The sequence below is a fragment of the Streptomyces vinaceus genome (assembly GCF_008704935.1).
Lineage (GTDB): Bacteria > Actinomycetota > Actinomycetes > Streptomycetales > Streptomycetaceae > Streptomyces > Streptomyces vinaceus.
In genome coordinates, this window is sequence record NZ_CP023692.1 from 5,583,841 (window position 1) to 5,695,530 (window position 111,690).

General features: G+C 72.4%; 107 protein-coding genes and 1 riboswitch (1 of these 108 only partly in view). Of the genes, 62 read left to right on the forward strand and 45 right to left on the reverse strand.

Annotated elements, in window-relative coordinates:
• Window positions 1-176: 176 nt before the first annotated feature.
• The 6 genes from gap (at window position 177) to pgi (ending at window position 6,102) form a co-directional block, all read left to right on the forward strand.
• Window positions 177-1,184: a type I glyceraldehyde-3-phosphate dehydrogenase gene (gap, locus tag CP980_RS25175; RefSeq protein WP_030160344.1), complete on the forward strand. Its 1,008-nt coding sequence runs from the start codon at window positions 177-179 to the stop codon at window positions 1,182-1,184.
• Window positions 1,185-1,328: 144 nt separating this feature from the next.
• Window positions 1,329-2,540, forward strand: coding sequence for a phosphoglycerate kinase (locus tag CP980_RS25180; protein ID WP_132760609.1), 1,212 nt, complete (start codon window positions 1,329-1,331; stop codon window positions 2,538-2,540).
• Between the two features lie 6 nt (window positions 2,541-2,546).
• A complete protein-coding gene (gene tpiA / locus CP980_RS25185) occupies window positions 2,547-3,323 on the forward strand; it encodes a triose-phosphate isomerase (protein WP_132760608.1) in 777 nt (258 codons plus the stop codon).
• Window positions 3,324-3,474: 151 nt separating this feature from the next.
• On the forward strand, window positions 3,475-3,696 hold the full coding sequence (gene secG / locus CP980_RS25190; RefSeq protein WP_030858951.1) for a preprotein translocase subunit SecG: 222 nt from the start codon (window positions 3,475-3,477) through the stop codon (window positions 3,694-3,696).
• Window positions 3,697-3,883: 187 nt separating this feature from the next.
• The gene (locus tag CP980_RS25195) at window positions 3,884-4,219 is read left to right on the forward strand and encodes an RNA polymerase-binding protein RbpA (RefSeq protein ID WP_010352468.1); all 336 of its coding nucleotides are present in this window, start codon (window positions 3,884-3,886) and stop codon (window positions 4,217-4,219) included.
• Window positions 4,220-4,464: 245 nt separating this feature from the next.
• On the forward strand, window positions 4,465-6,102 hold the full coding sequence (gene pgi, locus CP980_RS25200) for a glucose-6-phosphate isomerase (protein ID WP_229907346.1): 1,638 nt from the start codon (window positions 4,465-4,467) through the stop codon (window positions 6,100-6,102).
• A 72-nt stretch (window positions 6,103-6,174) separates the two neighbouring features.
• Here the strand turns inward: pgi and pgl are convergent, their stop codons facing one another.
• The 5 genes from pgl to tkt all read right to left on the reverse strand — a co-directional run bounded on the left by pgl (window position 6,175) and on the right by tkt (window position 12,867).
• Window positions 6,175-6,957, reverse strand: coding sequence for a 6-phosphogluconolactonase (gene pgl, locus CP980_RS25205; RefSeq protein ID WP_150530349.1), 783 nt, complete (start codon window positions 6,955-6,957; stop codon window positions 6,175-6,177).
• 88 nt (window positions 6,958-7,045) lie between these two features.
• Window positions 7,046-8,098 carry a glucose-6-phosphate dehydrogenase assembly protein OpcA gene (gene opcA / locus CP980_RS25210; protein WP_132760605.1) on the reverse strand — a complete coding sequence of 351 codons (1,053 nt, stop codon included), beginning with the start codon at window positions 8,096-8,098 and terminating at the stop codon, window positions 7,046-7,048.
• A complete protein-coding gene (gene zwf, locus CP980_RS25215; RefSeq protein WP_373312979.1) occupies window positions 8,095-9,621 on the reverse strand; it encodes a glucose-6-phosphate dehydrogenase in 1,527 nt (508 codons plus the stop codon). Before zwf ends, opcA begins: the two co-directional genes overlap by 4 nt.
• 5 nt (window positions 9,622-9,626) lie before the next feature.
• The gene (gene tal / locus CP980_RS25220; RefSeq protein ID WP_132760604.1) at window positions 9,627-10,745 is read right to left on the reverse strand and encodes a transaldolase; all 1,119 of its coding nucleotides are present in this window, start codon (window positions 10,743-10,745) and stop codon (window positions 9,627-9,629) included.
• Between the two features lie 34 nt (window positions 10,746-10,779).
• On the reverse strand, window positions 10,780-12,867 hold the full coding sequence (gene tkt, locus CP980_RS25225; protein WP_132760603.1) for a transketolase: 2,088 nt from the start codon (window positions 12,865-12,867) through the stop codon (window positions 10,780-10,782).
• A 255-nt stretch (window positions 12,868-13,122) separates the two neighbouring features.
• Between tkt and CP980_RS25230 the strand changes: the two genes are divergently transcribed.
• The 3 genes from CP980_RS25230 to CP980_RS25240 all read left to right on the forward strand — a co-directional run bounded on the left by CP980_RS25230 (window position 13,123) and on the right by CP980_RS25240 (window position 15,688).
• A complete protein-coding gene (locus tag CP980_RS25230; RefSeq protein WP_132760736.1) occupies window positions 13,123-14,070 on the forward strand; it encodes a heme o synthase in 948 nt (315 codons plus the stop codon).
• Window positions 14,071-14,109: 39 nt separating this feature from the next.
• Complete coding sequence (locus CP980_RS25235) at window positions 14,110-14,454, forward strand: hypothetical protein (RefSeq protein ID WP_373312978.1); 345 nt, start codon at window positions 14,110-14,112, stop codon at window positions 14,452-14,454.
• Between the two features lie 106 nt (window positions 14,455-14,560).
• The gene (locus tag CP980_RS25240; protein WP_150529143.1) at window positions 14,561-15,688 is read left to right on the forward strand and encodes an amidohydrolase family protein; all 1,128 of its coding nucleotides are present in this window, start codon (window positions 14,561-14,563) and stop codon (window positions 15,686-15,688) included.
• Between the two features lie 33 nt (window positions 15,689-15,721).
• On the opposite strand, the gene CP980_RS25245 is transcribed toward CP980_RS25240, so the two are convergent.
• The 4 genes from CP980_RS25245 to CP980_RS25260 all read right to left on the reverse strand — a co-directional run bounded on the left by CP980_RS25245 (window position 15,722) and on the right by CP980_RS25260 (window position 19,639).
• Window positions 15,722-16,711 (reverse strand): COX15/CtaA family protein, encoded by a 990-nt coding sequence (locus CP980_RS25245; RefSeq protein ID WP_132760600.1) that lies wholly within the window; start codon window positions 16,709-16,711, stop codon window positions 15,722-15,724.
• A gap of 4 nt (window positions 16,712-16,715) precedes the next feature.
• Entirely contained in the window at window positions 16,716-17,864 is a 1,149-nt protein-coding gene (locus tag CP980_RS25250) for a hypothetical protein (RefSeq protein WP_150529144.1), read from the reverse strand.
• A gap of 84 nt (window positions 17,865-17,948) precedes the next feature.
• Complete coding sequence (locus tag CP980_RS25255; RefSeq protein WP_132760598.1) at window positions 17,949-18,716, reverse strand: ABC transporter permease; 768 nt, start codon at window positions 18,714-18,716, stop codon at window positions 17,949-17,951.
• Window positions 18,713-19,639 (reverse strand): ABC transporter ATP-binding protein, encoded by a 927-nt coding sequence (locus CP980_RS25260; protein WP_099893426.1) that lies wholly within the window; start codon window positions 19,637-19,639, stop codon window positions 18,713-18,715. The genes CP980_RS25255 and CP980_RS25260 overlap by 4 nt, the downstream gene beginning before the upstream one ends.
• A gap of 417 nt (window positions 19,640-20,056) precedes the next feature.
• Here CP980_RS25260 and CP980_RS25265 point away from each other — a divergent pair, with 417 nt between their 5' ends.
• The 9 genes from CP980_RS25265 to CP980_RS25305 all read left to right on the forward strand — a co-directional run bounded on the left by CP980_RS25265 (window position 20,057) and on the right by CP980_RS25305 (window position 28,209).
• Window positions 20,057-20,800, forward strand: a complete 744-nt coding sequence (locus tag CP980_RS25265; RefSeq protein WP_099893428.1) for a helix-turn-helix transcriptional regulator — start codon at window positions 20,057-20,059, stop codon at window positions 20,798-20,800.
• Complete coding sequence (gene sufB, locus CP980_RS25270) at window positions 20,797-22,212, forward strand: Fe-S cluster assembly protein SufB (RefSeq protein WP_099893430.1); 1,416 nt, start codon at window positions 20,797-20,799, stop codon at window positions 22,210-22,212. The genes CP980_RS25265 and sufB overlap by 4 nt, the downstream gene beginning before the upstream one ends.
• Window positions 22,213-22,276: 64 nt before the next feature.
• Window positions 22,277-23,455: a Fe-S cluster assembly protein SufD gene (gene sufD, locus CP980_RS25275; protein ID WP_132760597.1), complete on the forward strand. Its 1,179-nt coding sequence runs from the start codon at window positions 22,277-22,279 to the stop codon at window positions 23,453-23,455.
• A complete protein-coding gene (locus tag CP980_RS25280) occupies window positions 23,455-23,772 on the forward strand; it encodes a bifunctional 3-phenylpropionate/cinnamic acid dioxygenase ferredoxin subunit (RefSeq protein WP_030160384.1) in 318 nt (105 codons plus the stop codon). The genes sufD and CP980_RS25280 overlap by 1 nt, the downstream gene beginning before the upstream one ends.
• 7 nt (window positions 23,773-23,779) lie before the next feature.
• A complete protein-coding gene (sufC, locus tag CP980_RS25285; RefSeq protein WP_048476703.1) occupies window positions 23,780-24,544 on the forward strand; it encodes a Fe-S cluster assembly ATPase SufC in 765 nt (254 codons plus the stop codon).
• Window positions 24,541-25,797 (forward strand): cysteine desulfurase, encoded by a 1,257-nt coding sequence (locus CP980_RS25290; RefSeq protein ID WP_048476704.1) that lies wholly within the window; start codon window positions 24,541-24,543, stop codon window positions 25,795-25,797. Before sufC ends, CP980_RS25290 begins: the two co-directional genes overlap by 4 nt.
• A gap of 22 nt (window positions 25,798-25,819) precedes the next feature.
• Complete coding sequence (sufU, locus tag CP980_RS25295) at window positions 25,820-26,284, forward strand: Fe-S cluster assembly sulfur transfer protein SufU (protein WP_030160391.1); 465 nt, start codon at window positions 25,820-25,822, stop codon at window positions 26,282-26,284.
• Entirely contained in the window at window positions 26,281-26,628 is a 348-nt protein-coding gene (locus tag CP980_RS25300; RefSeq protein WP_030160393.1) for a metal-sulfur cluster assembly factor, read from the forward strand. Before sufU ends, CP980_RS25300 begins: the two co-directional genes overlap by 4 nt.
• Window positions 26,629-26,838: 210 nt before the next feature.
• Window positions 26,839-28,209: a DUF3616 domain-containing protein gene (locus CP980_RS25305; RefSeq protein ID WP_132760596.1), complete on the forward strand. Its 1,371-nt coding sequence runs from the start codon at window positions 26,839-26,841 to the stop codon at window positions 28,207-28,209.
• Here the strand turns inward: CP980_RS25305 and CP980_RS25310 are convergent.
• Window positions 28,196-29,119 carry a winged helix-turn-helix transcriptional regulator gene (locus tag CP980_RS25310; protein WP_132760595.1) on the reverse strand — a complete coding sequence of 308 codons (924 nt, stop codon included), beginning with the start codon at window positions 29,117-29,119 and terminating at the stop codon, window positions 28,196-28,198. The two genes, CP980_RS25305 and CP980_RS25310, sit on opposite strands and share 14 nt — an antisense overlap.
• Before the next feature lie 85 nt (window positions 29,120-29,204).
• On the opposite strand from CP980_RS25310, the gene CP980_RS25315 reads away from it, so the two are divergent.
• Together CP980_RS25315 and dapD are read left to right on the forward strand one after the other, a co-directional pair.
• Window positions 29,205-30,476: an MFS transporter gene (locus CP980_RS25315; protein ID WP_150529145.1), complete on the forward strand. Its 1,272-nt coding sequence runs from the start codon at window positions 29,205-29,207 to the stop codon at window positions 30,474-30,476.
• 9 nt (window positions 30,477-30,485) lie between these two features.
• On the forward strand, window positions 30,486-31,466 hold the full coding sequence (gene dapD, locus CP980_RS25320) for a 2,3,4,5-tetrahydropyridine-2,6-dicarboxylate N-succinyltransferase (protein ID WP_132760593.1): 981 nt from the start codon (window positions 30,486-30,488) through the stop codon (window positions 31,464-31,466).
• Between the two features lie 141 nt (window positions 31,467-31,607).
• Here the strand turns inward: dapD and CP980_RS25325 are convergent, their stop codons facing one another.
• From CP980_RS25325 to CP980_RS25335, 3 genes are all read right to left on the reverse strand, one after another.
• On the reverse strand, window positions 31,608-31,862 hold the full coding sequence (locus tag CP980_RS25325; protein ID WP_132760592.1) for a hypothetical protein: 255 nt from the start codon (window positions 31,860-31,862) through the stop codon (window positions 31,608-31,610).
• A 162-nt stretch (window positions 31,863-32,024) separates the two neighbouring features.
• Window positions 32,025-32,294, reverse strand: a complete 270-nt coding sequence (locus tag CP980_RS25330) for a hypothetical protein (RefSeq protein WP_229907336.1) — start codon at window positions 32,292-32,294, stop codon at window positions 32,025-32,027.
• Window positions 32,295-32,365: 71 nt separating this feature from the next.
• Window positions 32,366-34,207 (reverse strand): endonuclease/exonuclease/phosphatase family protein, encoded by a 1,842-nt coding sequence (locus tag CP980_RS25335; RefSeq protein ID WP_150529146.1) that lies wholly within the window; start codon window positions 34,205-34,207, stop codon window positions 32,366-32,368.
• Window positions 34,208-34,568: 361 nt separating this feature from the next.
• On the opposite strand from CP980_RS25335, the gene CP980_RS25340 reads away from it, so the two are divergent.
• Both CP980_RS25340 and CP980_RS25345 read left to right on the forward strand, forming a co-directional pair.
• Window positions 34,569-36,068: a hypothetical protein gene (locus CP980_RS25340; RefSeq protein WP_150529147.1), complete on the forward strand. Its 1,500-nt coding sequence runs from the start codon at window positions 34,569-34,571 to the stop codon at window positions 36,066-36,068.
• A 181-nt stretch (window positions 36,069-36,249) separates the two neighbouring features.
• The gene (locus tag CP980_RS25345) at window positions 36,250-37,689 is read left to right on the forward strand and encodes an alkaline phosphatase PhoX (RefSeq protein ID WP_150529148.1); all 1,440 of its coding nucleotides are present in this window, start codon (window positions 36,250-36,252) and stop codon (window positions 37,687-37,689) included.
• 67 nt (window positions 37,690-37,756) lie between these two features.
• Here the strand turns inward: CP980_RS25345 and CP980_RS35265 are convergent, their stop codons facing one another.
• From CP980_RS35265 to CP980_RS25360, 4 genes are all read right to left on the reverse strand, one after another.
• On the reverse strand, window positions 37,757-37,933 hold the full coding sequence (locus CP980_RS35265) for a hypothetical protein (RefSeq protein ID WP_165937440.1): 177 nt from the start codon (window positions 37,931-37,933) through the stop codon (window positions 37,757-37,759).
• A 112-nt stretch (window positions 37,934-38,045) separates the two neighbouring features.
• Complete coding sequence (locus tag CP980_RS25350; protein ID WP_189999061.1) at window positions 38,046-39,269, reverse strand: TerD family protein; 1,224 nt, start codon at window positions 39,267-39,269, stop codon at window positions 38,046-38,048.
• Window positions 39,270-39,331: 62 nt separating this feature from the next.
• Entirely contained in the window at window positions 39,332-39,553 is a 222-nt protein-coding gene (locus CP980_RS25355) for a hypothetical protein (RefSeq protein WP_132760587.1), read from the reverse strand.
• A 42-nt stretch (window positions 39,554-39,595) separates the two neighbouring features.
• Window positions 39,596-41,146, reverse strand: a complete 1,551-nt coding sequence (locus CP980_RS25360) for an aldehyde dehydrogenase (NADP(+)) (RefSeq protein WP_150529150.1) — start codon at window positions 41,144-41,146, stop codon at window positions 39,596-39,598.
• Window positions 41,147-41,292: 146 nt separating this feature from the next.
• Between CP980_RS25360 and CP980_RS25365 the strand changes: the two genes are divergently transcribed.
• The 7 genes from CP980_RS25365 (at window position 41,293) to CP980_RS25395 (ending at window position 47,946) form a co-directional block, all read left to right on the forward strand.
• The gene (locus CP980_RS25365; protein WP_099893457.1) at window positions 41,293-42,075 is read left to right on the forward strand and encodes an IclR family transcriptional regulator; all 783 of its coding nucleotides are present in this window, start codon (window positions 41,293-41,295) and stop codon (window positions 42,073-42,075) included.
• A gap of 135 nt (window positions 42,076-42,210) precedes the next feature.
• Window positions 42,211-43,161: a hypothetical protein gene (locus CP980_RS25370; protein WP_132760585.1), complete on the forward strand. Its 951-nt coding sequence runs from the start codon at window positions 42,211-42,213 to the stop codon at window positions 43,159-43,161.
• Window positions 43,161-44,444, forward strand: a complete 1,284-nt coding sequence (locus tag CP980_RS25375; protein ID WP_150529151.1) for a sensor histidine kinase — start codon at window positions 43,161-43,163, stop codon at window positions 44,442-44,444. Before CP980_RS25370 ends, CP980_RS25375 begins: the two co-directional genes overlap by 1 nt.
• 50 nt (window positions 44,445-44,494) lie before the next feature.
• Window positions 44,495-45,112, forward strand: a complete 618-nt coding sequence (locus tag CP980_RS25380; protein WP_229907345.1) for a response regulator — start codon at window positions 44,495-44,497, stop codon at window positions 45,110-45,112.
• Window positions 45,113-45,174: 62 nt separating this feature from the next.
• Entirely contained in the window at window positions 45,175-46,623 is a 1,449-nt protein-coding gene (locus CP980_RS25385; RefSeq protein ID WP_150529152.1) for a peptidoglycan D,D-transpeptidase FtsI family protein, read from the forward strand.
• 62 nt (window positions 46,624-46,685) lie between these two features.
• A complete protein-coding gene (locus tag CP980_RS25390; RefSeq protein ID WP_132760582.1) occupies window positions 46,686-47,195 on the forward strand; it encodes a GNAT family N-acetyltransferase in 510 nt (169 codons plus the stop codon).
• A gap of 43 nt (window positions 47,196-47,238) precedes the next feature.
• Window positions 47,239-47,946, forward strand: a complete 708-nt coding sequence (locus tag CP980_RS25395; RefSeq protein ID WP_150529153.1) for a DsbA family oxidoreductase — start codon at window positions 47,239-47,241, stop codon at window positions 47,944-47,946.
• Between the two features lie 52 nt (window positions 47,947-47,998).
• Here the strand turns inward: CP980_RS25395 and CP980_RS25400 are convergent, their stop codons facing one another.
• Window positions 47,999-49,066 carry a pyridoxal-phosphate-dependent aminotransferase family protein gene (locus CP980_RS25400; protein ID WP_150529154.1) on the reverse strand — a complete coding sequence of 356 codons (1,068 nt, stop codon included), beginning with the start codon at window positions 49,064-49,066 and terminating at the stop codon, window positions 47,999-48,001.
• A 78-nt stretch (window positions 49,067-49,144) separates the two neighbouring features.
• Between CP980_RS25400 and CP980_RS25405 the strand changes: the two genes are divergently transcribed.
• Together CP980_RS25405 and CP980_RS25410 are read left to right on the forward strand one after the other, a co-directional pair.
• On the forward strand, window positions 49,145-50,233 hold the full coding sequence (locus CP980_RS25405; RefSeq protein ID WP_150529155.1) for an amidohydrolase family protein: 1,089 nt from the start codon (window positions 49,145-49,147) through the stop codon (window positions 50,231-50,233).
• A gap of 294 nt (window positions 50,234-50,527) precedes the next feature.
• Window positions 50,528-51,451, forward strand: a complete 924-nt coding sequence (locus CP980_RS25410; RefSeq protein WP_150529156.1) for an SCO1860 family LAETG-anchored protein — start codon at window positions 50,528-50,530, stop codon at window positions 51,449-51,451.
• A 27-nt stretch (window positions 51,452-51,478) separates the two neighbouring features.
• Here CP980_RS25410 and CP980_RS25415 read toward each other — a convergent pair whose 3' ends face one another.
• Both CP980_RS25415 and cobC read right to left on the reverse strand, forming a co-directional pair.
• Entirely contained in the window at window positions 51,479-52,723 is a 1,245-nt protein-coding gene (locus CP980_RS25415; protein ID WP_229907335.1) for a CapA family protein, read from the reverse strand.
• Window positions 52,724-52,918: 195 nt separating this feature from the next.
• Entirely contained in the window at window positions 52,919-54,349 is a 1,431-nt protein-coding gene (gene cobC, locus CP980_RS25420) for an Rv2231c family histidinol phosphate aminotransferase CobC (RefSeq protein WP_132760577.1), read from the reverse strand.
• Between the two features lie 86 nt (window positions 54,350-54,435).
• Between cobC and CP980_RS25425 the strand changes: the two genes are divergently transcribed.
• Window positions 54,436-55,161: a ZIP family metal transporter gene (locus CP980_RS25425; protein ID WP_030163119.1), complete on the forward strand. Its 726-nt coding sequence runs from the start codon at window positions 54,436-54,438 to the stop codon at window positions 55,159-55,161.
• Between the two features lie 2 nt (window positions 55,162-55,163).
• Here the strand turns inward: CP980_RS25425 and CP980_RS25430 are convergent, their stop codons facing one another.
• From CP980_RS25430 to CP980_RS25460, 7 genes are all read right to left on the reverse strand, one after another.
• Window positions 55,164-56,660: a cobyrinic acid a,c-diamide synthase CobB gene (locus CP980_RS25430; protein WP_150529157.1), complete on the reverse strand. Its 1,497-nt coding sequence runs from the start codon at window positions 56,658-56,660 to the stop codon at window positions 55,164-55,166.
• Window positions 56,654-57,253 carry a cob(I)yrinic acid a,c-diamide adenosyltransferase gene (gene cobO, locus CP980_RS25435; RefSeq protein WP_132760575.1) on the reverse strand — a complete coding sequence of 200 codons (600 nt, stop codon included), beginning with the start codon at window positions 57,251-57,253 and terminating at the stop codon, window positions 56,654-56,656. The genes CP980_RS25430 and cobO overlap by 7 nt, the downstream gene beginning before the upstream one ends.
• Entirely contained in the window at window positions 57,253-59,388 is a 2,136-nt protein-coding gene (locus tag CP980_RS25440) for a putative cobaltochelatase (RefSeq protein WP_150529158.1), read from the reverse strand. Before CP980_RS25440 ends, cobO begins: the two co-directional genes overlap by 1 nt.
• Window positions 59,389-59,491: 103 nt before the next feature.
• Window positions 59,492-61,015 carry a cobyric acid synthase gene (locus CP980_RS25445; protein WP_132760573.1) on the reverse strand — a complete coding sequence of 508 codons (1,524 nt, stop codon included), beginning with the start codon at window positions 61,013-61,015 and terminating at the stop codon, window positions 59,492-59,494.
• Window positions 61,012-61,971 carry a cobalamin biosynthesis protein gene (locus tag CP980_RS25450; RefSeq protein WP_150529159.1) on the reverse strand — a complete coding sequence of 320 codons (960 nt, stop codon included), beginning with the start codon at window positions 61,969-61,971 and terminating at the stop codon, window positions 61,012-61,014. Before CP980_RS25450 ends, CP980_RS25445 begins: the two co-directional genes overlap by 4 nt.
• Before the next feature lie 38 nt (window positions 61,972-62,009).
• A riboswitch (cobalamin riboswitch) is annotated at window positions 62,010-62,160 on the reverse strand.
• 124 nt (window positions 62,161-62,284) lie between these two features.
• Window positions 62,285-62,506 carry a hypothetical protein gene (locus CP980_RS25455; protein ID WP_099893479.1) on the reverse strand — a complete coding sequence of 74 codons (222 nt, stop codon included), beginning with the start codon at window positions 62,504-62,506 and terminating at the stop codon, window positions 62,285-62,287.
• Window positions 62,507-62,534: 28 nt separating this feature from the next.
• Window positions 62,535-63,815 (reverse strand): inorganic phosphate transporter, encoded by a 1,281-nt coding sequence (locus CP980_RS25460; RefSeq protein ID WP_132760571.1) that lies wholly within the window; start codon window positions 63,813-63,815, stop codon window positions 62,535-62,537.
• 355 nt (window positions 63,816-64,170) lie between these two features.
• On the opposite strand from CP980_RS25460, the gene CP980_RS25465 reads away from it, so the two are divergent.
• A complete protein-coding gene (locus tag CP980_RS25465) occupies window positions 64,171-65,301 on the forward strand; it encodes an alpha/beta hydrolase family protein (RefSeq protein WP_132760570.1) in 1,131 nt (376 codons plus the stop codon).
• 117 nt (window positions 65,302-65,418) lie between these two features.
• The gene (locus CP980_RS25470; RefSeq protein WP_373312975.1) at window positions 65,419-66,873 is read left to right on the forward strand and encodes a hypothetical protein; all 1,455 of its coding nucleotides are present in this window, start codon (window positions 65,419-65,421) and stop codon (window positions 66,871-66,873) included.
• A 58-nt stretch (window positions 66,874-66,931) separates the two neighbouring features.
• Here the strand turns inward: CP980_RS25470 and CP980_RS25475 are convergent, their stop codons facing one another.
• Both CP980_RS25475 and ypfJ read right to left on the reverse strand, forming a co-directional pair.
• Window positions 66,932-67,327, reverse strand: a complete 396-nt coding sequence (locus tag CP980_RS25475) for a VOC family protein (protein WP_132760569.1) — start codon at window positions 67,325-67,327, stop codon at window positions 66,932-66,934.
• A gap of 60 nt (window positions 67,328-67,387) precedes the next feature.
• On the reverse strand, window positions 67,388-68,278 hold the full coding sequence (ypfJ, locus tag CP980_RS25480) for a KPN_02809 family neutral zinc metallopeptidase (protein ID WP_132760568.1): 891 nt from the start codon (window positions 68,276-68,278) through the stop codon (window positions 67,388-67,390).
• Window positions 68,279-68,527: 249 nt separating this feature from the next.
• On the opposite strand from ypfJ, the gene CP980_RS25485 reads away from it, so the two are divergent.
• From CP980_RS25485 to amaP, 8 genes are all read left to right on the forward strand, one after another.
• Window positions 68,528-70,126, forward strand: a complete 1,599-nt coding sequence (locus tag CP980_RS25485; RefSeq protein WP_132760567.1) for an ABC-F family ATP-binding cassette domain-containing protein — start codon at window positions 68,528-68,530, stop codon at window positions 70,124-70,126.
• Between the two features lie 352 nt (window positions 70,127-70,478).
• Window positions 70,479-70,700 (forward strand): helix-turn-helix domain-containing protein, encoded by a 222-nt coding sequence (locus tag CP980_RS25490; protein ID WP_005319113.1) that lies wholly within the window; start codon window positions 70,479-70,481, stop codon window positions 70,698-70,700.
• 165 nt (window positions 70,701-70,865) lie between these two features.
• Window positions 70,866-71,645 carry an enoyl-CoA hydratase/isomerase family protein gene (locus tag CP980_RS25495; RefSeq protein WP_150529160.1) on the forward strand — a complete coding sequence of 260 codons (780 nt, stop codon included), beginning with the start codon at window positions 70,866-70,868 and terminating at the stop codon, window positions 71,643-71,645.
• A gap of 295 nt (window positions 71,646-71,940) precedes the next feature.
• A complete protein-coding gene (locus CP980_RS25500; RefSeq protein WP_132760565.1) occupies window positions 71,941-72,372 on the forward strand; it encodes an Asp23/Gls24 family envelope stress response protein in 432 nt (143 codons plus the stop codon).
• A gap of 13 nt (window positions 72,373-72,385) precedes the next feature.
• Window positions 72,386-72,568 carry a hypothetical protein gene (locus CP980_RS25505; RefSeq protein ID WP_099893487.1) on the forward strand — a complete coding sequence of 61 codons (183 nt, stop codon included), beginning with the start codon at window positions 72,386-72,388 and terminating at the stop codon, window positions 72,566-72,568.
• A 7-nt stretch (window positions 72,569-72,575) separates the two neighbouring features.
• Window positions 72,576-72,986 carry an Asp23/Gls24 family envelope stress response protein gene (locus CP980_RS25510; protein ID WP_150529161.1) on the forward strand — a complete coding sequence of 137 codons (411 nt, stop codon included), beginning with the start codon at window positions 72,576-72,578 and terminating at the stop codon, window positions 72,984-72,986.
• On the forward strand, window positions 72,983-73,591 hold the full coding sequence (locus tag CP980_RS25515) for a DUF6286 domain-containing protein (protein ID WP_150529162.1): 609 nt from the start codon (window positions 72,983-72,985) through the stop codon (window positions 73,589-73,591). The genes CP980_RS25510 and CP980_RS25515 overlap by 4 nt, the downstream gene beginning before the upstream one ends.
• 4 nt (window positions 73,592-73,595) lie before the next feature.
• Complete coding sequence (amaP, locus tag CP980_RS25520; RefSeq protein ID WP_132760562.1) at window positions 73,596-74,171, forward strand: alkaline shock response membrane anchor protein AmaP; 576 nt, start codon at window positions 73,596-73,598, stop codon at window positions 74,169-74,171.
• A gap of 12 nt (window positions 74,172-74,183) precedes the next feature.
• Here amaP and CP980_RS25525 read toward each other — a convergent pair whose 3' ends face one another.
• The 5 genes from CP980_RS25525 to CP980_RS25545 form a co-directional block, all read right to left on the reverse strand.
• Complete coding sequence (locus tag CP980_RS25525; protein ID WP_150529163.1) at window positions 74,184-74,939, reverse strand: SDR family oxidoreductase; 756 nt, start codon at window positions 74,937-74,939, stop codon at window positions 74,184-74,186.
• Window positions 74,940-74,949: 10 nt separating this feature from the next.
• Window positions 74,950-75,744 carry an SURF1 family cytochrome oxidase biogenesis protein gene (locus CP980_RS25530; protein WP_150529164.1) on the reverse strand — a complete coding sequence of 265 codons (795 nt, stop codon included), beginning with the start codon at window positions 75,742-75,744 and terminating at the stop codon, window positions 74,950-74,952.
• A 95-nt stretch (window positions 75,745-75,839) separates the two neighbouring features.
• The gene (locus tag CP980_RS25535) at window positions 75,840-76,073 is read right to left on the reverse strand and encodes a hypothetical protein (protein ID WP_078622409.1); all 234 of its coding nucleotides are present in this window, start codon (window positions 76,071-76,073) and stop codon (window positions 75,840-75,842) included.
• A 63-nt stretch (window positions 76,074-76,136) separates the two neighbouring features.
• Window positions 76,137-77,114, reverse strand: a complete 978-nt coding sequence (locus CP980_RS25540; RefSeq protein ID WP_132760732.1) for a DEDDh family exonuclease — start codon at window positions 77,112-77,114, stop codon at window positions 76,137-76,139.
• Window positions 77,115-77,189: 75 nt separating this feature from the next.
• Window positions 77,190-77,825, reverse strand: coding sequence for a TetR/AcrR family transcriptional regulator (locus CP980_RS25545; protein ID WP_150529165.1), 636 nt, complete (start codon window positions 77,823-77,825; stop codon window positions 77,190-77,192).
• 114 nt (window positions 77,826-77,939) lie between these two features.
• Between CP980_RS25545 and CP980_RS25550 the strand changes: the two genes are divergently transcribed.
• Genes CP980_RS25550 through CP980_RS25565 form a run of 4 tightly spaced genes read left to right on the forward strand, consistent with a single transcriptional unit; the run spans window position 77,940 to window position 82,177 of the window.
• Window positions 77,940-78,752, forward strand: a complete 813-nt coding sequence (locus CP980_RS25550; RefSeq protein WP_099893493.1) for an acetoacetate decarboxylase family protein — start codon at window positions 77,940-77,942, stop codon at window positions 78,750-78,752.
• Complete coding sequence (locus CP980_RS25555; RefSeq protein ID WP_150529166.1) at window positions 78,749-79,633, forward strand: SDR family NAD(P)-dependent oxidoreductase; 885 nt, start codon at window positions 78,749-78,751, stop codon at window positions 79,631-79,633. The genes CP980_RS25550 and CP980_RS25555 overlap by 4 nt, the downstream gene beginning before the upstream one ends.
• A gap of 10 nt (window positions 79,634-79,643) precedes the next feature.
• Complete coding sequence (locus tag CP980_RS25560; protein ID WP_132760558.1) at window positions 79,644-80,939, forward strand: amidohydrolase family protein; 1,296 nt, start codon at window positions 79,644-79,646, stop codon at window positions 80,937-80,939.
• Window positions 80,936-82,177 carry an amidohydrolase family protein gene (locus tag CP980_RS25565; RefSeq protein ID WP_150529167.1) on the forward strand — a complete coding sequence of 414 codons (1,242 nt, stop codon included), beginning with the start codon at window positions 80,936-80,938 and terminating at the stop codon, window positions 82,175-82,177. Before CP980_RS25560 ends, CP980_RS25565 begins: the two co-directional genes overlap by 4 nt.
• Window positions 82,178-82,199: 22 nt before the next feature.
• On the opposite strand, the gene CP980_RS25570 is transcribed toward CP980_RS25565, so the two are convergent.
• Window positions 82,200-85,253: an NACHT domain-containing protein gene (locus CP980_RS25570; protein WP_150529168.1), complete on the reverse strand. Its 3,054-nt coding sequence runs from the start codon at window positions 85,251-85,253 to the stop codon at window positions 82,200-82,202.
• Window positions 85,254-85,366: 113 nt separating this feature from the next.
• Here CP980_RS25570 and CP980_RS25575 point away from each other — a divergent pair, with 113 nt between their 5' ends.
• From CP980_RS25575 to CP980_RS25585, 3 genes are read left to right on the forward strand one after another with little or no spacing between them, the layout of a single operon-like run.
• On the forward strand, window positions 85,367-86,347 hold the full coding sequence (locus tag CP980_RS25575; protein WP_150529169.1) for a sterol desaturase family protein: 981 nt from the start codon (window positions 85,367-85,369) through the stop codon (window positions 86,345-86,347).
• Window positions 86,344-87,045, forward strand: coding sequence for a lysoplasmalogenase (locus CP980_RS25580; RefSeq protein WP_132760554.1), 702 nt, complete (start codon window positions 86,344-86,346; stop codon window positions 87,043-87,045). The genes CP980_RS25575 and CP980_RS25580 overlap by 4 nt, the downstream gene beginning before the upstream one ends.
• A 28-nt stretch (window positions 87,046-87,073) precedes the next feature.
• Entirely contained in the window at window positions 87,074-88,117 is a 1,044-nt protein-coding gene (locus tag CP980_RS25585) for a zinc-dependent alcohol dehydrogenase family protein (protein ID WP_132760553.1), read from the forward strand.
• 76 nt (window positions 88,118-88,193) lie between these two features.
• Here CP980_RS25585 and CP980_RS25590 read toward each other — a convergent pair whose 3' ends face one another.
• On the reverse strand, window positions 88,194-89,735 hold the full coding sequence (locus CP980_RS25590) for a S8 family peptidase (RefSeq protein ID WP_132760552.1): 1,542 nt from the start codon (window positions 89,733-89,735) through the stop codon (window positions 88,194-88,196).
• A 274-nt stretch (window positions 89,736-90,009) separates the two neighbouring features.
• Here CP980_RS25590 and CP980_RS25595 point away from each other — a divergent pair, with 274 nt between their 5' ends.
• The 3 genes from CP980_RS25595 (at window position 90,010) to moaA (ending at window position 93,196) form a co-directional block, all read left to right on the forward strand.
• Complete coding sequence (locus CP980_RS25595) at window positions 90,010-90,375, forward strand: DUF485 domain-containing protein (protein ID WP_099893501.1); 366 nt, start codon at window positions 90,010-90,012, stop codon at window positions 90,373-90,375.
• Window positions 90,372-92,012 (forward strand): solute symporter family protein, encoded by a 1,641-nt coding sequence (locus CP980_RS25600; RefSeq protein WP_150529170.1) that lies wholly within the window; start codon window positions 90,372-90,374, stop codon window positions 92,010-92,012. The genes CP980_RS25595 and CP980_RS25600 overlap by 4 nt, the downstream gene beginning before the upstream one ends.
• Before the next feature lie 194 nt (window positions 92,013-92,206).
• Window positions 92,207-93,196 carry a GTP 3',8-cyclase MoaA gene (gene moaA, locus CP980_RS25605; RefSeq protein WP_229907334.1) on the forward strand — a complete coding sequence of 330 codons (990 nt, stop codon included), beginning with the start codon at window positions 92,207-92,209 and terminating at the stop codon, window positions 93,194-93,196.
• 58 nt (window positions 93,197-93,254) lie between these two features.
• On the opposite strand, the gene CP980_RS25610 is transcribed toward moaA, so the two are convergent.
• Window positions 93,255-93,527, reverse strand: a complete 273-nt coding sequence (locus CP980_RS25610; RefSeq protein WP_132760549.1) for a hypothetical protein — start codon at window positions 93,525-93,527, stop codon at window positions 93,255-93,257.
• A 146-nt stretch (window positions 93,528-93,673) separates the two neighbouring features.
• Window positions 93,674-94,006, reverse strand: coding sequence for a DUF3099 domain-containing protein (locus tag CP980_RS25615; protein WP_123515122.1), 333 nt, complete (start codon window positions 94,004-94,006; stop codon window positions 93,674-93,676).
• A gap of 179 nt (window positions 94,007-94,185) precedes the next feature.
• On the opposite strand from CP980_RS25615, the gene CP980_RS25620 reads away from it, so the two are divergent.
• Window positions 94,186-94,464 carry a GlsB/YeaQ/YmgE family stress response membrane protein gene (locus CP980_RS25620; RefSeq protein ID WP_099893506.1) on the forward strand — a complete coding sequence of 93 codons (279 nt, stop codon included), beginning with the start codon at window positions 94,186-94,188 and terminating at the stop codon, window positions 94,462-94,464.
• Between the two features lie 81 nt (window positions 94,465-94,545).
• On the opposite strand, the gene tyrS is transcribed toward CP980_RS25620, so the two are convergent.
• The 3 genes from tyrS to CP980_RS25635 form a co-directional block, all read right to left on the reverse strand.
• Window positions 94,546-95,811: a tyrosine--tRNA ligase gene (tyrS, locus tag CP980_RS25625; protein ID WP_099893507.1), complete on the reverse strand. Its 1,266-nt coding sequence runs from the start codon at window positions 95,809-95,811 to the stop codon at window positions 94,546-94,548.
• 58 nt (window positions 95,812-95,869) lie between these two features.
• On the reverse strand, window positions 95,870-97,258 hold the full coding sequence (locus CP980_RS25630; RefSeq protein WP_132760548.1) for a metallopeptidase TldD-related protein: 1,389 nt from the start codon (window positions 97,256-97,258) through the stop codon (window positions 95,870-95,872).
• Between the two features lie 88 nt (window positions 97,259-97,346).
• Window positions 97,347-98,870, reverse strand: a complete 1,524-nt coding sequence (locus tag CP980_RS25635) for a TldD/PmbA family protein (RefSeq protein ID WP_132760547.1) — start codon at window positions 98,868-98,870, stop codon at window positions 97,347-97,349.
• Between the two features lie 185 nt (window positions 98,871-99,055).
• On the opposite strand from CP980_RS25635, the gene fabG reads away from it, so the two are divergent.
• The 3 genes from fabG to CP980_RS25650 all read left to right on the forward strand — a co-directional run bounded on the left by fabG (window position 99,056) and on the right by CP980_RS25650 (window position 101,206).
• Window positions 99,056-99,775, forward strand: coding sequence for a 3-oxoacyl-[acyl-carrier-protein] reductase (fabG, locus tag CP980_RS25640; RefSeq protein WP_048476758.1), 720 nt, complete (start codon window positions 99,056-99,058; stop codon window positions 99,773-99,775).
• A gap of 5 nt (window positions 99,776-99,780) precedes the next feature.
• Window positions 99,781-100,551, forward strand: coding sequence for an enoyl-ACP reductase FabI (gene fabI / locus CP980_RS25645; RefSeq protein WP_054221794.1), 771 nt, complete (start codon window positions 99,781-99,783; stop codon window positions 100,549-100,551).
• A gap of 214 nt (window positions 100,552-100,765) precedes the next feature.
• A complete protein-coding gene (locus CP980_RS25650) occupies window positions 100,766-101,206 on the forward strand; it encodes a hypothetical protein (RefSeq protein ID WP_229907332.1) in 441 nt (146 codons plus the stop codon).
• Between the two features lie 30 nt (window positions 101,207-101,236).
• Here CP980_RS25650 and CP980_RS25655 read toward each other — a convergent pair whose 3' ends face one another.
• Window positions 101,237-101,908 carry a FadR/GntR family transcriptional regulator gene (locus CP980_RS25655; protein ID WP_132760731.1) on the reverse strand — a complete coding sequence of 224 codons (672 nt, stop codon included), beginning with the start codon at window positions 101,906-101,908 and terminating at the stop codon, window positions 101,237-101,239.
• A 60-nt stretch (window positions 101,909-101,968) separates the two neighbouring features.
• Between CP980_RS25655 and CP980_RS25660 the strand changes: the two genes are divergently transcribed.
• The 4 genes from CP980_RS25660 to CP980_RS25670 all read left to right on the forward strand — a co-directional run bounded on the left by CP980_RS25660 (window position 101,969) and on the right by CP980_RS25670 (window position 104,393).
• Complete coding sequence (locus CP980_RS25660) at window positions 101,969-103,294, forward strand: CynX/NimT family MFS transporter (protein WP_150529171.1); 1,326 nt, start codon at window positions 101,969-101,971, stop codon at window positions 103,292-103,294.
• Between the two features lie 5 nt (window positions 103,295-103,299).
• A complete protein-coding gene (locus CP980_RS36410) occupies window positions 103,300-103,419 on the forward strand; it encodes an SGM_5486 family transporter-associated protein (RefSeq protein WP_099893511.1) in 120 nt (39 codons plus the stop codon).
• A 148-nt stretch (window positions 103,420-103,567) separates the two neighbouring features.
• Entirely contained in the window at window positions 103,568-103,768 is a 201-nt protein-coding gene (locus CP980_RS25665) for a hypothetical protein (protein ID WP_123515127.1), read from the forward strand.
• A 103-nt stretch (window positions 103,769-103,871) separates the two neighbouring features.
• Window positions 103,872-104,393, forward strand: a complete 522-nt coding sequence (locus tag CP980_RS25670) for a SixA phosphatase family protein (RefSeq protein ID WP_150529172.1) — start codon at window positions 103,872-103,874, stop codon at window positions 104,391-104,393.
• Window positions 104,394-104,483: 90 nt separating this feature from the next.
• Here CP980_RS25670 and serB read toward each other — a convergent pair whose 3' ends face one another.
• Both serB and CP980_RS25680 read right to left on the reverse strand, forming a co-directional pair.
• Window positions 104,484-105,683 (reverse strand): phosphoserine phosphatase SerB, encoded by a 1,200-nt coding sequence (gene serB, locus CP980_RS25675; protein ID WP_132760544.1) that lies wholly within the window; start codon window positions 105,681-105,683, stop codon window positions 104,484-104,486.
• A gap of 229 nt (window positions 105,684-105,912) precedes the next feature.
• Window positions 105,913-107,472, reverse strand: coding sequence for a streptophobe family protein (locus CP980_RS25680; protein ID WP_150529173.1), 1,560 nt, complete (start codon window positions 107,470-107,472; stop codon window positions 105,913-105,915).
• A 253-nt stretch (window positions 107,473-107,725) separates the two neighbouring features.
• Between CP980_RS25680 and CP980_RS25685 the strand changes: the two genes are divergently transcribed.
• On the forward strand, window positions 107,726-110,269 hold the full coding sequence (locus tag CP980_RS25685) for an ABC transporter ATP-binding protein/permease (RefSeq protein ID WP_132760542.1): 2,544 nt from the start codon (window positions 107,726-107,728) through the stop codon (window positions 110,267-110,269).
• A 99-nt stretch (window positions 110,270-110,368) separates the two neighbouring features.
• Here CP980_RS25685 and CP980_RS25690 read toward each other — a convergent pair whose 3' ends face one another.
• Window positions 110,369-111,082, reverse strand: a complete 714-nt coding sequence (locus CP980_RS25690; RefSeq protein WP_132760541.1) for a transglycosylase SLT domain-containing protein — start codon at window positions 111,080-111,082, stop codon at window positions 110,369-110,371.
• Between the two features lie 487 nt (window positions 111,083-111,569).
• On the opposite strand from CP980_RS25690, the gene CP980_RS25695 reads away from it, so the two are divergent.
• Window positions 111,570-111,690: the 5' end (the start) of a GAF domain-containing sensor histidine kinase gene (locus CP980_RS25695; RefSeq protein ID WP_150530353.1), read on the forward strand. Its footprint extends 1,010 nt past the window's final position; only the first 121 of its 1,131 coding nucleotides appear in the window; the start codon lies at window positions 111,570-111,572; the stop codon falls past the right edge of the window.

The window sequence follows — 111,690 nt, forward strand, 5'->3', positions numbered from 1 at the left end:
CCGTGCCGAACGCCGGGCACGGGCTCCGGGGGCGGTCTCCCGTGGGGCAGGGCGAGTGTCAGGTCCCGGCCGATGTCACTCAAAAGCTCACGGAGAGGTAGGGTCGTAAGCGGTCGGGGACATCCCATACAGCTCGCCGGCGGGACAGGCCGGCGCACCAACGAGGAGATCGGTTCGTGACGATCCGCGTAGGCATCAATGGTTTTGGCCGAATTGGCCGCAACTACTTCCGGGCGCTCCTTGAGCAGGGAGCGGACATCGAGATCGTCGGTGTCAACGACCTGACTGACAACGCGACCCTGGTGCACCTGCTCAAGTACGACACCATCCTGGGCCGCCTCAAGGCCGAGGTCTCCCACACCGACGACACCATCACCGTCGGCGGCAACACCTTCAAGACGTTCGCCGAGCGCGACCCCGCGAACCTGCCCTGGGGCGAGCTCGGCGCGGACATCGTCATCGAGTCGACCGGCATCTTCACGAAGAAGGCCGACGCCGCCAAGCACATCGCCGCGGGCGCGAAGAAGGTCCTCATCTCGGCTCCCGCCAAGGACGAGGACATCACGATCGTGATGGGCGTCAACCAGGACAAGTACGACGCGGCCAACCACCACGTCATCTCCAACGCCTCCTGCACCACCAACTGCGTGGCGCCGATGGCCAAGGTTCTCGACGAGAACTTCGGCATCGTCAAGGGCATGATGACCACGGTCCACGCGTACACGAACGACCAGCGCATCCTGGACTTCCCGCACTCGGACCTGCGCCGCGCCCGCGCCGCCGCCGAGAACATCATCCCGACCTCGACGGGCGCCGCGAAGGCCACCGCTCTGGTCCTCCCGCAGCTCAAGGGCAAGCTGGACGGCATCGCCATGCGCGTCCCGGTCCCGACCGGCTCGGTCACCGACCTCGTCCTGGAGCTCTCCCGCGAGACCACCAAGGAAGAGATCAACGCAGCCTTCCAGAAGGCCGCCGAGGGCCAGCTCAAGGGCATCCTCGACTACACCGAGGACGCGATCGTCTCCTCCGACATCGTGAACTGGCCTGCTTCCTGCACCTTCGACTCCTCCCTGACCATGGTTCAGGACGGTACGCAGGTGAAGGTCGTCGGCTGGTACGACAACGAGTGGGGCTACTCCAACCGCCTCGTCGACCTGACCGTCTTCGTCGGCGGTCAGCTCTAAGTCTCAGGTAGCAGGGCCAGGCACCAAGATGTGAGGACAGGGTCCGGTCAGCGCGATGGAGCGCTGCACGGGCCCTGTCGTCTGCCTCCACCGAACGGCCCCGCACCGGCAGAACCCGTGTATGGGGATAAGGAGTAGAAACACATGAAGACGATCGACGAACTGCTCGCCGAGGGCGTGGCCGGCAAGCGGGTCTTCGTCCGCGCCGACCTCAACGTGCCGCTCGCGGGCGACACGATCACCGACGACGGCCGCATCCGCGCGGTGCAGCCGACCATCGCGAAGCTGGCCGAGGCCGGCGCCCGCGTGATCGTCGCCTCGCACCTGGGCCGCCCCAAGGGCGCCCCGGACCCGGCCTTCTCACTCGCTCCGGCCGCCAAGCGACTCGGTGAACTGCTCGGTGCGGACGTCGCGTTCGCCACCGACACCGTCGGCTCCTCCGCCAAGGAGACGGTCGCCGCCCTCGCCGACGGCCAGGTCGCCGTCATCGAGAACCTGCGCTTCAACGCCGGTGAGACCGCCAAGGACGACGCCGAGCGCGGCGCCTTCGCGGACCAGCTCGCCGAGCTCGCCGACGTCTACGTCGGCGACGGCTTCGGCGCCGTCCACCGCAAGCACGCCTCGGTCTTCGACCTGCCCGCGCGCCTCCCGCACGCGGCCGGCTACCTGATCGCCACCGAGGTCGGCGTCCTGAAGAAGCTGACCGCCGAGGTCAAGCGCCCGTACGTGGTCGTCCTCGGCGGCGCCAAGGTCTCCGACAAGCTGGCCGTCATCGACCAGCTCCTCGGCAAGGCCGACCGCATCCTCATCGGCGGCGGCATGGCGTACACCTTCCTCTACGCCAAGGGCTGCGAGGTCGGCATCTCCCTGCTCCAGAAGGACCAGGTGGACGTCGTCAAGGAGTACATGGAGCGCGCCGAGAAGAGCGGCGTCGAGCTGGTCCTGCCGGTGGACGTCCTGGTCTCCGCGGACTTCCCGGACCTGAAGACCAAGGCCCCGGCCGACTTCGAGACCGTCGACGCGGACAAGATCCCCGCCGACAAGGAGGGTCTGGACATCGGTCCCAAGACCCGTGAGCTGTACGCGTCGAAGATCGCTGACGCGGAGACCGTCTTCTGGAACGGTCCCGTGGGCGTCTTCGAGCACCCCGACTACGCCGGAGGCACCCGCGCCATCGCGCAGGCCCTCGTCGACAGCAATGCGTTCACCGTGGTCGGCGGCGGCGACTCCGCCGCGGCCGTGCGCACGCTCGGCTTCGACGAGAACGCATTCGGTCACATCTCGACCGGTGGCGGCGCCTCCCTCGAATACCTTGAGGGCAAGACGCTCCCCGGCCTCGCCGCACTGGAGGTCTGAACCCGTATGACCACGCGTACCCCGCTGATGGCGGGCAACTGGAAGATGAACCTCAACCACCTTGAGGCCATCGCCCACGTCCAGAAGCTCGCCTTCGCGCTCGCCGACAAGGACTACGACGCCGTCGAGGTCGCGGTCCTGCCGCCCTTCGTCGACCTGCGCTCCGTCCAGACCCTGGTCGACGGCGACAAGCTGAAGATCAAGTACGGCGCCCAGGACATCTCGGCGCACGAGTCCGGTGCCTACACCGGCGAGATCTCCGGCTCCATGCTCGCCAAGCTGAAGTGCACGTACGTGGCCGTCGGCCACAGCGAGCGCCGCCAGTACCACGGCGAGACCGACGAGCTCTGCAACGCCAAGGTCAAGGCCGCCTACGCGAACGGGATCACCCCGATCCTGTGCGTCGGCGAGGGCCTCGACGTCCGCAAGGCCGGCCGGCAGGTCCCGCACACCCTCGCCCAGCTCGACGGCGGCCTCGATGGCATCCCGGCCGACCAGGCCGAGTCCATCGTCATCGCGTACGAGCCCGTCTGGGCCATCGGCACCGGCGAGGTCGCCACCCCCGAGGACGCCCAGGAGGTCTGCGGGGCGATCCGCACCCGCCTCGCGGAGCTGTACTCGCAGGAGCTGGCCGACAAGGTCCGCATCCAGTACGGCGGCTCGGTCAAGTCCGGCAACGTCGCGGCGATCATGGCCCAGCCCGACGTCGACGGCGCCCTGGTCGGCGGCGCGGCGCTGGACGCCGAGGAATTCGTGAAGATCGTCCGCTTCCGCGACCAGTGAGCTGCGTGATCGTCGCAGCGAGTATGCGGTAGGACGGATCCGTCGTACCCTTGCGGGGGCCAGGAGGCTGAACCACCAGCCACTGGCCCCCGCGCACGTCAAGCGGGGCCGGACAGCCGGAAAACCCAGAAAGTAGGAATCAGCCGTGGTTATGGGGTTCTCGATCGCCCTGATCGTGTTCAGCGCTCTGCTGATGCTGCTCGTGCTGATGCACAAGGGCAAGGGCGGCGGCCTTTCCGACATGTTCGGCGGCGGCATGCAGTCCTCCGTCGGCGGCTCCTCGGTCGCGGAGCGCAACCTGGACCGGATCACCGTCGTGATCGGTCTGCTCTGGTTCGCCTGCATCATGGCGCTCGGGATTCTGCTGAAGTAGCGGAGTCGACGGTTCTGGCCATTCCGCCGGACCGGTCGGCTCCACCCCGCCTATCATGAGGACGGCGTCCACGGCCTGGAGTGAGTAACTCCATGTGATGGACGTGCGTTGGGCCTTACGTAGACTGGGGCGCCCGCGGCGGAATCCACTCACGCTTCGCGGCACCATCACGCAGGGAGTTACGACCGTGGCAAGTGGCAACGCGATCCGTGGCAGTCGGGTCGGAGCGGGGCCGATGGGTGAGGCCGAGCGCGGCGAGTCCGCGCCCCGCCTGCGCATCTCCTTCTGGTGCTCGAACGGGCACGAGACGCAGCCGAGCTTCGCCAGCGACGCGCAGGTGCCGGACACCTGGGACTGCCCGCGCTGCGGGTTCCCGGCCGGCCAGGACCGGGACAACCCGCCCGCGCCGCCGCGCACCGAGCCCTACAAGACGCACCTGGCGTACGTGCGGGAGCGGCGGTCGGACGCCGACGGCGAGGCGATCCTCGCCGAGGCCCTCGCCAAGCTGCGCGGCGAGATCTGACGGACGCAAGAGTGACGGTGTGACATCGGGCCCGGCCCGCAGGAGTCTTCTCCAGCGGGCCGGGCCCCTTTGCGTACCCCCGCGCCGAAGGCGCTGTCCGGCACACCCCCCTTTGATCCCTTAAGTTGGTGATCGGCGGGGCACGACAGGACGGAAGAAACGGGTTGATGTCCGAGATGAACGCAAACCAGGCCGCCGCGCGGAGCGCGTCGAACGAGGGCGGTGGCGGGCGACGGGCGGGACGGATGAAGCTCAACCGGACGCCCGAGTGGCTGGCACTCGGCAAGCACCGCGAAGAGCTGGGGCAGACGCACCTGCGCGAGCTGTTCGCGGCGGATGCGAACCGGGGAACGGGTTACACACTGCGGGTCGGGGACCTGTACATCGACTACTCGAAGCACCTGGTGACCGACCGGACGCTGGAACTGCTGCGCGAGCTGGCGGCGGCGACGGGCGTGGCCGAGCTGCGCGAGGCGATGTTCCGCGGCGAGAAGATCAACACGACGGAGGACCGGGCGGTCCTGCACACCGCGCTGCGCGCGCCGCGGGACGCGGTGGTCGAGGTGGACGGCGTGAACGTCGTCCCCGCGGTGCACGAGGTCCTCGACAAGATGGCGGCCTTCTCCGCGCAGGTCCGCTCGGGGGAGTGGACCGGCTTCACCGGCAAGCGCATCAAGAACGTGGTCAACATCGGCATCGGCGGCTCCGACCTGGGCCCGGCGATGGCGTACGAGGCGCTGCGCGCCTTCACCGACCGCACGCTGACCGTGCGGTTCGTGTCCAACGTGGACGGCGCCGACCTGCACGAGGCCGTACGGGACCTGGACCCGGCCGAGACGCTGTTCATCATCGCCTCCAAGACCTTCACCACCATCGAGACCATCACCAACGCCGAGTCGGCGCGGGAGTGGCTGCTGGCGGGTCTGGGGGGTGACACGGCGGCCGTGGCACGGCACTTCGTGGCGCTGTCGACCAACGAGGAGAAGGTCACCGGGTTCGGCATCGATCCGGCCAACATGTTCGGGTTCTGGGACTGGGTCGGCGGGCGCTACTCCTTCGACTCCGCGATCGGGCTCTCGCTCATGATCGCGATCGGTCCGGACGCCTTCCGGGAGATGCTGGGCGGCTTCCGGACGGTGGACGAGCACTTCCGCACGGCCCCGCCGGAGCAGAACGTACCGCTCCTGATGGGCCTGTTGGGGGTCTGGTACGGGGCGTTCTTCGACGCCCAGTCGCACGCGGTCCTCCCGTACAGCCACTACCTCTCCCGCTTCACCGCGTACCTCCAGCAGCTGGACATGGAGTCCAACGGCAAGTCCGTGGACCGCGACGGCGATCCGGTGGAGTGGCAGACCGGTCCCGTGGTGTGGGGCACGCCCGGCACCAACGGGCAGCACGCGTACTACCAGTTGATCCACCAGGGCACGAAGGTGATCCCGGCGGACTTCATCGGCTTCGCCCGGCCGATCGGCGAACTGGAGCCGAAGCTGGCGGACCAGCACGACCTGCTGATGGCGAACTTCTTCGCGCAGACGCAGGCGCTGGCCTTCGGCAAGACGGCCGAGGAGGTCCGCGCGGAGGGCGTGCCGGAGCCGCTGGTCCCGCACAAGACCTTCAAGGGGAACCACCCGACCACGACCATCCTGGCGCAGGACCTCACCCCGGCGGTGCTGGGCCAGCTGATCGCCCTGTACGAGCACAAGGTGTTCGTCCAGGGCGCGGTGTGGAACATCGACTCCTTCGACCAGTGGGGCGTGGAGCTCGGCAAGGTCCTGGCGAAGCGGGTCGAGCCGGCGCTGACGGAGGGCGCGGACGTGCCGGGGCTGGACGCCTCGTCGAAGGCCCTCGTGACGGAGTACCGGAAGCTGCGCGGGCGCGCCTGACGGCACGGGCGAGCGATACGGACGAAGGGCCCGCTCCCGGAAACGGGGGCGGGCCCTTCGGCCGTACGCGGGTCAGGAGGCGGGCGGCGGGTACATCCCGGCCGGGAGCTTCGCCGCGGCCGCGCGGTCCAGCAGCCACAGGGTGCGGGAGCGGCCGTACGCCTGCGCGGCGGGGGCCTGCACTCCGCCGGCGCCGCCGAGGGCGATGGCCACCGCCCCGGCCTTGTCCTCGCCCGCCGCGAGCAGCCAGACCTCGCGGGCCGCCCGGATGGCCGGGAGGGTCAGGGAGATCCGGGTGGGCGGCGGCTTGGGCGCGCCGTGCACGCCGACGACCGTGCGGTCGGCCTCGCGGGAGGCCGGGTGCTCGGGGAAGAGCGAGGCGATGTGGGTGTCGGGGCCGACGCCCAGCATGAGGACGTCGAAAGTGGGGACCGGACCGTGGTCCTCGGGCCCCGCGGCCTTCGCCAGCTCGGCCGCGTAGGCGGCGGCCGCGGCGTCCACGTCCGCCCCGTACGGTCCGTCGGAGGCGGGCATCGCGTGGACGCGGGCCGGGTCGACCGGGACGGAGTCCAGGAGGGCCTCACGGGCCTGGGTGTGGTTGCGCTCGGGGTCGTCGGCGGGGACGTAACGCTCGTCGCCCCACCAGAGGTCGATGCGCGACCAGTCGACGGCGTCCCGGGCCGGGGCCGCGGCCAGCGCGGCGAGGAGGCCGTTGCCGTTGCGGCCGCCGGTGAGGACGACGGAGGCGCTGCCGCGGGCGGCCTGCGCGTCGACGATCTTGGTGATGAGCCGGGCCGCTGCGGCCTGGGCCATCAGCTCCTTGTCTCGGTGGACGACGACCTGGGGAGTCGTCATGCCCATGGCTGCCGCCTTCTCGGTTGGGGGTTGGCCGGGGCTCCGCTCCGGATCCCGCGAAGGGATCCGGAGCGGAGCCCCGGGTGTGCTACTTGGCCGAAGCCTTCTTCGAGGGCTTCGCCGCCGGCTTCGCGGGCGCGGCGTCGGCCTTGGGGCCGGTCACCGTCTCCGGGGAGTCCGTGGGCGCGACCTCGGCCTCGGCCGCAGCGGGGGCCGGGGCCGTCAGCTTGGACACGCCGAACTTCAGCGCGGCCTCGAAGGTGTTGTCCGGGTCGAGCCGGCGCAGCTCCTCCGCCAGGAGCTCGGCCGTGTCCCGGCGCTTGAGCGCCACGGCACGGTCGGGCTGGCCCGGCATGCACAGCGTCGCCAGCGAGCCGTCGGCCCGGTCCAGGACGATGTCCCCGTCCTTGGTCTCCAGCCGGACCGAGGTCAGGCCGGGACCGTCCGAAGCCGTACGGCGGACGGGCACCTGGAGGCGGTCCGCCAGCCACATGGCCAGCAGCTCGCAGCTCGGGTTCTCGTCCTCGCCCTCGACGACGACCGAGGCCACCTTGAGGGACTGCTGGTCCAGTGCGGCGGCCAGCATCGAGCGCCACGGCGTGATCCGGGTCCAGGACAGGTCCGTGTCACCCGGGGCGTAGGCCGCGGCCCGCTCCCCGAGCGCCTGCTGCGGGTTCTCGCTGGCGTACGTGTCCGAGATCCGGCGCTGTCCGAGCGCACCCAGCGGATCGCCCGCCAGGTTCGGCGGGGCGCCGTCGGGCCACCAGACCACGACGGGCGCGTCCGGCAGGAGGAGCGGGAGAACCACCGACTGGGCGTGGTTGACCAGTTCACCGTGGAGGCGCAGCACCACCGTCTCGCCGGTGCCGGCGTCCGCCCCGACGCGGACTTCCGCGTCGAGACGGGCGTCGCGGCGGCTGCGCGGCGAGCGGCTGGCCCGCTTGATGACGACGATGATCCGCGAAGGGTGTTCGTGGGACGCGTCGTTCGCCGACTTGAGCGCGTCGTACGCGTTCTCTTCGTCGGTCACGATCACCAGCGTGAGGACCATGCCGATGGCCGGCGTGCCGATGTCCCGGCGCGCCTGCACCAACGCGGCGTTGATCTTGCTGGAGGTGGTCTCCGTGAGGTCGATCTTCATGGCCGGCGCCAGCTCCGTCCGTCTCGTGCGAGCATCTCGTCCGCCTCGACCGGCCCCCAGGTCCCCGCCGGGTACTGAGCGGGCTTGCCGTGCTTGTCCCAGTACTCCTCGATCGGGTCGAGGATGTTCCAGGACAGCTCGACCTCCTGGTGGCGCGGGAAGAGGTTCGCGTCACCCAGCAGGACGTCGAGGATCAGCCGCTCGTACGCCTCGGGGCTCGACTCCGTGAAGGACTCGCCGTACGCGAAGTCCATCGTCACGTCCCGGACCTCCATGGAGGTGCCCGGAACCTTGGAGCCGAAACGCACCGTGATGCCCTCGTCCGGCTGGACCCGGATGACCAGGGCGTTCTGCCCCAGCTCCTCGGTCGCGCCCGACTCGAACGGCAGGTACGGGGCCCGCTTGAAGACCACCGCGATCTCGGTCACCCGGCGGCCCAGGCGCTTGCCCGTGCGCAAGTAGAACGGGACGCCCGCCCAGCGGCGGTTGTTGATCTCCAGGCGGATGGCCGCGTAGGTGTCGGTCTTCGACTTGGGGTCGATGCCGTCCTCTTCGAGGTACCCGACGACCTTCTCCCCGCCCTGCCACGCCGCCGAGTACTGGCCGCGCACGGTGTGCTTGCCCAGGTCCTCGGGGAGCTCGACGGCCGTGAGGACCTTGAGCTTCTCCGCCACGAGCGCCTTGGGGTGGAAGGAGCCGGGCTCCTCCATCGCGGTCAGCGCGAGCAGCTGGAGCAGGTGGTTCTGGATGACGTCACGGGCCGCGCCGATGCCGTCGTAGTACCCGGCCCGGCCGCCGATGCCGATGTCCTCGGCCATGGTGATCTGCACGTGGTCGACGTACGACCGGTTCCAGATCGGCTCGAACATCGTGTTGGCGAAGCGGAGCGCCAGGATGTTCTGGACGGTCTCCTTGCCGAGGTAGTGGTCGATCCGGAAGACCTCGTCCCGCGGGAAGACCTCGTGGACGACCTTGTTGAGCTCCTCGGCGCTCTTCAGGTCGTGCCCGAAGGGCTTCTCGATGACGGCACGCCGCCAGGAGCCCTCCTTCTGCGCCAGCCCGTGGTTCTTGAGCTGCTGGACCACCTTGGGGAAGAACTTCGGCGGCACCGACAGGTAGAAGGCGAAGTTGCCGCCCGTACCCTGCGCCTTGTCGAGGTCGTCGATCGTGGACTTGAGGGTCTCGAAGGCCGCGTCGTCGTCGAAATCGCCCTGCACGAAGCGGCAGCCCTGCACCAGCTGCTGCCAGACCTCCTCCCGGAAGGGGGTGCGCGAGTGCTGCTTGACGGCCTCGTACACCTCCTGGGCGAAGTCCTCGTGCTCCCATTCACGGCGGGCGAAGCCGATCAGCGAGAAGCCCGGCGGCAGCAGCCCCCGGTTCGCCAGATCGTAGATGGCGGGCATCAGCTTCTTGCGCGACAGGTCACCCGTAACGCCGAAAATGACCAGGCCGGACGGCCCCGCGATGCGCGGGAGCCGCCGGTCCTGTGCGTCACGAAGCGGGTTCGCTCCGTTCACAGACAAAGTGTTCAGGCCTCCGTGGGGGCGAGGCGCTGGAGCTCCGCCTCGGTGGACTTCAGCAGGTCGTTCCAGGACGCCTCGAACTTCTCGACGCCCTCGTCCTCCAGCAGCTGCACCACATCGTCGTACGAGATGCCCAGCTTCGCGACCGCGTCGAGCTCGGCGCGGGACTGGTCGTACGTGGCGCGCACGGTGTCACCCGTGATCTCACCGTGGTCGGCGGTGGCCTCCAGGGTGGCCTCCGGCATGGTGTTCACCGTGTTCGGGGCGACCAGGTCGACCACGTACAGGGTGTCCTTGTACGCCGGGTCCTTGACGCCCGTCGAGGCCCACAGCGGACGCTGCTTGTTGGCGCCGACGCGCTCCAGGGCGTTCCACCGGTCGGAGGAGAAGACCTCCTCGTAGGCCTCGTAGGCCAGACGGGCGTTGGCGAGGGCCGCCTTGCCCTTCAGGGCCTTGGCCTCGTCGGTGCCGACGGAGTCCAGGCGCTTGTCGATCTCCGAGTCCACGCGGGACACGAAGAAGGAGGCGACCGAGTGGATCAGGGAGAGGTCCAGGCCCGAGGCCTTGGCCTTCTCCAGACCCGCCAGGTATGCGTCCATGACCTCGCGGTAGCGCTCCAGCGAGAAGATCAGCGTGACGTTGACGCTGATGCCCTTGCCGATGACCTCGGTGATCGCCGGCAGGCCGGCCTTGGTCGCCGGGATCTTGATGAGGGTGTTCGGGCGGTCCACCAGCCAGGCGAGCTGCTTGGCCTCGGCGACCGTCGCCGCGGTGTTGTGCGCCAGGCGCGGGTCGACCTCGATGGAGACCCGGCCGTCCTGGCCGTCGGTGCGGTCGTAGACCGGGCGCAGGATGTCGGCGGCGTCGCGGACGTCCGCCGTCGTGATCATGCGGATGGCCTCGTCGACGGTGACCTTGCGGGCGGCCAGGTCGGCGAGCTGCTGCTCGTAACCGTCACCGCTGCTGATCGCCTTCTGGAAGATCGACGGGTTGGTGGTGACACCGACCACGTGCGACTGGTCGATGAGCTCGGCGAGGTTGCCGGACGTGATGCGCTTGCGGGACAGGTCGTCCAGCCAGATCGCCACGCCCTCGTCGGAGAGGCGCTTGAGTGCGTCTGTCATGGGAATTGCATCTCCTACTGGTTTGGTACGGGCCTCAGCGCGCGGCGGCGGCGATGGAGTCCTTGGCGGCGGCGGTCACGGCCTCGGGGGTGAAGCCGAACTCGCGGAAGAGGACCTTCGCGTCGGCCGAGGCACCGAAGTGCTCCAGCGAGACGATCCGGCCGGCGTCGCCGACGTAGCGGTGCCAGGTCAGGCCGATACCGGCCTCGACCGCGACGCGCGCCTGCACGGACGGCGGCAGGACACTGTCCTTGTACGCCTGGTCCTGCTCCTCGAACCACTCGACGGACGGCATCGAGACCACGCGGGCCGGGATGCCCTCGGCCTGGAGCGCCTCGCGCGCGGCGACGGCGAGCTGGACCTCGGAGCCGGTGCCGATCAGGACGACCTGCGGCTGCCCGCCCTCGGCCTCGAAGAGCACGTACCCGCCCTTGGCGGCGTCCTCGTTGCGCTCGTACGTCGGCACGCCCTGGCGGGTCAGCGCCAGACCGTGCGGAGCGCCCTTGCCGTACACCTTCGTGTGACGGCGCAGGATCTCGCGCCAGGCGATGACGGTCTCGTTCGCGTCGGCCGGACGGACCACGTTCAGGCCCGGGATGGCGCGCAGCGAGGCGAGGTGCTCGACCGGCTGGTGCGTCGGACCGTCCTCGCCCAGGCCGATGGAGTCGTGCGTCCACACGTACGTCACCGGCAGGTGCATCAGCGCGGACAGGCGGACGGCGTTGCGCATGTAGTCGGAGAACACCAGGAAGGTGCCGCCGTAGATGCGGGTGTGGCCGTGCAGGGCGATGCCGTTCATGGTCGCGGCCATGGCGTGCTCGCGGATGCCGAAGTGGACGGTGCGGCCGTACGGGTCGGCCTCCGGCAGCGGGTTGCCCTTCGGGAGGAAGGACGAGTGCTTGTCGATCGTCGTGTTGTTGGAGCCGGCCAGGTCGGCGGAGCCGCCCCACAGCTCGGGGATGACCGAGCCGAGCGCTTCCAGGACCTTGCCCGAGGCCGCGCGGGTGGCGACGCCCTTGCCGGTCTCGAAGGCGGGGAGCTTGTCCTCCCAGCCGGCGGGCAGCTCGTTGGCGTTGACGCGGTCGAACTCGGCGGCGCGCTCCGGGTTGGCGGTGCGCCAGGCGGAGAAGTCCTTCTCCCAGGCGGCCTTGGCCTCGCGGCCGCGGTCCAGGGCCTTGCGGGTGTGGGCGAGGACCTCGGCGGAGACGTCGAAGCTCTTCTCCGGGTCGAAGCCGAGGACGCGCTTGGTGGCGGCGACCTCGTCGTCGCCGAGGGCCGAGCCGTGCGCGGCCTCGGTGCCCTGGGCGTGCGGGGCCGGCCAGGCGATGATCGAGCGCATGGCGATGAAGGACGGGCGCCCGGTCTCGGCCTTGGCCGCGGCCAGGGCCGCGAACAGCGCCTTCGGGTCGAGGTCGCCGTTCGGCTGCTGCTCGACGCGCTGGACGTGCCAGCCGTACGCCTCGTAGCGCTTGAGGGTGTCCTCGGAGACGGCCGTCTCGGTGTCGCCCTCGATGGAGATGTGGTTGTCGTCCCACAGCAGCACCAGGTTGCCGAGCTTCTGGTGGCCGGCGAGGGCGGAGGCCTCGTGGGAGATGCCCTCCTGGAGGCAGCCGTCGCCCGCGATCGCGTAGACCATGTGGTCGAACGGGGAGGAGCCCTGGGGGGCCTCCGGGTCGAACAGGCCGCGCTCGTAGCGGGCGGCCATGGCCATGCCCACCGCGTTGGCGATGCCCTGGCCCAGCGGGCCGGTGGTGGTCTCGACGCCGGCCGTGTGGCCGTACTCCGGGTGGCCGGGGGTCTTGGAGCCCCAGGTGCGGAAGGCTTCGAGGTCGGCGAGCTCCAGGCCGAAGCCGCCGAGGTAGAGCTGGGTGTAAAGAGTGAGGGACGAGTGCCCCGCGGAAAGCACGAAACGGTCGCGGCCGACCCACTCGGGATCCGCCGGGTCGTGCCGCATCACCTTCTGGAAGAGGGTGTACGCGGCGGGGGCCAGACTCATCGCCGTGCCGGGGTGGCCGTTGCCCACCTTCTGGACCGCGTCGGCGGCCAGGATGCGGGCGGTGTCGACGGCCCGCTGGTCGAGGTCGGTCCAGTCGAGCTCTGTAGTCGTCGGCTTGGTGCTCACCGTGGGTCAGGGCTCCTCTCCACATGTCTGTTACCCGGTGACGAACGGTGCACCGGCGCGATTCCGAGCCTACCCCCGTGACGGCGTGCAGCTATTCGAGTGCCCGCAGTCCGTCACAACGTCGGCGGCTCCGATCGGACCAACACGAGGCGACCCCCGCGCGGGGCGACGTAAGTGCAACGTCTAGAGTGGCGTGGTACGTGCGAGCCTTCAGCGGACCTTTATGTCCGGAGCTTGCTGGTTTCTCTGTCAGGGGTGTGCGTGACGGCCGTCGAATCCCGTCCAGCGGGGGTGCTCGGGACGAGCCCCGTCCACCGGCCGTTCGGGGCCCGGGTCATGGCTTTCGTGGCTTTGACCAAGCCGCGGATCATCGAACTTCTGCTGATCACCACAGTGCCGGTGATGTTCCTCGCCGAACAGGGCGTGCCGTCGCTGTGGCTGGTCCTCGCCACCTGCTTCGGCGGGTACTTGTCGGCGGGCGGCGCCAACGCGCTGAACATGTACATCGACCGCGACATCGACGCGCTGATGGACCGCACCTCGCAGCGGCCGCTGGTGACCGGCATGGTCAGCCCGCGCGAGTGCCTGGCCTTCGGCATCACGCTCGCGGTGGTCTCCACCCTGTTCTTCGGGCTGCTCGTCAACTGGCTGTCGGCCGCGCTCGCCCTCGGCGCGCTCCTTTTCTACGTCGTCGTCTACACGATGCTGCTGAAGCGGCGCACCGCGCAGAACATCGTCTGGGGCGGCATCGCGGGCTGCATGCCGGTGCTCATCGGCTGGTCGGCCGTCAAGAACGAGGTCTCCTGGGCCGCGGTCATCCTCTTCCTCGTCATCTTCTTCTGGACGCCGCCGCACTACTGGCCGCTGTCCATGAAGGTGAAGGAGGACTACGCGCGCGTCGGCGTGCCGATGCTGCCGGTGGTGGCGGGCAACCGGGCCGTGGCGCGCCAGATCGTCCTCTACAGCTGGGTGATGGTGGCGGTCTCGCTGCTGCTGACCCCGCTGGGGTACACCGGCTGGTTCTACACCGCGGTCGCGCTGGCCGCGGGCGGCTGGTGGCTGTGGGAGGCGCACGCGCTGCACGCGCGCGCCAAGGCGGGCGTGACGGGTGCGAAGCTCAAGGAGATGCGCCTGTTCCACTGGTCGATCACGTACGTGTCGCTGCTGTTCGTGGCGGTGGCCGTGGACCCCTTCCTGCGCTGACGCTTCCTCGGTTGATTACCCGCCGGTAGCATGCTGTCCATGGCAGACACCGCGGCGGACACCGCAGACAAGAAGCAGGACCGGAAGGCCGCGAAGCTGGCCCGGCAGATCGGCGCGTTCGCCAAGCAGCACGGCGGCGCCGAGGGCCAGATCGCGCACATCGGCCAGGCCGGCACCCGGATCGTCCTCGTCGGCACGGACGGCGGCTGGGGCGACCTGGTGGCCCCGACCTACACGGTGGCCCAGCTGGCCGCCGAGAAGGCCGGCCTGACCCTCCACGAGGAGTTCGACGGCGAGTTCGCCGCGCGCGTCAAAACCGGTCCGTACGAGTGGTCCCGGATGGCCGGCATCCAGATCGGCGGGGCGGCGAACCCGGCCGCCTGACCGTGACGGTGGCCGCTCGGTCAACAGCGCGAGCAACACCTCACACCCCGCTCACCCGTTAGGACGTGTGGAAGCCCCTTCCTCACGTCCGCAACGGGATGCCCGGATGATCGAAACGCCGCCCCTGGTGGACCAGTACTGCCACGGAGTGCTCCGCACGGAGCTGGGCCTCGGCACCTTCGAGGCCCAGCTGATCCGCTCGGCCGGCCCGCCCGCCGCCGGGACCACCTTCTTCGACACCCAGACCGGTTTCGCGGTGCGCCGCTGGTGCCCGCCGCTGCTCGGCCTGGAGCCGCACTGCGCCCCCGCCCGGTACCTGGCCCGGCGGCGCGAGCTGGGCGTGGTCGAGTCCGGGCGCCGGCTGCTGCGGGGCTCCGGCGTCGCCGCCTATCTGGTCGACACGGGGGTGCCCGGCGACCTCACCGTCCCCAAGGAGCTGGCGCTCACGGGGGACGCCGACGCCTTCGAGGTCGTACGGCTGGAGCTGCTCGCCGAGCAGGTCGCCGACACCTCCGGCACCGTCCCCGCCTTCCTCGCCAACCTCGCCGAGGCCGTCCACCACGCCGCCGCCGCGGCCGTGGCCTTCACCTGCGGGGCGGAGGCCGGATACCCCGCCGTGCTCGGGCGGGCCCCCGAGCCGCCCGGTCCGGGCGAGGTGCGCGGTGCGGCCGGGCGGTGGCTGGCCGCGCGCGCCAAGGGCGGGGCCGTACGGGACCCCGTACTCCTGCGCCACCTGCTGTGGAGCGCGGTGGCCACGGGGCTGCCGCTCCAGCTGCACACGGGGGCGGGCGCGGGGGAGCCGGGGCAGCGGCCCGAGGAGGCCGATCCGGCGCTGCTGACGGAGTTCGTACGGGCCACCGCGGGGCTCGGGACCCGGCTGGTGCTGCTCGGCGGGTACCCGTACCACCGGAACGCCGCCCAGCTGGCGGCGGCCTTCCCGCACGTCCACGCCGATCTGGGCGCGGCGCTCGGGCAGAGCGGCGCACGGGCGGCGGGGGTGCTGGCCGAGGTGCTGGAGGTCGCCCCCTTCGGCAAGCTGCTGTTCTCCAGCGGGGGGCGCCGGCTGCCCGAACTGCACGCGGTGGGCGCCCTGGTGTTCCGGGAGGCGCTGGGCCGGGTGCTGGGCGGCTGGGTCGGCGAGGGGGCCTGGTCCTGGCGGGACGCCGAACGGGTGGCGGCCATGGTCGCGGCGGGCAATGCCCGCCGCGTCTACCGGCTGGACGAGCGCGGGTGAGCCGGCGCCCCTCGGCCGCGGGACCGGACGGTCTCAGACGGCGGAGAGCAGCGGGTCGCCCTGCGCCGGGATCTGGGTCTGCGCCGCGGGCCGCTCGCGCAGGCTGAGCGCCACCCGGAGCACGGCGATCCACACCAGGCAGGAGCCGAGCATGTGCGCGGCGACCAGGGCCTCGGGCACGTGGGTGAAGTACTGGACGTAGCCGATGCCGCCCTGGGCGAGCAGCACGATCAGCAGGTCGCGGGCGCGGGCCCGGGTGTCGGTCGGCGCGTCCACCACGCGCAGCACCAGCCACATGGCGACGGCGAGCGCGCACACCACCCAGGCGGAGATCGCGTGGACGTGCGCGGTGGCCGCCCAGTCGAACGGCATGCGCTTGATCTCGCTGCGGTCGCCCGCGTGCGGGCCGGAACCGGTGACCACCGTGCCGGCCGCGATCAGCACCAGCGTCGCCGCGATCAGGGCCCAGGAGAGCTTGCGCACGGGACCGGGGACGCGCGGCTTCGCAGCGGTGTCGCCCTCGCGGGTGCGCTGCCAGGTGATCGTCGTGACCGTGATCAGCGAGGTGGCGAGGAGGAAGTGCCCGGCCACGCTGTACGGGTTGAGCCCCGTCAGGACGGTGATGCCGCCGAGGACCGCGTTGCCCATGACGATGAAGAACTGGAGCCAGCCGAGCCTCGTCAGCGAGCGGCGCCGGGGCTTGGCCGAGCGGGCGGCGATGATGCACCAGCCGACGGCCGCGCTGAGCACGTACGTCAGCATGCGGTTGCCGAACTCGATGGCACCGTGGAACCCCTGCGCCTGGGTCACGATCAGGCTGTCGTCGGTGCACTTGGGCCACGTGTCGCAGCCGAGACCGGATCCGGTCAGCCGTACCGCGCCGCCGGTGACGACGATGAGCACGCTCATGACGAGTGCGGCGAGTGCGGCCTGCCGGACGATCCGGGGTGACGGGGTCCAGCGGTTGGCGATGAAGGCGAGAGGGGTCAACACGGCCCTTATCGTACGCGGAGCCTTGTGCAAACTTTCACGAGGGGGTGCCCCCACCCGCGCCCGGTGCGGTGTCGGGGCCGGCGGCCGCGCGGAACCGGGCTCCCGCCGGGTCGCCTTCCTCGTGCCACCAGAGGTGGACGCGCCAAGGGACGCCGTCGCCGGGGTAGTCGGCGGACGCCGTGAATCCGCGTATCAATTCGGCGCCTATGTCCTCTGCTGTCCTGTTTCTTACTTCTGTTGCGCTGTGCCAGGGATGTTCGTGTACGTTCCACAGTCCGTCAGGACCGCGGACCTCGAAGCGCCACACCGCCAGCCAGGGCGTGACCTCCAGCATCGTGCGCACCTGTTCGGCGCCGAGCTCCAGCCGGCCGGCGATCTCGGGCTCGGGCACGCCCTGGATCCGGGCGGCCACCACGGCTTGGGGCAGCAGGGGTTCGGGCAGCAGGCCCCGCGCGCGCAGGCTCACCAGGGAGTCGAAGGACAGGAAGCGCAGCCGCAGTTCGAGCTGGCGGCCGATGTGGTCGAGGGCCTCCTCCGCCTCCTGGGCCTCCTCCGCCCCCGGGGCCGCGCGGAGCAGTTGGCGGAAACCGCCCTCCGCGTCCACCGCCCAGGCCACCGCCTCCTCGGTGGAGCCGAGCTCCGCGAGCCGGTCCCCGAGGAACACCTTGGCCTGCGCCAGGCCGCGCCGGTTGACCGGATCCCGCTGGTCCAGCCCCGCCCACACCTCGACCGCGGCCCGCGTCAGGTCCAGGGCGCGCTCGCCCGCCGCCCGCTCCATCGGGCTCGGGCCGGACTCGGCCCGCGGGCCGAGCGGATAGCGGGGCAGCCGTACCTCGTCGCTCAGCGGCCAGGACAGCCAGACCCCCTGGTTGATCAGGCCCCGGGCATACCAGCGGGCGTACTCCGGAGCGTGCCCCGCCGCCTGCTGGGCGTGGTGCAGCCCCTCCTCGACGGCCGCGAGGGCGCCGGCCCGGTCGCCGCCGGCGAAGCGGCGGGCCGCCAGGTCACCCAGGCGCAGCCCGAGGCGCGCCGCGCACTCCGGATCGGTGCGCGCCGGCTCGCGCAGCGCGCCGATCAGCTCCGTCAGCAGCGCCTCGGCCTCGGCCGGCGCCGCCCGTGCGGCCCCCGACCGGATCTGCGCCCATCGCGCGTCCAGCCGTAGAACGTCTTCCCGCTGCCCCATGCCCGCCCCCCGGCGTTCCGGTGTGCCCCACCCCTGCGGGGCGGCGCCCATCCTCCTGCCGGGCCAACGTCCGGGGGAGGGGATTCACTCCCAGCGGAACAGCTTGGCGGCGGCGCCGAGTCCGAGGACGGCCCATGCGGCGAGGACGGCCACGTCCCCCCACGGGAGCCCGGCGCCGTGCTGGAGCACCTCGCGCAGTCCGTCGGACAGCGCCGAGATCGGCAGCAGTTCCAGGACGGACCGCACCCCTTCGGGGAACTTCTCCATCGGCACGATCACCCCGCCGCCGACCAGCAGCAGCAGGAACACCAGGTTGGCGGCGGCCAGCGTGGCCTCGGCCCTGAGGGTGCCCGCCATCAGCAGCCCGAGCCCGGAGAAGGCCGCGGTGCCCAGCAGGACCAGTGCGGCGACCGCGAGCGGGTTGCCCTGCGGGGACCAGCCCAGCGCGAGGGCGATCACCGTCAGCAGCGCGATCTGGAGCACCTCGGTGACCAGCACGGACAGCGTCTTGGCGGCCATCAGCGCCCAGCGCGGCAGCGGCGAGGCGCCGAGCCGCTTGAGCACCCCGTAGCGGCGGTCGAAGCCGGTGGCGATGGCCTGTCCGGTGAAGGCGGTGGACATCACGGCCAGCGCCAGGATGCCGGGCGCGAGGAAGTCCACGGCGTTCTCGGCGTTCGTGTCCACGATGTCCACGGCGGAGAACAGGACCAGCAGCAGCGCCGGGATGATCACGGTCAGCAGCAGCTGCTCCCCGTTGCGCAGCAGCATCCGGGTCTCCAGCGCCGTCTGCGCCAGGATCATCCTGGACACGGGCGCGGCCCCCGGGGCGGGGGTGAACGTACCGGCGCTCATGCGCGCAGCTCCTTGCCCGTGAGTTCCAGAAAGACGTCTTCGAGGGTGTGCCGTTCCACCGAGAGGCTGTCCGGCATCACCCCGTGCTGGGCGCACCAGGAGGCGACGGTGGCCAGCAGCTGCGGGTCCACGTCGCCGGTGACCCGGTAGACGCCCGCCGTGAGCTCGGCGGCCTCGGTGCCGTCGGGCAGCGCCTTGAGCAGCGAGCCGAGGTCGAGGGCGGGCCGGCCGGTGAAGCGCAGGGTGTTCTCGGCGCCGCCGCGGCACAGCTGCTCGGGGCTGCCGTGGGCGATGACCCGGCCGGCGTCGACGATGGCGACCTCGTCCGCGAGCTGCTCGGCCTCGTCCATGTGGTGGGTGGTGAGGACGACGCTCACCCCGTCGGCGCGCAGTTCCCGTACGAGGTCCCAGGTCGCGCGGCGGGCCTGCGGGTCCAGGCCCGCGGTCGGCTCGTCCAGGAAGACCAGCTCGGGGCGGCCGACCACGGCCATGGCCAGGGCCAGGCGCTGCTGCTGGCCGCCGGACAGGCGCCGGTAGGCGGTGCGGCCGCAGCCGCCCAGCCCGAGCCGCTCGACCAGGACGTCCACGTCGAGCGGGCGGGCGTACAGCTTGGCCATGTGGCGCAGCATCTCGACGGCGCGGGCGCCGGAGTAGACCCCGCCGGACTGGAGCATGACGCCGATGCGCGGGCGCAGCGCCTCGGCCTCGGAGACCGGGTCGAGGCCGAGGACGCGGACGGTGCCGGCGTCGGGGCGGCGGTAGCCCTCGCAGGTCTCCACGGTGGTGGTCTTGCCCGCGCCGTTGGGGCCGAGGACGGCGGTGACCGAGGCCTTGCGGACGGTGAGGTCGAGGCCGTCCACGGCCGTCTTGGGGCCGTACCGCTTCACCAGTCCGCGGATCTCCACGGCGGGGTCGTTGCTCATGCGGGTGAGTCTACGGAGCCGGGGAGGGGGCCCCCGGTCCGGGTGGACGGGGCCGAGATCCTGGTGCTCCGGCTCCCCGGCGGCCGTTTTCGGTGCCGCCGGATGCGAACACCGTGGAGCGAACGTGGCTCTTTTCATTCGTGCGGTCCTGGACGGGTCAGCCGGTTTCCGTGACCTTTTCCGCAGCGTGGTGATGAGCGTTCCCGGAACCGCCATCGGCGGGGGATCGCTGGTGGGAGCCGTGTGCCGGTTCTCCGGAGAGGTCCGGCGGCGTCGCGGATCAACCCCCTCCGCTTAACTCTGCGTAGACAAATTAGGTAACCCTTAGTGATAGAGGCCACCAGGAGTGGCCTCGGTCACGGCTTGTCGGGGCCGGACTAATTACGCAACAATGGCGTTGTGAAATACGGCGAACGGATGATCGAGACCCCCCAGGGGGAACTCGCTACCGGGGAGCGGTCAACCCGCAACCGGGTCGCGCGCTCCATCCTGGACCACGGTCCGTCCACCGTCGCCGACCTCGCGGCGCGTCTCGGCCTCACCCAGGCCGCCGTCCGCCGCCACCTCGACGCGCTCGTCGCCGACGACGTGGTCGAGCCCCGTGAGCAGCGCGTCTACGGTGCGCGCACCCGGGGCCGGCCCGCCAAGGTCTTCGCGCTCACCGACTGCGGCCGCGACGCGTTCGACCAGTCCTACGACTCGCTCGCCGCGGACGCGCTGCGCTGGATCGCGCAGGCCGCCGGCGGGGGCGAGGAGGGGGAGGCGGCCGTCGCCGCCTTCGCCAGGGCGCGGATGGACGCGCAGGCCGAGACCTACCGGGAAAGCCTGGACGCCGCCGCCCCCGCGGAACGCACCGAGGCCCTTGCCAAGGCGTTGACCGCGGACGGGTACGCTGCTACGGCCAAGAGCGCTCCCGGTCCGCACAGCGGTGAACAGCTCTGCCAGCACCACTGCCCGGTCGCCCATGTCGCCGAGCAGTTCCCGCAGCTCTGCGAGGCGGAGACCGAGGTCTTCTCCCGCCTGCTCGGGACGCATGTGCAGCGCCTCGCCACGATCGCCCACGGCGACGGGGTGTGCACCACCTTCATCCCGCGAGGCGCGGGCACCACACAGAACGACACATCAGCATCTGCCAGCACGGCCGGGAGGAACCCCGCATGACCACGGAGACTGCTCACCCTGAGCTTGAGGGTCTGGGCAACTACGAGTACGGCTGGGCCGACTCCGACGCGGCCGGCTCGGCTGCCAAGCGAGGCCTGTCGGAGGACGTCGTCCGCGACATCTCGTCGAAGAAGAACGAGCCCGAGTGGATGCTGAAGCTCCGCCTCAAGGGCCTGAAGCTCTTCGACAAGAAGCCCATGCCGACCTGGGGCTCCGACCTCTCCGGCATCGACTTCGACAACATCAAGTACTTCGTGCGTTCCACCGAGAAGCAGGCCGCTTCGTGGGAGGACCTGCCCGAGGACATCAAGAACACGTACGACAAGCTCGGCATCCCGGAGGCGGAGAAGCAGCGCCTCGTCGCCGGTGTCGCGGCCCAGTACGAGTCCGAGGTCGTCTACCACCAGATCCGCGAGGACCTGGAGGAGCAGGGCGTCATCTTCCTCGACACGGACACCGCGCTCAAGGAGCACCCGGAGCTCTTCCAGGAGTACTTCGGCACGGTCATCCCGGTCGGCGACAACAAGTTCGCGTCGCTGAACACCGCGGTGTGGTCGGGCGGCTCGTTCATCTACGTGCCCAAGGGCGTCAAGGTCGACATCCCGCTCCAGGCCTACTTCCGTATCAACACGGAGAACATGGGCCAGTTCGAGCGGACGCTGATCATCGTCGACGAGGACGCGTACGTCCACTACGTCGAGGGCTGCACCGCCCCGATCTACTCCTCGGACTCGCTGCACAGCGCCGTGGTCGAGATCATCGTGAAGAAGGGCGGCCGCTGCCGCTACACGACGATCCAGAACTGGTCGAACAACGTCTACAACCTGGTCACCAAGCGCGCCGTGGCGTACGAGGGCGCGACCATGGAGTGGATCGACGGCAACATCGGTTCCAAGGTCACCATGAAGTACCCGGCCGTCTACCTGATGGGCGAGCACGCCAAGGGCGAGACCCTGTCCATCGCCTTCGCGGGCGAGGGCCAGCACCAGGACGCCGGCTCCAAGATGGTCCACATGGCGCCGAACACCTCCTCGAACATCGTCTCCAAGTCGGTGGCTCGGGGCGGCGGCCGCACCTCCTACCGCGGCCTGGTCGAGATCGGCGAGGGCGCCCACGGCTCCAAGTCGAACGTGCTCTGCGACGCGCTCTTGGTCGACACGATCTCCCGCTCGGACACGTACCCGTACGTGGACGTCCGCGAGGACGACGTCTCCATGGGCCACGAGGCGACCGTCTCCAAGGTCTCGGACGACCAGCTCTTCTACCTGATGAGCCGCGGCATGACCGAGTTCGAGGCCATGGCCATGATCGTGCGCGGGTTCGTCGAGCCCATCGCGCGCGAGCTGCCCATGGAGTACGCACTGGAGCTCAACCGGCTGATCGAGCTGCAGATGGAGGGCTCGGTCGGCTGACCCGACCGTCCCGGATCCGCAGCAATTCTTTGACGTAGACACGAGAGCGAGCAAGACGACAGCCATGGCTGAGGCTCAGAACATTCCGGCGGGTTCGACCACCGCCGGCGCGATCGCGGTGGCCGCCGAGTCCACCGTCGCCACCCGGATGAGCGCACCCCCGTCCTTCGACGTGGCGGACTTCCCCGTCCCCCACGGCCGCGAGGAGGAGTGGCGGTTCACCCCGCTGGCGCGCCTGCGCGGTCTCCACGACGGCACCGCGGTCGCCAACGGCACCATGAAGGCCCAGATCGACGCGCCCGAGGGCGTCACCGTCGAGTCGGTGGAGCGCGACGACGCGCGCATCGGCAAGGCCGGCACCCCGGTGGACCGGATCGCCGCCCAGGCGTTCTCGTCCTTCACCAAGGCCACGGTCGTCACCGTGCCCAAGGAGACCGTCCTGACCGAGCCGGTGCGCGTCTCGCTGCACGGCGAGGGCGGCACGACCTTCGGGCACACCGTCTTCGACGTCCAGGCCTTCGCCGAGGCCGTCATCGTCATCGACCACACCGGTGACGGCGTGCGCGCGGCCAACGTCGACTTCCTCGTCGGCGACGGCGCCAAGCTCACCGTCGTCTCCGTGCAGGACTGGGACGACACCGCCGTCCACTGCTCCCAGCACAACACGCTGATCGGCCGCGACGCGAGCTTCAAGTCGATCGTCGTCACCTTCGGCGGCGACGTCGTACGCCTGCACCCCCGGATCAGCTACGCGGGCCCCGGCGGCGAGGCGGAGCTCCTCGGCCTCTACTTCACGGACGCCGACCAGCACCAGGAGCACCGCCTCCTGGTCACGCACGACGCCCCGCACTGCAAGTCCCACGTGGTCTACAAGGGCGCGCTGCAGGGCGAGGGCGCGCACGCCGTCTGGATCGGCGACGTCCTCATCGAGAAGAGCGCCGAGGGCACCGACACCTACGAGATGAACCGCAACCTCGTCCTGACGGACGGCGCGCGGGTCGACTCGGTGCCGAACCTGGAGATCGAGACCGGCGAGATCGTCGGCGCCGGCCACGCCTCCGCGACCGGCCGCTTCGACGACGAGCAGCTCTTCTACCTCCAGGCCCGCGGCATCCCGGCCGACGAGGCCCGGCGCCTGGTCGTGCGCGGCTTCTTCGCCGAGCTCGTCCAGCAGATCGGTGTCGACGACATCGAGGAGCGCCTGCTCGCGAAGATCGAGACCGAGCTCGAGGCGTCCGTCTGATGACCTACGTCAAGGCCTGCGCGCTGAGCGAGCTGGAGGAGAACACCCCGAAGCGGGTGGAACTCGACGGCACGCCGGTGTCCATCGTCTCCACCGAGGGGGAGGTGTTCGCGATCAACGACATCTGCTCGCACGCGAACGTCTCGCTCTCGGAGGGCGAGGTCGAGGACTGCATGATCGAGTGCTGGCTGCACGGGTCCTCGTTCGACCTGCGCACCGGCAAGCCGTCCGGTCTGCCCGCGACCCGCCCGGTCCCCGTATACCCCGTAAAGATCGACGGGGGCGACGTGCTCGTCTCCCTCACCCAGGAGTCCTGAGGTATCCATGGCAACGCTTGAAATCCACGACCTGCACGTCTCCGTCGAGGCCGAGAACGGCGCCCGCGAGATCCTCAAGGGTGTCGACCTCACCGTCAAGGCCGGCGAGACGCACGCCATCATGGGTCCGAACGGCTCCGGCAAGTCCACGCTGGCGTACTCGCTGGCCGGTCACCCGAAGTACACCATCACCGGTGGCACCGTGACCCTCGACGGCGAAGACGTCCTGGAGATGTCCGTCGACGAGCGCGCCCGCGCCGGCGTCTTCCTCGCCATGCAGTACCCGGTCGAGGTCCCCGGCGTCTCGGTCTCCAACTTCCTGCGCACCTCCGCCACCGCCATCCGCGGCGAGGCCCCCAAGCTGCGCACCTGGGTGAAGGAGGTCAAGTCCGCGATGGAGCAGCTCCAGATGGACCCGGCCTTCGCCGAGCGCAACGTCAACGAGGGCTTCTCCGGCGGTGAGAAGAAGCGCCACGAGATCCTCCAGCTGGAGCTCCTCAAGCCGAAGATCGCGATCCTCGACGAGACCGACTCCGGTCTCGACGTCGACGCCCTGCGCATCGTCTCCGAGGGCGTCAACCGCGTCCGCGAGACCGGTGAGGTCGGCACCCTGCTGATCACCCACTACACGCGCATCCTGCGCTACATCAAGCCCGACTTCGTGCACGTGTTCGCGAACGGCCGCATCGCCGAGTCCGGTGGCGCCGAGCTGGCGGACCAGCTGGAGGCCGAGGGCTACGACAAGTACGTGAAGGGTGGCGCGACCGCGTGACACAGCTGCCTGGCCTCCTCGACATCGAGGCGATCCGCAAGGACTTCCCCCTTCTGGATCGTGTGGTCCACGACGGGAAGAAGATCGTTTACCTGGACAACGCGGCCACTTCGCAGAAGCCGCGCCAGGTGCTCGACGCGCTGAACGAGTACTACGAGCAGCACAACGCCAACGTCCACCGCGGCGTGCACGTGCTCGCCGAGGAGGCCACGGCGCTGTACGAGGGCGCCCGCGACAAGGTCGCCGCCTTCATCAACGCGCCGAGCCGCGACGAGGTGATCTTCACCAAGAACGCCTCGGAGTCGCTCAACCTGGTCGCGAACATGCTCGGCTGGGCGGACGAGCCCTACCGGGTCGACCGCGAGACCGAGATCGCCATCACGGAGATGGAGCACCACTCCAACATCGTGCCGTGGCAGCTGCTCTCGCAGCGCACCGGCGCGAAGCTGAAGTGGTTCGGCCTCACCGACGACGGCCGGCTCGACCTGTCCAACATCGAAGAGGTCATCACGGAGAAGACGAAGATCGTCTCCTTCACGCTGGTCTCCAACATCATGGGCACGATCAACCCGGTCGAGGCGATCGTCCGGCGCGCGCAGGAGGTCGGCGCGCTGGTGCTGATCGACGCCTCGCAGGCCGCTCCGCACATGCCGCTGGACGTGCAGGCGCTCGGCGCCGACTTCGTGGCCTTCACCGGCCACAAGATGTGCGGCCCGACCGGCATCGGCGTGCTCTGGGGCCGCCAGGAGCTCCTGGAGGACCTGCCCCCGTTCCTCGGCGGCGGCGAGATGATCGAGACCGTGTCGATGCACGCCTCGACGTACGCCCCGGCGCCCCACAAGTTCGAGGCGGGCACGCCCCCGATCGCCCAGGCCGTCGGCCTCGGCGCGGCCGTGGACTACCTGAGCGCGATCGGCATGGACAAGATCGCCGCGCACGAGCACGCAATCACCGAATACGCGGTCAAGCGCCTCCTGGAGGTCCCCGACCTGCGGATCATCGGCCCGATGACGGCCGAGGACCGCGGCGCCGCGATCTCCTTCACGCTCGGTGACATCCACCCCCACGACGTGGGCCAGGTCCTGGACGAGCAGGGCATCGCGGTCCGCGTGGGACACCACTGCGCGCGCCCGGTCTGCCTGCGCTACGGAATTCCCGCGACCACGCGAGCGTCTTTCTACCTGTACTCCTCTCCGGCCGATGTCGACGCGCTGATCGACGGGCTGGAGCACGTACGGAACTTCTTCGGCTGACGAGGGCGACGAGGACGACGCAGTGAAGCTGGATTCGATGTACCAGGAACTGATCCTGGACCACTACAAGCACCCGCACGGGCGTGGCCTGCGCGACGGCGACGCCGAGGTGCACCACGTCAACCCGACGTGCGGCGACGAGATCACGCTGCGCGTGAAGTACGACGGCGAGACGCTCACCGACGTCTCGTACGAGGGCCAGGGCTGCTCCATCAGCCAGGCCAGCGCGTCCGTGCTGAACGAGCTGCTCGTCGGCAAGGAGCTGGCCGAGGCGCAGAAGATCCAGGGCGTTTTCCTGGAGATGATGCAGTCGAAGGGCAAGATCGAGCCCGACGAGGCCATGGAGGAGGTGCTGGAGGACGCGGTCGCGTTCGTCGGCGTCTCCAAGTACCCGGCTCGCGTGAAGTGTGCTCTGCTGAGCTGGATGGCCTGGAAGGACGCGACCGCCCAGGCACTGGGCGACGCCGCGGAGAGGAAGACGGCATGACCGAGAACGCGACGCCCGCCGAGGCGTCGATCAAGCCGGCCACCGAGGAAGAGGTCCGCGAGGCCCTCTACGACGTGGTCGACCCCGAGCTGGGGATCGACGTCGTCAACCTGGGCCTGATCTACGGCATCCACATCGACGACGCGAACATCGCCACCCTCGACATGACGCTGACCTCGGCGGCCTGCCCGCTGACCGACGTCATCGAGGACCAGGCGAAGTCGGCGACGGACGGCATCGTGAGCGAGCTGCGGATCAACTGGGTCTGGATGCCGCCGTGGGGCCCGGACAAGATCACGGACGACGGGCGCGAGCAGCTGCGCGCGCTCGGCTTCAACGTCTGAGCCACCCGCTCCACGCAGGGCCCCCGGCATCGCGCCGGGGGCCCTTCGCGTGCTCCGGGGGGCTTGCGGGAGCTCCCGGGAGGCCCTCCGTGTTCGTCCGGCGGACGATTGACGTGCACCGGATGTTGGCCACGGTGGCCGAACCTGCTCGACGGCCGTCACGGCGTGGCGCGGTCCACGCTCGGCTCGACTCTTGGGGACGGGACACCGATGAAGAAGCAGCTTGGTATCGCAGGGATCGCGGCGCTGGTCGTCGCCGGGACGGTCACGGTCGTGCCCGCCCAGGCGGTGACGTACGGAACGCCGACCATCAGCCTGTCCGCCGCGTACCTGTCCGGCGCCGTCGGGGCCGTCGGGGACCCGGTGGTCGACGTGACCGTGGGGCAGAGCGGCGCCGACGCGTCCGCGCTGACGGTCAGCGCCTCCGCCTCCAGCAAGGCCTCGGTCGCCGGAACCGGCGACGTGAGCGTCACCGGGACCGGGGCGGTGCGCCGGCTGGCCGTCGCCGCTCGCGGCCGCGGCTACACCAACCTCACCGTCAAGGTGACCGGGCTGGGCGGCAAGAGCGCCACCAAGACCCTGTCGTACGCCGCCTCCGCCGCCGTGCAGAACCCGGCCGACGCCCGGTACTTCACCGGGGCCTCCGACTCCTCGGCCGCCGTGGACGTCGGCGGCGGCTACACCGTCGTCGCCGACGACGAGAACAACGTGCTGCGCCTGTACGACCGTTCCCGCTCGGCCGCCCCGGTCCGCACCTGGGACTTCAGCTCGCAGCTCGGCGTCTCCAAGGAGGTGGACATCGAGGGGGCGACCCTGATCGGGAACACCATCTACTGGACGGGCTCGCTCGGCAACAACAAGGACGGCGAGTACAAGGCGCCCCGGAACACGGTGTTCACCACCACGGTGAGCGGCTCCGGCTCCGCCACGCAGCTCGCGTACGGGCGCTCGTACAAGAAGCTCCGCGACGACCTGGTGGCCTGGGACACCGCGAACGGGAACCGCTACGGCTTCGCGGCCGGCACGGCCGCCGGCGAGGCGCCCAAGCAGATCGACGGGTTCAACGTGGAGGGGCTGGAGTTCGCGCCGGGCTCGACCACCACCGCCTACCTCGGCTTCCGGGCCCCGCTGGCCCCGGCGGTGCCGGGCGGCAAGGCGCTGGTCGTCCCGGTGACCAACTTCGACCAGGTGCTCTCCAGCGGCGCCAAGGCCACCTTCGGGGCGGGCATCGAGCTCGACCTCGGCGGGCTCGCGATCCGCGACATCCGCAAGAACGCGGCCGACCAGTACCTGATCCTGGCCGGCTCCTGGGCGGCGGACGACAACTCCGACCCGTACGCGCTCTACCAGTGGGACGGTGTCGCCGGCCACGCCCCGGTCAAGCGTGCCGACCTGCCGACGACCGACCCGGGCGGCTGGGAGGCCATCGTGGACGTGCCCGACCTGTCGGTACCGGGCGCGCGGGTCCAGCTGATCACCGACAGCGGCTCGGCCGACCTGTACGGGGACGGCACCGAGGCCAAGGACCTGACGCACCCGGAGTGGAAGAAGGCCCGCGCGGCCTGGTTCACCCTGAACTGACGCCCCCGCCCGCACCGTCGCCCGCACCCTCTCCCTCGCCGGCGTCACGGACGGCGCTCAGCGCCGCCGCGACGCCGGCCTCGATGTCCCGGACCGGGTAGAACACCTCGCGCACCACGCGCTCCCGGTCCACCACCAGCGTCAACCGCTTCAGCCGGCTCACCCCCGCCGCCCGGAACGTCGGCAGCCGCAGCGCCGCCGTCAGCGAGAGCTCCGCGTCCGAGAGCAGCGGGAACCGCAGCCCCTCCGCCTCCGCGAACTCCCGCTGCTCGTCGGGCCGCTGGGTGGACACCCCGTGCACCGTCGCACCGGCCGCCGTGAACTCGGCCAGCTGGTCCCGGTACGTGCACGACTCGAACGTGCAGCCCCTGGCCCCCGGGATCCCGGCCCACCCCGGCGGGTAGGACTCCGCCCGCGCGTACGCGCCGGGGAAGCAGTACAGGACCGTGAACGGCGTGTCCGCGACCGGATCCCGCACCTGCCCGAACCGGTCCGGCAGCACCAGCTCCGGCAGCCGCGTGCCGCGCAGCGCGTGCACCCGTTCCGCCTCCCGCGAGGACTCCTGCGTCGTCGCCGTCATTTCGCCTTCCCCCAGGACCCAGGTGTCTCCCCAGTCCTGGAGGGCCACCAGGACCGGCAGCAGCCCCCGCCCGCGCGGGGTCAGCCGGTATTCGTGCCGCACCGGGCGCTCCTGGTACGGCTCACGCGTCAGCACCCCGGCCTCGACCAGCAGTTTCAGCCGCTCGGCGAGCACCTTCCGGGAGACCCCGAGCTCGCGCTGGAACGCGTCGAAGCGGTGCACGCCGCGCGCGGCGTCGCGCACGATCAGCAGCGTCCACCAGTCGCCCACCACGTCGAGGGCCTGGGCGATGGCGCAGTCCGCGTCGTCGAGGTGCGTGCGCTGGGCCATGGGCACTCCTTTGTCCGTTGACCCAAGGCTGTCATGCTGACATAGTCCGTTCCCAAAAGGAACTTACTGCGGTTCGGGGGCGGACATGGGAATGGCGCAGGGTTTCAAGGACGTGCCCCGCGTGGTGTGGCTGCTGGCGGCGGGCGTCTTCGTCAACGCCGTCGTCAGCTTCACCTTCGTCTTCGTCTTCCTGTACCTGACCGGCCCGCGCGGCCTCGGCGCCGCCCAGGCGGGCCTGGTCACGGGCGTCGGCGGCATCGGCCTCGTCGCCGGGAACTTCACCGGCGGCTGGTACGGGGACCGCTTCGGCCACCGCCGCGTGCTGCTCGCCGCCTCCGTCGCGGGCGGCCTCGCGCTGATGTCCTTCCCGCTGCTGCCCACCGCCGCCCTCTACGCGGCCCTGCCGCTGGCCCAGTACGCCTCCGGGGTGGTCCGGGCGGCGAACTCCGCGCTGGTCGCCGTCACCGTCCCCGAGGGGGCCCGCCGCCAGGCCTTCGCCGTCGTCCGCTGCGTCTCCAACGGCGGCTTCACCCTCGGGCCGCCGCTGGGGGCCCTGCTCGCGACCGGACTCTCGTACGACTGGCTCTTCGTCGCCGACGGCCTCGGGACCCTGTTCTTCGCCCTCTGGACCGCGCGGGTCGTCCCGGCCCGGGGGGCCTCCCGCAGCGCCTCCCGCCCCGCCCCGGCCCCGGACGGGGGTCTGGGCCGGGGCGTGTGGGAGGAGCTGCGGGCCAGGCCTGCCGTACTCGTCCTGCTCGGCGCGATCCTGGTGACCGACCTCGTCTACCGCCAGCAGTACTCGATCCTCCCCGTGTACCTCGCCGACCACGGGCTCGACGTCCGCGCCTTCGGCCTCGTGATCGCCCTCAACGGGGGCGTCATCCTGCTGCTGGAGCTCCCGGCCGCCGTCGCCCTGCGCACCCGGCCCCCGCTGCCCGTCATCGGCACCGGGATCGTGCTGGTCGCAGCCGGGTACGCGGCGCTGCCGGCCGGAGCGGGGGCCGCGAGCGCGGTGGTGATGATGGTGCTGCTCAGCCTCGGCGAGATCCTGTACAAGACCACCGCGACCGCCTACGTCGCCGACCAGGCGCCCGAGCACGCCGTGGGCAGGTTCCAGAGCCTGTACGCGGGGGTCTCGGTCAGCGGGGTCGTCCTCGGGCCGCCGCTGGGCGGAGCCCTGTACGCGGCCGCGCCCGGGCTGCTGTGGCCGCTGTGCGCGGCGCTGGCGGGGTCGGCGGGCGCGGCGGTGCTGTACGTGTCACGGCGGGAGGCGCGAAGCGCCGGGGCGGGCGGGGAGCGACACGCGGCGCGACCGGCACATGAGACCGGTTCGCGACCTCGGCCCGCGGCCGGTTAGGTTTCGGGCATGACTGCTACGCGTACCACCGGCGCCGTCGCCGCCGGACTTGCCACCATCGCCTCCGACGGCACCGTCCTCGACACCTGGTTCCCCGCACCCGAGCTGGTCGCCGAGCCCGGCCCGGCCGGCACCGAGCGCCTCACCGCCGACCAGGCCGTGCAGCTCCTGGGCGCCGCCGCGGCCAAGGCGCTCCGCCTGGACGCGGTCCGCGACGTCGAGGTCGTAGCCGTCCGCACCGTGATCTCCTCCCTGGAGGACAAGCCGCTGGACGCGCACGACGCGTACCTGCGCCTGCACCTGCTCAGCCACCGCCTGGTCAAGCCGCACGGCCAGAACCTGGACGGCCTCTTCGGCCTGCTGGCCAACGTCGCCTGGACCTCGCTGGGCCCGGTCGCCGTGGACCAGGTGGAGGCCGTACGGCTGAACGCGCGCGCCGAGGGCCTGTACCTCCAGGTCTCCTCGATCGACAAGTTCCCGCGGATGACGGACTACGTCGCTCCCAAGGGCGTGCGCATCGCCGACGCCGACCGGGTCCGCCTGGGCGCGCACCTCGCCGAGGGCACCACCGTCATGCACGAGGGCTTCGTCAACTTCAACGCCGGCACCCTCGGCACCTCGATGATCGAGGGCCGCATCTCGGCCGGCGTCGTGGTCGGCAACGGCTCCGACATCGGCGGCGGCGCGTCCACGATGGGCACCCTCTCGGGCGGCGGCAAGCAGATCATCTCGATCGGCGAGCGCTGCCTGATCGGCGCCGAGGCGGGCGTGGGCATCGCCCTGGGCGACGAGTGCATCGTCGAGGCCGGCCTGTACGTGACCGCGGGCACCCGCGTCACCCTCCCGGACGGCCAGATCGTCAAGGCCCTGGAGCTCTCGGGGGCCGGCAACATCCTCTTCCGCCGCAACTCGGTCACGGGCACGGTCGAGGCCCGCCCGAACAACGCGGTCTGGGGCGGCCTGAACGAGGTCCTCCACTCCCACAACTGATCGCCGGGGCCCCGCGGGGCCCCCAGCGGTCCGGGAACGGCCGCGACGCCCTCACCTTCCCCGACAGGGGTGTGGTGAGGGCGTCGCGTTTCCATCGCCCCGGTACGCCCCTCCGCCCCGAGCGCGGAAGGACGCGGGGGGTCAGCGCAGGGGGATGGTGCGGATCAGGCCGGCGAAGGCCTCTTCCTCCGCCTCGGTCAGCTCGACCGACTCCATCGGGTGCGCGGCGGCGCCGCGCTGGGCCGGGATGACCCCGACGCCCTCGTAGGCGCCCGGCTCGGGGTGGTGGAAACGGGAGTCCCACAGCATGTGCCCGAGGCCGAGCACCCACACGAGGGCGGCCACGAGCAGGACGGCCAGGCCGATTTCCTGGGCCAGGGAGATGGAGGGGAACACGCGGTCCTCCGGGGATACGGGGGGACAGGTTCGAGTGTGGGGCCACTCAACACCACAACCCGGGTGGAATGGGTGGTGATGTGGCGAGCGTCACGCCAGGGGCGAAAGTCCCGACTTCTCCCCAGGTGTCCTCCGGCGCTCGCGCTCAGTGCGCCTCCAGGCTCAGCTTGAACCCCTCGTGGCTGCGCGCGAAGCCCAGCCGTTCGTAGAACCGGTGGGCGTCCGCCCGCCGCTTGTTGCGCGGAGGCAGCCGACCACCGCGCCGGCCGCCCCGGGCTCGCAGAGGACCAGCAGCTCGTTGCGGGCGTCCGCCTCGATCGCGGCGAAGGCCCGCTCGTGCGCCTCGCCGACCTCGGCCCGCTCCTCGCCGGCGTCCGCCGGCAGGGCCAGTACGACCGGCAGGTCCTCGCGGGTGGCAGTACGGAAGATCACGGCCGGAATTGCCGCAGGGCCCCCGGACGGGACGGCGTCCGGGGGCCCCGCTGCTCAGGACCGCACCGCGGTTACGGGCGGAAGCGCAGCACCTGCGGGTCGTGGTCGCTGTTCTGCGCCGCGAACTCCGCGTTGATGTGCACGCTGTCGTACGTGAAGTTCTTGACCGCCGGGCTGGTCAGGATCTGGTCCAGCACCTGCGCGTTGCCCTGGTACACGTACGAGTAGCGCTCCGCCTTCGGCAGCGACTTGATCGCCGAGTACAGCGCCCCGCCGTCCTCCAGCGCCTTCGCGGTGCCCGAGAACTCGAAGTCGTTGATGTCGCCGACGGCGAGCACGCTCGCGTTCTTGTCCGCGGCCAGGAGCTGCTTGACGAAGCCGTTCACGGCCTGCGCCTGGAGCAGCCGCTTGGCCTCCGAGGAGCGGACCGGGGGCTGGTGGATCGAGGTCAGGCCCTCGTCGCCGCCCTTCGAACCGAAGTGGTTGGCGATGACGAAGACCGTACGGCCGCGGAAGACGAACTCGCCGGCCAGCGGCTTGCGGCTGTCGGCCCACGCCGGGTTCGCCGGGTCGATCCGGCCGGGGGAGTGGGTCAGGGCGGCCTTGCCGTTCTCCTTGGTCACGCCGGTCGCGGTCAGCGAGTCGCCCGCGGCGCGGTCGGTGAAGGAGACGCGGGCGGGGTTGAAGAGGAACACCTGGCGGATGTTGCCGCCGGGCTCGCCGCCGTCCTTGTTGTTCTCGGGGTTGATGGTCCGCCACTCGTAGGCCGGGCCGCCCGCGGCCACGATGGCCGTGGTGAACTTCTTGATGGTCTCCTCGGCCGAGACGGTGCCGTCGTTCTTGGCGCCGTTGTTGTCCTGGATCTCCTCCAGGGCGACGATGTCGGGCGAGGCGAGGTTCTCGACGACCGCCTTGGCCAGGTTGTCGAACTTCTCCTGCGGGTCGCTCGGGTCGAGGTTCTCCACGTTGTACGTGGCCACCGCGAGCTCGCCGGGCGCTTGGGCCTTGGTCTTCTCCGGGGCGAGCGTGCCCGCCTGGACGGTGCCGAGCGTGCGGGCCACCAGGGTGTAGCCGCCGAACTGGTTGAAGTCCAGCGGGCCCTCGGTGGTGCCGGTCAGCTTGTCGCCGACGTTGGCCACCGGGAAGGGCTGCTGCGCGACCGGCGCCAGCTGCTGGATCTGCAGGCGGCCGGTGTTCTGGGACTCGTACGAGCCGTAGAGGGTGCCGCCGCGCTTGGCGGTGTTCTCCCAGCCCTTGACCGTGACCCACAGCTCCGAGTACGGGTCGGTGGCGCCGACCACGCGGGAGTTGCCGATCTTGACGTTCATGCCTTCGAGCGACTCGTAGAAGTCCAGGGCGTAGCGCGAGGGCTCCAGGGTCAGGCCGTTGATGCTGCCGGCCGCGGCCGGGTCGCCCGCCGGGGCGTACTGCGCGGGCACGTTGTACTCGTTGATCGCGGTGGCCTCGGGCAGCGCGTTGCCCGAGGAGACCACGGTCACGACCGGCTTGGAGATCTGCGAGACCGACTGGTTGCCGGAGGAGACGCCGCCGGGGACGTACTCGCCGACCAGGCCGGAGACCTTGACCGCGTCGCCGACGGCGACGGTCGGGACGGAGCTGGTGAAGACGAAGACGCCCTCGCTCGTCGCGTCGTTGTCGTCGGCGTCCGGGTCCTGCATCCAGAAGCCGCGCGAGCCGTACGTGCGCACGCCCGTCACGACGCCGGCGACATCGGCGACCTGCTTGCCGTTGAGCGGCGATATGCGGGTGGTGCCCTGGATGTCGTGGATGCGTATCGGATCGGCGGACGCGGCGCCTTCGGCCGCGTCGGCGGTGCCCGCCAGCAGGCCGGTGGCCAGGGCGGTGGCGACGAGTGCCGAGACGGCGGCGGAACGGGGATGCGAGGAGCGCATGGTCAAGAACTCCGGTGTGTGGGAGAGGAAAGCGAAGGATGTTGCGTGTGTTTGGCCGGATTCATGCGGTGCGCCACGGCCGGGCCGCGGGCGATCCACAGGAATCCCGGGGGTTCCCCATATATCTACGCGCGTCAATTTCCTGTGTGACCAGGGAAGTTGTCAAGGTCTCCAGGGGATACGGAAGCTGACTGTGGGATGAACCAAAGGAGATGGCACCCCGGGCGCGCCCGATATGCGTCTACGCTGGTGCGCCGGACGGCCGTCCCGCGGCGGCCGGACCAGCGCCCCGGGGCCCGCGCACCACCGTCCCGCGGGGCCGCGCCCCACCGCCCCACCGTGTTCGCGAGGAGACCGTCCCATGTCCGCAGAGCCGCACCCCACGCTGCCGCCGGTACGGCTGCCCTCCGATGCGGAACTGGCCCGCGACGCCCTCGGCGCCCCGCTGTTCGCCCGCGCCGTACGGCTCGCCCGCTGGGCCGGACCGCACACGCGCGTCCACACCGGCGGCGAACTCGCCGCCGATCAGCTCCCCGAGGCCGCCGCCGCGCTGGGCCTGGACCCCGCCGACGAGGAGGGCCCGGTGCTCGCGAGCCAGGCCTGGCGGGTGGCCGTGGACACCGGCCTCGTCGACGTGACCGAGCCCGATGAGGGCGGTGACGCGGACGGCGAGGGCCAGCCGGGGACCGCCGCGCCCGGCGAGGACCTGGCCTTGGTGACCGGCGGCGCTCCCGGCGAGGTGCTCGGCCTGTGGCTGGCGGCCCTGGAGACCGTGCTCGCGGACGCGGCCGTGCCCGATCTGGACGACCTCGTCGACGCGTTGGACGCGGGCGGCGAGATCGACTTCGACCGGCTGGACTGGAACCCGAGCCGCGAGGCGGACTTCCTCGACGGGGTCCTCGCCAACCTCTACCTGCTCACCGCCTCCGGGCGCGGGGCCGCGGAGAGCCCGATCCCGCTGCCGGTGCTCGCCGCCTCGATGGTCATCCCCGAGGACATGGGCGAACCGACCGACGCCGTGCTGGAGCAGGTCTCGGACGCGATGATGCGCCTGGACGACCAGTTCCGGCAGCTGGAGCCGATCGGGCTCGTCGAGTTCCGGCCGGTGGACGAGGCCCTGATGGCGGAGGCCGACGACGAGGAGTTCGCCGAGGCGGGCTCCGCTTCCGGCCCGGCCGCCGGCGGGGTCGACGACGAGGACGTCTCCCGGTACGGGCTGGTCCGGCTGACCCCGCTCGGCCTGTACGGGATCCGGGCCCGCATGCTGGAGGCCGGGGTCACCGCCCCCGCCGTCGGCGAACTGGCCGACAAGGGCGCCGACGCGCTCCTCGACGCGGTCTCCGGGTACCCCGAGGGCGCCGCCCAGGCCGAGATCGAGCAGTGGCTCGCCGGCCGCGAACCGCAGGACGCGGTCGCCGAACTGCTGTCCGCGGCCCGGGGCGCCGACGAGGGCGGCCCGCTGCGCCGGCTGCGCTGCCAGCAGGCCCTCGCCCCGGCCGGTCCGGAGGCCGAACAGGCGGTCCGCGCCGTGCTGGACGACCCGGAGCTCGGCGGGCTCGCCCGGGTCTGGCTCTCCGAGCACGGGGTGGCCGACGTACCGGCGCCGGACGAGGCCATGGTCTTCTGGCTGACCGTGGACACGATCGCGGCGCAGCTCGCGGCGGACGGGGAGACGGCGGAACTGCCCCTGCTGATGCGGTCGCTGACCGAGCACCACACGGGCTTCTTCGACCAGGTCTGGCGGGTGGACCACCCGGCGACGGCGTACGTGCTGGAGGCTATGGGCCGCATGCACCCGGACAAGAAGGCCGCCAAGGAGTCCCGCAAGGCCGCGTTCAAGGCCCGTTCGCGCCAGGGCTGACCGGTCCGGGGGCCGGGGCGGACCGGTCGGGGGCCAGGCCGGCCCACGGAGGGCGAGGGGCGGGTACGAAGGGATCCGGCCCTCCTTCGCGGGCAGTTCAGCCGGCGTTCACGTACGGGCGGGAGCGTGTGCGCCGACGACCGCACGACAGGCGCACCACCTCCCCACCCCTGGAGACCCGATGCCGCTCAGCCGTAGAGACTTCACCGCCCGCACCGTGATCGCCGGCGCGGGCGTCGCGCTCACCGGGACGGTCGGCGCGCTCGCCACCGCCCCGGGAGCGCTGGCGGCCGACGACAGCACCCGCCACGACGAGCACGGACGTCCCTGCGAGCCCGGCTACGGCCCGCTCATCGCGGACCCGGCCGGACTGCTCGCCCTCCCCGCCGGGTTCAGCTACCGCGTCATCACCCACAGCGGGGTCACCACCCTCGACTCGGGCGAGTCCACCCCGTCCAACCACGACGGCACCGCCGCCTTCGAGGGCCACCGCGGGGTCACCCTCCTGGTCAACAACCACGAGCTCAAGGGCAAGCGGGCGGACTGGGCGCACCCCGTCCCGCTCACCGAGGGCCTCGTCTACGACCCGGCCGCGGCGGGAGGCTGCACGGTCGTCGAGGTCCGGCGCGGCGGCGAGGTCGCCGAATGGGTGGGCATCGCCGGTACGTCCACCAACTGCGCGGGCGGCGCCACCCCCTGGGAGACCTGGCTGACCTGCGAGGAGACCGAGGACCTCGCCGGCAAGAACGGCATGACCAAGGACCACGGGTACGTCTTCGAGGTCGACCCCCACGACCGGCGCGCCAACCGCGACCCGAAGCCGGTCAAGGCCTTCGGCCGCTACGCCCACGAGGCCGTGGTCATCGACCCGCGCCAGGGCCACGCCTACCTGACCGAGGACGCCTCCGGCCCCAACGGGCTGCTCTACCGCTGGACCCCGCCGAGCGGTTTCCGCCACGGGCGCGGCAAGCTCCGTACGCTCGCGGCCGACGCCGGGGTGCTCGCCGCCGCCAAGTGCTTCGACAGCGCGGGCCGGTTCGTCGACGACCTTTCGCGCGCGACGAGGATCGGAACCGTCTACGGGGTCGACTGGGTGCCCGTGCCGGACCGCGACGCGCGGACGGTGTCGGTGCGCAAGCAGTTCGGCGAGGGCACGGTGACCCGCGCCCGCAAGCTGGAGGGGATGTGGTGGGCCGACGGGGGCACGTACTTCGTCTCCTCCTACGCCCGTGAGGAGAGCCCGGGCACGGCGCACGACGGCCAGGTGTGGTTCTACGACCCGAAGCGGCGCACGGTGCGGCTGACGGTGGTGCTCGGCGTGAACTCCGACCCGGCCGAGGACGGTTCCTTCGACGGCCCCGACAACATCACGGTCTCCCCGTACGGCGGTCTGGTCATCGCGGAGGACGGCAGCGGCCTGCAGCACCTGTTCGGCGCGACCGAGTCGGGGCGTACGTACCCGCTGGCGCGCAACGAGATGAACATGGGGACGGCACAGGAGCCGGAGTACTCCGAGTTCACCGGTGTGTGCTTCTCACCGGACGGGCGCACGCTGTACGCCAACATCCAGGACCCGGGCATCATGCTGGCCATCACCGGTCCGTGGCGCCGCGCCCACTGACGCGGGCGCTCACGAGCGAAGGCCGTGCCGCCGCCCGTTCACGGGGCGGTGGCACGGCCTTCCTTGCTTACTGAGCGGCGGCGGTCTCGGCGCGGCTGGCGGCGGCCCATTCCTCCAGCAGGAACTCATACGCTTCGGAGGGCCACTCGTCGTCCACCCGGGTCGCGACCAGGTGCCGTATCGCCTCGTTCGCCTCTGCGGCGGACGGGCGGGCGGGACCCGCGGGCCGGAGTGTGCTGTACATGCTTTCAAGGCTACGGGCGGGCACTGACGGTCACCCCCCTATTAGGGGTGGAATCCATCACCTCGGGGCCCATGGCGCGCCTCCTGGTCGCTCCATGTGCCCGCCCACCTGCTCAGAGTGCCTGGGAGCCCGGCTTGACCATCCCGCGCACTGTGCGGGACTTCACAAACTCTCCGATGGCCGTCATCTCCCATTCGCCCGAGAACTGCCGAATCAGCTTCGCCATCATGACCCCGGTCTGCGGCTCCGCGCCGGTGAGGTCGAAGCGGACCAGCTCCTCCCCGCTCGCCGCGTCGATCAGGCGGCAGTAGGCCTTGGCGACTTCCGTGAACTTCTGGCCGGAGAAGGAGTTGACCGTGAAGACCAGGCCCGTGGCCTCGGCGGGCAGCCGCCCGAGGTCCACGACGATCACCTCGTCGTCCCCGGCGCCCTCGCCGGTGAGGTTGTCGCCGGAGTGCTTGATGGCGCCGTTCAGGATGGACAGCTTGCCGAAGTAGCAGCTGTCGATGTGGTTGCGCTGGGGGCCGTACGCGATGACGGAGGCGTCGAGGTCGATGTCCCGGCCGCGGAACGCCGGCTCCCAGCCCAGGCCCATCTTCACCTGGGAGAGCAGCGGGCGGCCGTTCTTGACCAGGGACACGGTCTGGTTCTTCTGGAGGCTGACCCGGCCCTTGTCGAGGTTGATCTTCCCGGTGCCGGGCGCGGCCGCCGGGGCCGCCGCGGGAGCGGTCGCGGGCGGGGCGGGCGGCGCGGGGGGCGTCGCGGACGCCGGGGCGCTCGGCCAGGAGGAGGGGGCGGGCGCCGCGGGGGCCTGCGGGGCGGCCGCAGGCGGCGCGGCGGGCTCCTCGTCCACCGAGACCCCGAAGTCGGTCGCGATCCCGGCCAGGCCGTTCGCGTACCCCTGGCCGACCGCGCGCACCTTCCACACGCCTCCGCGCTGGTAGACCTCGACGACCACGAGCGCGGTCTCGGTGCCCAGCTGCGGCGGGGTGAAGCTGGCGATCACCGCGCCGGTCTCCGCGTGCCGCACGGTGGCGGTGGGCTCGATGCCCTGGAAGGTCTGGCCCGCGGCGTCCGGGCTGGCCGTGACCACGATCCGCTCGATGCCCGGCGGCAGGGCGCCCGTGTCCACGGTGATCGAGTCCGGCGCCGCGCCGCCGCCCGACCGGTAGCTGACACCGGGGCCGGACGGCTGGTTGTAGAAGATGAAGTCGGCGTCGGAGCGCACCTTGCCGTTCGCCGCGAGGAGCAGTCCCGACACGTCGAGCCGCACCGGGGCAGCCACGTCCACCGTCACGCGGACGGTGTTGAGCGGCAGGTTGGAACCTGGGGTCATAGCGGTCATGCCCGGAGAACGACCGGAGGTGCTTTGCCGTTCCCTTACCCTCGCGGCGGATTTCAGCGCCGGTTGCGGGGGTGGTTCTTCGCCGTGCGCTCGTTGCCGAACTTGTAGGCGCCCGTCCAGCGGGCCATCACGAGCTGCGCGTCCCCCGACTCCACCTCGGCGAGGAACTTCTCGGCCCGGCCGCCGCGCAGGGTGCTCGCGGCCCGCCCCTGGTGCGTGATGACCACGCTCCCGTCGGCGCGCTGTTCGTACGTGAATCCGTGGGGTCTCGGCATGAGCGGCAGCCTGCCCCCGCGCGGCGGGGGCGGGCAACGCAATTACGCGGGGCGGGTCTCCGCTCCGGGCGCGGCGGGGGTGACGCGGCGCGGCAGGCCCAGCGGGTTCGCCTCGCGCAGCTCCTGCGGAAGCAGCGGGTCCGGCACCGACTGGTAGACCACCGGCCGCAGCCACCGCTCGATGGCGGTGCCGCCGACCGAGGTGGAGTGCGAGGTGGCCGCCGGGTACGGGCCGCCGTGGTGCTGGGCCGGGGCCACCGCGACCCCGGTCGGCCAGCCGTTGACCAGGATCCGCCCGGCCAGCGCCGTGACGTGCGCGATCAGCTCCGCCGCCGGGCCGGGGCCGCCGCCGGCCTCGGCCGCGGAGAGCTGGAGCGTGGCGCTCAGGTTCCCGGGGAGCAGGCCGAGCACCGACTCCGCCTCGCCCTGGTCCCCGTACCGTACGACCACGGTCACCGGTCCGAAGCACTCCTCCAGCAGCACCTCGTACGCCCCGCCCTCCAGCAGGCTCCCGGCCGGCACGGTCAGGTATCCCGCGCCGACGGTGTGCTCACCGCCGGAGCCCGGGGTGACGGGCGCCTCGACCCCGGGCAGCGCGGCGCGCTCGCGGACGCCGGAGACGAAGTTCTCCCGCATCCGGTGGTCGAGCAGGACGCCCGGCTCGGTCTCGCCGAGCGCCTTGGTCAGCGCTGCGGTGAGCCGGTCGCCGTCCGCGCCCTCGGGAACCAGGACCAGGCCCGGCTTGACGCAGAACTGGCCGAGCCCGAGGGTGACCGAGCCCGCGAGCCCGGCGGCGATCTCCTCGGCGCGCTCGGCGGCGGCCGCGGGGGTGACCACGACGGGGTTGAGGGAGCCGAGCTCGCCGTGGAACGGGATGGGTACGGGCCGGGCGGCGGCCGCGTCGAACAGGGCCCGTCCGCCCCGGATGGAACCGGTGAACCCGGCGGCGGTGACGAGGGGGTGGCGGATCAGCTCCAGCCCGGCGTCGAACCCGTGGACGACGGAGACCACTTCGGGGGGCAGTCCGGCCGAGGCGGCCGCCCGGCGCAGCAGCGAGGCGCACAGCTCGGAGGTGGCCGGGTGGTCGGGGTGCGCCTTGACGACCACCGGGCAGCCGGCGGCCAGCGCGCTCGCGGTGTCCCCGCCGGGGACGGAGAAGGCGAGCGGGAAGTTGGAGGCGGCGTAGACCGCGACCACGCCCAGCGGCACCTTGTAGCGGCGCAGTTCGGGGCGCGGGGGGACGGCGCCCGCGTCGGGGCGGTCGATGCGGATGTCGAGGTAGGAGCCCTCGTCCACGGCGTCGGCGAAGGCGCGCAGCTGGCCGGTGGTGCGGGCGAGTTCGCCGGTGAGCCGGCCGGGCCCGAGGGCGGTCTCGGCGTCGGCGGCCTCGATGACGTGGGCCGCTGCCTCGTCCAGCAGTGCGGCGGCCGCGCGCAGGAACCGCGCGCGGGCGGTGCGGTCGGCGAGGGCGCCGCGGGCCGCGTGGGCGGCGCGTACGGCCTCGTCCACCTCGCCGGACGTGGCCTCGACGGCGACTTGTTCGCGCTGCTTCCCGGTGCGGGGGTCCACACTCCAGACTGGTGTTGCTGCCATGGCGCACTGCCTCCTGGATCTCGCTGACCCGCGCGGTGGCGTTCAGTATTCTGAACGCCGTTCCGATGGATGGATGATCACATCCGTTCCGGACTCTATTTCCGGGTCTTCCGCGTTGACAAGGGACAAGAGGGGCAAGAAGGCGAATGACCACTGGTGAAGCGGGCGGATCCGGAGCGCCGGCGGCCGTCAAGTCGGCCGTTCGCACCGTCCTGTTGCTGGAGCACTTCGCGGCGCGGCCCGGACTGCACAGCCTGGCCGACATCCAGCACGACCTCGGGCTGCCCAAGTCCAGCCTCTACATGCTGCTGCGCACGCTGGTGAACCTGGGGTGGGTGGAGACGGACGCGACGGGCACGCGGTACGGCATCGGCGTACGGGCCCTGCTCGTCGGCAGCTCGTACATCGACGGGGACGAGGTCGTCGCCGCGGCCCGGCCCACCCTGGACCGCCTCTCCGACGACACCACCGAGACCATCCACCTGGCCCGCAGGGACGGCACGAGCGTGGTCTACCTGGCCACCCGCCCGTCCCAGCACTACCTGCGGCCCTTCACCCGGGTCGGGCGGCGGCTGCCGGTGCACTCGACCGCGCTCGGCAAGGCGCTGCTGGCGACCCACTCCGACGACGAGGTGCGGGCGCTGCTGCCGCGGCGGCTGGAGGCGGTCACCGAGCACACGATCACCGACCGGGAGCAGCTGGTCGAGGAGCTGGCGCTGGTGCGGGAGCAGGGCTATGCGGTGGACCGGGAGGAGAACACGCTCGGGCTGCGCTGCTTCGGGGTGGCGGTCCCGTACCGGACCCCGGCCCGGGACGCGGTGAGCTGCTCGGTGCCGGTGGCCCGGCTGACGGCGGAGCACGAACAGCGGATCAAGGCGGCGCTGTTCGAGGCGCGGGACCGGCTGTCGGTGGCGACCCGGCGGATGTGAGCCGGCGGATGCGGGTCCGTGGATGTGGGCCCGCGGATGCGCGTCGGCGGACGGGGAGGTTCCTCCCCCGGGCGGGGGAGGGGGTTCCCCATTGCGGGGGAGGTGGCGGGGCGGCGGACACGGGACCGTTGCGTCATGACCGCACAAGCCGTTGACATGGGGGCCGGACCCAAGGCCCTGAGGGTGGTGGCCCTGGCCGCCACCGTGCCCTATCTCGTACTCAAGTCCGCCTGGCTGTCGGGGAGCAGGGTCGGGATCCCCGACGACAGCCCGCTGCTGGAGCAGGGCACGTTCCTCGCCGCGGCCAATGCGGTGACCCTCGCCATGGACGCGAGCGTGATCGTGCTCGTCCTGGTCCTCACCAGACCCTGGGGGATGCGGGTGCCTTCCTGGCTGCTCACGCTCCCCGCCTTCGTCGCCAGCGGACTCCTCACCCCGATCCTCCTCGCGTTCCCGGCCCAACTGCTCATACGGGCGGCGGGTCAGGGCGGACCGGCGGCCGCCGGGGACCCGGCGCGGCCCTTCCTCGATCCCTGGGTGTTCACCGTCGTCTACACCGGCTTCTGCGTCCAAGGACTCGCCCTGGCCGGGCTGTTCGTGCCCTATGCGCGCAGGCGCTGGGGTCGGCGCTGGCAGGGCGTGCTGGGCCGCGGGCTCCCGTCACCCACGGGGGTGGTGGCGGGAGCCGCGGCGGTGGGCGCCGTGGTGATCGCGGCCGTCCACCTGTACTGGGCCTTCGGCGGGGCGGCCGGAGTGGGGGAGGAGCGGGCCGCCGCCCATACGGCGGTGACGGGCGTGGTGTCCGGGGCGCACGCGGTGTGCGCGCTCGCCGCCGGCGCGGGGGCGGTGCTGCTGGTCCGCGGCGGGAGCCGGGCCGCGTGGTGGCCGTCGGCCCTCACCTGGACCGGTTCGGCGGCGGCCGTGTGCTGGGGGCTGTGGCCGTGGATCGCCTCGCTGGGCCCGCAGCTCGACGGCGGCGAACCGGCCTCCGGGGCGGTCCAGTGGATCTACGCTGGCCAGGTGATCACCGGAATATGTGCCGCGGCCGTGCTGACGCGGTTCCTCACCTCTCGCCGCGAGGGGTGATGCGGGCGGCGGCGTCCCGGCTGCTGGGGGCGCGGGCCCGGCTGCGCTGGGTGCACCTGGTCCTCGGCGGGGCCCTGCTGATGCCGTACTTCCTCCTCGCCCAGGTGGTGGTCGGCGTCTGGGCCGGCCGGGGCGGGTTCTTCAACTCGGTCCAGCTGACCTTCGCCTCGTACGGGCTGGCCCTGCCGCTGGCCGCGGTGACCGCCGTGTTCGGGCTCGTCCGGCCGTTGTCGGCCGGGGCCGTCCGGGCCCTGTGCGGGGTGCCGGGGGAGCGGCTGGCCGAGGGGCCGGCCCGCTCCTGGGCCGCGCGGGGGCGGACCTCGGCCTGGTGGACCCTGCACCTGGGGGTCGGAGCGGTGGTCAGCGGGATCAGCCTCGCGGTGCCGCCCATGGCGGTGGTGCTCATCGCGCTGCCGTTCGTGAGCGGGCTGCGGAGCGCCGAGTTGGGGCTGGGGTGGTTCAGCACCGGCGCCGCGCCGTACGTGGCACCGCTGCTCGGGGCCGGACTGCTGGGCGGGCTGGTCCTGTGCGCCGCCGGGGCCGGGGCGCTGCTGGCCCGGACGGCACCGGTGCTGCTCGGGCCGACGGGGGCGGACCGGCTGGCCGCGGCCGAGGAGAGGGCCGCCGACCTGGCCGTGCGCAACCGGCTGGCCCGGGAGCTGCACGACGCGGTCGGGCACGCCCTGAGCGCCGTCACGCTCCAGGCGGTGGCCGCCCGGCGGGTGCTCGACAGCGACCCCGGGTTCGCCCGGGAGGCGCTGGCCGCGATCGAGGACACCGCCCGGCGGACGGTGGGCGAGCTCGACGCCGTGCTCGGCCTGCTGCGGGACGGAGACCCGGCCCGGGCCGGCGCCGCCCCCGCGCCCACCCTCGCCACCGACCTCGACGCCCTGCTGGCCCGTACCCGGGCCGCCGGGACCGCCGTCACCGCCCGGCAGGATCCCGGACCGGCCGGGGACTGGGCGCAGCTCCCGGCGATCACCTCCCGCGAGGCCTACCGGATCGTCCAGGAGGGCCTGAGCAACGCCCTGCGGCACGGCGCGGGTCCGGTCGAGCTGCGGATCGCCGTACGGGTCGCGGAAGACGGCCCCCCTCACGCACTGGAGATCACCATGACCAATCCACCGGGCCCCGCCGCCGGGGCGCGGCCCCGCACGACCGGGGGGCGCGGGCTGCACGGCGCGGCCGAGCGGGCCGGCCTCCTCGGCGGCCGCGTCGAAGCCGGCCCGCACGAGGGGCTGTGGCGGCTGCGGGCGGTCCTTCCGCTCGGAGGCTCCCGGTGACCGCCGCGGTCCGGCCGCCGCTGCGCATCGTCCTCGCCGACGACGAGCGCATGGTCCGCACCGCCCTGCGGGTCATCCTCGAAGCCGAACCCGATCTGGAGGTCGTCGGGGAGGCGGCCACCGGCGCCGAGGCCGTCCCGCTGGTCCGCACCCTGGCCCCCGACGTGGTGCTCATGGACGTCCGGATGCCCGAGATCGACGGCATCCGGGCCACCGAGCAGATCGTCGCCACCCTGGCCGAGCCGCCCCGGATCGTGGTCGTCACCACCTTCGAGAACGACGCGTACGTCTACGAGGCGCTGCGTGCGGGCGCCGCCGGGTTCCTCCTGAAGCGGGCCGAGCCCGAGGAACTGATCGGCGCGGTCCGCCTCGTCGCCCGCGGCGACAGCCTGCTCTTCCCGGCGGCCGTCCGCGCCCTGGCCGCCTCCCACGCGCCCGGCGGCCGGGGCCCCGTCGCGCCCTGGGTGGCCCGGCTCACCGACCGGGAGGCCGGCGTGCTGCGCCTGATGGCCACGGGACTGTCCAACCAGGAGATGAGCGAACGCCTCGGCGTCGGCCCGCAGACGGTGAAGACCCACGTCGCGGCGGTCCTCGCCAAGACCGGCTCCCGCGACCGCACCCAGGCGGTCATCGCGGCCTACGAAGGCGGCTTCATGAAGAAAGACTGAGAACTCGGCCACAATCAGGGCAGAGCGGAACGCGCGGAGGCCTTGACGCGTCTTTCCGGGAGATGAACAAGACGATCAGGCGTGCGTCGGTCTTCTGTCTGCTCCTGGTGCTGGCCCTTCTGGTGCGGGTCACCTGGGTGCAGGCCTACCAAGGCAAGGCCCTCGCGGACAACGAGAACAACCGGCGGAACCTCATCGGGCAGTACGAGAACCCGCTGGGCAACATCATCGTGGGCGGGGAGGCGATCACCGGCTCGGCGAAGACGGACGGAAAGGACTTCGGCTACAAGCGGACCTACGTCAACGGGCCGCTCTACGCTCCGCTCACCGGCTACAGTTCCCAGGCCTTCGGCACGAGCATGCTGGAGGGCGTCTACAAGAAGATCCTCAACGGGTCCGACGACCGGCTCAAGACGGTGATGGACATGCTCACCAACAAGCGGGCCGCGCCGGGCAACGTGCTGACCACCGTCGACAAGGACGTGCAGCAGGCCGCCTACGACGCGCTCCAGGGCAAGCAGGGCGCCGCCGTCGCCATCGACCCGGCGACCGGCGAGATCCTCGCCATCGTGAACAACCCGTCCTTCGACCCGGGCAGCATCGCCGGGGCCAACGACAAGGCGGCCTGGGAGAAGCTGATCGAGGACAAGGGCAAGGCCATGGAGAACGTGGCCCTGCGCAAGCCGCAGGCGCCCGGCTCCACGTTCAAGCTGGTCACCCTCGCGGCGGCCATCGAGAACGGGCTGGTCACCAACCTCGACACGCCGACCGGCACACCGGACCCGTACACGATCCCCGGCACCCGGACCCAGCTGCCCAGCGAGGCGGGCTCCGCGGCCTGCAACAACGTCTCGGCGCGCACCGCGCTGCGGCTGTCCTGCAACAACGTCTTCGCGGAGCTGGCGCACAAACTGGGCCAGGACAAGATGCGGGCGATGGCGGAGAAGCTCGGTTTCAACAGCGAGATCTCGACGCCCGTGACCGCCCGCCCGGGGAGCAAGTACCCGACGCAGAAGATGTCCGTCGACCAGGTCGCGCAGACCGGTATCGGCCAGTTCGACGTGCAGGCCACCCCGCTCCAGATGGCGATGGTGACCGCCGCGATCGAGAACGGCGGCAAGCTCGTCGCCCCGCACTCGGTCTCCGAGGTCACCGACGCGAACGGCAACGTGCTGGAGAGCTTCAAGGACCCGAAGTCCCAGCAGGTCATGAACGCCAAGACCGCCTCGATGCTCCAGGACGCCATGCGGACGGTCGCCACCGAGGGCGGCGGCAAGCCCGCGCAGGTGGCGGGCGCCGAGGTGGGCGGCAAGACCGGTACCGCGCAGCGCGGCGTGAACAACAGCCTGCCGCCGCTGGCCTGGTTCACCTCGTACGGCAAGCTGGGCGGCAAGCAGATCGCCGTTGCCGTGGTGATCGAGAACTCGGACACCGACCGCTCCGAGATCGGCGGCGGCAAGCTGGCCGCCCCGATCGCCCAGAAGATGATGGCGGCGTGGCTGAAGAAGTAGCCACGCGGACCGCACCACGACGCGCCGGGAACCGACATGGCTCCCGGCGCGTTTCCTGTTCCATGATCAGAACCGCGCAACCCGCAGATCTCGACGCCATAGCGGCCCTCCACGCCCGGGCCCGGGCCACGTACTACCAGGGCCGCATCCCCGAAGAGGAATACGCGGGCGAGGCCGAACTCGCGCGCACGCGCCAGGGCTGGTCGGTGGCGGTCGCCCGCAGCGCCGACGAGGGCGGGGTGCTGTGCGCGGAGCAGGACGGGGAGCTGCGGGGCGTCGCCGCCTTCCGGACGACCGACGGCGAGACGACCCTCACCCAGCTCCACGTGGACCCGGTCCACTGGCGCCGGGGCACCGGAGCCGCCCTGCACGCGGCGTGCGTGGACGCGTGGCGGCGGGCCGGGATCGGCCGGGTCCGGCTGGAGGTCTACGAGCACAACCTCCGGGCCCAGGCCTTCTACGCCAGCCAGGGCTGGAACCCGGATCCGTCCGGTGCGGAACGGGCCGGCTCGCACCTCACGCTGTGGCTCAGCCTCGGCTCCGGGGAATGCGACGCTCCGGCAGGTGGTTGAAGCCGAAACCGTCCAGTCCCGGAACAAGGAGAGAAAAAGGATCATGCGCGTCGAGATCTGGAGCGACATCGCCTGCCCCTGGTGCTACATCGGCAAGGCCCGGTTCACCAAGGGGCTGGCCGAGTTCGCGCACCGTGACGAGGTGGAGGTCGTCTTCCGGTCCTTCGAGCTCGACCCGAACAGCCCCAAGGGGACCGTGGCGCCCGTCCTGGACATGCTCGCCAAGAAGTACGGCCGCACCCTGGAGGAGGCGCGCGGCATGGAGGAGCACGTCGCCGCGAGCGCCCGCGCCGAGGGGCTGACGTACCGCACCGACGGCCGCGACCACGGCAACACCTTCGACATCCACCGCCTGCTGCACCTGGCCGCCGCCCGCGGCCGCCAGGAGGAGCTGCTCGACCTCGCCTACCGCGCGAACTTCGCGGAGGAGAGGTCGGTGTTCGACCCCGAGGTGCTGGTCGCCCTCGCGGTCGAGGCCGGGCTGGAGGAGGCCGAGGCCCGTACGGTCCTCGCGGACGACACCGCGTACGCCGCCGAGGTGCGGGCGGACGAGCGCGAGGCGGCCGAACTCGGCGCGAACGCCGTGCCGTTCTTCGTCCTCGACCGCCGCTACGGCATCTCCGGCGGCCAGCCCGCCGAGGTCTTCACCCAGGCCCTGGAACAGGCCTGGGCCGGCCGTGAGGTCCCCGAGCCCGCCGCCGGGGCCGAGGCCTGCACCCCTGACGGCGCCTGCGCGGCCCCCCGGGCCTGACCGGGCTCCGGCCCCCGCGCGCCGCCCGGGGCCCCGGCCCCGGGCGGGGCGGTCAGTACAGGGTTTCCGACCAGGCCGCTTCCGCGGCGGCCACGGCATCGACCGGATCCGTGCCCAGGGCCGTGGCCACGGCCGTCAGGGACGTGAGGACCGCGTCCAGAGAGGCCGCCTGGCCGTAGTGGTTGACGCGGATCATCTCCCCTGCCGCCGAGACGGGGGCCGCGGGGGCGGCCGCCAGGGCCTTCGCCGCCACCAGCGGGGCTTCGGGCACGCGGAGCGTGGTGGCCACCGGCGCCGCCTCCTCGGGGCGCGTGACGTACGGGGCGACGCCCATGGCCTGCGCGCCCGCCCGGGTCGCCGCCGCGGCCGCGGAGTGGCGGGCCATCACCGTCACCGGCCCCTCGGTCGAGATCCGCTCCAGGCAGGCCTCCAGCGCCAGCATCTCCAGCTGCGCCGGGGCGTGCGGCAGCGCCGTGCGGCCCGCGTCGATCCAGCGCTCCTTCCAGTCCAGGAGCGAGAGGTACGAGCGGCGCGGCGCCGCGGGATTCTCCGCGAAACGGGCCCACGCGCGGTCCGAGACCGACACCGCCGAGACCCCCGCCGGGCCGCCCATCGCCTTCTGGGCGCCGATCACGCACAGGTCCACGCCCCACGCGTCCGGCAGCAGCGGTTCCGCGGCCACCGAAGCCACCGCGTCGAGCATGAACAGCGCCCCGTGGGCCCGTACGACCTCGCCGATCTCCGCCACCGGGTTGGTGTTCCCGGTCGCCGCCTCCGCGTGGACCAGCGAGACGAAGTCGATCCGCGGGTGCTCGGCCAGCGCCCGGGCCACCTGCTCCGCCGTCACCGCCGTGTCGAACGGCACCGCCAGGTCCACCACGTCCGCCCCGCAGTCGCGCAGCCAGTTGCCGAAGGTGTTCCCGTACGGGCCGGTCACCACGTTCAGCGCCGTCGAACCGGGCCGCGCCCCCGAGCGGATGCACCCCTCCAGCGGCAGCAGCGCCTCGCCCTGCGCGATCACCACCTCCTGACGCGTGGACAGGAGGTCCGCGACCCCCCGCTCGATCGACGCGAAGCGCTCCGCCGTGAGCGGCGGGAGGTCCAGCAGGGGGTGCGTCACGGTGGTGCTCTCTCTTCGTCCGCTGCGTCCGGGGTCTACCCGCACGAGCGTACCGAGACCGCACGTACAGTGCGGAACATGACCGATGACGTGCTGCATGTGAAGGGGCGTGTGCTCGTCGGACCCGACGACGCGCGCGACGAGCTCTGGGTGGTCGGCGGCCGGATCTCGTACGCACGCCCGCACGGGGCCCGCGAGATCACCACCGTGTCCGGCTGGGCCCTGCCCGGTCTGGTCGACGCGCACTGCCACGTGGGGCTCGACGCCCACGGCCCGGTCGACGCGGAGACCGCCGAACGCCAGGCCCTGACCGACCGCGACGCCGGCACCCTGCTCATCCGCGACGCCGGATCCCCCTCCGACACCCGCTGGATCGACGACCGCGAGGACCTGCCGAAGATCATCCGGGCCGGTCGCCACATCGCCCGCCCGCGCCGCTACATCCGCAACTTCGCCCACGAGATCGAGCCGGCCGACCTCGTCGCGTACGTGGGGCGCGAGGCGCGGCGCGGCGACGGCTGGGTCAAGCTGGTGGGGGACTGGATCGACCGCGAGGCCGGGGACCTGGCCCCCTGCTGGCCGCGCGCCGAGGTGGAGGCGGCCATCGCCGAGGCGCACCGGCTGGGTGCCCGCGTCACCGCGCACTGCTTCGCCGAGGACTCGCTGCGCGACCTGGTCGAGGCGGGCATCGACTGCGTCGAGCACGCCACCGGGCTCACCGAGGACACCATCCCGCTGTTCGCGGAGCGCGGGGTGGCGATCGTCCCGACGCTCGTCAACATCGCGACGTTCCCGAAGATGGCGGCGGGCGGCGAGGCCAAGTTCCCGCGCTGGTCGGCGCACATGAGGCGGCTGCACGAGCGCCGGTACGACACCGTACGGGCCGCCTACGACGCGGGCATCGGCGTGTACGTCGGCACCGACGCGGGGGGTTCCCTGCCGCACGGCCTGGTCGCGGCCGAGGTCGCGGAGCTGGTCCGGGCCGGGATCCCGGCCCTGGAGGCCCTTTCGGCGACGACGTGGGCGGCGCGCGAGTGGCTCGGCAGGCCGGGACTGACGGAGGGGGCGCCGGCGGACCTGGTGGTCTACGACGCCGACCCGCGGGCCGACGTACGGGCGCTGGCGCAGCCGCGACGGGTCGTCGTGAACGGCAAGGTCCGGGCCTGAGCGCCGGGTTGACGCGCGGCGTGACGCCGGCGCCCTGGCGGTCGTTGTGAACGGCCGCCGGGGAGGCCGGCGTCGGCGTGTTCCCCACGGCTGTGTGGCGGAAAAGAACTCCTGTTCCTCGTGATGGCAGGGAATCGAATACGTGCATGAAAACCACCCCTTGGAGTGAACTCACCTCAGGTCGTCACCCGTTCACTCTCCGTGCGTAAAGATTCCCAGGGTTAGAGGCCGTCGGCGCGCGATGTCCCCCATTGGCGGCGCGACGGCTCCCATCTCCCCGGGGGTTCCACCACCTTGAACAGCAACACCTTCCGCATGCCCGCAGCCGTCCTGATCGCCACGGGAGCGGTCGCCCTGCTCACCGCCCCGCCCGCGTTCGCCACCGGAGGCGGCGGCTCCACCGGCGGCGGGGAGGGCAAGGCCGGAGCGGTCGTCCTGCGCGCCGGACTCGACGTGGGCCTGCTCAACAAGACCGTCCACGTGCCGCTGACCACCACCCTCAACGAGGTCAGCGCCCCCGCGACGGCGCAGAAGACCGCCCTGGCCGTGACCCTGGACGGGGTCGAGGGAGGGCAGCCGGTCAGCGTGCTGCGCGCCGACGTGGCCACCTCCAAGGCCACCGCCGACAAGAGCCGCGCCGAGGCGGAGGCCAACCTGGCCAACGCCAAGGTGCACGTGCCCGGGCTGCCGGCGCTCTCCCTGATCCAGGTGGAGAAGGTCACCTCCAAGGCCGTGTGCGAGGCGGGCAAGAAGCCCGTGGCCAGTTCGAACGTGCTGGGGTCGGTGACCGTGCTCGGCAAGAAGGTCACCCTCTCGGCCGGCGGCCCGACCAAGGTCGAGATCCCCAAGGTGGGCATGGTCAGCCTGGAGCTCTCGGGCACCCGGACCACCTCCACCACGGCCGCCGCGGCCGCGCTGCGGCTGAAGGTGTCCGTGAACCCGCTGGACCTGAACGTGGCCCAGGTGGAGGGCGAGGTCGTGCTCGCCGAGGCGCACTGCGAATCCCCGGTCGGGGCGCCGGCGCCCGAGCCCTCGGCGAACTCCGGCGTCAAGCCGCAGACGGTGGCCTCCGGGACCGGTGCGGCCGTCACCACCCACGCCAACCTGGCCGAAACCGGCGGCGGTTCGGTGACCCCGTACGTCGCGGGCGGTGCGCTGGTCCTGCTGGGCATCGGGGCCGCCGCACTGGTCGCGACCCGGCGCGGCCGCACCTCGTAGGCCGGGTGCGGCCGGCCCCCCGGGCCCTCAGCGGGTGGCGCGCTCCAGGCCCTGCTTGTCCGCTCCGCGCGACAGCACGGCCTCGCTGACCTGCTTGTCGACGGCGGAGTACGCGGACTTCGCCGCCGCCCCGAGCCCGGAGTCGGCCGAGGCGCACGAGGTGCAGACGACGCGGAACGGCGGGTTCATGTCCGAGTACTGGGTGAGGTACTCGGCCTTGGTCACGTCCCAGCGGCCGGGGTGGGCGGCCGCCGGGGTGAAGGTGAAGCGCGGGATCGAGGACATGTTGCCGCGCGCCTTGTCGGCCTCGTAGAAGCTGGCGATCTGGTCGCCCATGCCGAACACGACCCACGTGCCGTTGATCTTCTCGTAGGGCTGCGGCACGTGGTTGTGCGTCCCGAGGATCAGATCGATGTCGGGGAGCCCGTCCGGGCCGCGCGAGGCGGTCAGCGCCTGTGCCAGGTCCCGCTGCTGCTGGTCGGGCGCCGTCTGCCACTCGGTGCCCCAGTGGACGCTGAGGACGACGACGTTCGCGCCGGCCGCCCGGGCCGCGCGCGCGTCGGCGATGATCCGGTTCTGGTCGATCAGATTGACCGACCAGGGCTTGCCGGCCGGGAGCGGGATTCCGTTCGTCCCGTACGTGTAGTCCAGCTGGGCCACCTTGGCGCCGCCTGCGGAGAGCACCGCCGGGGCCTTGGCCTCATCGGCGCTGCGGGCCGAGCCGACGTGTTTGATGCCGACCCGGTCGAGGTGCTCCAGGGTGCGGACGACACCGTCGTAGCCGTCGTCCAGGGTGTGGTTCGAGCCGGTCGAGCAGCTGTCGTACCCGGCGTCCTTCAGGGCGTCGGCCAGTTGGTGCGGGGCCTTGAACGCGGGATATCCGGTGTAGGGGCCGCCGGGCCGGCCGTACGGTATCTCGTGGTGGCACACGGCCAGGTCGGCGGCGGCCACCAGGGGCTTGACCCCCGCGAGTATCTTCCGGAAGTCGTGGCTCTCGCCGCTGCCCCGGGCGTCGTCCGCGGCCCGCTGGACGATCGACGGGTACGGGATGATGTCGCCGGTCGCGACCAGCGTGAACGGCTTGGCCCCGGCGGGCGCCGTCGGACTCGCCTTGCCCTGGCCCGCGCTCGCCCTGCCCGTTGCGGGCTCGGCCCCGAGCCGCTGCTCGCCGGCCCCCTCGCCGTGGTCGAGCAGGCTCGGCAGGGCGAGGATCCCGCCGGCTATGGCCGCCACCGCGGCCACGGCCAGGCCTGTCGTGGTCGATGTCTTCATGTTTCCGGACCCCCCGGGCTTCCCTGCTGATGCCGAGATCATCGCCCACCTCCGGCCGCCCCGCCAACGGAGCCAGGGCCTCCGGATGGCCGCCCGGCCGCAGGCCGGAGCGGGTACGGCCCGCCCTTCCCGGCCCGCCTCTCCCGGCCGCCCGGTCGCCCGGTCGCCGGCCCCGGCCTCCCCGCCCCGCCCGGGTCAGCGGGCGGTCAGCGCCAGGGCGTGGTCCAGGGCCTGGAGGAGGCTGCCCGTCGTGGCCCGGTCGCGGACCGCCAGCCGCAGCCACGAGTCGTCCAGGCCCGGGAAGGTGTCCCCGCGGCGGACGGCGAAGCCGAGGGCGCGCAAGCGGGTGCGGATCTCCGCGCCGCCCGCCACCTGGATCAGGACGAACGGCCCCTCCGCCACCCCCGACACCGTGATCTCCTCGAACTCCGCCAGCCCCGCCAGCAGATGCGCCCGGTCCACGGCGATCTGCCGCGCCGCGGCCTCCGCCTCCGCCAGCGCCGCGGGCGCCACGCACGCCTCCGCCGCCACCAGCGCCGGCGTCGAGACCGGCCACAGCGGCTGCGCCGCCGCCAGCTTCGCGATCACCTGCGGCTCGGCCAGCACGTAGCCGATCCGCAGCCCCGCCAGCCCCCACGTCTTGGTCAGGCTCCGCAGCACCACCAGGCCCGGCACGTCCGTCCGCCCGGCCAGCGCCTCCCGCTCGCCCGGGACCGCGTCCATGAACGCCTCGTCCACGACGAGGATCCGGCCCGGCCGGGCCAGCGAGGCCAGATCCGCCGCCGGGTGCAGGACCGACGTCGGGTTGGTCGGATTGCCGACCACCACCAGGTCCGCGTCCTCGGGCACCGCCCCCGGGTCCAGCCGGAACCCGTCCGCCGCCCGCAGCACCACGCGCTCCACCGTGTGCCCCGCGTCGCGCAGCGCCGCCTCCGGCTCCGTGAACTGAGGGTGCACCACCACCGGCCGCCGCGCGCCCAGGGCCCGCGCGATCAGTACGAACGCCTCCGCGGCCCCGGCCGTCAACAGCACCCGCTCGGCCGGCAGCCCGTGCCGATCCGCCACCGCCGCGCGGGCCGACCGCCCGTCGGGGTACGCGGCGAGAGCGTCGAGCGAAGCCGCGATGCGCTGCTTGAGCCAGTCCGGCGGGGTGTGCGCCCGTACGTTCACCGCGAGGTCCACCAGCGCGCCGCCGTCGCCGCGCACCTCCGCGTCCCCGTGATGGCGCAGGTCGTGCGGGTGCGCCGTGGCCACGGCGCAGGTCGCCGCCACCGACCGGCGCTTCGGTACGAGCAGCTCCCCGCCGCCCGCGAGCGCCGCGGCCTCCGCCACCGAGGAGGTTCCGGCGGCGCCCTGCACCGTGTCGGAGGGGTGCGGTACGGGGATCGCGGCCAACTCCTCGGCGGGGTAGCTGAGCAGCGGCACGCCGAAACGTTCCGCCGCACCCGTGAGCCCCGCCTCGCCCGCCTTCGACTCCACCGTGGCCAGCGCCTTCACCGCCCCGGCGGCCAGCCCGGCCCCCCGCAGCGTCTCCTCGACCAGGGCGCAGACCTCCGCCACGGAGACCCCCGCGCGTCCCCCGACCCCGACCACCAGCTGCGTCGCGTACTCGCCCACCGGGCTCATGCCCCCTCCGTAGTCGTCAATGGTTCGTGCCCCGCCGCCCGCGCGCACACGTGCGTACGGGGCGAGGAGTCGGTATTCAGGGGCACATGGCCGTGATCGTGGCGCTGGGCGCGTTCCTGATGACCCTGGCGGGCGGGTGGACGGCGCAGCGCGTCACCGACCGCCGCCACCTCGTGCTGGGCCTGGCCGGCGGGCTGATGCTCGGCGTCGTGGGCCTGGACCTGCTGCCGGAGTCGCTGCACGCGGCCGGCCGCAAGGTGTTCGGCGTCCCGCTCGCCCTGCTGCTCTTCGTGGCGGGGTTCCTGATCGCGCACGTCGTGGAACGCCTGCTGGCGGTGCGCCAGGCCGCGCACGGCGCCGAGAACGGGGGCCGCGTCCCCGAGGTCGGGCTGACCGCGGCCTCGGCGATGGTCGGACACAGCTTCGCCGACGGCGTGGCCCTGGGCGCGGCCTTCCAGGTCGGCGGCGGGATGGGCGTGGCCGTGTCGCTGGCCGTCATCACGCACGACTTCGCCGACGGGTTCAACACGTACACGCTCACCCGGCTCTACGGGAACGCCCGCCGCAAGGCGCTGATGATGCTCTTCGCGGACGCGGTGGCCCCCGTACTGGGCGCGGTGTCCACTCTGCTGTTCACCCTTCCGGAGGAACCGCTGGGGGCGTACCTCGGATTCTTCGGCGGAGCCCTGCTGTACCTGGCGGCCGCCGAGATCCTGCCGGAGGCGCACCACAAGCACCCCGCCCTGTCCACGCTGATGTGCACGGTGGGCGGGGTGGCCGGGATCTGGCTGGTGGTGGGCCTCGCGGACTGAACTCACCTGGCCCGCGCCGCGGCTTCCGCGAAGCGGAGGGCCACCGACGGCTCCGCCGCCCAGTGCGTGTGCAGGTAGCTGGCGTGGACGCGCCCCTGTACGAAGCCCTCGACCCGGCGTTCGGGGTGCGTGAACCCCCACGCGGGGGCGGAGCCCGCGCCGGGCTCGATCACCGTGCGGTGGAACTCGTGGCCGCGCAGGCGGGTGCCGGCGGCCGCGAGGGGGCTGTCCGAGACCGCGACGGCCTCGCGGTAGCCGAGGGTCAGCCGCTCCGACATGCGCGCGTCGGCGTCGAGGACCCCGCACATGGGCTTGCCGTCCAGGGAGCGGGCGAGGTACAGCAGCCCCGCGCACTCGGCGGCGACGGGCCCGCCGGCCGCGGCGAAGGCCGCGACGGCCTCGCGCAGCGGCGCGTTGGCGGCGAGCTCGGGGGCGTACACCTCGGGGAACCCGCCGCCGATCACCAGGCCGGCGGTCCCCTCGGGCAGGGCCTCGTCCCGCAGCGGGTCGAAGGTGACGACCTGCGCCCCGGCGGCGGTCAGCAGCTCGGCGTGCTCGGCGTAGGAGAACGTGAACGCGGGGCCGCCCGCGACGGCGATGACAGGGCCCCCACCCCGCCCGTTCTCGGAACCGGGCTCCGCCCGGACCCGGTCCTCGAACGCCGGACGGGCCGCAACGTCCGGCCCCGCCGGCGCGTGGGGCGCGGCGGGCCGGGGGCTGAGCTCCCGGTTTCGGGAAGGGGCGGGACGGGGGAAGAGGGCCTCTGCCGGGTCCCAGGCTTCGCAGGCCAGCGCCGGGGCCGTCCTGGCCAGGGCCATCAGCGCGTCCAGGTCGCAGCCCTGGCGGACCTGGTCGGCCAGGGCGGAAACAGCGGCCAGCGCGTCGGCGCGCCGCTCCGCCACCGGGACCAGACCCAGGTGCCGCGAGGGCGCGGCCACCTGCGGGGCCCGGCGCAGGACGCCGAGCACCGGCATCCCGGCCTCCTCCAGCGCCTCCCGCAGCATCACCTCGTGCCGGTCCGACCCGACCTTGTTCAAGATCACGCCCCCCAGCCGCACCTGCGGGTCGAACGAGGCGAAGCCGTGCACCAGCGCCGCTACCGACCGCGACTGCGAGGAGGCGTCGACCACCAGCACCACCGGCGCCCGCAGTACCTTCGCCACCTGCGCCGTCGACGCCAGCTCGCCCCGCCCCGCGGCGCCGTCGTACAGGCCCATCACGCCCTCGACGAGGGCGAGATCGCATCCCGCCGCCCCGTGCGCGAACAGCGGGGCGACCAGTTCCGGCCCGCACATGAACGCGTCCAGGTTGCGCCCCGGCCGGCCGGTGGCCAGCGCGTGGTAGCCGGGGTCGATGTAGTCGGGCCCGGCCTTGTGCGGGGACACGGCGAGGCCGCGCTCCGAGAAGGCCGCCATCAGGCCCGTCGCGACCGTGGTCTTGCCGCTGCCGGAGGACGGCGCGGCGATGACCAGGCGCGGTATGTGGAGCGATGTCACCACTCGATGCCCTTCTGGCCCTTCTGGCCGGCGTCCATCGGGTGCTTGACCTTGGTCATCTCCGTGACCAGGTCCGCGAATTCCACCAGCTTCTGCGGCGCGTTGCGCCCCGTGATCACCACGTGCTGGGTGCCGGGCCGGTCGCGCAGCACCTCGATGACCTCGTCGACGTCGATCCAGCCCCAGTGCATCGGGTACGCGAACTCGTCCAGCACGTACAGCTTGTGCGTCTCGGCGGCCAGATCGCGCTTGACCTGCTCCCAGCCTTCCTTGGCCGCCTGCTCGTTGTCGAGCTGCGCGTCGCGCTGGACCCAGGACCAGCCTTCGCCCATCTTGTGCCAGACGACGGAGCCGCCCTCGCCGGAGGCGCCGAGCACCTTGAGGGCGTTCTCCTCTCCGACCTTCCACTTCGCCGACTTGACGAACTGGAACACCCCGATCGGCCAGCCCTGGTTCCAGGCGCGCAGCGCCAGCCCGAAGGCCGCCGTCGACTTGCCCTTGCCCGGGCCGGTGTGGACGAAGACGAGCGGGCGGTTGCGGCGCTGGCGCGTCGTGAGTCCGTCGTCCGGAACGACGGTCGGCTGTCCCTGCGGCATTACGCGGCCCTCCTGTGGGTGTCTGATGCGGTACGTACGTTCTTCACGAGCCCGGCCAGCGAGTCGGCCCGCAGCCCGTCGAGCGTGACGGCGGGTCCGCCGAGGTCGGCGGCCAGTACGCCGGCCAGCCCCAGCCGGACCGGCCCCGACTCGCAGTCCACGACCACCGAGGCGATGCCCTCGGCCTGGAGCAGCCGGGCGCTGCGGCCGGCGAGCGCGCGCGGGTCCCCGCCGGCGGAACCGGCGGAGCGGGCGGAACCGGCCGTACCGGCCGACGTGGCCCGCCCGTCGGTGACGACCACGAGCAGCGGGCGCCGGCTGGGATCGCGCAGCCGCTCGATCCGCAGCACCTCGTGGGCCTTGAGCAGCCCCGCGGCGAGCGGGGTGCGCCCGCCGGTCGGCAGTTGTTCGAGCCGGGTCGCGGCCGCGTCCACCGAGGAGGTGGGCGGCAGCGCCAGTTCGGCCGCGGAGCCGCGGAAGGTGATCAGGCCGACCTTGTCCCGGCGCTGGTAGGCGTCCAGCAGCAGCGAGAGCACCGCGCCCTTGACCGCGCTCATGCGCTGCCGGGCGGCCATCGAACCGGAGGCGTCGACCACGAAGAGGACCAGGTTCCCCTCGCGGCCCTCCCGGGTGGCCTGGCGCAGGTCGTCCTTGCGGACGACGAGCCCGCGCCCGGTGCGCCCGCGCGCCTTCTGGTGCGGGGCGGCGGCCTGGACGGTCGCGGCGAGGTGCAGCTTCGTCAGCTGGCCTCGGGGGCGCTGGGCGCCGGTGGTCCGGCCGTGCGCGGTGCGGGCGCGCGAACGCCGCCCGGAGGCGCCCTCGCCGAGGCCGGGGACGCTCAGCATCTTGGTCCGGAACGGCTCGGCCGCCCGTACGGCGGCCTGCTCGGGCGCGGCGCCGTCCGGGGAGGCGGGCTGCCGGGCGGGGGAGTCGGGGGTCTCGCGGGTCTCGGGCGCCTCGTCCGGGGCGGGTGCCTCGTCCGGGGCGGGTGCCTCGGGTGCCTGTGGCGCCTCGGGTCCGCCCTGCGGCGGGATCCCGCCGCCTCCGCCGTCCGGGCCGCCGTCCTCCGGGCCGCCGTCGCCGGGGCCCTCGGGCTCCGGGTCGGGGTCGTTCTCCGGCTCCTCGTCGGGGAACCCGTCCAGGATCTCGTCGAGCTTGTCCTCGTCCAGGCCCGGGGCGTCGAAGGGGTTGCGGCGCCGCCGGTGGGGGAGCGCCAGCAGCGCGGCCTGCCGTACGTCCTCCTTCCGTACCTCGGTCCGCCCGGCCCAGGCGGCCAGCGCGGTCGCGGTACGGGCCATCACGATGTCGGCGCGCATGCCGTCGACCTCGAACCCGGCGCAGGTCGCGGCGATCTGGAGCAGGGAGGTGTCGCCGAGGCGGACCTGCGGGAGCAGGGCGCGGGCGGCCACGACGCGGGCGCGGACGTCCTGCTCGTCACCGGCCCAGCGGCCGGCGAACGCGGCCGGGTCGTCCTCGTAGGCGAGCCGCCGGCGCACCACCTCGACGCGCTGGGCGGGCTCGCGGGAGGCCGCCACCTCGACGGTGAGTCCGAAGCGGTCCAGGAGCTGCGGGCGGAGCTCGCCCTCCTCGGGGTTCATCGTGCCGACGAGCAGGAAGCGGGCGGCGTGGCGTACGGACACGCCCTCGCGCTCGACGTACGAGGCGCCCATCGCGGCGGCGTCGAGGAGGAGGTCGATCAGGTGGTCGTGGAGGAGGTTGACCTCGTCGACGTAGAGGATCCCGCGGTGCGCGTCGGCGAGCAGGCCGGGCTCGAAGGCCTTCACGCCCTCGGCGAGGGCCCGTTCGATGTCGAGGGCGCCGACGAGGCGGTCCTCGGAGGCGCCGACGGGCAGCTCCACCATGCGCGCCGGCCGGGCGGTGCCGGGGCCGGGCTCGTGGGGGCCGTCGGGGCAGGCGGGGTCGGGGGCGGCCGGGGTGCAGGAGAAACGGCAGCCGGGGACGACGTCGACCTGCGGCAGCAGCGCGGACAGCGCGCGCACGGCGGTGGACTTGGCGGTCCCCTTCTCGCCGCGTACGAGCACGCCGCCGACCGCCGGGCTCACGGCGTTGAGCAGGAGCGCCAGCCGCAGGTCGCTCTGGCCGACCACTGCGGTGAACGGGTAGGGCGTGCTCATGCGATGCCTTTCCTTGTGCGGATACGGATACGGGTACGGGTGCGCGTGCGCGGGCCGGTGTGGTCGTACGGGGCGGGCGGGGCCGCCCGCGGGGCCGGGGCCGTCACGGCGCGCCCGGGGGGAGGAAGGGGAGGCCCGCCGGGGCCCCCGCTTCGATCAGCCTCAGCAGCCCGTCGGTGTCGGCGTGTTCCTCGATCAGGTCGCCCAGCAGGTCCAGCTGCTCCTCCCTGAGGGAGGAGAAGGAGGTGTCCGGGGACGGGACGAAGCGGCGGCCGGCGGCCGCGGCCACCTCGCGCAGGAACGCCCGCCTGAAGCCGTCCGACTCCAGTGAGCCGTGCCAGTGCGTGCCCCACACCGAGCCGACCCGGCACCCGTCCAGGAACGGTTCCCCGCCGAGCACCTCGGCCACCCCGTGGTGGATCTCGTACCCGTCGACCGCCTCGCCGAGCGCCGTCCCGGAAGGCCGCTCCAGGGTCTTCTCCCGCTCGAAGCGGATCCGTACCGGCAGCAGGCCCAGCCCGTCCACCGAGCCCGCCCGCGACTCGACCTCGTCCTCGATGTGCTCGCCGAGCACCTGGAAGCCGCCGCAGATCCCCAGCACCGGCCGGCCCTCGGCGGCCCGCCGCAGCAGCGCGTCCGCCAGGCCGCGCTCGCGCAGCCACTCCAGCGCCTTCACCGTGCCGCGCGTGCCCGGCACCACCACCAGGTCCGCGTCGGCCAGTTCCTCGGCCCGGTCCACGAACCGCACCACCACGCCCGGCTCCGCCGCCAGCGCGTCCACGTCCGTGAAGTTCGACATCAGCGGGACCGCGCACACCGCGACCCGCAGCACGTCCTCGCCGAGCGGCGGGGCCACGACCGATTCGCGCACCGCGCCCCGCAGGGAGACCCGGAGCCCGTCCTCCTCGTCGATGCCCAGGCCGTGCTTGAACGGCAGCACCCCGTACGTGGCGCGCCCGGTCAGGCCGCGCAGCATCTCCATGCCGGGCTCCAGCAGCGACACGTCGCCGCGGAACTTGTTGACCATGTATCCGGCGATCAGCGACTGGTCCTGCGGCGACAGCAGGGCCGTCGTCCCGAAGAACGAGGCGAAGACCCCGCCCCGGTCGATGTCCCCGACCACGACCACCGGGAACCGGGCGGCCCGCGCGATGCCCATGTTCACGATGTCGGTCCGGCGCAGGTTGATCTCGGCCGGACTGCCGGCCCCCTCACAGATCACGGCGTCATACGTGCCCCGCAGCTGCTCCAGGCAGTCCGTGACGACGCCGAGCAACTGCTCCTGGCGCCCCCCGTGGTAGCCGCGCGCACTCATCTCGCCCACCGGCTTGCCCAGCAGCACCACCTGGCTGCTGCGGTCGCTGCCGGGCTTGAGCAGCACCGGGTTCATCAGCGCCGTCGGCTCCACGCGGGCCGCCTGCGCCTGCATCGCCTGCGCGCGCCCGATCTCGGCGCCCTCGCGCGTCACGAACGAGTTCAGCGACATGTTCTGCGCCTTGAACGGCGCCACCTTCACGCCCTGCCGGGCCAGCCAGCGGCAGATGCCCGCCGTGACCACGCTCTTGCCCGCGTCCGATGTGGTGCCGGCGACGAGAAGTCCCCCGCCGAGCTGCTTCGCGCCGCTCATCCGCGCCCCTTCCGTATGCCGTACGAGACCGCACAGCGCAGTGCCACGCACGCCCCCAGCGCCAGCCACGTCACCTGACGGGACAGCCGTACCGCGCGTTCGATGTCGGCGGCCTCCACCGGCCGCCCCTCCTCGCCGTTCAGCACGGCCCGGTGCTCGATGCGCCCGCCGTACGAAAGGGTCCCGCCCAGCCGCACCCCGAGCGCCCCGGCGAAGGAGGCCTCCACGGGCCCGGCGTTCGGGCTCGGGTGTGCGGCGGCGTCCGCGCGCCAGGCGCGTACGGCTCCCCGCCGGTCGGGCCCGGCCGCCGCGGCGGCCAGCGCGGTCAGCCGGGCGCCCGGCCAGCCCATGAGGTCGTCGAGCCGGGCCGAGGCCCAGCCGTAGCGCAGGTGGCGCGGGGACTTGTGGCCGACCATCGCGTCCAGGGTGTTCACGGCGCGGAACGCCAGCAGCCCCGGGACACCGGCCGCGGCGCCCCACACCAGGGCGCCGACCACCGCGTCGGAGGTGTTCTCGGCGACCGACTCCACGACGGCGCGGGCCATCTGCTGCCCGTCCAGGGCCTGCGGATCGCGCCCGCACAGGTGCGGCAGCCGCTCCCGGGCCACCTCGGCGTCCCCGGCGGCGAGCGCGCCGCCGATGGCGCGGGCCTCCCGGCCCAGCGAGGTGCCGCCGACGACGGCCCAGGTGGCCACCGCGGTCAGGGCGATACGGGTGGCCGCGGGCCGGGAGCGCACGGCGCGGGCGCCCAGCGCGCCGACGGCTGCCGCGCCCCCGGCGCATATGAGGGTGTGCAGAACGCCCCGTGCGCGGTCGTCGCGCCACAGGGCGCGCTCGACGGCGGTGGCGGCTCGTCCGAAGGCGGCCACGGGGTGCCCCCGGCGCGGATCACCGAGGATCCGGTCGCCGATCAGGCCCGCCGTGGCGCCGTACGCGAAGACGCGGTCGGCACGCATGGTGCAGGTATGTCCTCACTCAGGGTCCGCGCCCTGGTTCGACGTGTCCGGCGGTGGGAGTTCCTGGCTCCCGGGGCGCACGCGCCGCGTGCTCCCCGGTGACAGTGGCGGGACCGCGCCGGATTCGCACCGGACTTCCTCTCCATGCCGCCGTATTGGCTCGGGCAGTCCACCACGCACCGAGAAGGCCCGTCAACTCGCCGTTGACCTGCGGCGGTGCAGGTCAGGGAGGCGGGTCGCGGGCGCACGAAAGCTCCCCCCGGGAATCCCGGAGGGAGCTTCGGCACGCCGTGGACCGGTCGGTCGGACCGGGTCAGCTGACGATCAGGTAGATCCCGTACCCCACGGCCGCCGCGACGAGCGCGAAGCAGGCGTACGCGCCGCTGCGGGCGAGGGTGGCGGCGCCGCCCTGCTCGGTGGCGGTCTCGTGCTTGGAGAGGCCCACCAGACCCAGGGTGAACAGGGCCACGAGGGCGACGGTGGCGGAGAGGCTGACCCCGAAGACGGAGCCGAGTGCTGCCCAGTCGATCTTCATACTGCGGATTCCTCTGTCGTTCTCGGGGTCAGACCGCGGCGGCGGGGGCCGCCGGCGTGGTCGGTGCGGCCGCCGGGATGGTGGCCTTCAGCGCCTCGTCCGTGACCGCGGCGGTCGTACCGGCGGCGGCCTCGGCGGCCACCGTCGGCGGGACGGTGACGGCGGCCATGGCCGTGGTGACGACGCCCGGCTCCTCGGCCGCGGCCGGCTGCACCTCGTTGACGTTGCTGTGGTCGACGACCTGGCGGCGCGAGATGAGCCAGATGGCGACGCAGGAGGCGACCAGGAAGAGCGCGACGGCGGCGACACCGACGTCACCGGTGCGCATGACCAGCTCGGCACCGGAGGCGACGACGGCGGCGGCCGGCAGGGTCAGGCCCCAGGCGATGAACATGCGGCTGGCGGTGGACCAGCGGACCACGCCTCCCTTGCGGCCGAGGCCCGCACCCATGACGGCGCCGGAGCACGCGTGGGTGGTGGAGAGGGAGAAGCCGAGGGTGGAGGAGGCCAGGATGACGCTCGCGGCCGAGGTCTGGGCGGCGAAGCCCTGCTGCGGCTGCAGGTCGGTCAGGCCGCTGCCCATGGTGCGGATGATGCGCCAGCCGCCCAGGTAGGTGCCCATGGCGATCGCCATGCCGGCGGAGACGATGACCCAGACCGGCGGGTTGGAGCCGGGCGCGAGCGCGCCGCCGGCGACCAGCGCCAGGGTGATGATGCCCATCGTCTTCTGCGCGTCGTTGGTGCCGTGCGCGAGGGAGACGAGACCCGCCGAGGCGATCTGACCGGCCTTGTAGCCCTTGGCGGAGGTCTTCTTGCCGACGTTCCCGCCCAGCTTGTACGTGACCTTGGCGGCCAGCATCGCGGCCACACCGGCCACGATCGGCGCGGCGATCGCGGGCAGCAGCACCTTGGTGACGAGCGTGCCGCCGTTGACGGCGCCGAGGCCCGCGGAGGCGACGGCCGCGCCGACCAGGCCGCCCATCAGGGCGTGCGAGGAGCTGGAGGGGAGTCCGACCAGCCAGGTGACGAGGTTCCAGAGGATCGCGCCGACCAGGGCGGCGAAGATCACTTCTGGCTGGATGCCCTCTTCGTTGACCAGGCCCTTGGAGATCGTCTTGGCGACCTCCACGGACATGAACGCGCCGACGAGGTTGAGCACGGCGGACATGGCCACCGCCGTCTTGGGCTTGAGGGCGCCGGTCGAGATGGTGGTCGCCATCGCGTTGGCTGTGTCGTGGAAACCGTTCGTGAAGTCGAACACGAGAGCGGTGATGATCACGATCCCGAGGAGAAGCGTTATGTGCTCCATTTACCCAGGCTTCTGTTTGACGTCAGTGGCTCGGCGACCGTAGGCAACCTGGATGAACGGAAGGTGAACTGGCTGGGGCGCACCGGTGTACTGGCCCGTCACGTCATCGGGACCTTCATCCCCATTTTGCCGCTGATACGGCGATACATGCACGTCAACCCCGGGTAACCGAGTGGCTCCGCAAGGGGTTCCGGTCCCTCGGGCCGGCCCCGGAGGGGTTCGGGGGGAGACGTAGATCACTCCCCGCCGGGGGGCCCGCCGGACCGCCGCGCCATCTCTTCCCGTCCTCGTCCGGCCGCAATCGGAGCATTCCGCTCCAGTGGCCCGCAGGCGCTCCCGCCTCGACACTGGAGCCGTGCCTTCCGCCACAGCGACCGCCGCGGCCGTCGCGACCACTCTCGTCGGGGCCGGCGCCGCCGCGGTCGCCGCCGGCCGGTACGCGGCCGACGCCGCCCTGCGCCACGAACCTGGACGCCCCCTGCCCGGCGGGCCCCGGCTCAGCGTGCACTCCAGCGGCTCCGGGCGGATCACCCTGACCCGCTCGCTGGCCTCCCTGCGCCCGGGTACGTACGGGCTCAGCGCGCCGGGGGTGCACGCCGTGGTCGGGTCCGTCCTCGACGGGTTCGATCCCGGCCCGGACGCCGTCGTACGCCGGCTCCTCGCGGTCACCCACGGCAGCCTCGACCCCGGCACCCGGGTCACCCTCACCCCCCAGGTCCACGCGGGGGACCCGCGGGCCGCCCTCGGGCTCGACCACGCCGACGTGGACGTCCCCGGCGAGCTGGGCGGACTGCCCGCCTGGTTCGTGCCCGCCGCCCGCGACACCTGGGTGATCACCGTGCACGGGCTCGGCGCCGGCCGGGAGCACCCGATGGTGGTCATGCCCTTCCTGCACCGCCAGGGGATGCCCGTCCTCGACCTCGCCTACCGCGGGGACCTCGGCGCCCCCGCGTCACCGGACGGTCTCGGCCACCTCGGTGAATCCGAGTGGCGGGACGTGGACGCCGCCATCCGCTACGCCGTGCGCTACGGGGCCCGCCGGGTCGTCCTGCACGGCTGGTCCACCGGGGCCGCCATGGCCCTGCACGCCGCCGAGCGCTCGGCGCTCGCCGACCGGATCTCCGGGCTCGTGCTGGACTCGCCGGTGCTCGACTGGCACACCACCCTGCGTGCGCTCGTCGCCGCCCGCCGCACCCCGGCGGCGCTCGTTCCGTTCGCGGTGCGGGCGGCCGAGGGGCGTGCGGGACTGCGCGCCGACCGGCTGGCCCCCGGGGCGGACCCTGCGGCGCTGCGCGTCCCGGTCCTGATCTTCCACGGGCCGGACGACACGCTGGCCCCCTGGGGCCCCTCGCGCCGGCTCGCCGAGGCCCGGCCCGACCTGGTCACGCTGCGGACCGTCCGCGAAGCCGGCCACGGGGCGATGTGGAACGCGGATCCGGCCGGATACGAGGAAGCCCTGAGGCGATTCCTCACCCCTCTCATGTGAAGGCCGTGTGCCGGAGGGGGCGGGGAGGATGGATCATCCCGGTATGTCCCCCTGCTGACTCGCGATAATGGCTGGTTCCGTTTGGGCTTTCGGCCGGTGACGGGCGAGACTGCTTCCGTGACGTCCCGAAAGCCTGATGAGCAGTTGGCTCGCGACTCCAGACTCCGACTCGTCTCCCCGCGTTCCGTCGCCGCGGCCCGCAAGGCGGTGACCGACCGACGGGCCCGTACGGCCTCCCGGCCCCCGGCGGGCACCCCCGCCACGGCCGAACTCGCGCGCCGGGCCCGGGCCTCGCTGGCCGACGCGGTACGGCTCGCCCGCTGGGCCGAGCTCAACCTCGGGGCCGGCGACGGCGGCAGGCCCGCCCCGGCGGGAGCGCTGCCCACCGCCGACGTCGAACGTGCCGCCGGTGAACTGAACCTGACCCACGGACAGATCCGCGTCGGCTGGGACCGCGCGCGGCTCGCTGGCCTCGTCGAGGTGCACGGCGGCCAGGCCAGGCCCGGCTGGCGGCTGCGCGCCTGGGACCGCGACGACAGCGCCGTACTGCGCGGCTGGGTGGCCCTGTTCGACGCCTGGTCGCTCGTCCACCCGGCCCCCGCCGACATCGCCCCCGCGGTCGTCGCCGAGGTGGTCGAGGCGATGCCGCAACTGCTCTCCCTGCTCCAGCTGTCCGCCGGTCCCGTGACCGTCCCGGACCTGCTGGACCTGCTCGGGCAGCGGGTCACCGAACTGCGCGACGAGCGCTGCGAGATCCCCTACGACGCCCCCGCGCGCGAGACGCAGCCCACCGGCGCGGCGCCGGCCGGACCGGACACCACTCCCGAGGCGAACGGCCACGCGGCTCCCGTCCCGATCGCCCGGCTGCTGCGCTGGGCGCTCGGCGGGCTCGCCGCCGTGGACGCCGTCACCCTCGGCCCCGCGCAGGCCGCCCTCACCCCGCTCGGCAGCTGGGCCGTCTGGGTCAAGCTCGAACAGATCTGCGTCGCCGCGCAGAGCCCCGCCGGGAACATCGAGCAGTCCGCCGCCGCGATGCTCCACGGCTGCGCCCGGCTCACCCCGGGACCCGCCCGCGCCGAGTACCAGGCCTGGCTCGCCGCCCGGCCCGTCGGGCACGCCGTCAGCGAACTGCTGCACGCCGCCCGCGGCGAGGACGCCCTGTTGCGCGGGCTCGCCTTCGAGGCCCTGCGCGTGGTCGGCGCCCCGGCCGAACCCGAGGTGCGCGCCGCCGTCCGCGATCCCGCCCTGCGGCCCTACGCCCTGCTCTGGCTCGCCGAGCACGACGGGGTGGATCCCGACGAGGCCCAGGACGTGCTCACCGCCGAGGAGACGACCTGGCTCTGGGTGGACACCGCGGCCGCCATCGCCGACCACGGCGAGGCCGAGCTGCTGGCACGCCACCTCGATTCGGCCGTCCGCACCACCGTCCCGCGGCTGCTGGACGAGGTCCGCGCGGTCGGCCATCCGCGCACCGTCCAGGTGCTGGTCGCCCTGGCGGCCGCGCACCCGGACCCGGCCCTCGCCAAAGCGGTCCGCCGGGCCGCCTTCCAGGTCCACACCGGCGGCGCGTAGCGACCGCGGTGCCGGGACGCGCCGGGCCGCGCCTGAAGACGGGAGCGCGCCGCGGGTCTCAGACCTGCGGCGCGTACGTCCCGAAGCTCCAGACGTTGCCCTCGCCGTCGCGGGCCATGTAGTCGCGGGACCCGTAGTCCTGGTCGGTGGGCTCCATCAGGATCTCCACGCCGTGCTCCGCGGCCCGCCGGTGGTGCGCGTCGACGTCGTCGACCACCACGTAGACCCCCACGGGCCCGCCGTCCCCCATGGCCTTGTCGAAGACGCTGCCGGTGCGTTTGCTGCCGAGCATCACCACGCCGTTGCCGTACGCCAGCTCCGCGTGCATCACCGAGCCGTCGTCGCCCTCGTACACCGCGACCTGGCTGAAGCCGAAGGCCCCGGTCAGCAGCTTGATGGCCGCCTTCGCGTCGCGATATCGCAGCGTGGGACAGATGGACGGAACGCCTGCCATGGCGACCACTCCCTCTCGTGACGGTGACCTGGGTCACAGCATGGCAGGCGGCGCCGACAGTCAGCGGAAGGTGTTGCACTGGGCCATGTCGCCCGTGCGGTAGCCCTGGTAGAACCACTGCTGGCGCTGCTGGGCCGAGCCGTGCGTCCAGGATTCCGGGGTCACCCGGCCCTGGAACTTCTCCTGGATCCGGTCGTCGCCGACCGCGGCCGCCGCGTCGAGACCGTCCTTGATGTCCTCGTCGGTGAGGCTGCTGATCAGCGGCCGGCCCGTGGACTCGTCCGGGGCCCGCGTCGCGTTGCGCGCCCACACCCCGGCGTAGCAGTCGGCCTGGAGCTCGACCTTGACCGCGTTGCTGCCCGCGCCCTGCCGCCCGTCCTGGGCCTTCTGCAGGGTCCCCGTCAGGTTCTGGATGTGGTGCCCGTACTCATGGGCGATGACGTACGCCTGGGCGAAGGGGCCGCCGTTCGCGCCGAACTTCGTCCGCAGGTCCTCGAAGAAGCCCAGGTCCAGGTAGACCTGCCGGTCGGCCGGGCAGTAGAAGGGGCCGACCGCCGTGGTGGCGGCGCCGCAGGCGGTGTTCACGCGGTCCTTGAAGAAGACCGTCGACGCCGGGGTGTAGCGGCCGCCGCGCCGGGTGAACTCGTCCTTCCAGAAGTCCTGGGTGCTGTTGACGACCGCGACCAGCCGGCAGTCCTCGCGCGCGTTGGCGTCCCGGCCGGTCCTGCAGCTCTGCTGCACCTCGCTGACCGACGAGGAGGTCGCCGCCGACTCCGGGTTCCCGGAGGAGAGCCCCAGCTGGTCCGGTCCCACACCGAAGAGCAGCCCGAGGATCAGAGCGACGAGGCCCGCGATGCCACCGCCGATCGTCGCCCGCCCGCCGGGGACGCGGCTGCCGCGCACGTCCTTGACCTCGGACGTGTCCAGATCGGCGTCGTCGTCGAACTGCATCCCGCACCGCCTCGATTCAGCGTGGCCGCCCCTGCGGCGAGTATCACCCGGTCCATCCTGATACGCGCCCCGCCCCACCGGGGCCGCCCGTACGCCGAACGGGGGACGTGTCAAGGGCCCGGACGCCCCGAAAACTGGTTGCGCACCCCCGGTAGAATGAATCCCATGGCAAATCTCCTCGCGGATTAGCGGCGTCGAAGCATCGCGTCCTGCCCCCCTTCCGCCGTCCCCCCGCCCTGGAGTATTTCCGTGATCACCGCCACCGGCATCGAGCTGCGCGCCGGCGCCCGCGTCCTCATCGAGTCCGCTTCCTTCCGCATCGCCAAGGGCGACCGCATCGGCCTGGTCGGCCGCAACGGAGCGGGCAAGACCACGCTCACCAAGTGCCTCGCCGGCGAGGGCCAGCCCGCGGGCGGCTCCATCACCCGCTCGGGCGAGGTCGGCTACCTCCCGCAGGACCCGCGCACCGGCGACCTCGACGTCCTGGCCCGCGACCGGATCCTCTCCGCCCGCGGCCTCGACGTGCTGCTCAAGAAGATGCGCATGAACGAGGAGCGCATCGCCACCGGCTCCGGCGCCACCCGCGAGAAGGCCCTCAAGCAGTACGAGCGCCAGGAGACCGAGTTCCTCACCAAGGGCGGGTACGCCGCCGAGTCCGAGGCCGCGACCATCTCGGCCGCCCTGAGCCTGCCCGAGCGGGTCCTCGGCCAGCCGCTGCACACCCTCTCGGGTGGTCAGCGCCGCCGCGTCGAACTCGCCCGGATCCTCTTCTCGGACGCCGACACCCTGCTCCTCGACGAGCCCACGAACCACCTCGACGCCGACTCGATCGTCTGGCTGCGCGACTACCTGAAGAGCTACCGCGGCGGCTTCGTCGTGATCTCCCACGACGTCGACCTCGTCGAGACCGTGGTGAACAAGGTCTTCTACCTGGACGCCAACCGCTCGGTCATCGACATCTACAACATGGGCTGGAAGCTCTACCAGCAGCAGCGCGAGGCCGACGAGAAGCGCCGCAAGCGCGAGCGCCAGAACGCCGAGAAGAAGGCCGCGGCCCTGAACTCGCAGGCCGACAAGATGCGCGCCAAGGCGACGAAGACCGTCGCGGCCCAGAACATGGCCAAGCGCGCCGACCGCCTGCTCGCCGGCCTGGACGCCGTCCGCGTCTCCGACAAGGTCGCCAAGCTGCGCTTCCCGGACCCGGCGCCCTGCGGCAAGACCCCGCTGACCGCCGAGGGCCTGTCGAAGTCGTACGGCTCCCTGGAGATCTTCACCGACGTCGACCTGGCCATCGACAAGGGCTCCCGCGTCGTCATCCTCGGCCTCAACGGCGCCGGCAAGACCACGCTGCTGCGGCTGCTCGCGGGCGCCGAGAAGCCCGACACCGGCGAGGTCACCCCCGGCCACGGCCTCAAGCTCGGCTACTACGCCCAGGAGCACGAGACGCTCGACCCCGAGCGCACGGTCCTGGAGAACATGCGCTCGGCCGCGCCCGACCTGGACCTGGTCGCCGTACGCAAGACGCTCGGCTCCTTCCTCTTCTCCGGGGACGACGTCGACAAGCCGGCCGGGGTCCTCTCCGGCGGCGAGAAGACCCGTCTGGCCCTGGCCACGCTGGTCGTCTCCTCGGCGAACGTGCTGCTCCTCGACGAGCCCACCAACAACCTGGACCCGGCCAGCCGCGAGGAGATCCTGGGCGCGCTGCGCACGTACAAGGGCGCGGTCATCCTCGTCACGCACGACGAGGGCGCGGTCGAGGCGCTGGAGCCGGAGCGGATCATCCTGCTCCCCGACGGAGTCGAAGACCTCTGGGGCCCGGACTACCGGGACCTCGTCGCCCTCGCCTGAACCTCTCCGGGCCGGTGATCCAGTTCCTTATGGATCATTCGGCCCAGGCGTGATCCATCATCTGAGTGAGACGGTCTCGTACCCCTGCGCTCTGTACGACGGCCCCCGCCGTGCCCGTCCGGGTACGCGCCCGGGGCCGTCGTTTTTCGCTCTCCGGCCCCTGACCTGGACATTCCCGGTGAGGGTGGAGGAGTGTGACGGACGTCATGCAGCGGAGGAGAAGATTCCGTTCTGCTGATGTGTCCACCGCTCGGGAAATGTCGTCGTACCGACCTTGCTGAATGGGTGGCCAGGAAGCCGGGGAGGGGTGATCATGAGAAGTCCAGAGCGCACTTCCCATGAGGAGGCACGGGTGGCCGAGACTCTGAAGAAGGGCAGCCGGGTAACCGGCGCCGCGCGCGACAAGCTCGCGGCAGACCTGAAGAAGAAGTACGACTCCGGTGCGAGTATCCGTGCGCTGGCCGAGGAAACCGGCCGGTCTTACGGGTTCGTCCACCGGATGCTCAGTGAGTCCGGAGTCGTTCTGCGTGGTCGCGGTGGCGCGACGCGCGGCAAGAAGGCGGCTTCGGCCTGACCGACCCCCATCCAGGCCGTCAGGCCCGGGGCCGGGGTGGATCACGCTCGCTGCCCACACCGTAGTTCCTTCGGTGACCCCCGGTCGGCCCTCCGGCCGACCGGGTGGTTACTGTGCAGTCACTTAGGCCGGGATTGCGGCCGACTGCACACCGGAGGCACACCGATGGCTCTGCTCGACAAGGACGGCGTACGGCTCACCGTGGACGACTCGGTCGCAACGGTGACACTGACCAATCCGGCCAAGCGAAACGCTCAGTCCCCCGCGCTCTGGCGGGCGTTGGCGGAGGCCGGAAGGTCGTTGCCGGGCACCGTCCGGGTCGTGGTGCTGCGCGGTGAGGGCCAGTCCTTCTCCGCCGGACTCGACCGGCAGGCGTTCACCCCCGAGGGTTTCGAGGGCGAGCCGTCCTTCCTCGATCTGGCGCGCGGCTCGGACGAGCTGCTCGACTCCACCATCGCCGAGTACCAGGAGGCTTTCACCTGGTGGCGGCAGAGCGACATCGTCTCCATCGCCGCCGTACAGGGCCACGCGATCGGCGCCGGCTTCCAGCTCGCGCTGGGGTGTGACCTGCGCGTGGTCGCCGACGACGTGCAGTTCGCCATGCGCGAGACCAGCCTGGGGCTCGTGCCCGACCTGGCCGGGACCCAGCCGCTGACCTCGCTGGTCGGCTACGCCCGCGCGCTGGAGATCTGCGCGACGGGCCGCTTCGTGCACGCCGAGGAGGCGGAGCGGATCGGGCTGGCCAACCTCGTCGTACCGGCCGAGGAGCTGGACGCCGCGGTGCAGGACCTCACGACGGCGCTGCTGGCCCCGCCGCGCGACGCCGTGATCGAGACGAAGGCACTGCTGCGCGAGGCCGGATCTCGTTCGTACGACGCCCAGCGCTCGGCGGAGCGCGCCGCTCAGGCCCGCCGTCTGCGGGACCTGGCGGGCCTCTCGGACTGACCCGGCGTTGCGGGGGCGGCCCCCGGATCCCCATGCCGCCGTCCGGGCATCCCAGGGCGAAGCCCGCCGGCCGGGTGATCTCCGCCGGCGGGAACGGGCCCGCGCGATCCCGCGCAGGGCCATCCCGCGGCCGCGCCGCCCGGTACGTACGGCGGGTGGACGCCGGAGGACCCGCCCCCGCCCCTGCGGATCGGGTCTCCGTGCGCCCCGCCGACCGGCGTAGTCCTGGTGCGCCGCCGCGGCCCCGCGCATACCGTGGTGCGGAGTGAGTCCAATCCGCGCGAAGGGACACGCGATGACCGAATCCACATCCGGGGGCGCCTCACGCCCCCCGGCAGACCGCGGCCGCACCACCATCTCGGACGGGGTGGTCGAGAAGATCGCCGGGCTCGCCGCCCGTGAGGTGGTCGGCGTTCACGCCATGGGCAGCGGCACAGGTCTCTCCCGTACCTTCGGCGCCGTCCGCGAACGGGTGCCCGGCGGAGCGAAGTCTTCGGCCTCCCGTGGGGTGAAGGCCGAGGTCGGCGAGGTGCAGACCGCCCTCGACCTGGAGATCGTCGTCGACTACGGCGTGTCGATCCGCGACGTCGCGAGGGCCGTACGTGAGAACGTCATCTCGGCGGTCGAGCGGATGACGGGCCTGGAGGTCGTCGAGGTCAACATCGCGGTCAGCGACGTGAAGCTGCCCGACGAGCCCGACGAGGAACCGGAGTCCCGACTCCAGTGAAGGAGGAGCCCGCATGAGGATGGCCATCGTCGGCCTCTTCGCCGGCATGGCCCTCGCGTTCGCCGGGTACTTCGGCGGATTCGGGGCCTTCCTGCTGGTGGCGGCGCTCGGCGCCATCGGCTTCGTCGTCGGCCGGTTCCTGGACGGGGACCTGGAACCCGGCGTCTTCTTCCGCCCCCGCGACCGTGACAGGTGAGGCCCCGATGACCACGCCACGGGTGGTTCCCCCGCACACGCCCCCCGCCGAACGGGGGGCCACCCGGATCGCCGACCGGGTCGTAGCCAAGATCGCGGCCCAGGCCGCCCGGGAGGCGCTGGCCGCGCGGCCGGACGGCCCGCCCGGAGCCGAAGGGGCCGGAGCGGGGGGCGCCGCCGCGCCGGGAGCCCCGCACGCCACCGTCACCGTGCACCATGACATCGCCCGCGTACGGGTGAGCCTGGAGCTCGACTACCCCGCCGACCTCGCCGCCCGGTGCGCGGCCGTGCGCAGCCGGGTCGTCCGCCGCGTCGAGGAGTACGCCGGCATGTCCGTGCCCGAGGTGGACATCGACATCGAGCACCTGCACTCCGCGCACACCCGCACCGCCGCGGTACGGGACCGGAAGCTGCGGTGACGGCGCCCGCCGCCGACCGGGCACCGGCCCCCGACCGGGCGCCCGCGCCCGTGCGCGTCGCCCGGTTCCGCTCCTCCCGGCGGGTGCCGGCCGCGCTGACCGCCCTGGCGGTGCTCGGGGCGGCGGGCCTTTTCCTCTACGACCTGGCCGCCGTACGGGCCCACCGCCCCGGTATGGAGTGGCGCCGCGAACTCACCCGGCAGCTGGAGCGGCAGACCCCCGCGGACCCGGCGGTGCTCGTCGGCGCCGGGGTCCTCGCGGTCGTCGGGGCGCTGCTCCTCTTCCTCGCCCTGGCTCCGGGGCTGCGCAAGATCCTGCCGATGCGCCCGCCCGGTACGGCCGCCGGGATCCGGGCCGGGCTCGCCCGCAAGGCCGCCGCGCAGGTGCTCCGGGACCGGGCCATGGAGGTGTCGGGAGTGCAGTCGGCGCGGGTCAGGGTGCGACGCTCCCACGCGGTGGTCCGCGCCGCCTCGCACTTCCGCGAGCTGGACGACGTACGGGCGGACTTGGAGGAGGTCTTGGCCGTCGGCATCGCGGAACTGGGCCTCGCGCACCCGCCGCGGGCGCGGGTACGGGTCACCAGGGCCCCCGTCGGAAAGAGGTGAGGGCATGCTCGGGACGGTGAACCGCATCGTGCTCGGGGTCATCGGCGCCGTACTGCTGGCCGCCGGGGTGGGGTTGTCGGTAGCGCCGGGGCCGCTGGGCGGCCGCCACGAGCCGCTGCTGAGCGCGGCGAACCGGGAGCGGTACCTGCACGCCGAGGGCTGGTGGTGGTGGGCGGTGCTCGGCGGGCTCGGGGTGTGCGTACTGCTCGCCCTGTGGTGGCTGCTGGCGCAGCTGCGGCGTTCGCGCCTGCCCGCGGTGGCGGTGGACACCGGGGACGGCGCGTTCGCGGTGTTGCGCGGGCGGGCGTTGGAGGAGGCGGTCGCCGCGGAGGCGGGGGCGCTGGACGGGGTCGCCCGGTGCGGTGTCGCGCTGCGGGGCCGGCCGGGGCGCCGGGGCCGGCGCACGGGGCCGAGGATGCGGGTGGACGTGGAACTGGAGCCGCACGCCGTCCCGGCCGACGCCCTGGCGGGGCTGGCCGGGCCGGTGCTCGGGCACGCCCGCCGGTCGGCGGGCCTCCCCGAACTGCCCGCGGAGGTCCGCTTCCGGATCACCTCCCACCGCGCCCGGCGGGTGACCTGACGGCCCGGGGCGTCAGAAGCCGTGGCGGGAGCCGCCGTCGACCGGGAGCATGATGCCCGTCAGGTACGAGGCCGCGGGCGACAGCAGGAAGGCCGCCGCGCGGCCGAACTCCTCGGGAGTGCCGTAGCGCCGCAGCGGAATGCCGGATTCGTTGGCCGCGCGGGCCGCCGCCGCATCGCCCGACAGGGCGTCGAGCTCGCGGACGCGGTCGGTGTCGATCCGGGCCGGGAGCAGCCCGACCACCCGGATCCCGCGCGGTCCGAGCTCCACCGACAGGGACTTGGCGAAGCCGGCCAGCCCCGGCCGCAGCCCGTTGGAGATGGTCAGACCCGGGATCGGCTCGTGGACGGAGCCCGACAGGACGAAGCCGATGACCCCGCCCTCGCCCAGCTCGGCCGTCGCCGCGCGGGCCAGGCGCACCGCGCCGAGGAAGACCGACTCGAAGGCGGCCGCCCACTGCTCGTCGGTGTTGCTCACCGCCGAACCCGGGGCGGGGCCGCCGACGCTGATGAGGATGCCGTCGAGGCGGCCGAAGCGTTCCTTCGCGGTGGCGACGAGCGCGGCCGCCGCCCGCGGGTCGGCGTTGTCCGCGCCGACGCCCACGGCGTTCGGCCCCAGAGAGGCGGCGGCCTCCGCTGCCCGCGCCGCGTCGCGGCCCGTCACGATCACCTTCGCGCCGTCCGCCGCCAGTTCGCGGGCCGAGGCGAAGCCCAGGCCGCGGGTGGCTCCGGTGACGACGTAGACACGGTCCTTCAGTCCAAGATCCATGCCCGACACGCTACGCCGTCGGCGCCGGCTCCCGCTCGGGGGTGGCGCCGGCCGCCGCGGCCGAGGCCCGGTCGCGCTTCTCGCGCCGTACGAGGACCAGCCAGCCCACCGGCACCGCGGCGGCGAACAGCCACCACTGGACGGCGTACGCCATGTGCGGGCCGATCGAGTCGTGGTCGGGATCGGCGATCGGCTCGGGGCTGCCGCCCGCCGGCGCCGGAGCGGTGAGCTCCATGTAGCCGCCGAGGACGGACTTGCCCAGGAACTGCGCCTGCTGCGCGCTGTTGATCAGCATCACCTGGCGGTCCGGCAGGCCCTTGCGGTCCTTGATGCCGCTGCCGCCGCTCGTCTCGTCGGCCTTCAGCCGTCCGGTGACGGTGACCTCGCCCGAGGGCGCGGCCGGCACCGGCGGGTACGCGCGAGGGTCGTCGCCGCCCGCCACCCAGCCGCGGTTGACCAGGACCACCCGGCCGTCGGAGAGCACCAGCGGGGTCAGGACGTGGAATCCGACCTTGTCGTCGTTGTCGGTGCGCATGCGTACGACGACCTCGTGCGCGGAGTCGTACGTGCCGGTGGCGGTGACGGCGCGCCAGAAGTCGGACCGCGGGACCTGGTGGCCGGGGGAGGTCACCTCGGTCACCGGCACCGGCTTCGCGGACAGGTTCCCGGCGATCAGTTCGTTCTGGGCGACCCGGTGCTCATGGCGGTGGTACTGCCAGAACCCCAGCTTGATCATCGCGGGGATGAGGGCGAGGGCGACGAGGGTGAGGCACACCCATTGCCGGGTCAGCACAAAGCGGTACACGCCCACGACGGTACCCCCAGCCGAGAAGACCCCGGCGGCCGGGTGGCCGTCCGGGGTCGGGAGGGGAGAGGGGAGGGGTGAGGGGGAGAGGAGGGTCACACGCGGTCGACGATGCCCACCTTCCCCTCCGCGCGGGCGCAGTGCGCCCCGCAGTACCACTGGCCCTCGACCTCGACGCCCTGTCCGATGATCTGCACGCGGCAGTGCTCGCAGATGGGTGCCATGCGGTGGATGGCGCAGGAGAAGCAGTCGAAGACGTGCACGCTGCCCTGCGCGTGCACCTCGAAGGACATGCCGTAATCGTTTCCGCATACCTCACAACGTGCCATGCGCCACAGGGTGGGACCGGACGGGCGGGACGGGAAAGCGGGTGACGGCGAGTCGCCCGACGCTCACCCGTCTGCCGCAGCCACGTCCCGCAGCAGTTGGGTGAAGGCCGCCTCGTCCACCACCGGCGTACCGAAGGACTTCGCCTTGACCGTCTTGGAGGTGGCCGAGTCGGGGTCGTTCGTCACGAGCAGGCTCGTGAGCCGCGACACACTCGTCGCCACGTGCAGCCCGGCCTCGACCGCGCGGTCCTCCAGCAGCTCCCGGTCGACCGAGGTGTCACCCGAGAAGGCGATCCGCATGCCCTGCTTGAGCGGCTTTCCGTCCTCGAAGCGCCCGGGGTTGGGGTGCGGGCACGGCGGCCGCTTGCGCGAGGGACGCCAGCTGTTGGTCCCGTACGAGGCCTGCCGGCCGATCCGCGGGGTGACGGGGGAGTCCGACCACTCCGTCAGCGGCCGGCACTCCAGCAGGGGCAGGCGTACGCCGTCCCGCGCGGCGGCGTGCAGGGAGGGCCGGAACGCCTCCGCGAGCACGCGGGCGTCGTCGAGCGCGTGGTGGGCGCGCTGCTGGACCACGCCGAAGTGCGCGGCGAGCGACTCCAGCTTGTGGTTGGGCAGCGGGAGGTTCAGCTCCTTCGACAGGGCGATGGTGCACAGCCGCTGACGGACCGGCGCGGTCTCGGCGGCCCGCGCGTACTCCCGGGCGATCATCTGCCAGTCGAACATGGCGTTGTGCGCGACCAGCACCCGGTCCGCGAGCCGGCCCGCGAACTCCTCGGCGATGTCCTTGAAGAGCGGCGCGTCCTGGAGCATGTCGCTGGTCAGCCCGTGGATCCAGACGGGGCCGGGATCGCGCTGCGGGTTGACCAGGGTGTACCAGTGGTCCTCCACATTGCCCTGAGCGTCGAGCCGGTAGACGGCGGCGGAGATTATCCGGTCGTCGCGAGCGAGCCCGGTCGTCTCCACGTCGACGACCGCGTACCCGTCGGGGTACGCGGTCGGCCACGTCGTCTCTGCGGTCGTACGGTCGTCGAGCATGGTCACAGAGGATATCGGCACACACTGACACCTGATGCCCCTCGGGTTCGGCCGGCCCGGGCGCGGGGCCGGCAAAGCGGACTACCGCGGAGGCGGGTTCGGTGACGCCAGCAGGGAGCGGACCAGGGCGCGCAGGGAGAGCAGGAACAGCCGCTCCGGGTCGGCCGGGCGGGCCAGGGCGCGGGCGAGCTCCGGGTCGTCGGGGGCCACGGAAGGGTCCCAGAGGTCGCTCTCGGCGGGGGACTGGGCGGGGGAACGCTCGCGGTTGCGTTCGACGAGGAGGTACCCCACGATCTGGAACTGGACCGCGCGCACGGCGTCGGCGGCCCGTGCCCCGCGCAGCCCGGCCGCGTGCACCTCGTGGACCAGGGCCTGCTGGGCGGGCAGGAACATCCGCTCGGTGAGGCCGCGTTCGTGGACCATCGCGATCAGGTGGGGCCGCTCGCGCAGTTCGCGGCGCAGGATCCGGGCCACGGAGAGGATCCGCTCGGCGGGGGTGCGGCCGGCCGGCCGTATCGCGCCCATCTCCTGGACGGTCCGCTCCACGAGCGCGTCGAGCAGGGACTCGCGGTTGCCGACGTGCCAGTAGATGGACGTCACCGCCGTGCCCAGCTCGGCCGCGAGCTTGCGCATGGTGAGGGCGGCCGGGCCGTGCTGCTTGACCAGCGAGGCGGCCGCCGCCAGCACCTCGTCACGGGTGAGCGCGCTTCTGGCCATGGCCTTCTCCCGCCAATCTGTCGGATCGTCAGTTCTGGTCCGTGCAGGGGTCTTTACCCTTCATCGGTCGCGGTGTAACTGTGTTACAGAACCTACCGAAGGGTGGCGCGAGACATGGCACGCGTACGGTACGGAGCGCGCACCGAGGCCGAGATCACGGCGTCGCGCGAGAAGAGTTCCCAGCTCCCCGACATCTGGTCCACCGGAGTGGTGGCGGTCTGGGAGAGCGACCCGGACGTGGTGGCGGCGGTCCTGCCGCCACCGCTCAAGCCCGCCGAGCGGCCCCTCGTACGGGCCAACATCAGCAAGGTCGACCTGCCCGGCTACCCCCTCGGCGCCGGTTCGGTGGCGGTCGCCGCACAGCACGGCGGGGTCGAGGGCTGGTACCCGCTGGTCATGCCGATGACCCACGAGCGGGCCCTGATCGGCGGCCGCGAGGTCTTCGGCGAGCCGAAGAAGCTGGGCGAGGTGGAGGTGGAGCGCGAGGGGCTCGTCGTACGGGCCTCCCTGGCCCGGCACGGGATCGCGTTCGTGGAGGTGCGCGGGGCGGTGGACCGCCCGCTGCCGCTGCCCGAACCGGCCGCCAAGACCGACTTCTACTTCAAGTTCCTCCCGGCGGTGGACGGTTCGGGATTCGACGCCGACCCGGTGCTCGTACACGTCACCCGCAACGAGAAGGTCCGCAAGCTGGAGCACATCACCGGTGACGTGGTCCTGCGCGAGTCGATGTTCGACCCGGTCGCCGACCTCCCCGTACGGCGGATCGTGGAGATCACCATCGGCGAGAAGACCACCGACCAGAAGGGCCGCGTCGTCGAGCGCGTCAGCGCCCAGGCGCTCCTCCCCTACATCCACCAGCGCTACGACGACCCGATGCAGATCCTCGACGCGCCCCCGGAGGGATCGTCGCAGGGGAGGGCGACATGAGGCTCGAACCCGGACAGGTGGCCGTCGTCACCGGCGCCGCCAGCGGCATCGGGCTCGCGATGGCCCGGCGCTTCGCCGCCGAGGGGCTGAAGGTCGTCCTCGCCGACGTGGAGGAGGGGGCCCTGCGCAAGGCCGCGGACGAGCTGGCCGCCGACGGCGCCCAGGTGCTCGCCCGGCCCGTCGACGTCAGCGACCGCGACAGCGTCATCGCCCTCGCCGACGCCGCGTACGACGCCTTCGGCGCCGTGCACGTGCTCTGCAACAACGCGGGCGTCGGCTCCGGGGCCGAGGGCCGGATGTGGGAGCACGAGCCCAACGACTGGAAATGGGCGTTCTCCGTCAACGTCTGGGGCGTCTTCCACGGCATCCAGGCCTTCGTCCCCCGCATGATCGCGGGCGGCGGCCCCGGCCACGTCGTCAACACCTCCTCCGGCGACGGCGGCATCGCCCCGCTGCCCACCGCCTCCGTCTACGCCGTCACCAAGGCGGCCGTGGTCACCATGACCGAGTCGCTGTACGCCCACCTCAAGGCGGTGCGCGCGCCCGTCGGCGCCTCCGTCCTCTTCCCCGGACCGCACATGCTGCGCACCGGGCTGTGGGAGTCGCACCGCAACCGGCCCGAGCGGTACGCGAAGCAGCGGCCGCGCAAGACCCCGTACCGCAGCCTCGACCAGTACGAGGCCGCGATGAAGCAGGCCGGCCACGCGGTGGACTTCACCCCGGTGGAGGAGGTCGCCGAGCACGTCGTCGACGGCATCCGCGCCGACCGCTTCTGGATGCTCCCGGCGAGCGAGCACAGCGACCGGCAGATCCGCGCCCGGTCGCAGTCGATGCTCGACCGCGCCAATCCCGCCTATCTGGAGAGCTTCATCCTCGACTGAGGAGCGACCGTTGAACGACAGCAGTGCGTACGAAGACCCGTACCTGATCATTTCCTCCGACTGCCACGCGGGACTGCCGACCGAGCAGTACCGCCCGTATCTTGACTCCCGCTTCCACCCCCAGTTCGACGAGTTCCTCGGCCAGCGCGACGCCCGCCGCGCCGAGGCCACGAAGCTCGGCGTCCGCAACGAGGCCTTCGCCGAGAAGTGGTTCCACGATCACGAGGAAGGCCTGCGGGGCGGCTGGGACACCGGTCAGCGGCTGAAGGAGCTCGACGGCGACGGGGTCGCCGCCGAGGTGGTCTTCCCCGACGCCGACGCCGTGGACAGCCAGACCGCCGCCCCCTTCGGGGTCGGCCTCGGGCTCTCCGGCGACCAGGACCCCGAGCTCGGCATGGCGGGCGCGCAGGCGCACAACCGCTGGCTGGCCGAGTTCGTCTCCGAGACCCCCGAACGGCACTGCGGGGTCGCCCTGCTGCCCATCACGGGCGAACCGGCGAAGGTCGTCGCCGAGGTGTACCGGGCCAAGGAGTCCGGGCTCGGCGCGCTGATGATCCCCGCGATGTGGGTGGACAAGGCGCCCTACCACGACCGCCGCTACGACCCCGTGTGGGCGGCGGCGGCCGAGACGCGGATGCCGATCGTCACCCACTCGGGATCCTCGCCGCGCCACGAGTACGGCGACCACCTGGGCATCTTCGTCTCCGAAGTCACGTGGTGGCCCTCGCGCCCGCTGTGGTTCCTGCTCTGGTCGGGGGTCTTCGAGCGGCACCCGGGGCTGAAGTTCGGCGTCGCCGAGTCGGGCTGCTGGTGGCTGCCGAACCAGCTGTGGTTCATGGACCGGCTCTACCTCGGGGCGCACGGCGGCAAGAAGCTGTCGCCGTTCGAGGAGCTCAAGCGCCCGCCGAGCGAGTACCTGGACCGCCAGGTGTTCATCTGCGCGACCAACACCAAGCGGCGCGAGCTCGCCCAGCGCTACGAGATCGGCGTGGACAACATCCTGTGGGGCTCGGACTTCCCGCACCCCGAGGGGACCTGGCCGAGCACCCGGACCTGGCTGAAGAACACCTTCCACGACATCCCCGTCGGCGAGACCCGCCGGATGCTGGGCCTGGCGGCGGCGGACGTCTTCGGCTTCGACACGCGCAAGCTGGCCCCGCTCGCCCGGCGGATCGGCCCGACCCCGGCGGAGCTGGGGCAGCCGGCCGACCAGGCCGCGGTGGAGGCCTCGTGGGCCCGCTCGCGGGAGACGGGCCGCCACTGGCTGACGGGCGAGGACTTCCCGGCCCTGGGGGTGACCCGATGACGGACACGGACGCGGACGAGGACCGGGACCGGTACACGGTCATCTCGGCGGACTGCCACGCGGGCGCGGACCTGCTGGACTACAGGCCGTACCTGGAGAAGCGGTACCACGAGGAGTTCGACGCCTGGGCCGCCACGTACGTGAACCCGTACGAGGACCTCCTCGCGGACACCGCCGACCGCAACTGGAACTCGGCGCGCCGGCTCTCGGAGCTGGAGGCGGACGGCATCGTGGCGGAGGTGGTCTTCCCCAACACCATCCCGCCGTTCTTCCCGAAGGCCTCGCTGATGGCGCAGCCGCCGACGGCCGAGGAGTACGCGATGCGCTGGGCGGGGCTCCAGGCGCACAACCGCTGGCTGGCGGACTTCTGCGCCGACGCGCCGGGCAGGCGGGCGGGCGTGGTGCAGATCCTCCTCAACGACGTGGACGCGGCGGTGAAGGAGATCCGCCGCACGCGGGAGGCAGGCCTCACGGGCGGCATCCTGCTGCCGGGCGTCCCGCCGGGCTCGACGGTGCCCGAGCTGTACTCGTCGGCGTACGACCCGATCTGGGCGGTGTGCGACGAGCTGGACGTCCCGGTCAACCACCACGGCGGCTCGGCGTCACCGCCGCTCGGGGACGAGCCGGCCGCGCGGGCCGTCTTCATGGTGGAGACGACCTGGTTCTCGCACCGGGCCCTGTGGCACCTGGTCTTCGGCGGCGCCTTCCGCCGCCATCCGGGCTTGAAGCTGGTCCTGACCGAGCAGGGCTCGGGGTGGATCCCGGGCGTGCTCGACATGCTGGACTACTACCACGGCCGCCTGGTCGCGGCCTCGGCGACGGCGGAGTCGAAGTTCGGGGCGGGCCTGGCGGAGTCGATGGGCAAGGGCCCGAGCGAGGTCTGGCGGGACAACTGCTTCGTGGGGGCCAGCTTCATGCGCCCGCACGAGGTCCCGCTGCGGGACCGGATCGGCCTCGACAAGATCATGTGGGGCAGCGACTACCCCCACGACGAGGGCACCACCCCGTTCTCCCGCGAGGGCCTCCGCATCGCCTACGCGGGCCTCCCGAGGAAGGAGGTGACCGCCATGGTGGGCGGCAACGCGGCCCGCGTCTACGGCTTCGACCTGGCCCTGCTGGACGCGGTCGCGGCCAAGCACGGCCCGACGGTCGCGGAGATCGCGGAGCCCCTGGACACGATCCCCCCGCAGGCCACGAGCCCCGCCTTCGCCCGAGGCGGCTCGGTCCGCATCTGGTAGCCCGCCGGCCCGTTGGGGCGGCTCACGGCCGTCGGAGCCTGAGCCGCTCCGGCGGGATGCCCTCGGCACCGGTGACCTCCGCGGTGCCGAACACCGTGACCGTGAGCCCGTCCAGGCCGGACAGCGGACTGAGGTCGTGGGTCTCCCCGCAGTGGTTCAGCATGAGGTTCCTCAGGCCGGGCAGGGCCCGCAGTGGAGCGAGGTCGCCGACGGAGCACTGGTTCAGCGACAGGGCGGTGAGCCGATCGTGTCGGGGCAGCCGGGCGAGGTCCGGTGCCGCGGCGGTGACGGTCAGGCTCGTGAGCGCGGGCTTGGCGACCCGGGCGAGCTCGTCGGCCTGGCCGTCGCCGGTGACCGCCAGTGACCGCAGCCCGGTCCAGCGGTCCAGACCCTCCAGTGACAGGCCCTCCGCTCCCCGGAGCAGGTGGAGGGTCTGCAGCCCTTCCGGGAGCGGGAGATCGCCGACCCGGTCCGCGGACGTCCGGCAGCCCAGGGCCAGGGTGTCCAGGCCGAGTTCGCGCAGCGGCTCCAAGGGGACGCGGTCCGGCAGGCCGACCAGGCTGAGCTCGCGCAGCGGCAGCCCGGCGAGCGGCGCGAGGTCGGTCACGTTCGGGCACAGGGACAGCCCCAGGAAGGCCAGGCGGTCGAGCGGCGCCAGCAGGGACAGGTCACCGAGGCCTTCGTTGCGGTAGACGAAGAGCCATTCGAGGTCCGGGCGCCGTCCGACCAGCTCGGGCAGGCCGGGGGCCCAGTGCAGGTTGATCCTCTTCACCTGGGTGAGCCGTCCGACCTGGGCCAACTGCTCCCCGGTGCTCACCAGCAGGCTCGCACCGGACATCGGGGCCGCCGAGAGAACCGCGTCGGCGTACTCGCCCGCATCGAACCGGCCCCAGCTGTCCGCCAGGGCGTAGGCCACGTTCAGGCGGTTGTCCCGCCGGAACCGGGCGATGATCTCCAGGGCGCGCACCCCGCCGACCAGCCCCGCCGTGCGGACGATCGCCTCCGCTTCGTCCTCGCCGAGATCGTCGTCCAGGGGCAGCAGTTCCAGCACGAGCTCGCCGGCCTTGGCCAGCTCCTCCGCCTGACCGCGGGTCCGGGGCGGCAGCAGGCGCGCCGTGCGCTCCTGTACGTCGGCGCGCACGGCCGGGTCCAGTTCCGGGGCGTGTTCCAGGCAGGCCGCCGCCAGCAGGATCAGGCGGTTGCGGGCGCCTTTGACCTTGTCCGCCCGGCGGAGCAGCCCCCGCAGGATGCGGACCCGCTCGTCCGGGCGGGCGTGGCCCACGGCCATGCGGACCACGTCGTCCCAGGTGTCGTCCTGGGCGTTCTTCACCAGCACGCCGAAGTCCCTGGCCTCCACCGCCGCCTTCGCGCCCAGGTAGTCCTGGAAGGTGCGGTGGACGAAGTCCACGGAGCCCCGGACCGGTTCGCGCAGCAGTCCGCTGCGGATCAGCAGGTGGGAGAAGACCTGCTCCGCATCGGCCCGTACCTGGGGCATCGCGTCCAGCCACTCGCCCACCATCTCCACGGCCTCCTCCCGGACCGCCTCGACCTGGCCGTTCCTGATCAGCCAGTACGCGAACCGCTGGAGCAGCGCGATCTGCTCCTCCCGGGTGAGGTACACACCCTCGACGCCGAGGATCTCCCGCTCGGTGTCGCGCCGGACCAGCAGCATGTCCAGCGCCGCGTCGTACAGCTCCTTCCGCGCCCGCGGCAGCTGCATGCGGCGGTCCTGGTTCAGGGCGCACAGCAGCGCGCACATCAGCGGGTTCGTCGCCAGCCGGCCGAGGTCGCGGCGGCCGGCGACCGCCTCCAGCAGCGAAGCCTCGTACGCGTCCACCTCCTGGCCCTCCGCCCGGGCCGCCGCGTGCCAGTGCCTGACGAAGGCCCGTACGTCCTCCCGCTCCATCGGCAGCAGCGAGTGCGGGGCGAACCCCTGACCGGCGAGCCAGCTCTCGGGGACCGCCGACGGCCGGGTCGTCACCACGTACCGCGCCTTCGGGAACGCGGTGATCAGCGAGCGCAGCCACGCCTCCGTGCGGGTGCGCAGCCGCTGCGGGACCTCGTCCACGCCGTCCACCAGGACCAACGCCCGCCCCGAGGCCATCAGTTCCTCGACCCACCCCGGCGGAGCCGTCAGCGGTACGCCCGAGGCCCGCAGGAACTCCTCCGGCAGCGGGAGGGCGTCGGCCGACGTGAAGGAGCGCAGGCGCAGCACGAACGGTACGCACGTGCTCCACGGCCCCTCGGCCTGCCGGGCGGCGTTCAGCGCCAGCCACTGCACCAGCGTGCTCTTGCCCGACCCCGCCGGGCCCCGCAGCAGGACCCGCTCCGCCGTGCCGAGCGCCTGCTCCGCCCTGACGGAGGTCTGGTGCGTCCCGGGCCCGCCCGGCATCAGCTCCTGCTCGCCGGTCACCGCGAGGCTGATGTACGCGAGGTCCAGGGGCCATTCCTGGCGCGCCCGGCCGGTGGTCACGCCGAACAGCTGAAGTCGCCCGTGGGCCTCGGCGACGTACCGCGCGTAGCGTTCCTCGAAGGCGTGGGCCGCCCCGTCCGAGCGGTCCGCAAGCCGGTCCAGCGCCCGCCCCAACTCGCCGGTCCGGCGCACCAGTTCCACGTCCGTCCGGGCGCCGAAGGCCGGGAGGGTCGTCACGTACTCCACCGCGTGTGCGCAGCACAGGCGGATCAGGCGCCCGTACAGCGCCCCGGCCGGCGGGCTCAGCCCGGGCGGGGGCGGCGGGAGGGTGGCCGCCAGGGCCGCGGGGTCCAGGTCCACTGCGAACAGCGACTCCGGAGTCAGCGGCCCGAGCGTGGCGAAGGCGTCCGCGACCGCGTCCAGCGCCGCCAGGCGCTCGTGCTCCGGCAGTGATCCGCACGCCGGGCCCATGCGGGACGCCAGGGCCTGCGTCAGGCGGCGGATCTCCGGGTCGCCGAGCTCCGCCGGGCGGCGCCAGCGCGGGGCCGGGGCGGCCGGGTCCGCCGCCAGGCCCGCCCCCGGGGACCGGCTCAGCAGGGACTTCACCAGGGCGCCCGCCGCCGTGCCCGCCACCCGTAGGACCACCGTCTCGAAGCCCGTCATCCCCCGCCCTCCCCTTGGCCCGGAGATTATCGCGTGAACCGCCGGTAACCCCGATGGATACCGATCGGTAACAACCCCTGGCGGAGCCCCCGAACCCGCTCTATGGTGCGGGCATGCCGAACCTGCCCGATGTCGTGCTGTGGTCCATACCTGCCTTCGTACTGCTCACCGTCATCGAGGTGGTGAGCTACCGCCTCCATCCCGACGAGGACGCCGCCGGGTACGACACCAAGGACGCCGCGACCAGCGTCGCCATGGGGATCGGCAGCATCGGCTTCGACCTGCTGTGGAAGATCCCGGTCGTCGCCGTGTTCACCGCGGTCTACGAACTGACCCCGCTGCGCGTGCCGTTCCTGTGGTGGACCGTCCTGCTGATGCTGCTGGTGCAGGACTTCCTCTACTACTGGCAGCACCGGCTCCACCACGTCATCCGCATCCTGTGGGCCTGCCACGTCGTCCACCACAGCAGCCGGAACTTCAACCTCACCACCGCCCTGCGCCAGCCCTGGACCAGCGCCACCACCTGGTGGTTCTACCTGCCCATGGTCGCCGTCGGCGTGCACCCGGCCGCGATCCCGTTCTGCTACGGCATCAACCTCCTCTACCAGTTCTGGGTCCACACCGAGCGCATCGGGAAGCTCCCGCGGCCCTACGAGTACGTCTTCAACACCCCCTCCCACCACCGCGTCCACCACGCCTCACAGGGCGGCTACCTGGACCGCAACTTCGGCGGGATCCTGATCGTCTGGGACCGGATGTTCGGCTCCTGGGTGGGGGAGACCGACAAGCCGGTCTACGGGCTCACCAAGAACATCGGCACCTACAACCCGCTGCGCGTCGCCACCCACGAGTACGCGGCCATCGCGCGTGACATCCGCGCCGCCCGCAGCTGGCGTGAGCGCGCCGGGCGCGTCTTCCGCGGGCCCGGCTGGCAGCCGGCCGCCCCGGCCGCCCCGGCCGCCCCCGCCGGGAGCGCCGCCCCGGCCGCTCCCGCCGAGCCCGCCGCTCCCGCCGAGCCCGCCGCCCCCGCCGGGAGCGCCGCTCCGGCCGCTCCCGCCGAGCCCGCCGGCAAGACCTCGGAGCGCGCCGCGTGAGCGACACCGAGTCCCGGGCCCTTCGTACGCCCTCCTGGGCGCGGGCCGTACCGGAAGGGGACGGGGCCGCCGGGCGCGCCCTGCTCGCGGCCTTCGCCCTCGCCACCGCCCTCGACCTCGGCTCGCTGCTGGCCGGCTGGCACCTCGGGCACGTCCTCGCGAAGCCGCTGCTGATGCCGCTGCTCGTCGCGTACGTGATCACCCGGAAGGCGCCCCGCCTGCTGGTCGCCGCCCTGCTCTTCGGGTGGGGCGGGGACCTCGCCCTGCTCTTCGACGCCGACCCCGCCTTCCTGATCGGCATGGGCTCGTTCGCCGCGGGGCACGTCTGCTACCTCGTGCTCTTCGGCCGGGGCAGGACGCACCCCGCGCTCGGGGCCGCGTACGCCCTCGCCCTCACCGGCACCGTCGCGCTGCTCTGGGCGGACCTGCCGGCAGACCTGCGCATCCCGGTCGCCGGGTACAGCCTGCTGCTCACCGCCATGGCCTACCGCTCCAGTGCGCTCGGCCTGCGGGCCGGCCTCGGCGGAGCGCTGTTCCTGCTCTCCGACACCCTGATCGCCACCGGGGTCGCGGACTGGCCCCAGCTGCCCCGCCCCGATTTCTGGATCATGGCCACCTACGCCGCCGCGCAGTACCTGCTGGCCACCGGGACACTCACTCCGACGCAGGCGTACGGTAGGAACGTCATACAAGACTGAACCATCTGATCCGGAGGGCTGCACACCCATGCGCGCCACCGTCATCCACGCCCCGCACGACATCCGCGTGGAGGAGGTGCCCGACGCTGCGATCCAGCGCCCCGAGGACGCCGTCGTCCGCGTCCTGCGTGCCTGCATCTGCGGCAGCGACCTGTGGGCCTACCGCGGCGAGGCCGCGCGCCAGCCCGGCCAGCGCATCGGCCACGAGTTCCTCGGCGTCGTCGAGGAGACCGGCCCGGCCGTGTCCGGCCTGAAGGCCGGCGACCTCGTCGTCGCCCCCTTCATGTGGTCCGACGGCACCTGCGACTACTGCTCCGAGGGCCTGTACACCTCCTGCGTGCACGGCGGTTTCTGGGGCTCGGTCGGCTTCGACGGCGGCCAGGGCGAGGCCGTCCGGGTCCCGCACGCCGACGGCACCCTCGTGAAGCTGCCCGCCGAGGCCGTCTCCGACGACCACCTGCTGACCGGCCTGCTCGCCCTCTCCGACGTCATGGGCACCGGCCACCACGCCGCCCTGGGCGCCGGCGTCCGCAAGGGTTCCACCGTGGCCGTCGTCGGCGACGGTGCGGTGGGCCTGTGCGGTGTCCTCGCCGCCAAGCGCCTGGGCGCCGAACGGATCATCGCCCTGGGCCGCCACACCGCCCGTACGGACATCGCCAAGCTCTTCGGGGCCACCGACGTCGTCGCCGAGCGCGGGGAGGCCGCGGAGGCCGCGGTCCGCGAGCTCACCGGAGGCCAGGGCGCCCACGCGGTCATCGAGGCCGTCGGCACCGAGCAGTCCATGCGCACCGCCGTGAACATCACCCGTGACGGCGGGGCCGTCGGCTACGTCGGCGTCCCGCACGGCAGCGGCACCGGCCTGGACCTCGGCGTGATGTTCGACCGCAACATCGCCCTGCGCGGCGGCGTCGCGCCGGTGCGCGCGTACATCCCGGAGCTGCTGGAGGACGTGCTCAGCGGGGCGATCGACCCGGCGCCCGTCTTCGACCGCGCCGTGTCCCTGGACGAGGTCCCGGACGGCTACCGCGCCATGGACGACCGCAGCGCGCTGAAGGTGCTCATCAAGCCCTGAAGGTCCTGAACGGCGGGAGGGGCCGGACCGGGGACATCCCCGGTCCGGCCCCTCCCGTTTCAGGCGTTCGCCCCGCTCACTTCACGGCCTTCAGCGCGTCCACCACGCCGTAGCCGTAGTACCCGGTCTGGCCCCACTTGCTCTGGCAGGTGGCGGCGTCGACCAGCGCGCCGGCGGCGTCGTAGATCTTCTCCGGGCAGGCCACCTTCGTGGCCTGGGCCTTCAGCATGGCCTGGAGCTGCGAGGGCGTGGCCTTCGGGTGCGCGCTCTTGAGCAGCGCCGCCACGCCCGCCACGTGCGGTCCGGCCATCGAGGTGCCCTGCTTGTAGCCGTAGCCGCCGCCCGGCAGCGTCGACAGCACGCGGCCGTTGGCGTCCGGGGTGGCCGGGACCTGCCACTTGTCGCCGCCCGGGGCGGCGACGTCGACCACGCCCAGACCGAAGCTGGAGTAGTACGACCGCAGGCCTTGGTCGCCGGTCGCGCTCACCGTCACCACACCCGGGAGCTGGGTGGGGATGTCCAGGCAGACGTGCGGGTCGATGGTGCGCGGGACCGGGGTGGCGTCGTCCGGGCTCGTGTCGTCGACGATGGCGTTCGACGCCAGGTCGTGGTTGGAGTTGCCCGCCGAGGCCACGCTGAGCACGCCCTTGCGCTCGGCGTACTTGGTCGCCCGGCCGAGGGCCTCCACCAGCGCCTTCTGATCGTCGTCCGCCTTGCAGTTGTAGAGCCAGGGGTCGACGTAGTAGCTGTTGTTGGTCACCTCGATCCCCTTCTCGGCGGCGAACATGAAGCCGCAGACGACCGCCTCGGTGAAGAACAGGCTGGTGCCCGGCTCGCTCACCTTGATCGCCGCGACCTGCACGCCCGGCGCGACACCCGCGACGCCGATGCCGTTGCGCGCGGCCGCTATGGTCCCGGCCACGTGCGTGCCGTGGTCGCTGCCGTCGGGGTACGGGCGCCAGGCGCCGTCCGTGGTGTCCGCGACGCCGCCGACACAGTTGGCCGACTGGCCCTTGGAGAAGTTCGGGGCGAGGTCCGGGTGGGTGTCGTCGACACCCGTGTCGATGACACCCACGGTGACGTTCCGGCTGCCATCGTTGATCTTGTGCGCCTGATCGGCCTTGATCGCCCGCAGGTCCCACTGGTTGGGCTCCAGCGGCTCCTGACCGTCCGTGGCCTTCGCCGCGGCCTTGGCGGCGTCCGCGGCGCTGAGCTTCTGCGTCGTGCCCTCCTCGGTGGTCGCGACCGTCTGGAGGGGGGCCGTCCGGGTGGCGCCGACCGACACGAACAGGCTGCGCTGCGCGCGCAGCTGCTTGGCGAAGTCCGGGTTCTGGGAGTGTGCGACGACGACCCCGATCTGCTCATAGGACGTCACCACCGTTCCGCCGGCCCGCTCGACGGCCTTCTTCGCGGCCTTCACCGAGGCGTACGTGGTCAGGTTCGCGACGTACGAGAGCTTGGGGCCGGTGGTGTCGGGCTTCGCCGCGACCGCCGTGTCCGCCGTGTTGCCCAGCGGAGCGGCGGACGCCGCGACCGAGGGCAGGAAGGCGAGCGAGGCGGTGAGCGCCAGGCCGACCGGAACGGCGATACGCCGGCGGCCGGGTCCCAGATGAGCCATGGGTTCTCCACATCATCCGTGAAAGAGCCGTCCGCGCGGGGTCGCGTCGGACGGCGGGTCCATGACAACCGAACCTAGTGCCGGCGATCTACTTTCCGCCATCAGTTCGACGAAATCGGATTCCGAAGAATCATCCGAAGAATCAACGGGTGTTGAACCGTCCCGACGCGCCGTACGTGCCGTTGACAAGGGGGGATCAGCGCCACCGTCCCCCCACACGGAGGTTGTTTTGTCCGTCGTCCCCACCGCACCCGCGTCACAAGGAGAGCCCCCCGTGACCACCGAAGCAGCGCCGCCGCACGGCAGTGCGGGAACGCCCACGGCGAGCCCCACGGCAGAACAGTTCGCAGCCGTCCAGCAGAGCGCCGAGTTCGCCGAACTGCGCAGCTCCTACCGCTCCTTCGCCTTCCCGCTCACCGTGGCCTTCATCGCCTGGTACCTGCTCTACGTCCTCCTGTCCAACTACGCCGGCGGCTTCATGGGGACCAAGCTCTTCGGCAACATCAACGTCGCCCTCGTGTTCGGCCTCGCCCAGTTCGCGACGACGTTCCTCATCGCCTGGCTGTACTCCCGGCACGCCGCCTCGAAGCTGGACCCGAAGGCCGCGGCGATCAAGGCGCGGATGGAGGCCGGCGAATGAGCGGCACCCTCCCCGCCCACCTCGCGGCGAACGTGGCCGCGGGCGCCACCGAGCACCGGCCGCTGATCATCACCCTGTTCGGTCTCTTCGTCGTCGCCACCCTCGTCATCACGATCTGGGCCGGCCGCCAGACCAAGGACGCCGCCGACTTCTACGCGGGCGGCCGCCAGTTCACCGGCTTCCAGAACGGCCTGGCCATCTCCGGCGACTACATGTCCGCCGCGTCCTTCCTCGGCATCGCCGGCGTCATCGCCCTCAAGGGCTACGACGGCTTCCTGTACTCCATCGGCTTCCTGGTCGCCTGGCTGGTGGCCCTGCTGCTGGTCGCCGAACCGCTGCGCAATTCGGGCCGCTACACGATGGGCGACGTCCTCGCCTACCGGATGCGCCAGCGCCCCGTACGCACCGCCGCGGGCACCTCCACCATCGTGGTCTCGATCTTCTACCTGCTGGCCCAGATGGCCGGCGCCGGCGTACTGGTCTCCCTGCTCCTCGGGATCACCAGTGACGGCGGCCAGATCGCCATCGTCGCGCTGGTCGGCGTGCTGATGATCCTCTACGTCACCATCGGCGGCATGAAGGGCACCACCTGGGTCCAGATGGTCAAGGCCGTCCTCCTCATCGCGGGCGCCCTGCTGATCACCTTCCTGGTGATGTGGAAGTTCAACTTCAACGTCTCCGACCTGCTCGGCAAAGCGGCCGAGAACAGCGGCAAGGGCTCGTCCTTCCTGGAACCCGGACTCAAGTACGGCATCACCGGGACCTCGAAGCTGGACTTCATCTCCCTGGGCCTCGCGCTGGTCCTCGGCACGGCCGGCCTGCCGCACATCCTGATCCGCTTCTACACGGTGCCCACCGCGAAGGCCGCCCGCAAGTCCGTGAACTGGGCCATCGGCATCATCGGCGTCTTCTACCTGATGACGATCGCCCTCGGCTTCGGCGCCGCCGCCCTGCTCAGCCCCAAGGAGATCACCGACTCCAACCCGTCCGGCAACACCGCCGCCCCGCTCCTGGCCCAGGCCGTCGGCGGCGGTGCCGACTCCACCGGCGGCGCGATCCTGCTCGCCGTGATCTCCGCGGTCGCCTTCGCCACGATCCTCGCCGTGGTCGCCGGCCTGACCCTCGCCTCCTCCTCTTCCTTCGCGCACGACATCTACGTCAACGTGATCCGCAAGGGCGAGGCCACCGAGAAGGAGGAGGTACGGGCGGCCCGCTGGTCCACCGTCGTCATCGGCGCCGTCGCCATCGTCCTCGGCGCGCTCGCCCGGGACATCAACATCGCGGGCCTGGTCGCCCTCGCCTTCGCCGTCGCGGCCTCGGCGAACCTCCCGACGATCCTCTACAGCCTCTTCTGGAAGCGGTTCACCACCCGGGGCGCCCTCTGGTCGATCTACGGCGGCCTGATCTCGTCCGTGGTCCTGGTGCTCTTCTCACCCGTCGTGTCCGGCAACGACAAGACCTCGATGTTCAAGGGGGTCGACTTCCACTGGTTCCCCCTGGAGAACCCCGGGATCGTCTCCATCCCGCTCGGGTTCCTGCTGGGCTGGCTCGGCACCGTCCTGTCCAAGGAGCAGGCCGACCCCCAGAAGTTCGCGGAGCTTGAGGTCCGCTCCCTTACGGGAACGGGCGCGCACTGACACCGTGCTCATGTGACATGAGCCGAGCACCCAACGTGGCCGCGTCGTACTTCTCTACGACGCGGCCACGCCGCGTCTCGTTCATTTGGGCATCCCTACGCGTCACACCCGTCGCGTAGGCTCGAATACAGCGCCGGGCGTTTACCCGAAGTGGCGCGAACGTCTCTATGGACCGGACAGGGAGGGGGCCCGAAATGCTTCTGGACACCTACGGCCGCGTGGCCACTGACCTGCGCGTCTCGCTCACCGACCGGTGCAATCTGCGCTGCACGTACTGCATGCCCGAAGAAGGCCTGCAGTGGCTCGGCAAGTCCGATCTGCTCACCGACGAGGAGATCGTCCGGCTGATCCGGATCGCCGTCACACAGCTCGGGATCACCGAGGTCCGCTTCACCGGCGGAGAACCGCTGCTGCGCCCCGGCCTGGTCGGGATCGTCGAGCAGTGCGCGGCCCTGGAGCCGCGCCCCCAGATGTCCCTGACCACCAACGGCATCGGCCTCAAGCGCACCGCGCAGGCGCTCAAGGCCGCCGGGCTGGACCGGGTAAACGTTTCGCTGGACACGCTCCGGCCCGAGGTCTTCAAGACCCTCACCCGGCGTGACCGCCACCGCGACGTCATCGACGGCATGGCCGCGGCCCGCGAGGCCGGCCTGACCCCCGTCAAGGTCAACGCCGTCCTGATGCCGGGCCTCAACGAGGACGAGGCCCCCGACCTGCTCGCCTGGGCCGTGGAGAACGAGTACGAGCTCCGCTTCATCGAGCAGATGCCGCTCGACGCCCAGCACGGCTGGAAGCGCGAGGGCATGATCACCGCCGGTGACATCCTGGCCTCGCTGCGCACCCGCTTCACCCTCACCGAGGAAGGCGCCGAGGAGCGCGGCTCCGCCCCCGCCGAGCGCTGGGTGGTCGACGGCGGACCCGCCACCGTCGGCGTCATCGCCTCGGTCACCCGCCCCTTCTGCGGCGCCTGCGACCGTACGAGGCTCACGGCCGACGGCCAGGTCCGTACGTGCCTGTTCGCCACCGAGGAGTCGGACCTGCGCGCCGCGCTGCGCTCCGGGGCCCCGGACGAGGAGATCGCCCGCCTGTGGAAGGTGGCGATGTGGGGCAAGAAGGCCGGGTCCGGACTCGACGACCCGTCCTTCCTCCAGCCCGACCGCCCGATGTCCGCGATCGGCGGCTGACGGCCGACGACCGGCAGCCGTCGTCGGGCGCCCGACGACGGGCGGCCGACGCCGGCCGCTACGGGCGCTCCGAGCCCTCCGGCTGGACCCACTCGTCGAGCTTCACGACGTCCTTGAGGAACCCGCGCACTCCCAGGAACTGGGAGAGGTGCTCCCGGTGCTCCTCGCACGCCAGCCAGGTCTTGCGGCGCTCCGGCGTGTGCAGCTTCGGGTTGTTCCACGCCAGGACCCAGACGGCCGCCTCGCGGCAGCCCTTGGCGGAGCAGGAGGGCGCGGGCGTCGCGGCGTCGGAGGGGGGCGGGGTGGAGCCGGGGGAGTCAGGGGAGTTCACGCCTCAACCCTACAAACCCCTGCCACGGAAAGGCGACGCCGAGCAGCCACGGGGGGAGCTGCCCGGCGTCGGTCCGTCGCTCCGACGGGGGATGCGGAGCGCGTAGGCAGTATGTCACGCAGGACCCGGTGCGGTGCACCGGAACTTCATGATTGATCTGAGCTTTTCTTGAGGTTTCCCGCGTCCAGTGCCGGACGCACAGGTGACGGGATGAAGTGCGAGGGCAGCGAGGGGGTCGATTCGCGCCCCGCGTTGGCGATGACCACCGCCACGTACGGCAGCAGCCCGCCGGCGATGAGCGTCACGATCGCCACGTGACGTTCCACGTTCCACAGGATCACCGTGGCGAGCACCGAGAGCGTCCTGATCGCCATCGAGATGACGTACCGGCGCTGCCGTCCCCGCACGTCCTCGTCGAGGCTCATCCGGGCTCCGGTGATCCGGAAGACCTGGGCCCCGTTCCGCTTCTTCCGCTCCACGCTCCACCGCCCGATTCACCCGCCGGACACACCCCGGTCCGGACCCTCCCACCGTACGCCGCCCGCTCCGCGGGGAGGAGAGGGGGTGTCCCCCGAATGGGGCCGTCCGAAATGCGCAGTACGCCGTACGGGTCGAGACTGGGCCCACATGCGCACAACGCGCCACGAGGAGGCTCGACATGTCATGGTTGTGGGCGATCATCGTCGGTTTCGTGCTCGGCCTCATTGCCCGGGCCATCCTGCCGGGCAAGCAGCACCAGCCCCTCTGGCTGACCACCCTGTGCGGCATCGCCGGCGGCATCCTGGGCAACGCCGTCGCGGTGTGGATCGGCGTCGGGGAGACCAAGGGCATCGACTGGACCCGGCACCTGCTGCAACTCGCCGGAGCGGTGCTGATCGTGGCTCTCGGTGAGATGGTCTACAAGTCGCTCAAGGGCGGCAGCAAGCAGATGACCTGAGGGGCGGCACGACGGAGGGGCCGGCCGGACGTCCCGTCCGTACCGGCCCCTCCGCCGCGCTCGATCGTCAGGCCCTAGGCGTCAGCCCGTGACCTCGACCGCCGCCAGGTTCTTCTTGCCGCGGCGCAGCACCAGCCAGCGCCCGTGCAGCAGCTCCTCCTTGGCGGGGACCGCGTCCTCGGCGGTGACCTTCGCGTTGTTCACGTAGGCGCCACCCTCCTTCACGGTCCGCCGGCCCGCCGACTTGCTCGCCACCAGCCCGGTCTCGGCGAGCAGGTCCACCACCAGGCCGGGCTCGGCCACCCGTACGTGCGGCAGCTCGGACAGGGCCGCGGCCAGCGTGGCCTCGTCCAGGTCCGCCAGCTCGCCCTGGCCGAACAGCGCCTTCGACGCGGCGATCACGGCCGCGCACTGGCCGGCGCCGTGCACCAGGGTGGTCAGCTCCTCCGCCAGCGCCCGCTGGGCGGCGCGCGCCTGCGGCCGCTCGGCGGTCTGCGCCTCCAGCTCCTCCAGCTCCTCGCGGGACTTGAAGGACAGGATCCGCATGTAGGTGGAGATGTCCCGGTCGTCCACGTTCAGCCAGAACTGGTAGAAGGCGTACGGGGTGGTCATCTCCGGGTCGAGCCAGACGGCCCCGCCCTCGGTCTTGCCGAACTTGGTGCCGTCCGCCTTGACCATCAGCGGGGTCGCCAGCGCGTGCACCTCGGCGTGCGGCTCCAGGCGGTGGATCAGGTCGAGACCGGCGGTCAGGTTGCCCCACTGGTCGGACCCGCCCTGCTGGAGGGTGCAGCCGTAGCGCCGGTACAGCTCCAGGAAGTCCATGCCCTGGAGCAACTGGTAGCTGAACTCGGTGTAGCTGATGCCCTGGTCGGACTCCAGCCGCTTGGCGACCGAGTCCTTCGTCAGCATCTTGTTGACGCGGAAGTGCTTGCCGATGTCCCGCAGGAACTCGATGGCGGACATGCCCGCCGTCCAGTCCAGGTTGTTCACCATGACCGCGGCGTTCTCGCCCTCGAAGGACAGGTACGGCTCGATCTGGCCGCGCAGCCGGTTCACCCAGTTCGCGATCGTCTCCGGGTCGTTCAGCGTCCGCTCCGCGGTGGGCCGCGGGTCGCCGATCTGGCCGGTCGCCCCCCCGACCAGCGCCAGCGGCCGGTGCCCGGCCTGCTGGAGCCGGCGTACGGTCAGCACCTGCACGAGGTGTCCCACGTGCAGGGAGGCCGCCGTCGGGTCGAAGCCGCAATAGAAGGTGACCGGACCGTCCGCGAACGCCTTGCGCAGCGCTTCTTCGTCGGTGGACTGGGCGAAGAGCCCACGCCACTTCAGTTCGTCGACGATGTCCGTCACGGTCTCTCGACTCCTTCACATGGGGAAATGCGTCACGCCAAAGGCTCAGTCTAGGTGGTCAGACGCCCTTGCTGACCGAGCTCATGTTGAAATCGGGGATCCTCAGCGCGGGCATCGCGGCCCGTGTGAACCAGTCGCTCCACTCGCGCGGCAGGGTCTGCTCGGTCCGGCCCGCCTCCGAGGCCCGCGACAGCAGGTCCACCGGCGACTCGTTGAAGCGGAAGTTGTTCACCTCGCCGACGACCTGCCCGTTCTCCACCAGGTAGACCCCGTCCCGGGTCAGGCCCGTGAGCAGCAGCGTCGCCGGGTCCACCTCGCGGATGTACCAGAGGCAGGTCAGCAGCAGACCCCGCTCGGTGGAGGCCACCATCTCCTCCAGCGAGCGGTCGCCGCCGCCGTCCAGGATCAGGTTCCCGAAGCCCGGCGCGACCGGCATCCCGGTCATGGCGGCGCTGTGCCGGGTCGTGGTCAGCCGGGCCAGCTCGCCCTCGCGGATCCACTCGGTGGCCGGGACCGGCAGCCCGTTGTCGAAGACCGAGGCGTCGTCGCCCGAGCTGTGCGCGATCACGAACGGCGCGGACTCCAGGCCCGGCGCCGCCGGGTCGCTGCGCAGGGTCAGCGGCAGCCGGGAGAGCTTCTCGCCGAGCCGGGTGCCGCCGCCGGGCTTGGAGAAGACCGTCCGGCCCTCGACCGCGTCCCGGGCCGCCGCGGACCACATCTGGTAGATCAGCAGATCGGCCACGGCCGTGGGCGGCAGCAGGGTCTCGTACCGGCCGGCGGGCAGGTCGATCTTCCGCTCGGCCCAGCCCAGCCGTACGGCCAGCTCGGCGTCCAGCACGGTCGGGTCCACGTCCTTGAAGTCCCGGGTGGAGCGGCCGGCCCAGGCCGAGCGCTGCCGGTCGGGGGACTTGGCGTTGAGCTCCAGGGTGCCGTTCGGCTGGTCGTGGCGCAGCCGCAGGCCCGTCGAGGTGCCGACGTACGTGGAGACCAGCTCGTGGTTGGCGAAGCCGTACAGCTCCCGGCCGCCGGCGCGGGCCCGGGCGAAGGCCTCGCCGAGGGCCGGGGCGAAGTCCGCGAACACCGCCGAGGAGGTTTCCGCCGGGGCCTCGGTGAAGTCCGGCGAGGCCGGGGTCCCGGTGACCAGCGGGCGGGCGTCCTCCGCGGGGCCGGCGCCGCGGGCGGCCGCCTCGGCGGCGCGGACCAGCGGCTCCAGGTCCTCGGCGGTCACGGCGGAGCGCGACACGACCCCCGAGGCCGTGCCGTCCTTGCCGTCGACCGTGGCGATGACCGTGAGGGTCCGGCCGCGGGTGACGCCGTTGGTGGTGAGGGCGTTGCCCGCCCAGCGCAGGTTGGCGGTCGACTGCTCGTCGGCGATGACGACGCAGCCGTCGGCGGTGGACAGCTCCAGCGCGCGCTCGACGATCTCGTGGGGACTCGTACGGCTCATCGGCCGGCCTCCTGCGTGGTGTTCAGACGGTGTCGTCCCGGGGGGCAGCCCCCGGACCCCCGGCAGATCCGGTGGCGACGGTGAGCGCTCATCGGCCGGCCTCCTGCGTGGTGTTCAGGATGTTCACGTCGCGGAACAGCGCGGACGGGCAGCCGTGCGAGACGGCCGCGACCTGGCCCGGCTGGGCCTTGCCGCAGTTGAAGGCGCCGCCCAGGACGTACGTCTGCGGGCCGCCGACTTTCTCCATCGAGCCCCAGAAGTCGGTGGTCGTGGCCTGGTAGGCGACGTCGCGCAGCTGTCCGGCCAGCTTGCCGTTCTCGATCCGGAAGAACCGCTGCCCGGTGAACTGGAAGTTGTAGCGCTGCATGTCGATCGACCACGAGCGGTCGCCGACCACGTAGATCCCGCGTTCCACCCCGCCGATCAGGTCCTCGGTGGACAGTCCGCCCGGATCCGGCTGGAGCGAGACGTTCGCCATCCGCTGCACGGGCACGTGCCCGGGGGAGTCGGCGAAGGCGCACCCGTTGGAGCGGCCCAGGTCGGTGAGCTTCGCGATCCGCCGGTCCAGCTGGTAGCCGACCAGGGTGCCGTCCTTGACCAGGTCCCAGCTCTGCGCCTGGACGCCCTCGTCGTCGAAGCCGACGGTGGCGAGCCCGTGCTCGGCGGTGCGGTCACCGGTGACGTTCATGACGGGGGAGCCGTACTTGAGCTTGCCCAGCTGGTCGAAGGTGGCGAAGGAGGTCCCCGCGTACGCCGCCTCGTAGCCCAGCGCCCGGTCGAGCTCGGTGGCGTGGCCGATGGACTCGTGGATGGTGAGCCAGAGGTTGGACGGGTCGACGACCAGGTCGTAGCGGCCGGCCTCGACGCTCGGCGCCCGCATCTTCTCGGCGAGCAGCCCGGGGATCTGCTCCAGCTCGGAGTCCCAGTCCCAGCCGGTGCCCGTCAGGTACTCCCAGCCGCGGCCGGCCGGCGGGGCGATGGTGCGCATCGAGTCGAACTCGCCGGTGGTGGAGTCCACGGCGACCGCGGTGAGCTGCGGGTGGATCCGTACGCGCTGCTGCGTGGTCATCGTGCCGGCGGTGTCCGCGTAGAACTTGTTCTCGTGGACGGCGAGCAGCGAGGCGTCGACGTGCGCGACCCCGTCGGCGGCCAGCAGCCGCGAGCTCCAGTCGGCGAGCAGGGCCGCCTTCTCCGCGTCCGGCACCTCGAACGGGTTCACGTCGTACGCCGAGATCCACGTCTTGTCGGCGTGCACCGGCTCGTCGGCGAGCTCCACCCGCTCGTTCGAGCCCGCGGCCTTGATGACCTGCGCGGACAGCTTCGCCATCGCCACGGCCTGCGAGGCCACCTTGGCGGCGCCGTCCATGGTCAGGTCCACCCCGGAGGCGAACCCCCAGCTGCCGCCGTGCACGACGCGGACCGCGTACCCGAGGTCGGTGGTGTCGGAACTGCCGGAGGGCTTGGCGTCCCGGAGCCGCCAGGAGGCGCTGCGGATCCGTTCGAGCCGGAAGTCGGCATGGTCGCAGCCCAGCGCGCGGGCCCGGGCGAGCGCCGCGTCGGCGAGCGCCCGCAAGGGCAGCGCGGTGAAGGCCGCGTCGATGGAATGGGGCACGGTAGTCCTCCCGGGGTCGGGGCCGGTCGCCTCGATCATGTCGCGCTCGGGGCTCTTGTGCCTACATCTTTCTGTAGGGACTCGACAGAGCCCGTACCGAGGCCCTGTGGGAGATCGATTCTGCGTGCGGGGGGCCCGGCCTATAGGTTTCTGGTACTCAGACCGCTAGTCGAAAGGGTGATCCGTTGAGCCGCTCGGTTCTCGTCACCGGAGGAAACCGGGGCATCGGCCTCGCCATCGCCCGAGCCTTCGCGCAGGCCGGCGACAAGGTCGCGATCACGTACCGGTCGGGTGAGCCGCCGCAGGAGCTCACCGCGCTCGGCGTCCTGGCGGTCCGCTGCGACATCACCGACTCCGAGCAGGTGGAGCAGGCCTACAAGGAGATCGAGGACGCGCACGGCGCCGTCGAGGTGCTGGTGGCCAACGCCGGCATCACCAAGGACACGCTGCTCATGCGCATGTCCGAGGACGACTTCGCCTCCGTCGTCGACACCAACCTCACCGGCACCTTCCGGGTGGTCAAGCGCGCGAACCGTGGCATGCTCCGTGCCAAGAAGGGCCGCGTCGTCCTGATCTCCTCGGTCGTCGGGCTGCTCGGCTCGGCCGGCCAGGCCAACTACGCCGCCTCCAAGGCCGCGCTGGTCGGCTTCGCCCGTTCGCTCGCGCGTGAGCTCGGCTCGCGCAACATCACCTTCAACGTCGTGGCCCCCGGCTTCGTGGACACCGACATGACGAAGGTGCTCACCGACGAGCAGCGCGCGGGCATCGTGGGCCAGGTGCCCCTGGGCCGCTACGCGCAGCCCGAGGAGATCGCGGCGGCCGTGAGCTTCCTGGCGTCCGACGACGCCGCGTACATCACAGGAGCCGTCATTCCCGTTGACGGCGGATTGGGCATGGGTCACTGATCACCATGAGCGGAATTCTCGACGGCAAGCGCATCCTCATCACCGGGGTGCTGATGGAGTCGTCCATCGCCTTCCACACCGCCAAGCTGGCCCAGGAGCAGGGCGCCGAGGTCATCCTCACCGCGTTCCCGCGGCCGACGCTGACCGAGCGCATCGCCAAGAAGCTGCCGAAGCCGGTCAAGGTGATCGAGCTCGACGTCACCAACGACGAGCACCTGGCCCGCCTGGAGGGCCTCGTCCGCGACGAGCTCGGCGGCCTCGACGGAGTCGTGCACTCCATCGGCTTCGCCCCGCAGGACGCCCTCGGCGGCAACTTCCTGAACACCCCGTTCGAGTCGGTCGCGACCGCGATGCACGTCTCGGCGTTCTCGCTGAAGTCGCTGACCATGGCCTGCAAGCCGCTGTTCCCGGCGGAGGGCGCGGCCGTCGTGGGCCTCACCTTCGACGCGCAGTACGCCTGGCCGCAGTACGACTGGATGGGCCCGGCCAAGGCCGCGCTGGAGGCCACCAGCCGCTACCTCGCCCGTGACCTGGGCAAGGAGAACATCCGCTGCAACCTGGTCTCGGCCGGTCCGATCGGCTCGATGGCCGCGAAGTCCATCCCGGGCTTCTCGGAGCTGGCGGACGTGTGGAACTCCCGCTCCATGCTGGAGTGGGACATGAGCGACCCGGAGCCGGCGGGCAAGGGCGTCGTGGCCCTGCTGTCGGACTGGTTCCCGAAGACCACCGGCGAGATCGTCCACGTGGACGGCGGCCTGCACGCGATGGGTGCCTGAGCGGCACGGGTACGTCCGTACGGCGGCGGCCGCGTCTTCCTTCCGGGAGGCGCGGCCGCCGCCGTTTCCGCCGGTGGGGGGTGGGGGTTCCGGCCGGGTACTCGATCAGATTTCCGCACTCCGACCGGATCTTCCCGAGTCGAAAACCGGGACAGATGCCTGCAAACTGACCGAGCCGGGATCTTCCCGGCTCGTGCGGGGAGGAGGTACGGGAGTGCGCGCGAGGCGGAGCCGAGCGGTATCGCTGCTGGTCACCTCGGTGGTCCTGACGGGGTTCCTGATCCCGGGGGCCGACGCGCAGCAGGAGGGGGAGGAAGCACCGGCAGGGCCGGGGGCGGTGGCCGTCGCCGAGCCCGCCGCCGTGAACCTCGACGAGATCCCCGCCGAGCCACCCGTACGGCTCCGGCCGGCCGAGCCCCGGGACCTCTTCGGCGCCGACTGCGACACCGTGATCGAGGGCTCGCAGGCCACGGCCACCTGCCAGAACGGCTATCCGGAGACCGATCTCCTGCGCCTGCACGTGGAATGCGACCGCTGGTGGGACGTGGACGCGGACAGCGCCGCCGTCCCCCTCGGTCCGGCCGGCCGGACCGAGCTCACCGGCCGCTGCTGGAAGGAGGTCCGCTCCGCCTGGGTCACCCACCAGCGGCCGTGACCGGCCAGGTGGCGCGGACCTCGTACGCGGCTACTTCCCGCCGAGGCACACGTACGGGTAGCCCGCCGCCTCCGAGGCCGCGGTGGACCCGTCCCCGCGCCGGATCGCCTCGATCAGCCGGGCGTGGTCCAGGTGGGCCGCCGGATCCAGCTCCGTGCCCACGTCCGTGCGCAGCCATTCCGCGACCAGCTCGCCGAGGTCCGCGTAGAGCTCGATGAGCACCTCGTTGTGCGAGGCCGCCACCACCGCCATGTGCAGGGCGACGTCCGCCGCGATGAACCGCTCCGCGCCGCCGCTCGCCCAGGCCTCCTCGCGCCGCGCCAGCAGCGCGTCCAGCTGCCCCAGGTCCCGCTCGGTGCGCCGCTCCGCCGCCAGCCGGGCCGCGGCCGACTCCAGCGTCGAGCGGAGCTCCGCGATGTGCCGGGGGTCGGCGCCCGCGAAGCGGCGGTGCATCACCCCGGCCAGCTCGCTGGTGGCGATGACGTACGTCCCCGAGCCCTGCCGGATGTCCAGCAGCCCGTTGTGCGCCAGCGCCCGGACGGCCTCGCGGACGGTGTTGCGGGCGACGCCCAGCAGCTCCACCAGCTCCGGCTCGGTGGGGATGCGGGCCCCGACGGGCCATTCGCCGGACGTGATCTGGTTCCGGAGCTGGGCGATCACCTGATCGACCAGTGCGGAGCGCCGGGGCGAGGTCAGCGGCATGCGGACGGGTTCCTCTCCGAAAGTGGACAACCAATCATCCCATGATTCTATGATGGTGTAATGCCCGACGAAGAAATACAGACCCTGAACCGGCCCGGAGCCGCGCGCACGGTACCCGCGCAGACCCGTCCCACCGCTCCGGCGAGCGCCCGGACGCCGTCGCAGCCGAGGCCCGAGCCCGCCTGGCTCGGCCCGGTCCTCATCGTCGGCATCGTGCTGGCCGCCCTCAACCTGCGGCCCGCCATCACCAGCCTCGGCGCCCTCTTCGAGGAGGTCCGCACCGGCCTCGGCATGAGCGGCACCGTCGCCGGACTCATCACCTCCGTCCCCGCCCTCTGCTTCGCCGTCTTCGGCGTCACCGCGCCGCGGCTCTCCCGCCGCTTCGGCCCGGCCGCCGTCGTCTGCGCCGGCATGGCCGCCGTCGCCGCGGGCCTGCTGATCCGGCCCTTCACGCACAACGCCGCGGGCTTCCTCGCCGCCAGCGCCCTGTCCCTGGCCGGCATAGCCCTGACCAACGTGCTACTCCCGGTCATCGTCAAGCGCTGGTTCCCCGACCGCGTGGGCACCATGACCGGCCTGTACTCCATGGCCCTGGCGCTGGGCACCTCGCTCGCCGCCGCCGCGACCGTCCCGATGACCTCCGCCCTCGGCGGCAGCTGGCGCGCCGGCCTGCTGGTCTGGGCCGTGCTCGCGCTGGTCGCCGTACTGCCCTGGCTGCCCGTCGCGGCGGCCGCCCGGCGCGAGAAGCGGGCCGCGGCCCCCGGGAGCGCCGCGACCCTGGCGGCGGACGCGGGCCCGAAGATCGTCCGCAGCCGCACCGCCTGGGCCCTGGCCTGCTACTTCGGCCTCCAGGCCACCGGCGCGTACATCACCATGGGCTGGCTCCCGCAGATCTTCCGCGACGCCGGGGTCTCCGCCTCCACCGCCGGCGTCCTGCTCGCCGTCACCATGGTCATGGGCGTTCCGCTCGCCTTCGTCATCCCCAACCTGGCCGGCCGGATGCGCAACCAGGGCGCCATCGCCGTCACCCTCGGCCTCTTCGGCCTCGTCGGATACACGGGCCTCTACCTCGCACCCGCCGCCGGAGCCTGGGCCTGGGCCCTCCTGCTCGGCGTCTCCAACTGCGCCTTCCCCCTCGTCATCACGATGATCGGACTGCGGGCCAAGTCCCCGGCCGGCGTGGTCAAGCTGTCCGCCTTCGCACAGAGCGCCGGCTACCTCATCTCCATCCCCGGACCGCTCCTCGTCGGCGCGCTCTACCAGCACAGCGGCGGCTGGGACCTGCCCCTCACCGTCATGGCGGCCCTGCTGGTCCCGCAGATCGCGCTGGGCGTCCTGGCCGGCCGGGACCGCACGATCGAGGACGAATGCGGCATGCGAGACTGAGCGGCATGTCGCCCGTACTCGAACCGAACCCGCAGAACAGCCACAAGAAGCTCGGCCTGGTGCTGGGCGCGATGCTGGTCGTGACCGTGATCATCTCCGTCATCGCCACCGCCGTCTCCCCCTGAACGCCCCGGGGGTAGGGGTAACCCCCCAACCCTTAGGGGGCCAGGGTCAGGGTCGACTGGGGTGTGTCCCGGATGGGCGCCGCGCCTTCGAATCCATAGATTCGAAGAGAGCGAGCCAGTCCCACCCCGCGTACCCACGGAGGCGGCCATGTCGGCCCCCACACACACCCCCGGTCCCCGAGTCCACGGCGCGAGCACCCGCCTGCACTGGTGGGCGCTGGCCCTGCCGGCGCTCGCCTTCGGCTTCCTGCTGCTGCTCCTCGCCGGCTCCGGCCAGGCCCATGCCGCCACCGGCGAAGCCTCCGCGATCCTCCAGGTCACCGAGCAGATCCTGCGCGTCGTCGGCTGACCGGGCCGCGCGCCCGCGCCCCTCGATCGAGCCCCGCGCCCGAGTCCGCCGGAGCCCCCAACACCCTGCGCCCCATGGCCCGATTCATGCGAAGCTGGGAGCCATGAGCGCCGACACACCCCGCAGGATCGTCCTCCTCCGGCACGCCAAGGCAGACTGGCCCCAGGTGGCCGACCACGACCGCCCGCTGGCGGAACGGGGCCGCAAGGACGCACCGGCGGCCGGGCTGAAGCTGGCCGAGACCGGCATCGACTTCGACCTGGCCCTCTGCTCCACCGCCGCCCGCACCCGCGAGACCTGGAAGCTGGCCGTCCACGAGTTGCCGCACCGGCCGCGCACCTCCTACGAGGAACGGCTGTACGACGCCTCGCTGGGCGAGCTCATCGCCCTGCTCAACGAGACGTCCGACGAGGTGGCGAACCTCCTCGTCATCGGCCACAACCCGGGCATGCACGCCCTCGCCGACGCCCTCTCCGGGCGGGCGGAGGGCGACACCCTGACCCGGATGAGCCGCACCGGCTTCCCGGCCGCCGCCTTCGCCGTCGTCTCCTTCACCGGCTCCTGGAAGACCGTGGAGCACGGGGTGGGCACGCTGACGGACTTCTGGACGCCCGAGGACCACTGAGCGCGCGTACGCGCGGGCGTACGACGCGGTGACGAGTACGGGCCCCGGCGCGACCGATCCGCCGGGGCCCGTCCTCGTACGCGCGCGACCTCAGGTCAGGCCGGCGGCCTCGACCTCTTCGCGGGTGACCCCGAGCAGGTACAGCACCGCGTCCAGGAACGGCACGTTCACCGCCGTGTGCGCGGCCTCGCGCACCACCGGCTTCGCGTTGAACGCCACGCCCAGCCCGGCCGCGTTCAGCATGTCCAGGTCGTTGGCGCCGTCGCCGATCGCCACCGTCTGGGCCAGCGGTACGCCGGCCTCCGCGGCGAAGCGGCGCAGCAGCCGGGCCTTGCCCGCCCGGTCCACGATCTCGCCGGTGACCCGGCCGGTCAGCCGCCCGTCGACGATCTCCAGGGTGTTGGCCGAGGCGAAGTCCAGGCCCAGCCGCTCCTGCAGATCGTCCGTCACCTGAGTGAACCCGCCGGAGACCACACCCACCTGGTAGCCGAGCTGCTTGAGGGTGCGGATCAGGGTCCGGGCGCCCGGCGTGAGCCGCACCTCGGAGCGCACCTTGTCCACGACCGAGGCGTCCAGCCCGGCCAGCAGCTTCACGCGGGCGTGCAGCGACTGCTCGAAGTCCAGCTCGCCGCGCATGGCCCGCTCGGTCACCTCGGCGACCTCCGCCTCGCAGCCCGCGTGCGCGGCGAACAGCTCGATGACCTCGTCCTGGATCAGGGTCGAGTCCACGTCCATGACGACCAGGCGCTGGGCCCGGCGGTGCAGCCCGGCCGAGACCACGGCCACGTCCACGCCGATGTGCGAGGAGGCGGTGGCCAGCTCGGTGCGCAGCGGCTCGGTCTCCACACCGGAGACGGCGAACTCGACCGCGGTCACCGGGTACTTGGCGAGCCGGAAGATGCGGTCGATGTTGCCGCCGGTCGCGGTGATCCGGGAGGCGATGGCCGCCGTGGACTCGGCGGTCAGCGGATGCCCGAGCACGGTGACATGGGAACGGCCGCTGCCGCGCGGCCGGTTGTCGCCGGTGCCCGAGAGGATCTCGGCCTGGAGCTTCAGCGAGTCGGCCCAGCTGTGGACGGTGGCCCGCAGCTCGCCTTCGCCGCCGGAGGCGGGCTTGGTGACGAGGGCGCACAGGACGATGCGGCCACGGGTGACGACCTGCTCGATGTCGACGACGTCGACGGAGTAGGCGGCGAGGGTGTCGAACAGCCCGGCGGTGATCCCGGGACGGTCCTTGCCGAAGATCTTGACGAGGAGGGTGGGGACGTCGGAGGTCTGCGAAGCGCTCATGGTGCCCTCACCGTATCTTCCCGTCCCACATGCTCGGACCCCTGTCCCACCTGCCGGAACCATTTTCCGGCGCCGGGGCCTGCGCCGCCGCTGATCGCAGGTGCCCGGGGGGCGGCGGGGGAGTGGCGGCGGGGTGAATGCGGGCCTGCCGCGAGGTGTCGGGGGTCCTCGGGCCGGCGCGGTGGCCGAGCGTGTTCGATTCGGTACGCCCCGTCCCCTTTCCGCCGCCTCAGCCCGCAGGCCCCAGCGGTGGCGGCGGGGGAGGGGGCGGCGGCGGGGTGAACGGCGGGCGCGGGCGCGGCGCCGGGTGCCCGGAGGGCCTGCGCGGCGGCCGGGTGACGGTGACGTCCCAGGATCCGTCCGGCTCGGGGTCGGGAAACCGCTGCGGCCCATCGCCCGGACGGGGGTACGGGAACGGCGCCCCCGGCGGGGGCCGGTGCGGCCGCGCGGGCGCGCCGGGAGCCGGTCCGCCCGCCCCCGCCCCTCCCGCCCCGGCCCCCGGCACCGGCCACCGCACCGCCGGACGCCGCCGTCGCGCCAGCAGGGCACCCGCCCCGCCCGCCACCGCACCCCAGACCGCCCCCAGCAGCAGCGCGTACAGCACGTCGCCCCGCAGCTCCACCCCGGCGTCCAGCACATCCGTGCCGGGCACCGACAGCGACGGCCCGCCGGGGGGACCCCCGGCCGACACCCGGGTCAGCAGGGCCAGCGCCGCCAGCGCCACCCCGGTCACGGCCGACAGCCGCACCGCGCACTGCGCGATCCCGCGCCCGGGAGTCCGTACGGCGGCCGGCACACCGGCGCAGAGCAGCAGCAGCGCCGCTCCCGCGACCAGCAGCCAGACCCGCCCGTCGTACTCCGCGAGCCGGCCCACCGTCACCGGCTCCCGCGCCGCCACCCCCAGCAGATCGTCCAGCGGATCCGGCAGCAGCCGGCCCGGGGCGCCCGTGACCCGGCCGTCGAAGGGTACGAACAGCCCCAGCAGCACCCCGGTCCAGGCCCCGTTCGGCGCTCCCAGCAGGGCGGCGCCCAGCACCCGCCCCGGATGCCCGTCGACCGCCGCCGCCCACACGGCGGCCGCCAGCGCGGCCACCACCGCCACCAGCAGGGCCGTCACCAGCGCCGACACCGCGGGCCGCAGCCGTGCGAAGGCCGCGGGCCCCCGCCGCGAAGCCAGCAGCGCCACCGCCAGGACGGACAGCGCCCACACCCCCGCGCCCAGCAGGGTCGGCCCGGACTCCACCGAGAAGCCCAGGCGGGTCCGGCCGTCGACGAGGTCCCCCACGCGGTCCGGGAGCAGCCCGCCGATGTCCCCGATCCCGGGGACCACCACCTTCGGCGGCGCGGTCGCCGGCAGCCGCGGCCCGTCCAGGGTGACCACGCCGTGCCCGGCCCGGGCCAGTCCGCCCGCCGCGGCGACGAGCAGCGCCGCCACCACGCCCGCACGGGCGGCCAGTTCCCCGCGGGGCGCCCCGGGCCGGAGCGAGCGCAGGAAGATCCGGGCCAGTACCAGCGCCCCGGCCAGTCCCACCCCCAACGGCATGACCTCCAGCGAGGACGTGGCCGCGGGCCCGGGGACCCCGAGGACCGACACGTCCCCCGACGGGGTCACCGTGCCGCCGATCGCGAGCACCACCGCCGCCGCGGTCATCGCCCCGAGCGAGCCTCCCGTGGCGTCGGCGCCCAGCAGACGGAGCCCGAGGGCGGAGACCGCGGCCATGGTGACGAGGGCCCAGCCGGTGGCGGCGATGCCCGACAGCAGCACATCCCCCCAGCGAATGCGGCGCATGCGTACCCCCGGTGCGTGTCGAGCGTGCGAGCCGAGCCGGACGGGGTCGGGCAGGGCGAGAAGTCCCGTATCTCACTCTCCGGGTGACTTTCGCCCCCGTCAACGGGCAGACGTAGACGCCCCGGCAAGACCCCGATTCCACATGTGGCCCCAGGCCTGAAATAGTTCCCCCGGATGTTCGCCATCCCTAGACTCCCTGACGTCGGACTCCCTGGCGTCAGGGGGATTCTCGGGGGACTTAAGTGGGGCTGGAGTGCCGGAACTCGTACTGGAATTGAATGGAAGGACCTGGACGCTCGATCCGTCCAGGTCGTACTCGTTGGGGCGTGACCCCCAGGGAGACGTGGTCATCGACGACGCCCGGGTGTCGTGGCGGCACGCCACCATCGCCTGGAACGGCCGGGGTTGGGGCATCGAGGACCACGGCAGCACCAACGGGACCTACGTGCGCGGCGCGCGGGTCCAGCAGACCGAGCTCGTGCCCGGCACACCCGTGTACCTGGGCAACGCCACCGACGGGCCGCGGCTGAATCTGAGCGCCGCCGCCGCGCCGCAGCAGGCCGTACCGCAGCAGGCCGCTCCCGCCTACCAGGCTCCGGCGCCCGCCTACCAGGCCCCGGCCCAGCAGGCCGCCCCGGCGTACCAGGCCCCGGCCCAGGCGCAGGCCCAGCCGGCGCAGCAGCAGGCCTGGCAGCAGCCGCAGCAGGCCGCCGCCCACCAGCAGCAGCACCAGCAGGCGCAGCAGCCTCATGTCCCGCAGCAGCAGCACGCGGCCCCCGCCTACGGCGGTGACCGCAGCCCCACCACGTTCCACCAGATCGCCGTCGGCCGCGTCATGCGCATCGGCCGCGCGCTGGAGAACGAGCTGGTCGTCTCGGACCTCCAGGTCTCCCGCCTCCACGCGGAGTTCCGCTCCACCGGCGGCCGCTTCGAGATCCACGACCTCGGCAGCCACAACGGCACGTACGTCAACGGCCAGCCGTTGCCCAAGTCCGGCACCGCGCTCCTCGGCCCGAACGACATCGTCGGCGTCGGCCACTCGACGTTCCGGATCGTCGGCGACCGGCTGGAAGAGTTCGTCGACACCGGTGACGTCTCCTTCTCGGCCCGCCACCTCACGGTCACGGTCGACGGCGGCAAGCAGATCCTCAAGGACGTCACCTTCGGCGTCCCGGAGAAGTCGCTCATCGGCGTCATCGGCCCCTCCGGCTCCGGAAAGTCCACGCTGCTCAAGGCGCTGACCGGCTACCGGCCCGCCAACGAGGGCGACGTCCTCTACGACAACCGCAACCTGTACAAGCAGTTCGCGGAGCTCCGCCAGCGCATCGGCCTGGTCCCGCAGGACGACATCCTGCACAAGGAGCTGAAGGTCAGCACGGCCCTCAAGTACGCGGCCAAGCTGCGCTTCCCCGGCGACACCGCCGAGGCCGAGCGCGCCGCCCGCATCGACGAGGTGCTGCGCGAGCTCAAGCTGGACATCCACAAGGACAAGAAGATCACCTCGCTCTCGGGCGGTCAGCGCAAGCGCGTGTCCGTGGCCCTGGAGCTCCTCACCAAGCCCTCGCTGATCTTCCTGGACGAGCCGACCTCCGGCCTCGACCCGGGCATGGACCGCGACGTCATGCAGCTGCTGCGCGGCCTCGCCGACGACGGCCGCACGGTCCTCGTCGTCACCCACTCCGTGGCCGAGCTGTCGCTGTGCGACAAGCTGCTGGTCATGGCCCCGGGCGGTTCGGTCGCGTACTTCGGCCCGCCGGACGAGGCGCTGAACTTCTTCGGCTACAGCACGTGGGCGGACGTCTTCTCGGCCTTCGAGAACTACCGCGACTACGACTGGGCCGGCCGCTGGAAGGGCTCGCAGCACTACCAGCTGTACGCCGCCGACCTCGACGCGGTCGCCCCCCAGCAGGTCGCGATGCCCCCGATGCAGCAGATGATGCCGCCGAAGGCGCAGGGCTGGGGCGACCAGCTGTGGACGCTGATCCGCCGCTACGTCTCGGTGATCGCCTCCGACAAGGGCTTCATGGCCCTGATGCTGATCCTGCCCGCGGTCCTCGGCGTGGTCTCGACGGTCATCCCCGCGACCTTCGGCCTCGCGCCGCCGAAGCCGCCGTCCCGGTTCAACGGCGACGCCGGCACGATCATGCTGATCCTCTGCGTGGGCATGTGCTTCTCGGGCGCCGCGAACTCGGTCCGTGAGCTGATCAAGGAACGGGTCATCTACGAGCGCGAGCGCGCCACGGGTCTGTCCCGGTCGGCGTACCTCATGTCCAAGGTGATCGTCCTCGGCTTCATCACGGCCATCCAGGGCGTGGTCATCTGCGCCATCGGCTTCGCCCCGCGCGACCTGCCCACCGAGGGCCTGCTCATGCCGCCGGCCGTCGAGCTCTGCCTCTCGGTCACCGCGCTCGGCTTCACCTCGATGATGTTCGGCCTCGTGATCTCCTCGCTGGTCAAGACCGCCGAGAAGACCATGCCGCTGCTGGTCATGTTCGCGATCGTCCAGGTCGTCTTCACCGGCATCCTCTTCCAGGTCTACGACTCGCCGGGCCTGGAGCAGTTCGCCTGGCTGATGCCCTCGCGCTGGGCGGTCGCCGCCTCGGGCACCACGCTCGACCTCGGCAAGCTCATGCCGCCGTGGGACCAGGAGAACCCGACCAACACCGACCCGCTGTGGGAGCACTCCATCGCGCAGTGGGGCGTGAACATCACGATCCTGCTGCTCATCGGTGTGGCCTGCGGTTTCGCGGTGCAGAAGCTGCTGCGCCGCCACGAGCCCGAGGTCATGCGCAACTAGCCGGCCCGGGCCCCGCCCACCCGTACGAACGCCTCAGGGCGGCATCCCGGATACCGGGGTGCCGCCCTGAGGCGCACGGGGGGTCGCTACGCAGGTGCCTCAGTAGGCGCTGTTGACGTTGTCGATCGAGCCGTAACGGTCGGCGGCGTAGTTGGCCGCGGCGACGATGTTGGCGACCGGGTGGTACTGGTCCAGCGGGGTGCCGGGGACGTGGTACGCGAGGAAGGTCGGCTTGATGACCTGGAGCAGGCCCTTCGAGGGGATGCCGTTCTGGGCGTTGATGTCCCAGTTGTTGATCGCCCGCGGGTTGCCGCTCGACTCGCGCATGATGTTCTTGTACAGGCCGTTGTACGTGCCCGGAATCTTGTGCGCCTTCATGATCGCCAGCGACTCCTTGATCCAGCCGTCAAGGTTGTTCGCGTAGACCGGCTTGCGGACGGTGGAGCGGCTGGCGGCCGCCTTCGCCTCGCGGTCCTTCTTCGCCTTGGCCTCGGCGTCGGCCTTCGCCTTCGCGGCGTCCGCCTTCGCCTTGGCGGCGACGGCCTTGGCCTTGATCGCGGCCTCGACCTTCGCGGCGTCGGTGGCCAGCTTGGACTGGGTACCGAGGTGCTGCACGGTCTTGGACTGGACACCCTCGACAGCCTGGGTCCACGCCACGGGGGCGGCGGTCACGGTCGTACCGGCGTCGGCGGAGCCGGCGGGGACGACGGTGGCGGCCAGGGCGGCGGCGCCGATGGTGGCGAACGCGGCGAAGGACATCTTCTGCGCCTTCGTCAGACGACGACTGTGGCCGGGGGTGCTGGTCTTGGACATGCGTAGCAACCTCTTCGAATCGGGGGGCCGCAGGAAAGCGCCGCTCGGATCCGGGATCCGCGGCGCTGTGCGACGGGAGCAATTCTTAGCGGCGGCAAAATCGCCTGGCAAAGGTGTGACGTACGATGCCGCTTAGTGGATCAGGGGGCGCCGACGGGCCCGGAATTCCGGGCCGGGCGCTAGGCGCGGCAGTGCTGACACGGCCTTTATGCGTCCACTAGGCGCCTTCGTAAGTGACGTGGGTCCTATGCGCGGGCTCACATCGACCGCGTAACGGTCTCACCAAGCGTTGCTACAGCAATGCATTCTGTAACGGAATTCTCCACCTTGAGGACCACGACCCCGCCCCTACCCTCATCCCCGGTGCGGAGACGGACCCCCCGGCCCCCTCCCCGAGGAGGAGGACACACCGCCCCCCGCCCTAGGGCCCGAGCCCGATCCCGCAGGTCAGAGCCGCGAGTACGGTGAGGCCATGACTGGTAGTCCCGTGTTCGGCGGCCCCCGCGGCGGCCTCGCCGCCGTCAGCACCGCGCTGCTCGCCATGAGCCGCCGGCTGGAGGTCCGCGACGTCCTGCGCACGATCGTCGTCTCCGCCCGCGAGCTGCTCG

Coding starts and splice junctions, on each gene's coding strand:
- CP980_RS25600 (WP_150529170.1), top strand. CDS start 90,372: ATGAGCGGCACCCTCCCCGCCCACCTCGCGGCGAACGTGGCCGCGGGC.
- CP980_RS25535 (WP_078622409.1), bottom strand. CDS start 76,073: ATGGCACGTTGTGAGGTATGCGGAAACGATTACGGCATGTCCTTCGAG.
- sufC (WP_048476703.1), top strand. CDS start 23,780: ATGGCAACGCTTGAAATCCACGACCTGCACGTCTCCGTCGAGGCCGAG.
- CP980_RS25360 (WP_150529150.1), bottom strand. CDS start 41,146: ATGGCAGCAACACCAGTCTGGAGTGTGGACCCCCGCACCGGGAAGCAG.
- CP980_RS25585 (WP_132760553.1), top strand. CDS start 87,074: ATGCGCGCCACCGTCATCCACGCCCCGCACGACATCCGCGTGGAGGAG.
- CP980_RS25395 (WP_150529153.1), top strand. CDS start 47,239: ATGCGCGTCGAGATCTGGAGCGACATCGCCTGCCCCTGGTGCTACATC.
- pgi (WP_229907346.1), top strand. CDS start 4,465: ATGAAGCTCAACCGGACGCCCGAGTGGCTGGCACTCGGCAAGCACCGC.
- secG (WP_030858951.1), top strand. CDS start 3,475: ATGGGGTTCTCGATCGCCCTGATCGTGTTCAGCGCTCTGCTGATGCTG.
- CP980_RS25305 (WP_132760596.1), top strand. CDS start 26,839: ATGAAGAAGCAGCTTGGTATCGCAGGGATCGCGGCGCTGGTCGTCGCC.
- CP980_RS25255 (WP_132760598.1), bottom strand. CDS start 18,716: ATGAGCGCCGGTACGTTCACCCCCGCCCCGGGGGCCGCGCCCGTGTCC.
- CP980_RS25500 (WP_132760565.1), top strand. CDS start 71,941: ATGACCGAATCCACATCCGGGGGCGCCTCACGCCCCCCGGCAGACCGC.
- CP980_RS25655 (WP_132760731.1), bottom strand. CDS start 101,908: ATGCCGCTGACCTCGCCCCGGCGCTCCGCACTGGTCGATCAGGTGATC.
- CP980_RS25690 (WP_132760541.1), bottom strand. CDS start 111,082: ATGTCCAAGACCAGCACCCCCGGCCACAGTCGTCGTCTGACGAAGGCG.
- moaA (WP_229907334.1), top strand. CDS start 92,207: ATGCTTCTGGACACCTACGGCCGCGTGGCCACTGACCTGCGCGTCTCG.
- CP980_RS25425 (WP_030163119.1), top strand. CDS start 54,436: ATGGCCGTGATCGTGGCGCTGGGCGCGTTCCTGATGACCCTGGCGGGC.
- CP980_RS25385 (WP_150529152.1), top strand. CDS start 45,175: ATGAACAAGACGATCAGGCGTGCGTCGGTCTTCTGTCTGCTCCTGGTG.
- dapD (WP_132760593.1), top strand. CDS start 30,486: ATGACTGCTACGCGTACCACCGGCGCCGTCGCCGCCGGACTTGCCACC.
- CP980_RS25345 (WP_150529148.1), top strand. CDS start 36,250: ATGCCGCTCAGCCGTAGAGACTTCACCGCCCGCACCGTGATCGCCGGC.
- CP980_RS25240 (WP_150529143.1), top strand. CDS start 14,561: ATGATCGAAACGCCGCCCCTGGTGGACCAGTACTGCCACGGAGTGCTC.
- CP980_RS25460 (WP_132760571.1), bottom strand. CDS start 63,815: ATGGAGCACATAACGCTTCTCCTCGGGATCGTGATCATCACCGCTCTC.
- CP980_RS25495 (WP_150529160.1), top strand. CDS start 70,866: ATGGCTCTGCTCGACAAGGACGGCGTACGGCTCACCGTGGACGACTCG.
- CP980_RS25180 (WP_132760609.1), top strand. CDS start 1,329: ATGAAGACGATCGACGAACTGCTCGCCGAGGGCGTGGCCGGCAAGCGG.
- CP980_RS25350 (WP_189999061.1), bottom strand. CDS start 39,269: ATGACCCCAGGTTCCAACCTGCCGCTCAACACCGTCCGCGTGACGGTG.
- CP980_RS25570 (WP_150529168.1), bottom strand. CDS start 85,253: ATGACGGGCTTCGAGACGGTGGTCCTACGGGTGGCGGGCACGGCGGCG.
- CP980_RS25565 (WP_150529167.1), top strand. CDS start 80,936: ATGACGGACACGGACGCGGACGAGGACCGGGACCGGTACACGGTCATC.
- CP980_RS25630 (WP_132760548.1), bottom strand. CDS start 97,258: ATGAGCCGTACGAGTCCCCACGAGATCGTCGAGCGCGCGCTGGAGCTG.
- CP980_RS36410 (WP_099893511.1), top strand. CDS start 103,300: ATGTCGCCCGTACTCGAACCGAACCCGCAGAACAGCCACAAGAAGCTC.
- CP980_RS25405 (WP_150529155.1), top strand. CDS start 49,145: ATGACCGATGACGTGCTGCATGTGAAGGGGCGTGTGCTCGTCGGACCC.
- CP980_RS25455 (WP_099893479.1), bottom strand. CDS start 62,506: ATGAAGATCGACTGGGCAGCACTCGGCTCCGTCTTCGGGGTCAGCCTC.
- CP980_RS25665 (WP_123515127.1), top strand. CDS start 103,568: ATGTCGGCCCCCACACACACCCCCGGTCCCCGAGTCCACGGCGCGAGC.
- CP980_RS25450 (WP_150529159.1), bottom strand. CDS start 61,971: ATGCGTGCCGACCGCGTCTTCGCGTACGGCGCCACGGCGGGCCTGATC.
- CP980_RS25510 (WP_150529161.1), top strand. CDS start 72,576: ATGACCACGCCACGGGTGGTTCCCCCGCACACGCCCCCCGCCGAACGG.
- CP980_RS25310 (WP_132760595.1), bottom strand. CDS start 29,119: ATGGCCCAGCGCACGCACCTCGACGACGCGGACTGCGCCATCGCCCAG.
- CP980_RS25340 (WP_150529147.1), top strand. CDS start 34,569: ATGTCCGCAGAGCCGCACCCCACGCTGCCGCCGGTACGGCTGCCCTCC.
- serB (WP_132760544.1), bottom strand. CDS start 105,683: ATGAGCGCTTCGCAGACCTCCGACGTCCCCACCCTCCTCGTCAAGATC.
- CP980_RS25475 (WP_132760569.1), bottom strand. CDS start 67,327: ATGGCAGGCGTTCCGTCCATCTGTCCCACGCTGCGATATCGCGACGCG.
- CP980_RS25365 (WP_099893457.1), top strand. CDS start 41,293: ATGACCACTGGTGAAGCGGGCGGATCCGGAGCGCCGGCGGCCGTCAAG.
- CP980_RS25440 (WP_150529158.1), bottom strand. CDS start 59,388: ATGAGCACGCCCTACCCGTTCACCGCAGTGGTCGGCCAGAGCGACCTG.
- CP980_RS25280 (WP_030160384.1), top strand. CDS start 23,455: ATGACCTACGTCAAGGCCTGCGCGCTGAGCGAGCTGGAGGAGAACACC.
- sufD (WP_132760597.1), top strand. CDS start 22,277: ATGGCTGAGGCTCAGAACATTCCGGCGGGTTCGACCACCGCCGGCGCG.
- CP980_RS25660 (WP_150529171.1), top strand. CDS start 101,969: ATGCCCGACGAAGAAATACAGACCCTGAACCGGCCCGGAGCCGCGCGC.
- CP980_RS25445 (WP_132760573.1), bottom strand. CDS start 61,015: ATGAGCGGCGCGAAGCAGCTCGGCGGGGGACTTCTCGTCGCCGGCACC.
- opcA (WP_132760605.1), bottom strand. CDS start 8,098: ATGAAGATCGACCTCACGGAGACCACCTCCAGCAAGATCAACGCCGCG.
- ypfJ (WP_132760568.1), bottom strand. CDS start 68,278: ATGCAGTTCGACGACGACGCCGATCTGGACACGTCCGAGGTCAAGGAC.
- CP980_RS25265 (WP_099893428.1), top strand. CDS start 20,057: ATGATCGAGACCCCCCAGGGGGAACTCGCTACCGGGGAGCGGTCAACC.
- CP980_RS25250 (WP_150529144.1), bottom strand. CDS start 17,864: ATGGGGCAGCGGGAAGACGTTCTACGGCTGGACGCGCGATGGGCGCAG.
- sufB (WP_099893430.1), top strand. CDS start 20,797: ATGACCACGGAGACTGCTCACCCTGAGCTTGAGGGTCTGGGCAACTAC.
- CP980_RS25375 (WP_150529151.1), top strand. CDS start 43,161: ATGCGGGCGGCGGCGTCCCGGCTGCTGGGGGCGCGGGCCCGGCTGCGC.
- CP980_RS25390 (WP_132760582.1), top strand. CDS start 46,686: ATGATCAGAACCGCGCAACCCGCAGATCTCGACGCCATAGCGGCCCTC.
- CP980_RS25525 (WP_150529163.1), bottom strand. CDS start 74,939: ATGGATCTTGGACTGAAGGACCGTGTCTACGTCGTCACCGGAGCCACC.
- CP980_RS25380 (WP_229907345.1), top strand. CDS start 44,495: ATGGTCCGCACCGCCCTGCGGGTCATCCTCGAAGCCGAACCCGATCTG.
- CP980_RS35265 (WP_165937440.1), bottom strand. CDS start 37,933: ATGTACAGCACACTCCGGCCCGCGGGTCCCGCCCGCCCGTCCGCCGCA.
- CP980_RS25590 (WP_132760552.1), bottom strand. CDS start 89,735: ATGGCTCATCTGGGACCCGGCCGCCGGCGTATCGCCGTTCCGGTCGGC.
- CP980_RS25550 (WP_099893493.1), top strand. CDS start 77,940: ATGGCACGCGTACGGTACGGAGCGCGCACCGAGGCCGAGATCACGGCG.
- tpiA (WP_132760608.1), top strand. CDS start 2,547: ATGACCACGCGTACCCCGCTGATGGCGGGCAACTGGAAGATGAACCTC.
- CP980_RS25670 (WP_150529172.1), top strand. CDS start 103,872: ATGAGCGCCGACACACCCCGCAGGATCGTCCTCCTCCGGCACGCCAAG.
- pgl (WP_150530349.1), bottom strand. CDS start 6,957: ATGACGACTCCCCAGGTCGTCGTCCACCGAGACAAGGAGCTGATGGCC.
- cobO (WP_132760575.1), bottom strand. CDS start 57,253: ATGCCGCAGGGACAGCCGACCGTCGTTCCGGACGACGGACTCACGACG.
- CP980_RS25315 (WP_150529145.1), top strand. CDS start 29,205: ATGGGAATGGCGCAGGGTTTCAAGGACGTGCCCCGCGTGGTGTGGCTG.
- CP980_RS25370 (WP_132760585.1), top strand. CDS start 42,211: ATGACCGCACAAGCCGTTGACATGGGGGCCGGACCCAAGGCCCTGAGG.
- CP980_RS25620 (WP_099893506.1), top strand. CDS start 94,186: ATGTCATGGTTGTGGGCGATCATCGTCGGTTTCGTGCTCGGCCTCATT.
- amaP (WP_132760562.1), top strand. CDS start 73,596: ATGCTCGGGACGGTGAACCGCATCGTGCTCGGGGTCATCGGCGCCGTA.
- CP980_RS25575 (WP_150529169.1), top strand. CDS start 85,367: ATGCCGAACCTGCCCGATGTCGTGCTGTGGTCCATACCTGCCTTCGTA.
- CP980_RS25355 (WP_132760587.1), bottom strand. CDS start 39,553: ATGCCGAGACCCCACGGATTCACGTACGAACAGCGCGCCGACGGGAGC.
- CP980_RS25335 (WP_150529146.1), bottom strand. CDS start 34,207: ATGCGCTCCTCGCATCCCCGTTCCGCCGCCGTCTCGGCACTCGTCGCC.
- tal (WP_132760604.1), bottom strand. CDS start 10,745: ATGACAGACGCACTCAAGCGCCTCTCCGACGAGGGCGTGGCGATCTGG.
- fabI (WP_054221794.1), top strand. CDS start 99,781: ATGAGCGGAATTCTCGACGGCAAGCGCATCCTCATCACCGGGGTGCTG.
- CP980_RS25300 (WP_030160393.1), top strand. CDS start 26,281: ATGACCGAGAACGCGACGCCCGCCGAGGCGTCGATCAAGCCGGCCACC.
- CP980_RS25555 (WP_150529166.1), top strand. CDS start 78,749: ATGAGGCTCGAACCCGGACAGGTGGCCGTCGTCACCGGCGCCGCCAGC.
- CP980_RS25545 (WP_150529165.1), bottom strand. CDS start 77,825: ATGGCCAGAAGCGCGCTCACCCGTGACGAGGTGCTGGCGGCGGCCGCC.
- CP980_RS25680 (WP_150529173.1), bottom strand. CDS start 107,472: ATGCGCCGCATTCGCTGGGGGGATGTGCTGCTGTCGGGCATCGCCGCC.
- CP980_RS25260 (WP_099893426.1), bottom strand. CDS start 19,639: ATGAGCAACGACCCCGCCGTGGAGATCCGCGGACTGGTGAAGCGGTAC.
- CP980_RS25235 (WP_373312978.1), top strand. CDS start 14,110: ATGGCAGACACCGCGGCGGACACCGCAGACAAGAAGCAGGACCGGAAG.
- CP980_RS25415 (WP_229907335.1), bottom strand. CDS start 52,723: ATGAAGACATCGACCACGACAGGCCTGGCCGTGGCCGCGGTGGCGGCC.
- cobC (WP_132760577.1), bottom strand. CDS start 54,349: ATGAGCCCGGTGGGCGAGTACGCGACGCAGCTGGTGGTCGGGGTCGGG.
- CP980_RS25505 (WP_099893487.1), top strand. CDS start 72,386: ATGAGGATGGCCATCGTCGGCCTCTTCGCCGGCATGGCCCTCGCGTTC.